The organism is Stenotrophomonas sp. SXG-1, from assembly GCF_014083965.1.
Classification (GTDB): Bacteria; Pseudomonadota; Gammaproteobacteria; order Xanthomonadales; family Xanthomonadaceae; genus Stenotrophomonas; species Stenotrophomonas geniculata.
Genome location: NZ_CP046588.1, coordinates 2,618,091 through 2,731,518 on the forward strand (window position 1 = coordinate 2,618,091; position 113,428 = coordinate 2,731,518).

A 113,428-nucleotide genomic window follows, 5' to 3' on the forward strand; every position below is an offset into this window, starting at 1 on the left:
CAGGGCTGGAAGATGCCCAGTCTGTTCGAATCGACGCTGGGCAACAGCACCTCGGCACCGGTGGCCGACCTGAAGCCGGAGAAGAACCGTTCCTGGGACATCGGCTTCAGCCTGCTCAAGCAGGACCTGTGGCGCGATGGCGACCGCCTGGCGTTCAAGGTGGCCTGGTTCAAGAACGATATCGACAACGCGATCACCCGTCGCTTCGACTCCAGCAACTGGGCGTTCTATGTCGACAACGTGGACAACTACACGGTATCCGGCTACGAGCTGCAGTCCGGCTATGACGCCGGCATCGCCTACCTGGACCTGTCGGCCAGCTACTACCAGCGCGCGCGCACCTGCGACGCGGCCACCGCCAATCGCCTGCGCGAAGACCCCTATGCGAAGTGGAGCAAGCTGGACACCACGCCGGATTGCGTGGATGGCGGCTTCGGCACCTCGTTTGTCAACGCACAGAATCCGCCGAAGTACTCGATCCACAGCACGCTGGGCTTCCGCCTGTTCGACAAGCGGCTGGATACCGGCATCCGCCGCACCTACAACAGCGGCCCCACCCACGAACTGGACAAGCCCTGGAATACCACCGGCTCGACCGGGTTGCAGAACATCTACCTGCCCACCGCGATCTACGACTTCTATGCGCGCTGGCAGTTCACCCCGAAGGCCGAAGTGGAACTGGTGGTCAGCAACCTGCGCAACACCTACTACATGGACACGCTGGCGATGAGCCTGATGCCCGGCCCGGGCCGTACCACGCGATTGAACTTGACCGCACGCTTCTGACCGCTGCAGAAACCGCAACGCCCCGGGGAGATCATCCCCGGGGCGTCTGCATGCGGCGGCTCACGCTCTGACAGGTACCAACCCGGGTTGGCACAGCAACTCAGCACGCATAGGTGCCAACCTTGGTTGGCACAACAACGCGTTACTTCGCGGTGCTGAGCAGCAGCACCGCAACAGTGACCAGCGCGATGCCGATCCAGCCGATCGGGCGCAGGCGGTTGCCGAACAGCAGGCGGCCGCAAGTGGCGGTACCGATCACGCCGATTGCACCCCACATCGCATAGGCGGTGGCCAGGTCCATGTAGCGCACCGCCTGGCCCAGCAGGGCGAAGGCGATCCAGACCATGACGACCGCGCCGGCGCCCCAGCGCCAGCGGCGGAAGCCCTCCGACTTGGCGACCATCATGTTGGCGGCAACGTCGATCAGCGCAGAACAGATCACGAAAAACAGAGCCAGGGTATTCATCAGTGCGCCTCCCCGAGGGTGACACAGACGATGCCGACCACCGCCAGCACGAGGCCGGCCAGCTGCTGCAGCGACAGGCTCTCGCCAAACACGGTGAGGCCGACCACGGTCAGCAGGGTCAGGCCCAGGCCTTCCCACACCGCATAGGCGACACCGACCGCGATGCGGCGGACCGACAGGGCCAGGAAGTAATAGGACAACGCCAACGCGCCGGCCATGATCAGGTAGCCGGTCCAGCCGCCGTCGCGGGCGGCATGGGCCATGAACGAGGTGCCGACCACTTCGGCAACGATCGCCACGGTCAGGCAGGCCCAGGCGACCAGCGCGCCACGGGCGGGAACAGTACGGGACATGTGAAACTCCTTGCGGGACGCGGACAGCGCCCCGCCCTCAGTAGATCCACGCCATGCGTGGATGCCCCGCAGACAGGGGCGACGGCGGACAGTATCATCGCCTTTTACGGTCGATTCAAAATGGATACCATCGACAGGAGCGATGGATCAATGCCCTATTCCCCTGAATCCCTGCAGGCGTTCGTCGAAGCGGCTGCGCTCGGATCGTTCTCGGCGGCGGCGCGTCGCCTGCGCAAGACCCAATCGACGGTCAGCACCGCCATCGCCCACCTGGAGGCGGACCTGGGCGTCAGCCTGTTCGACCGCAGTGGACGCTACCCGCAGCTGACCGAAGCCGGGCGCCAGGTGCTCGGCCATGCCCAGGAAATCCTCGCCGCCGATACCCGCCTGCAGCAGTTGAGCGTGCGGCTGGCCGCCCCGGTCGAAGCGCGGCTGACCGTGGTGTTCTCCGACGTGTATCAGCTCGATCCGGAGCAGCGCGTGTTGCAGCGCTTTGCCGAAGCGTTCCCCGAGATCGAACTGGAATGGCTGGATGCCGAAGGCGAAGACGTGCTGGAACTGGTCGGCAGTGGTCGCGCCGCGCTGGGCCTGCTGCCGCGCCAGGAAAGCTATCCGGATGGTCTGGTGGCACGGCCATTGGCCCATCACAGCGAGCTGTCGGTGTATGTGGCGCACGACCATCCGCTGGCCGACGCCGGCCGTCGCGCAGCTTCCCAGCTGGCACGGTACCGGCAGGTGCGATTGAGCGCGGAGGTCGACCATGCGCGGGCGGTTACCGGGCTGGCGTGGACCGCCACCGACTACCTGATGGTGATGGAGATGGCCGAGGACGGCATCGGCTGGGCCGAGCTGCCACGCGCGCTGGTACAGCGCTACGACCGCGGGCAGCTGGTGGAACTGACTCTGCCCGGCTGGCCACGACGCATCCACAGCGACCTGCTGTGGCGCCGCGACACGCCGCCGGGGCCGGCGGCGCTGTGGTGGGCCGACGCGTTGGGGTGAACCGAAAAAGGGGACGGAGGGGATCAAGTCGTTTGTGCCGCAAACGACTTGATCCCCTCCGTCCCCTTTTCCATCAACGATGGGCGAGCGCGTAATCCAGCGACGCGCACACCGCTGCCACCTGGGCGTCGTTGCACTGCTGCGGGGTCGCCCGCGGGCTGTCCGGGTAGACCTCGGTGGTGGTGGTGTAGGTCGCACCGGTGATGCTGGCACACAGGCCCAGCTTCACCAGCGGGTACTCGATCACGCCGTGAGCGACCACCGGCGAACCGATGATCTCGCCCTTGTCGTCGGCCGGCGCGATGTGGGTGACCTTCTCCACCTCGGCAATCACCGCCTGCTGGAAGGCCGGTTGTGGGTTCTCGCTGTCGTCCACCAGATAGAAGCCATCCGGAATCAGGCCCGGCTCGAACGGCTTGCCGTCACGCGCGGCCAACGCCGGGCGGAACTCACTCTCGTCGCTGTCGGTAGTCTCGTGCAGGTCGATGTGCAGCACGAACTGGTCCTTGATCGGTGCGATCAGCTCGATCAGCGCGGTCGACTCGCGGGCCGGGCCATCGGCGCGGAAATTGCGGTTCGGGTCGATCGCATCGAAGTTCCAGCGGTTGATGCGCTCGAAGCCCCACGGATTCACGCACGGTGCCACCAGCAGATTGGCCTTGCCGGCGTAGTCGGCGGCGTGCCTTTCGAGGAATTCCAGCGCGCCCATCACGCCGCTGGTCTCATAACCGTGCACGCCACCGGTAACCAGGGCAGCCGGCAGCGCCGGGTTCCAATCGCGGCTGCGCAGGGCGAACAGAGTGTAGGTCTCGCCAGCGTAGTCGAGCTGGCCATAGGCCACCTTGTCGAAGCGCGAAGCCAGCGCCTCGATGCGGGGCAGCACCTCCTCGTCATAGCGACGCAGGCGCTGCTGGCGGCCACGCCACACCTCCCGTTCCGCCGCTCCCCACGGCTGGCCAGGGGTTCCGACGGGGTAGAAAGCGGCTTGGGACATGGCAGATCTCAGCGAGTCAGGAAGCAATCGCTCACTGTATCACCGGGGCATCGGCATGAACCGAAGGCGCATTCCAATAGCGAATGGAATCAGCAATAATTCTCATTTACGACCTTCCACAGCCTGCACCGATGCCCATCCTCGCCCCGCAACCGGCCCGCCTGCCCCTGGCCGCCGCCCTCGCCCTGTGCCTGCTCCCGACCACCCGTGCCTTCGCCCAGGATGGCGCCACCACGCTGGACAGCATCCAGGTCTCCGGCAGCTGGCTGGGTACCGGCCTGCATGACAGCGTCAAGCGCTTTGCCGGCGCGCGCACCGTGGTCGACCGCCAGCGCATCGAGGCCAGCGGCGCGGCCAGCCTCGGCGATGCGATGCGCCGCATCCCAGGCGTGCAGGTCACCGACAACTCCGGCACCGCTGGCAGTTCGGTGTCGCTGAACATCGGCGTGCGCGGCCTCACCGGGCGCTACTCGCCGCGCTCGACCGTCCTGTTGGACGGCGTGCCGCTGGCGGTGGCGCCGTATGGCCAGCCACAGCTGTCGTTCGCGCCGACCAGCCTGTCCAACATCGAGTCGATCGACGTGGTGCGCGGCGGCGGCGCGGTGCGCTACGGGCCGCAGAACGTCGGTGGCATCATCAACTTCAGCACCCGCGGCATTCCCACCGAGGCCGGCCTGCACGGCGAAGCCGGCGTGCGCTACACCGCCTACGACCATGGCGGCGGCGACAGCGCCCAGTACAACGCCTTCCTCGGCGGCACCGGCGACAACGGCTTGGGCGCCGCCCTGCTCTACTCCGGCCAGGATGGTCGCGGCTGGCGCCAGGGCAGCGATGACCGCTTCAACGATCTCGCGCTGAAGTTCGCCTACGCCATCGACGAACAGCAGGAGCTGCGTGCCAAGCTGTCCTACTACGACGTACGCTCGCTGACGCCGGGCGGCCTGACCCGTGCGCAGTACGAGGCCGATCCGTTCCAGAACACCCGGCCGACCGATTTCTGGAAGGGCCACCGCACCGGCATCGACCTGGGCTACACCAAGACGCTGTCGGCCAACAGCGAGTTCGAGGTGCTGGCCTATTACAACGAGAGCACCCGTGCCAGCTCGCTGATCAACGCCGCCAACACCCAGCTGACCGTGCAGCCGCGCGACTACCGCGTGCTCGGCATCGAGCCGCGCTATACCCAGCGCCTGCACTGGGGCATCGCGGTGCATGACATCACCGCCGGCTACCGCTTCCTGCGCGAGCGCGGCAACGACCGCAGCTACACCGTCGCCCGCCGCACCGGCGCGGCCAGTGCCACCACCCGCTTCGACAACGCCACCGACGCGCACGCCTTCTACATCGACGACCGCATTGCGATCGGCCAGTGGCGGATCACGCCCGGCGTGCGCATGGAATGGATCGACATGGACCGCCGCCAGGCCGGAGGCACGGCGACCTTCAGCAGCCGCAACGACAAGGCCCTGCCCTCGATCAACATCGCCTACCTGCTGACTCCGCAGCTGACCGTGTTCGGCAACTACACCACCTCGTTCGGACCGGTACAGAACATCCAGCTCAATTCGCAGACCGCCAGCAATCCGCTGAACCCGGAAGTGGCCAAGACCACCGAGCTGGGCGCACGCTGGCAGGATGGGGCACTGCGCGCGGAAGTGACCGTGTTCAAGATGCGCTTCGACAACCAGATCCTGCAGGTGCCGGGCATCACCCCGCCCACCTTCCAGAACATTGGTGCCACCGACCACAAGGGTGTGGAGAGCGCACTGGAGTACCACTTCGCCGAGGACGGCGCGCTGGCCGGGCTGGAGCTGTACGCCAACTACACCTGGACCAAGGCGATCCAGCAGTCCGGCGACAACCGTGGCCTGGACGTGCCGTTCTACTCGCGCGACACCGACAGCATCGGCGCCCGCTACGCGCTGGCCGGCTGGACCTTCAACGTCTCCAGCACCCACCAGAGCGGCCAGTTCTCCGACGCCGCCAACACCTGGGCCGAGAGCGCTGACGCGCGCGTGGGACGCGTGCCGGGCGTACGCCTGTGGAATGCCCAGGTGGCCTGGCAGGTGCCGGGGCTGGGTGACAGCGAGATCGCGCTGGGCGTGAACAACCTGGCCGACAAGCGCTGGTACACCCGCAATGTCGATGGCAACGCCGGCCGCATGGTGGCCGCGCCGCGCACCTTCTACGTGCAGGGCCGCTACTGCTTCTGAGCCGGTAGCCGCCCGATGCGGTGACGGTGGCGCTCACGGCGGCGGCGTATCATGCCGCCACCATGTCACTGCCTGTTTCGCCATCGCGCCTGCATCTGGCCTTCCAGGGCCTGCGCCTGCGGCTGCGCGGCAGCGACCTGTGGTTCATCGCGCTGGCGCTGCTGGTTGGCCTGATCGCCGGCTACCTGACCCTGCTGCAGTCGGGCATCGCGCGCTGGCTGCAGGGCACGTTGTATGGGCTGGACAACGGCATGCGGCTGAGCTCCCTGCCCTCGCTGACCTGGACCGCGCTACTGGTGCTGCCACTGGGCGGGCTGCTGGTCGGCCTGGTCAGCCTGGCGGCGACGCGACTGAAACGGCCACTGCTCGATGCGGTGGAAGCCAATGCGCTGCACGGCGGCCGCATGTCGATGCGCGACAACCTGATCGTGCTGACCCAGACCCTGCTGTCCAACGGCTGCGGCGCGTCGGTCGGCCTTGAGGCTTCGTATACGCAGATGGGCGCGGGCAGCGGCTCGCAACTGGGCAGGGTGATGCGCCTGCGTCGCAACGACGTGCGCATCCTGGTCGGTGCCGGTGCCGCCGGTGCCATCGCCGCTGCGTTTGGTGCGCCGCTGGCCGGTGCGTTCTACGCCTTCGAGATCGTCATCGGCGCCTACACCCCCGCTGCGCTGGCACCGGTGGCCGTCGCAGCGCTGGCCGGCGCGTTCGTGGCCGACCAGGCCGGCATCGAAGCCTATCTACTGCCAGCGGCCTCGACCATCGACGTGCGCGCCGCCGACTACGCGATCTACGGCCTGCTCGGCTGCTGCTGCGCGATGGTCGGCATCGCCATCATGCGGCTGATCGCCTCGATCGAAGGCACGGTCAAGCGCAGCCCCCTGCCCGCGTGGGGACGGCCGGTGGTGGGTGGACTGCTGCTGATTCCACTGGCACTGGCCAGCCCGCAGGTACTGTCGTCCGGCCACGGCGCCCTGCATCTGGACCTGACCACGCACCTGCCGCTGATCTGGATCGGCGGCCTGTTGACCCTGAAGTGCCTGGCCTCGGGCATCTCGCTCGGCTTCGGCTTCCGTGGCGGACTGTTCTTCGCCTCGCTGTTCATGGGCACCCTGGTCGGCGCGTTGTTCGCCGGGCTGCTGGGCATGGCCACCGGCGTTCCGGTGGTCGACGCCACGTCTGCTGCACTGGCCGGCATGGCTGCACTGGCCGCCGCCGTCGTTGGCGCGCCGATGACCATGGCCATGCTGGTGCTGGAAGGCACGCACGATTTCCTGCTGACCAGCGTGGTGATGAGCGCGGTACTGGTGTCCAGCACGCTGGTGCGGCAGTGGTTCGGCTACTCGTTCTCGACCTGGCGCATGCACCTGCGCGGCGAGACCATCAAGAGCGCCCGCGACGTGGGCTGGGTGCAGAACCTCAACGCCGGCCGGCTGATGCGCAAGGGCGTGGCGACCGCCCCGGCCGATCTCGATGCCGCCGCGTTCCGCCAGCGCTTCCCGCTGGGGTCGGGCACCCGGGTGATCCTGATCGACAGCGAGGGCCACTATGCCGGCATCGTGCAGATTCCACGGGTCTACGGCGATGGCGTGAAGCCGGAAACCCCGATCGGCGACCTGGCCGAGAACCGCGACGTCTCGCTGGCACCGTCCTCCGACGTGGTCAGCGTGATGCAGCGCTTCGACCAGACCCAGGCCGACGAGCTGGCGGTGGTGGCTGCCGACGGCCAGGTATTGGGCGTCGTCTCCGAAGCCTTCGTGCGCAAGCGCTACGCCGAAGAACTGGACAAGCGCCAGCGCGAGCTGATGGGCGAGCGCGTCGACGATACCGACTGATCCCGAAAAAGGGGATTAAGTCGTTTGTGGCCCATCCGGGTATCCACGCATGGCATGGATCTACCGTCACACGACCGGGGTAGACTCCGGCCATGCGCTTTATTGAGACCTTCCAGGCCGGTCCCTTCGCCGACACCGTGGTCAGCCTGCTGGCCGCTTTCGTACTGGGCACGCTGATCGGCGCCGAACGCCAGTACCGGCAGCGCACCGCCGGCCTGCGCACCAACGTGCTGGTGGCCGTCGGCGCCGCTGCCTTCGTCGACCTGGGCATGCGCATCGCCGGCAGCGCCGAGGCGGTGCGGGTGATCTCCTACGTGGTCTCCGGCGTCGGCTTCCTCGGCGCCGGCGTGATCATGAAGGAAGGCATGAACGTGCGCGGCCTGAACACCGCCGCCACCCTGTGGTGCTCTGCGGCGGTGGGCAGCTGCACCGGCGCGGACATGCTGGCCGAAGGCGTGCTGCTGACCGTGCTGATCATCGCCGGAAACACCCTGCTGCGGCCGCTGGTGAATGCGATCAACCGCATTCCGATCAATGAGGCCGCCACCGAGGCGACCTACGAAGTGCGCCTGAGCGTGGATGCCGAAGCCGTGCCGCGCGTGCGCGAGCGGTTGGTCGATGCGCTGGAAGCAGCGCAGTATCCGGTCGGTGATGTGCAGCTGGTCGAGCACGCCGACGCACCCACCGACGTGATCGCGGTGCTGGTCAGCACGGCCGTCAGTGCCGATGAGCTGGACGTGGTGCTGGCGCGGATGGAGCACGTGCCGGGCGTTCTGCATGCCACCTGGGAAGTCAGCACCCGCGATTGAGCCGGTTCCGGCAACTCACCCACCCGCCATGCGCTGCTGCGCCCGCAGCAGCTTGCGGAATGAACCGCACTGCCGCGCATCCTGCGCTTCCGGGCAGGCCGCCGCGCGCTGCAGGTGCCGGCGCACCCGCTGCAGCTGGGTGATGTGCCTCTGCAGCACATCAGCCTGCGCCAGCAGCGCCTCACGATCCAGGGAGATACATCCACGCTGCGGCGGCAGCGATGCCCCGATCTGCTGCAGTGACATCCCGGCCGCCTGGCCGAGACCGATCAGCGCCAGCCGTTCCAGCACCTGCTCGTCATACTGCCGGCGCAGGCCACGGCGCCCAAGTGCCTGCAGCAGCCCCAGCTGTTCGTAGTAGCGCAGGGTCGAGGCCGGCACGCCACTGCGCTTGACCACCTCGCCGATATCCAGTTCACGCATGGGCTTGACCTCAAGTCGTCTTCAAGCAGCAACCTATGGGCCACTTCCCGACAAGGCAAGACCATGGCCAGCCCATCCCCCGTTGATCAGAACACCCTCTGGAACGGCCCCGGCGGCCAGATCTGGGTCGCCCAGCAGGCCATCCTCGATGGCCTGTTCCAGCCGATGGCCGACCTGCTGGTCGCCGAGTTGCCAGAAACCGTCACGCAACTGCTCGACATCGGATGCGGCACGGGCGCAAGCCTGCTTGCCGCCGGTGCGGCACGCCCGGCCGCCCACTGCACCGGCCTGGATATCTCCGCACCGATGCTGGCAATGGCGCGCGAACGGGCAGAAACGGCGGGGCTGGACGCTGACTTCATCCTTGCCGACGCGCAACGGCACCCTCTGCCTTCCGCGCACTTCGACTGGATCCAGTCGCGGTTGGGGGTGATGTTCTTCGAGGATACCGGTGCGGCCTTCGCCAACCTGCACCGCGCCACGCGGCCCGGTGCCGGCCTGCGTTTCATTGCCTGGCGCAGCGCTGACGAGAATCCATTCATGACCACGGCCGAGCGCGCGGTCGGCGATGCGCTTGAGCTTCCGCCGCGCGTACCCGGTGCCCCGGGACAGTTCGCCTTCGCAGATGGCCAACGCGTGCAGCGCCTGTTGCAGGCTGCCGGCTGGAAGGATGTGGAGGTGGTTGCGGTGGACCTTCCGTGTTCGATCGCACGCGATGAGCTGCCGACCTACGTCGGCCAGCTGGGCCCGGTGGGCCAGGCGCTGCGGGCGCTGCCCGAAGCGGAGGCCGCCGGGCTGCGCGACCAGGCGCTGGCAGCATTCACACCATTCATCGACGGCGATCGGGTCCGCGTGGATGCTGCCTGCTGGATGATCCGCGCACGCGCATGACACAGAAAAGGGGACGGAGGGGATTAAGTCGTCCATGTCCCTGCCGTGCCGGGAACGACTTAATCCCCTCCGTCCCCTTTTTCTTCTACAGTGCCTCGCCGGCGTCGGCCAGGCGCGATTCGATCAGCGCATACCACTGCTGCAACACGTCGATGAGCATGTCCAGTTCGGCGTCGGTGCGCTGTGCGCGACCACTGCGCAGGCAGGCCTGGGCTTCCTGCAGCTGGGCAAGGAAGCCGGCCACGGTGTCTGCCTGCAGGATCAAGCCCGGCAGGCGCCGCCCGGGAATGCGCACCACCGCATGGTTGCCGAGCTGGCCGTACACACTCAATGTGGCTTCCGTCTTCATGGAAAGAGGCAGGAATTGGGCGTTCATCGCGTGCACCATGGAAAACCTGAGCCGCCGGCAGGCATGGTCAACGGGGGAGACGTAACCACGTCCTGCCGACGGTCAGGGGGGACTCGGGATACCGGGGCATGACCCCGGTGTGGGACTCTCAGCGCGGCTGGGCCATTCCAGCAATCTGCACACGCCGGTTCGGCGCCAGGCAGGCGATCAGCTCGCGACGGTTGCGCTGCTCGCACTGCACGATCGGCTCGGCTGCGCCCCGCCCTTCGGCGCTGATGCTGGCCGCAGGCACCCCACCCTGCACCAGCGCGCTGCGCACGGCCTCGGCACGTCGCTGCGACAGGGTCTGGTTGTAGCTGGCACTGCCGATACGGTCGGTGTACCCGGTCACCCGGATCGACTGCACCTGACTGGCCTCGCGCACCTGCGCCAGCACGCCCTGTACGGCCTGCTGACCTTCGGCACTGAGCACCGCGCTGTCGAACCCGAACAGCGCATCCGCCGACAACCGCAGCGGCTGCTCCGGCAACGGTGCCGGTGCTGGCGGCGCTGGCGGCCGCGGCGGTTCCAGCACCGCCGCGCACGATTCCGGCTTCCAGTAGCCCCCTTGGGCGATGCCCTTGCTGTCGAAGCGCACCTGGAACTGGCAGGTGAAATACTCCGCGCCCTGCGCGGTGCGGAAGTTGAACAGGTAGTTCCACTCGCGCACGCCCCACATGCCTTCGTTGAAGTGCGGCGTGCCCAGCAAGGTATACAGCTGGCGCTTGCTCATGCCCGGCGCGAAACGGCGCAGGTCGGCGACGTCGGGATAGATGCCTTCCTTCAACGAGGCCTTCGAAGCCTCCGGGAACTGCACGGCGGTGGTTTCGGCAGGACCCTCGGCGGCCGGCGCATGGCTGCGACAGGCGGCCAGCAGGCCCATTCCCAGGACCAGGCCCAGCACTGCGGCCATCTGGCCAGTGCGGGCGATGCGATGCTGTTTCATGTCATTCCCCCTATGGACGTTTCCGCGATGCCGGGCCGCGCGTGCGGCCCGGCGGCGGGGATCACCACTGGATGCCGGCACCGACGGCCACACCGGCCTCGCCACGGCTGTTGGTGGAGCCGCTGAACTTGTAGATCCAGCGCCCTCCCTCGGAGACACCGGAGATACCGACCGCCACGCCCGACTCGCCGTTGTAGCTGCCGGCAGCGACCGAGGCCATGCTGCGGCCCGCTTCGCTGGGCTGCGGCAGGGCTGCGGTGGCCATCGCCGAAGCGATACCGGCCGAGGCGCGGTTGTCGGTCTTGCGCAGGTCGCGCTCGAAGCCCCCCATGCGCTCGTCGGTGTAGGCCTTCGACCAGTCCAGGGTCTGCGCCATGCCCGACTTCAGCTGGTCCACGTTGACTGCGTCGGTACCGGCGGTGCCGGCGGCGACGTTGCGCACCGTGGTCGGGCCGCTGTTGGTGCTGCCCAGCGTGACACTGTTGTAGTTGGTCGCACCGTTCACCGTGGTGTCGTAGCGGATCGTGCCCTGCTGCGAGGCCTGCAGCTGGCGCACGTTGACCGCATCGGTGGCCTGCGAACCGTCAGCCACGTTGACGACCTGGCGTTCGGCGCCGCTGGCACCGACCGAGACCGTGTTGGCCCGGTTCGCCACCGAACCCGCCCCCAGCGCCACCGAGTTGTCGGCCTGCGCCTGCGAACCATTGCCCAGCGCGGTCGAGTTGGCACCGGCGGCGGTGGAGCCTGCACCACCGGCGGCCGAGTTGGCACCGCTGGCGGACGGATCGGCCAGGTTGTTGGTGTTGTTGGCGCGGAAGCTGCCGGCCACGTTGGTGATGTTCTGGATCTTCTGGTCGGTGTACTTCTTCGACTCATCGATGGCGTAGTTCACACCATTCTTCAGCTGGCCGACATTGGTTGCGTCGTAGGTGTCGGAGCCATCGGCAACGTGGGTGATCTTGCGCTCGCTGCCGGTGCTGCCGACCGAGACCTCACCGGCCGAGTTGCTGGCGCCGGTCTGGCCGTAGGCACCGGTGTAGCCGCTCTGCGCACCAACGCTGGCCACCGAACCGGCACCCAGGGCGACGCTGTTGCCTGCACTGGCGCTGGCACCGTTGCCGACCGCCACGCTGTTGGCACCGGCCGCACTGGCCTGCGGGCCGACAGCCACCGCTTCCGCGCCGGCAGCCGTTGCAGCCGCTGCGGTCGAGTTCACCGCCAGGTAGGCGCTGCCACCGCCGCCGTTGGTGATGCGCTGGTTGAGGACCTTCAGCGAGCCGTCCACCGCAGTGAAGGCGGCGGTGACGTTGTTGTAGTCGCCGCTGGTAAACGTGCCGTCGGTGGCGATGCTGGAGATGCTGAACTTCGGCGCGGTCCACACATTGGTGGTGCCGTTGTACGCGGTGGTGCCACCGAAGTAGTTGGCGATGGTGCTGTTGGTGTTGAACAGCTGGTCGCCGGTGATGGCATCGCTGCTGCCGGCCAGGATGCTGCCGGCGGCGACGTTGGTGATCTTCACCGCGCCGGTGCCGGTGCCCGTCAGCGTCACGCTGTTGAGCACGTTGCCGCTGCCGTCGACGTCGTACTTCACGGCCAGCTTGTCGATCTCGCCGGTCTGGTCGGCGACGTTGGCCAGCGAGTTGCTGACGGCATCGAAGGCGGTACCGACGTCGTTGTAGCTGCCCTTGGTGACGGTGCCGTTGGCGGCGACGTTGTTGATCGCGTAGGTCGGTGCGGTCAGCACACCGCTGGCATTGACCGCTGCACCACCTCCGAGGTGGGTGGCCACGGCCTGGTTGGCGGCGAACAGCTGGGCACCGTTGATGGCCTCGCTGCTGGTGGCACTGACCTGGCCCGGGCCGAGGTTGCGCAGCGTAGTGGCGGTGCCAGCCTGGCCCAGCGTGGCGCTGGCATAGTTGACGCTGCCGTCGCCGTTGAGGTCATAGCGCAGGGCGCCCTGCTCCGAGGCCTGCAGCTGGCCCAGGTTGACTGCATCGGTCGCTGCGGTACCGGCCGCCATGTTGGTGACCTGACGCTCGGCACCGGCGGCACCGATGGACACGCTGTTGGCACGATCGGCCAGGCTGCCGGCACCGACCGCGATGCTGTTGGCGGCGGTTGCGCGGGCGTTGGTGCCGACTGCGATCGAGTCGGCACCGCTGGCCAGGGCCTCGGTACCGGTCGAGTTCACCCGCAGGTACTTGGTGCCACCGTTACGGATGTCGGTGATCTGCGTGTTGAGGTTGACCAGCGAGCCATCGACCGCGGCGAAGGCATCGGTAGCGTTCTCATACAGGCCCTTGGCGATGGCGCCGCCGGTGGAGATGGTGCTGATCTCGAACAGGGGCGCAGTGAACGCGCCACTGGCAGGATCGAAGGCTGCGCGGCCGCCGAAGAAGCTGGCGATGGCAGCATTGGTCGCCGCCAGCTGGCCACCATTGACCGCTTCCAGGCTGCCGGCCGTGACCGCACCGCCAGCCAGGTTACCGATGGTGGTGGTGCCGGTGCCCGCGCCGAGCGTGACACGGCGATAGTTCGGGTTGCCGGCACCGTCCAGGTCATAGGTCACCGCAGCGGCCGCCACATCATCGATCAGGCTGATGGCCCCCTTCAGCTGGGCCACGTTGACCGCATCGGTATTGACACTACCCGCCGCGACGTTGGTGATCTGGCGCTCACCGCCACCGGCGGTACCCACCGACACTTCACCGGCAGAGACCTGCGGCGCAGTGAGGCCATAGGCGCTGTAGCTGGCCTGGGCACCGCGCAGCGCGGCCGAGCGGTAGCCCAGTGCGACCGAGTTGGCCTGGTTCGAGGTGGCCTCGGCACCGAGCAGGGTCTGCCCGTTGGCAGTACCCACCGCGCTGTCACCGACGATCACCGAGTGACCCATGCGTGCGGCGTAGTCCGCGGTCGGCACGCCGGTCGGGTTGCTCGGGTCATTGGTGCCTGCACCCGGGAAGGCCACGTTGGCATCGACCTTCGGCAGTTCGTGCCGCGCATTGGCACCGATCACCACTTCCTTCGAGCCGTTGGCGAAGGCGCCGTCGCCCATCAGCACCTGGTAGTCCTGCGCGGCGTTGACGGCCCAGCAGGAGATGTCGGCCAGGGCGATGTCCAGGCACTTGGCGGCCCAGGCCGGCGAATCCTTCGGCAGCAACAAGCCCAGCAGGCCGCCCGGATTGCCGTTGTTTATGTTGTAGATGTAGCTGTCGGAGGTGACGCCACCGATCAGGGTCAGGTGCGAGCTGCCGCCGGTGACGGCGCCGCCGAGGCCATTGAGGGTGCTGCCGACCGGCGACAGGTTGACCACCGGCAGTCCCAGCACATTGACCGTCGAGTAGGTCTGCATCACGTTGGCGTTGCTGAGCTTGAGGTTGCCGTTGCTCAGGTAGCCGTTGCCGCCGAACAGGCTGGTGGTGGTCGGGCCGATCAGCTGCCCGACATTACCGACCAGGCCGCCGGTGCCGATGATCAGGCCAGCGTTCGGGTCGGCCGGAGCCGGCGCCTTCGGGCTGGTCGGCGGGATCGCCGAGGGCTTGGTCAGGCCGAGGCCGCCGAGCGTGCCACCGACCAGGCCGCCTACGGCACTGCCGAGATTGCCGATGGTGCCGTTGAGGTTGCCATTGAGCAGGTTACCGACGGCGCCGCCGACATTGCCGAGTGTATCGCCCAGCAGGCCACCCAGGCCGCCGGTGCTGCCACCTGTTGCGCCGTTGAGTACACCGCTGACGGTGCTGCCTACTGCACCCACCGTATTGTTGAGCGTGCCGCCCACGGCACCGCCAACCGAACCGACCGTGCCGTTGAGTGCACTACCCACGGTGCCGCCGACTGCGCCAACCGTGCCAACCGCACCGTTGAGCGCGCCGCCGACGGTGCTGCCGACCGAAGCGACCGTCCCGTTGAGTGCACCACCCACGGCGCCGCCAACTGCACCGACCGTGCCAACCGCACCGTTGAGCGCACCACCGACGGTGCTGCCGACCGAACCGACCGTCCCGTTGAGTGCACCACCCACGGTGCCGCCAACTGCACCGACCGTGCCAACCGCACCGTTGAGCGCACCACCCACCGCGCTACCGACAGTTCCAACGGTGCCGTTGAGCGCACCGCCTACGGCTCCGCCAACCGTGCCAACGGCACCATTGAGCGTGCTGCCCACTGCGCCGCCTACCGTTCCAACCGTGCCGTGCAAGGCGCCGCCGACCGCATCAACCGTGTTGCCAACGGTGCCATCAAGCACGCCGCCCACGGCGCCACTTGCTGCGCCGACAACGCCGCCCACCAGGCCACCGACGCCCAGCGCGCTGTTCTGCGCTGCCACGGTGGCTTGGCCGGCCAGCTTCAGATTGCGGTCGGCCACGACCTCCTGGCCATCCGGCGCCTGCACGCGCACTTTGCCGGCAACACCGGTATCGAAGGCCGCGGTGATCGCACGATCATGAGTCTCGCCCGGCAGCTCCTCCTTGGCCGGCAGCGTGACCGCCGCCGTCGCCTTGACCTGCCCCTGGCCGTCGATCTGGTGGCCCGCCAGCTTCAGCTGCGAATCCACCTTGCCGTCAACGGACGCCTTGAGGCCGGACAGCGAGCCAGCCGGTGCGCCAGCAACAGCGGCGGCCGCCTTGGCACCGGTATCGATCGAGGCCACCTGGGTACCGGCGATGCCAACGCCGGCCTTCGCCTGGGCATCCGCAGCCACACCGAGCGGCGCATGCGCGGACGGCGCAACGTTGGCCGCCAGCGATGCATCAATCTTCGCCACATGGGACGCTGCATGACCCAGCCCGACATTGGCGCGGACATCGGCAGCCAGCGCAGGAACCGCGACCTGCTTCGGCGCAGCGTTCGCCGCCAGCTTCACCTGCACGGTGGCCGGCAGCACGTCGCGTACGATCGGCAGCGAGTTCGTACTCAGCTGCAGGCCGACACGCGCGTCAGCGCTGATCGCCGGACTGCTCTGCGCCTGGCGCGATGCGGCAGCCAGCGCCACTTCCGCGTCGACCTTGGCCGGCATCGGCTGCGCGTACTTCGCGGCCAGTGCCTGCAGGTCACGTAGAGACTGATTGGATTCGGACGCGCCTGCATGCCCGCTGGCCAGCGCGCACAGCAGGGCCAGGGCCAGTGCGGACGGCATCAGCAGTGCACTGCGCGGATCGCGGGCGGCGCTGCCGCCGCTGTCGCCGGTGGCCAGTTCCGAGGCCACAACCAGAGCATTGAGCTGGCGGTTCCATACACGCCGGTAGATGCGGTTCATGAGCATTTCCCCCGTAGGCGAACAACTGGAATGTCAGTGGACTTGCCGTTAGGCAGGTGACTGACATTTCAGCGTTTGCAACGGCGGCTGCGCACTTCATTCCGGCACGGCAATCGCGCATTCCGGCAAATCCACGGTCGGAATCGGCAGCCGGTTATGCAGAAGCGGCAACCATATCGGCAAGCGGATATGCAATTCCGGCAGGAACTGCCGGGAAACCCTTACGGGGCTTGAATCAAGCTGGCTGGCCGATCTGCGCGGGAGCGCGCATCAGCGTGTCACGCGGCAGTTCACCGAAGACCTTGCGGTAGTTGTCGGCGAAGCGCGACAGGTCCCACAGGCCACAGCTGAGGGCGATGGCCTTGACCGAACGGCGGCTGGAATCAGCCATCGACAGGCTGCGGCAGGCCGCGCACAGGCGCAGCATCGACAGGTAACGATTGGGCGACGTGCCGAACAGGTCCTCGAACGCGTAGCGCAGGCCACGCTCGCTGACACCGGCAGCATCGCAGATCTCGTTCATGTAGATATTGCGGCGCAGGTTGAGGCGCATGAAGTTTTCCGCCCGCTGTGCGATCAGATAATGCGTGCGCCGCGCACGGCTGCAACCCGGGCGATCGGCGGAACCCGCGCCCAGCAGTGCCTGCACATGTTCGTGCAACAGCCGCTCGGTTTCTTCAGGCTGCAGCCCCGTGCCCTGGCCCAGCTGCAGGTGCAGCTGCTGGTAGTGCTGTGCCAGCGGGGCGGCCTCGCTGGCGAGATTGAACAGCGAAAGTGCCTGTCCGGCCGGCGGTGTACTGCGCAGGCTCAGTTCGGTCAGCTTGCGCTGCACCCGTGCCACCGGCACCAGCATCAGGGTCATGTGCGTGCCCGGGCTCAGGGTGAACTCGCTGATACCCTCCGGCATCACGGTCAACGCCATTCCAGGTACGAGCGGTACACCGTGGCACCAGCTCAGGGTTTCATCGGTCGCGTGCAGATACCCCAGCATCGCCCAGTCCGGCGGCAGCATGAATCGTCCACGGCAATGGAATCCACAGCTGATGCTGCAGAACAACGCCTCCTCGTGCACGCGTGAAGCGAAGGCCGCCCGCGGCCCATTGCCATCGAGCAGTAGCAGTTCGACATCACATACACGAAGCACGCCGCTCAGCGTCGCCAGGTCGATCGACCGCAGGCCGCTGTCGTCGCTGTCTCCTACCCCACCATCGACCATGACAGTGTCGTCCCCCGATTATCCGTCGTGCGATACGGCCCCCACTGCCTGACAGGGCGCGCACCTCTCATGGAATCTCTTCCATCGCCGGGATGCGCGCCAGCAAAGTGCGCACCCCAAAAGAAACGCGAGTACTTGAATACGAGTATGCCCGATAATTCAACGGGGTAAACATCTGCACCGCATTGAATAAGATGGATACAGACGTGAAAACAAGGTCGTGGTGTTTGGCACAATTTTCGCATGTAACTGAAAAACCCGCCTCACATTATCTGCACGTCGATGAATCGTTTTGCAAACGAACGGATTTCCGTCACAGAACCCGCGTGAAAAATTAAGGACCGAAGGGATTCTGCCGAATTTGCATATAGGTTCCGGTTGCAGCCGGCCGCCATTCAGGCAAAGTCGATAACACGGTGATCCGGTCTTTGATAATGACCGCACCCAGGGGGACAGCATGACCATGCACGTATCGCTCGACACTTCGACCAACGGCTCCGCGCCGTGCGGTCGCGGTTGCGCGAACGGCGTCCCGCCTGGAATCGATCACCCTGCTTGAGCATGGCGGGTCCATCCCGCCGTGCCTCCTCCGCCAGGACGTGCGGAGGTCCACGGACGATCCCGGCGGAGCCGGGCCACCGCCCAACAGGTGTCCTGTAGCAGACAGGTAGAGGGAGACAAACGTCATGAACGCATCGATCCGCAAGTTCCTGAAGGAAGAAGATGGCGTTACCGCACTCGAGTACGGCCTGCTGGCGGCTGTGATTGCGGGTGTCCTGATCGCACTGGGCAGCACGCAGATCAAGGATTTCTTCGAAACGCTCTTTGAGAATCTCACCAAGCTTGCCGACAAGGCGTCAGGCAACCCACCGGCCTGAGCCGCTCCCAGGCTGATCAGGGACAGCAGCTGCTGACCGTCCACTGACGGACAATGGAGGGTGCGATGACACTGCTGGGATTGCTGGCCATCGGTGTGTGCCTGCGGATCGCGATCAGCGATCTGTACGCCCGTCGGGTGCCCAACGCCTGGCTGCTGTCCGCATGCGCGATCACCGTTGTCGTGCTCATCGCCGGACAGTTCAACGCGCCGCGCCTGCCGTGGGCTTCCCACATTGCCGGCGCGGCGCTCGGCCTGGTCGCATTGCTGCCTTTCCATGCAGTGCGCTGGATGGGCGCCGGCGATGTCAAATTCTTTTCGGTACTGGGATTGATGCTGGGCTGGCAGGCACTGCTGCCGATCTGGATCGCGGCCAGCCTGGCAGCGGGCGCACATGCCGCACTGGTGCTGGTATCACGCCGGTTGGGTCCAGCACTGCCCATCGGCCTTCAAGCCCATATGCATCGGGCAAGTTCGCAATGGCATTCGCACCCGGCGCTACGCGGAATGCAGAGCGCCCGCCAGGGACGCCAAGGCATTCCCTACGCCGCCTACCTGGCGGTATCCGCCATCGCCTGGATCCTCATCAGCACGTACGGAGGTGTGGCATGAACATCCAGAACCCACGCCGGCAACGCGGCGTGGCCAGCATCGAGTTCGCACTGATGCTGATGCTGGGCCTGCTGCCACTGCTGTTGTTCACGTTCTCCGGCGTGATGATCATGGCGGCCCAGCAGACCCTGGCAACCGCCTCGGCCGAGGGTGCGCGCGCATCGCTGCGCTATGGCAGCGCCAACGAACGCCGTACTGCAGCCTGTGTTGCGGCGCGCAGTTCGATGCAGTGGCTGCTGAACTTCTCGGGTCAGCCGGTCGACTGCAGCAATGGCGGAAGCAACGCCATTCTGGTTTCGGCGCAGGCCCCCTGCGCCGGACTGGCCAGCGCCCAGTGCATGACCGTGACAGTCAGCTACGACTACGCAAGCCACCCCTTCCTGCCCGGCACCGCCACGCTCTACAAGTGGGTGATGCGGGCTCCCATCCGCAGCGTCGCGGTCGCTCAGCTCGACCTCGGCAGCGGCAACTGACGTTCGGTACAGGAGACGGTTCCATGCTCAAGTTGACCCGCATTGCTGCCGTCGCCCTGATCGGGCTGGCCGTGCTGCTGGCGGTGATCGCCTTGATGATCGGGCGCAAGCAGGCCGCGCCGGCCACGGTTGCCCCGATCGCGCGGAGCGATGCCCAGGCGATCACCGTGGTGGAGGCGGTGGCACGCCTGCCGGCCGGCGAACCGATCTCTGCCAACGGATTGCGTCTGGCACAGCGCAGCGCCCCGGTTGCCGGTGCCGCCACCAGCATTTCCGCCGTGGTCGGAAAGGTACCGGTGCAGGACATCGCCGAAGGCACGGCGATCAGCAGCAATGCACTCGCGCAGGGATTCTCGCTGCAGCTGCGCCCCGGGGAACGCGCACTCGCGGTCCCGGTGGACGAGCTGGTGGGTGCCGGCAACCGCATCCTGCCGGGTGATTTCGTCGACGTGTTCCTCAACCTGCGCACTGCCCAATCCAGCGCCAGCGGCCCGGCCGACGCAGCACAGACGCGCCTGCTGTTGTCACGCCTGCGCGTGCTCAGCTATGGCCAGCAGGACATCGCCCCGGGCAACCATGACGCTGTTGCCAGCACTGAAGCCGATGCCCGCAACGATCCGCGCGCCGCTGACATCACCGGAAGCAGCAGCACCCAGAGCACGGGCAGCGAGACTGCCCAGCCCGCACGCAGCGCGGTACTGGCGGTACCGGTGGCCGACGCCAACCGGCTGCTGCTGGGTGCACAGCAGGGCAAGCTGTTCCTGGCCCTGCGCAACCCTGCCGATTCCGGCCAGCCCGATCTGGCGCTGTTCCCGCAGGCACGCGGGGTGATCGATCCGCTGCGGGGGCTTGATGCGGAGCAGCAGCTTGCGCTGCAACGGCCAGAGAATCACGCCTTCGCCGGCATCGACGGCGATGCATTGGCCGGCCGCAGCAACACACCGGCGCGCAGTACGCAGGATGCCCCAGCACGCGCACCCGCACCGCGGCGTAGTTCTCCGCGCGCATCGGGTATCGAAATCATCCGAGGCGACAGCTCCGCCCCCCGTGGTTCCCTTTGACCTGCATCGAGCGCATCCATGACCAAACGTCGCCGCAGTCCACGCCCCTCCACCCGCCAGCGCTGGCTGGCCCTGCTGCTGGTGCTGCTGGCACCGGTGACGAGCGTGGCTGCCGACGACCTGGTACTGCAGGCACGTGAGCAGCGCCCCTGGACCCTGCCGGGCGACCTGGAGCGGGTCGCCATTGCCGATCCGGGCGTGGCCGATATCGTGATGCTGCGCGGCCAGCGCCAGGCATTGCTGGTCGGCAAGGCGCCGGGCACTACCACGCTGCTGCTCTGGCACCGAAAGCAGGCCGAACCACAGCGCCTGCAGGTGCGGGTACAAAGCGCGGTGCAGGGTGCGGCCGACACCGGCGCGAACGGGCTGGTATTCACCCAGCAGGACAATCAGGGCCTGCTGCAGGGAAGCACCGACAGCGTGCTCTCGCACATGCAGGAACAGAAGACCGCCGCCATGGCGCTGGGCAAGGAGGGCCTGCTTGCCGACGCATCCACGGTGAGCAGCGGCGGCGTGGTCCAGGTCGAGGTCAAGGTCGTCGAGTTCAACAAGACCGCATTGAAGCAGATCGGCATCAGCTTCCAGAACCGCAACGGCAACTTCGCCTACGGCTTCGCCCGCCCGGGCGGCCAGTTGCCGGGCAACACCGGCATCCTGCCCGGCATGAAGGAAGGCAACTCCGGCAACGAAGCCGAATCACCCATTTCTTCGGCCTTCCGCCTGGTATTCGGCTCGACCAAGGGCCTGTGGAATGCCGACGTCGACCTGCTGCAGAGCAATGGCATGGCGCGCGTGCTGGCCGAGCCGACACTGGTCGCGCTGTCCGGGCAGAGCGCCAGTTTCCTGGCCGGCGGCGAGCTGCCGATCCTGGAACCGCAGGGGCTGGGCACCACGACGATCACCTACAAGCCCTTCGGCATCGGCCTGACCGTGACACCGACGGTACTGGCGCCGAACCGCATCGCCCTGAAAGTCGCACCGGAAGCCAGTGACCTGGACTACAGCAACGCCATCGCGCTCAACGGCGTGCAGATTCCCTCGATCACCACCCGCCGTGCCGACACCACGGTCGAGCTGGGCGATGGCGAGAGCTTCGTGATCGGTGGCCTGGTCAGTTCCAACGTGGTGTCCAGCGTCGGCAAGATCCCGCTGCTGGGTGACCTGCCGATCATCGGCTCGTTCTTCCGCAACTTCGACTACAAGCGCCAGGACAAGGAACTGGTGATCATCGTCACGCCACGCTTGGTGAAGCCGCTGGCACGCAACACCGACCTGCCACTGCCCGGCGACCGCGAAGCCAAGCCGCACATGCCCGAATGGGGCGCCTGGCTGCTGGGTCCGATCAGCCAGGACCCGGTGCCCGGCTTCTCACGCTGATTCCATGATGCCTGCGATACCACGCCCATGCCCTATGCCACTGCCCAGCCGCTGCATCCGCAAGGACCGCCGATGAACCTGGTCCTGTATGGAATGGATCGCGAACTGCTGCCCCGGCTGGCGGCCAAACTGCCGCCGACCACTACCCTGCACTGGCAGGACAGCAGTACGCCGACCTCCGCCCAGGATCTGCAACGTGGGCCGCAGAGCCTTGTGCTCCTCGATTTCCGCCCCGAGCATGCGGCCGCCTCCAGCGTGCTGGCGCAGCAACTGCAACAGACAGAGCCGGATCTGGCATTGGTTGCCGTCGGTGCCACCAGCGCCGGCCAGGTGGAAGGCGTCGTCATCGCATTGCGGGCGGGCCTGCGTGATGTGCTGGATCTGGACAGCGACAACGTCGGTATCGAGGCCGCGCTGCGTCGCGCCCTGTCGCCACGACCAGCTGCCGCCGCGCAGCACGCGCACAAGGCGCGCCTGATCGTGCTGCTGGGCGTGCGCGCCGGGGTCGGCACCAGTACGCTGGCCGCACATCTCTCGGTGCTGGCACAGCAGACCCGTGCGCTGGCACAGGGCGAGGCACTGCTTCAGGACGGCCTGCTGATGGAGCTGGCCCAGCCTTCGGGTGACCTCGCGCTGTACCTCAACCTGGACAGCCGCTTCCATTACGAAGACGCGCTGCGCAACGCCAGCCGCATCGATGCCACCCTCGCCCGCACGGCCATGGCCCGTCACGATTCCGGGCTGGTGCTGCTGGACCGCGCCAGCGGCAGCGATGCGGTACCGCCGTCCGATCCGGGTGCGTTGCTGCAGCGCCTGCGCACCGTGTTCGCCAGCGTGCTGTGTGATGCCGGTGGCTGCCCGCTGCGTCAGCTGCCGCCGCTGCTGCTGGACCAGGCCGACGAGATCTGGCTGGTCACCGATGCCTCCATCGCCACACTGGTGTCGCTCGACCAGGCACTGAAGCATCTTGCCGGGCAGCGCGAACGCGAGAAGCGCCTGCAGCTGGTGATCAACCGCCACGATGACAGCAGCGGCATGAGCCCGGAGCAGATCGCGCGCCGCTTCGAGGTGCCCCTGCTGGCGACGCTTCCCGAACGACCGCGCGTGCGCCTGGCTGCCAGCCAGGGCCACCTGCTGCTGCAGGATGCACCGCGCGACCCCTACCTGCGTGCCCTCGCTCCGCTGGTTTCGCGCCTGGATCCGGCTGCTTGCCCGGTCCAGGCGCAGGGCCTGCGGGAAAGACTCTCCCTTGCCCTGGGTGGATCGCAATGGAAGACAAGGTAACCCCGTTCCCGCACGCCGTTGCCCGGCCGGTGCTGCCCGAAAGCTCGCCGGGCCACCAGCCGTTCGCGCAGACCGAGCAGTACCAGAAGGTGCTCTCGGCCGCGCATGAGCACCTGCTCAACAGCATCGAGGACGAGCGCATCGACATCGATTCCTGGGCCCCCGACACCATCGCCCGTTGGGTGCAGGTGCAGACGGTGGGCTTCATCCAGGAGTGGCGCATCCCGATCAACGAAGAGGAAATGCAGGTGGTGGCCAACGGCCTGGTCAAGGAGCTGACCGGCTTTGGCCCGCTGGACGACCTGCTGCACGACGCGTCCATCGAAGACATCCTGATCAACGGTTTCAAGGATGTGCACGTGTCCCAGGGCGGCCAGCTCAAGCGGGCCACCCAGCGCTTCACCGACGATACGCATCTGCTGCGTATCCTGCGCCGCATCCTCGCCCCGCTTGGGCGCCGGCTGGATGACTCCAATCCGATGGTCGATGCGCGCCTGCCCAACGGCGGCCGTCTCAACGCGATCATCTCGCCACTGGCGGTGGATGGACCGATGGTGTCCATCCGCAAGTTCCGCAAGGACCCGTTCACCCCCGATGAACTGCTGGCCAAGGGCACCTTCGATGCGCCGATGCAGGCCTTGCTGAAGGCGATGGTGCTGGGCCGCTGCAACATCCTGGTATCCGGCGGCACCAGCTCCGGCAAGACCTCGCTGCTGAACGCCCTGGCCAGCTACGTCCCCGCGAACGAGCGCGTGATCACCGTCGAGGACACCGCCGAGCTCTCGCTCAACCACCCGCATGTGGTCCGCCTGGAAAGCCGTATCGGTGGCGCCGAAGGCCACGGTGCGGTCAGCATCCGCGATCTGGTCCGCAACAGCCTGCGCATGCGCCCCGACCGCATCGTGGTGGGCGAGGTGCGCGGCGCCGAGGTCCTGGAAATGCTGCAGGCAATGAACACCGGCCACGACGGCTCGATGGCCACCATCCACGCCAACTCACCGCGCGACTGCCTGTACCGGATCGAGATGCTGGCCGGCTTTGCCGGCTTCCAGGGCAGCGAGGACAGCCTGCGCCGGCAGATCGCCAGTGCCATCGACTTCATCGTGCAGATCTCGCGCCTGGGCAGCGGGCGCCGCGTGCTGGTATCGATCACCGAGATCACCGGTGTGAGCGACAACCTGATCACCACCCAGGAAATGTTCCGCCACGAGCTGCAGATCGACGGCAACGGCAAAGAGATCGATCGCTGGGTCGGGCTGGGCTTCCATCCGCACTCACACAAGCTGGAGCCGTTCCGCCAACAACTGCGCGAATCGCTCTACGGAGACTTCTGAGCATGGGAACCGGCGCGCTGCTGGGCATGTTGAGCATCATCGCGGTGCTGCTGGCGCTGGCAGCCTGGCTGTGGGGCACGGCCAGCAGCCGTGAACAACGCCAGGTTTCAATGCGGCACGCCGAGCAGCAGCTTTCGCGCGGAAGCGCCACGGGCGGAGCACCCGCCGGGCCATCCGTCACCGCTGCCAACGATCCGGCGCGGCCCGCCAGCACCGGGCGCCGCGCGCTGCCGCTGGATGGCCTGCTGCAGCGCGCAGGGCTGCAGACCGGCTGGAAAATTCCCATCATGCTGCTGGTACCGGGGCTGGTACTGTCGGTGGTGGCGATGCTGCGGCTGGGCACCGCATGGATGTTTCCGCTGACCCTGCTGCTGTACCTGCTTGGCTGCTGGCTGTGGGTGATGCGGCGGACCACGAAGCTGCGTGCGCAACTGCTGCATCAGCTGCCGGACTTCCTCGACAACCTGGTGCGGCTGACGGCACTGGGCAACAGCCTGCAGGCCGCGTTCCAGGTTGCTTCGATGCAGACCAGCGCGCCGTTGCGCGGGCTGCTGGACACTACGGTGCGCTTTGCGCGCAGTGGCATGGAGCTGGACCGTGCACTCGCACAGGCCTCGCATCCCTATCGCATGGATGTGTTGAAGGTGTTGTCGGTGGTGATCGGTGTCAGCGTGCGCATCGGCGGGCGCTCCGACCAGATCCTGCAGCGCATGGGCGATTTCATGCGCGATCTGGAACAGGCCCAGCAGGAGCTTGCGGCAACGACCTCGGAGACGCGCATGTCAGCCTGGGTGCTGGGCCTGCTGCCACCGGCCTGCGCGGTGCTGATGGCGATCGCCAGCCCGGACTTCTTCCAGCCGGTGCTGCACGATCCGCTTGGCCACAAGATCCTGCTGCTTGCACTGGGCATGGAGCTTGTCGGTGGCTTCCTGCTGTATCGCCTGGCCAAATCGCTATGAACCACCCCCGCCCCGCCGGAGACGACCGATGAGCGCCAGCGCCTGGTTCGCCCTCTCCCTGCTCGTACTGGCTGCAGGTATCGCCCTGCTGGGTATCGGCGGCTGGGTACGCAGCCATCGTGAGCAGCGTACAACGGCCACGTTGAAGACCGCCCTGCAGCCGCGCGAGGCGTCCCGTGACCCCGAACCTGCACGGCACGATTCGCTGGGCTGGCTCGAACGCTTCGGCCGTGCCCTCAGCGGCGGCCGCCTGGAAGCGGCATTGCTGGCCAATGAAGACCGGCTGCTGTTGGATCTGGCCGGGTGGAACACCCGCCGCGGTACGGCCATCTACCTCGGCCTGCGCCTGCTGCTGGCCGTGCTGGTGCTGGCACTGGTGCTGACATTCAGCAGCGTCACCGGGCTGGCCAGGATCATGGTGATCATCGGCGCATTGGCCGCTGGCCTGCTGCTGCCCAAGTTCATTCTCTCCTCCTGGGTGAAGCGCCGTCGGCGCGCGGTCGACAACGAGCTGCCGCTGCTGATCGACCTGCTGCGCCTGCTGCAGGGCGTGGGCTTCAGCATGGACCAGAGCCTGCAGACGCTCGGCGACAAGCTGCGCGATGCATTGCCGGTCCTCGGCGGCGAACTGCAGGAGGCCAACGTCGCCTATACCCATGGCCGCACGCGCGCGCAGTCGCTGCGCCGGCTGAGCGAGGTCTATGCAGACGATGACCTGACCAGCCTGATGCAGCTGATCCTGCAGGTGCACGCCCATGGCGGCGCGGTGCAGGAGCCGCTGCGGCAGTTCAGCATCCGCCTGCGCGAACAGCGTCGCAACACGCTGAAGGAAAAGGTCGGCAAGCTCTCGGTGAAGATGACCGTGGTGATGATGCTGACCCTGCTGCCAGCGCTGATGCTGGTCCTTGCCGGCCCGGCGCTGGTCGCGCTGGCCACTACCATGTCCAAGATGGGGTCCCCCTGATGCCCGCCCTGCGCACTTCCTGCCTGATTGTTGCCCTGGCCGCCGTTGCCGGCGCCAGCGGCTGTGCATCGACCACACCGAAGTACCTGCGCGCGCCCAGCTTGGCCGCGCCCGAACCGGCGCCGCAGGACAGCCGCAATGCCTACCTGGAGCTGATCGAACGCATGCAGCAGCAAGGCGCATGGTATGCCTCGCTCGCCCACGTCGACGCCTTCCGTCAGCGCCACGGCGATCCGCCGGCATTGCGTCTGCTGCAGGCCGACGCGCTGCGCGAGACCGGCCAGGCCGATGCTGCGATCGCCCTGTACCGCGATCTTTCCAGTGGTCCCCAGGCCGCCGCGGCCGCACATGGCCTGGGCCTGATTGCCGCGCGCCGCGACGACGACGCCGGCAGTGAGCAGGCACTGGCGCGGGCGACCGAACTGCAGCCATTGAATACAAGCTATCTCGGCGACCTCGGCTATGCGCGGCTGCGCGCCGGGCAGTTCGAGCGCGCGCGCGAACCCCTGGCCAAGGCGCTGGAGCTGTCGCCGGGCAATGCCAAGGCCACTGCCAACCTCGCGCTGTGGGCGGTGCTGCGTGGCGACACCACCACCGCCGAACGCCTCGCCCAGCAGGCCAACCTCAACGACGAGACCCGGCTCAGCATCCAGCAGCAGGCGGCGCAGATCCGTGCCCGCCTGCAACAACGCCAGGCCGCATCGGCCGCTGCCGCAGCCGTGCCGGCCACTGCGCGTGCTCTCGCCAGAGATGCCGTCGGCAACCCGCCCGCCGCCACGCGACTGGCGGCGGAACCACGCCGCGACAGCCGCGACGAACGCGATCCGCAGCGCCTGCCGCCCTCGATGCTGGAACGCTTCAGCACCTCCGACCACCCGAACGGGAACACACCATGACCGCGACGCCCCTGACCCGACGCCTGCTGCCCGTTCTGATCTGCCTGTTACCGGCCACTGCCGTGCAGGCGCAGCAACAGCCGCTGACCGGTCAGATGCTTGGCGGCAGCACGCCGGCTGTGCCGACGCCGCAGCCGCTGCAGTCCGAGTCACTGGCCACCGTGGACCTGATGGCCCCGCCAGCACCGGTGCCGCAGGCGGCGCCCGCAGCAGTGGCCATCACCGATGGCAATGCTGCAGCCGCGCGACCCGACCGCAGCCAGATCGGCGATACCACGCGCAACCTGTTCCGCCTGCAGGCATCGGGGCAACAGGCCGGGCAGCACCTGCCGATCCTCGGCGACCAGGCGACGCTGAGCTACGCCCGCTACATGAAGAGCTTCGAACACGAGATCCCGGACTTCTTTGAAACCGATGTCGCCAAGTCCAAGGGATCATCCTCATCCGGACGCTGAGGTAGGCCATGAAACGCCCACGCCAGTTCAGTTTCAGCCGCCCACGGGGCGGCATGTCGATCACCATGATGCTGGTCATGCTGGCGTTGCTGGCGATGCTGGGCCTGATCGAGATCGGTTACCTGTTCTGGGCCAAGCGCGATGCGCAGAAAGTCGCTGATCTGGCCGCACTGGCTGGAGCGCAACGGCTGGAGCTGTGCACCTCGGACAACAGCGACAACAGTGCTGCGCGGCAGAGCGCACTCACCCAGAACAGGTTCGCTGGGAGCCTGGAAATCCGTTGCGGAAACTGGAACGTGACCCGGGCCACCGAGGGGCACTTCAGCCCGGCCGTCGATGCTGCGAATCAACGCAACGCCGTTCGTGTCATCACCCGCCGCGCGGTGCTTCCCTTCTTCGGGCAGAACAGCAGCCTGCCGACCGTGACCGCCCAGGCCGTGGCGCGCCGTGCAGAGCCCACGGCGGTTTTCAGTGTCGGCTCGCAACTGCTCCGCATCAACGGCAACACGCCACTGGGAAATGTCCTGAAACTGGTGGGTGCCGACCTCGACAAGACCACCCTGCTCGGCTACGACGGCCTTGCACAGGCGCATATCACCCCGAACGGACTGCTGCAGGCACTGGGCATTCCGATCGACGTCAACATGGGCGTGGCCGAGTTCAACAATCTGCTGGCGGGCCGCAAGGTCAAGCTGGGCAAGATCCTTCAGGCGACCGTTGACCTGCTCACCCAGCAGGGCGTTGCCCACGTGGACCTGAGTGCGCTGGAGAATGCCCTGGTCGTGCAGGGCATCGACCTCAAGCAGCTGGAGGTGAAACTCGGCTCCGATGACAGCGGCGGCGGCTTGTTCGCACGCGTGGTAGCGCCGGATGGAACGATTTCCAGCGCGCTGCAGGCCGATGTCAATGTGCTGGACCTTATAGGGACCAGCATCAGCATAGCCAATGGCGGCCGTGCGGTCTCGGTCAATGACCTCAACCTGTTGGGCCTGGTCAATGCGAAAGCCGCCGTGGTGGAGCCGCCGTCGATCGCCATCGGAGGCATTGGCTCGCGCGCCTACAACGCGCAGATCCGCGTCTTCCTCGACATCGACACCAACAACATCCCCGTTGCGGGCGGCGTACTTTCACTGCTGGGCATCCGCCTGAAGCTGCCGGTCCATGCAGACGTGACCAATGCAATGGCGACCCTGACCAGCCTGCAATGTGGCAGCACGCCTCCCACGGCGACGATCAAGGTCGAGTCCTCCGTGCTGCGCGCCTGCGTCGGCAAGGTGGCCGACAGCGAGCGGTTTTCCAAGCAGAATGTCTGTGGCGACACCCTGCAGAAGGAACAGATGCTGACACTGCTCGGCGCCCCGTTGATCAATGACAGCATCAAGGTCAATACGCTGACCGACACGCAAAGCCTCACCCTCCCCGCCGGCGCGACCGGTTCAACCCAGGTCAACTCCCTGGAGGTGGGCACCGCCGTGTCTGAACTGGTCAGCGAACTGCTGCGCGTACTGTCCGGGGTGCTCGATCCGCGCGACGATGGCATGAGCCAGGGCTCGACCGCAGCGAAGTTGGCCGATCGCTACCTGAAAGCAGCCAACGTTGGTCGCAAGCGATACGATGTCGACGCAACCATCAAGCTGCTGGAATTCGGAGACAGTACGCAGGGATTGAAACCACTGGGAAACTGGGACATCACCAAGGGGGTACCGACCAGCTGTGTGCTGGTGACCTGCATGGTCGACGGCAAGGTCTGGCAAGGATTCCGCAACGCAGTGACCGGGGTTGGCTCGGGGCTCCTCGATGGCGTCCTGGGAGCGCTTGTGGGTGGGCTGCTGGTCAAGCAGTGCAACAGCCTGATCGGCGCCCTGGATGACACCACCTACAACAATTGCATGAAGTACAACCTGACTTCCTACCTGCAGACCGCCGATGCCGGCTTCCTGGATCAGTTCGCCGGCGACGGCGTCACCGCCCCCGGCAATGGCCCGGTCAGTTGTTCGGGCCTGCTGTGCTTCCTGCTGAAGCCCGCCCTGGACGTTCTGAAGCCGCTGCTCAACAGTGTCGGCTCGCTGCTGCGCTCACTGCTTGCCCAGGTACTGGGCCTGGAACTGGGCCGTACGGATGTGCATGTCCAGTCCATCCAGTGCACGCCCGCACAACTGGTCTACTGACCCGTGACGGGCGCCCTTGGCGGCGCCCGCGCACATGCTAGACTCCCGGCGGGGAACCACCTTCATCTCAACCCACACTCATCCGTGGATGGTCTAGACATGCGAGAAACTTCAGGGGGCGCGGTCTTCGCCCGGCACGCGCGCGGCGCGGCACTGCTGGCCGTGGCCATGATGCTGGTGGCACCGGCGGCGATGGCTGCCCGTAGCGACCGCGAAGCAGCCGCAGAGCCGGCCGCACGTACCGCACCGGTGGTGCGCAACACCGTTGACGAGCTCAAGCAGCTGATGGATGCCCGCCAGCTGACCGAGCTGCGCACCACCTACAACGGCAATTACGGCGCCAGCCTGCTGTTCAATGCCAACACCCTGACCTACTACGTCGCCCTGTTCCAGGAGAAGAATTTCTGGCGGGTGATCAAGACCGATGCCGTCGACAACGCCGAGCGTGTCTACCGCACCTTCGCGCAGCAGTCCGAGCAGCTGGCCCAGGTCTACATCGACACCACCCGCCTGGAGGCCGGCAAGCGCTATACCGAGCGCCTGGTGGCCTATAACGAGGAACGCCTGCGCGCCCTGCAGCAGGAAATGGAACAGCAGCAGGCACAGTCGGCCCAGGTCAGCGCCGCCCTTCAGCAGGCCCAGCAGCAGGCGATCAGCCTGAGCAGCGACGTGCAGAGCACCAACAGCCAGTTGGATTCCCTGCAGCGCCGCATCCAGATCCTGCAGGCGGAACAGGGCAACCCGGAGCTGAGCCTTCCCAAGCCGGACAGCGTGCCCTCGCCGGCACCGGCGGCTGCCAGCGACGGTCGCTGAGGTCCAGCACCTCGCATCCTGTCCAACGGCGCCTGCGGGCGCCGTTGTCGTTTCCGGCACCATTTCGTTTCAGCGGCACGCCTCATGCACGGCATCGTCCAGTTGCCGGCGCTGCACGAAGTCCATGCGCTTGCCATTGGCCAGCACCTTTGCGCGTTGCTGCCGCGCGCGCTCACAGGCGGCAGGATCCGCGCTGATCGATATCAGTGCAGCCCGCGCACGCGCCTGCCGTACCACACGCGGACGGCTTGAGGCTGGGCTCGCCGCCTTGGCCATGGTTGCACCCGTTGAGGCCGGCTCCGCCGGCACCTCCCAGCGCCATTCCGCATGCCCCTGGCACGGCGTCTGCTGGTAGACCGGATGCGGCCCGTCCACGCATTTGTAGACGTTGGTCTGAGCGTGCGCGCCCGCAGCCAGCAGCAGGCACAACAGCGGACTCCAACACGCATTCAACATCGCAGGCTCCTCAGCAGGGCTACCGCCATCCTCAATGCCGGAACGGCTTCGTGCCAGAGCGATATGCGTCACATCCGGTGTAATCCAGCACAGCCGTGCAAGTCGCCGGCCTGGCGCTGCGCTGTACTGCCGGAGGCACCGGCACAACTGCCAGTGCCTTCCCTCCCTTCCGCCAAGGAAACCGCAATGAGCAACTTCGTCACCGTCGCCGACGGTGCCCGCATCTTCTACAAGGATTGGGGTACCGGCCAGCCGATCGTGTTCGCCCACGGCTGGCCGCTGTCGTCCGATGCCTGGGACCCGCAGATGCTGTTCATGGGCCAGAACGGCTTCCGCGTGATCGCTCACGACCGTCGCAGCCACGGCCGCTCCAGCCAGACCTGGGACGGCAACAACATGGACACCTACGCCGATGACCTGGCCGCAGTGATCGAAGCACTGGACCTGAAGGATGCGATCCTGGTCGGCCATTCCACCGGTGGCGGCGAAGTGGCCCACTACATCGGCCGCCACGGCAGCAAGCGCGTGGCCAAGGTGGTGCTGGTCGGCGCGGTGCCGCCGCTGATGCTGAAGACCGAAGCCAACCCGGCCGGCACCCCGTTGGAAGTCTTCGACAGCATCCGCAAGGGCACCGGCGGTGACCGCTCGCAGTTCTTCAAGGACCTGACCACGCCGTTCTTCGGCGCCAACCGCGACGGCAACACCGTTACCCAGGGCATGCGTGATGCGTTCTGGCTGCAGGGCATGCTCGGCGGCGTCAAGGGTCAGTACGACTGCGTGCACGAGTTCTCGGAAGTGGACTACACCGAGGACCTGAAGAAAATCGACGTGCCAGCGCTGGTCGTGCACGGTGATGACGACCAGATCGTGCCGTTCGATGCCTCGGCCAAGCTGTCCTCGCAGATCATCAAGGACGCCGAGTTGAAGGTGTACCCCGGTGCGCCGCACGGCCTGACCGTTACCCACGCCGACCAGTTCAACGCCGACCTGCTGGCGTTCGCGCGTAAGTGATTCACCGCGGCGGCGCTACCCAGCGCCGCCGCACAAAAAAGGGGACGGAGGGGATCAAGTCGTTTGTGCACAAACGACTTGATCCCCTCCATCCCTTTTTGTCAGATGTCGCTGTGGTGGTGCGGGACCCCGGTCTTCGGCAGCGGGTCATGCCCACCCACGAAGTGGCGTACCACCGGTGCGCGCTCACCACGATGCAGTTCCCGCAGCACTTCCTGGATCGCCTTGTCGTCGGCGGTGATGCGCTCGTGCTGGCGCAGGTGCTCCAGCCACGACGGGGTCACGAAATACTCCAGGTGGATGCCCGGGCTGGCCACATCCTCGACCACGCCCCAGACCACGGCACCATCGCGGCGGCGGATCGTGCCCAGCGCGCGCATCTGCGCCTGGAACGCGGCACGATCAGCATCGTCGATACGGTACTCGATGGTGACCAGCACCGGGCCGCGATCGTTCGACACCGGCACCGACAGCTCTGGTGCCGGCCAGTGCCCGGCCGGACGCAGGTTCAGGTCTTCGGTACCGGCGATGCGCACGCGCCACACCAGCAATCCGCCGATCACCGCACCTGCGGCAGCCACCAGCAACGCCAGCTCCGGCGAGGTACGCTGAGCCAGCGCACCCCAGCTCAGGCCACCGGCCGCCATGCCGGCGGAGAACACCATGATGTACAGCGCCAGTGCACGCGCGCGTACCCACGCTGGTACCGCGGTCTGGGCGGCAATCTGCAGTGACGACAGCACGGTGATCCAGGCAAAACCGTTGATCAGCATCACCAATGGCAGCACGTACCAGCTGCGGGTCAGCGCCAGCCCGACCAGGCTCAGCGCAAGTGAGAGCGTGGCCAGCAGCACCAGCAGGTCGCGATCCATCTGCGCGCGCAGCTTCGGCAGCAGCAAGGCACCGCCCACTGCACCGATACCGATGCAGCCCAGCAGCATGCCGTACTGCCCGGCCCCACCGTGCATCTGCCCACGCACCACCACCGGCAGCAACGCGTTCATCGCCGCGGCAAAGAAGAAGAAGCCGACCGACTTGATCAGCACGGCCTGCAGGCGTCCGGCACGGCTGGCATAACGCAGGCCCGCCTTCAACCCTGCGCCAAAACCCTCCGGCGGCAGGCTCGACTGCTTCGGGTCGCGCTTCCAGCCCCACACCACGAACAGCATCGCGGCGAAGGTGATGGCGTTGAAGCCGAACGCCCAGACCGCACCCAGCTGCGCCACGATCACACCGCCGATGGCGGGGCCGATCGAGCGCGCGATGTTGATGCCGATCGAGTTCAGCGCCACAGCCGAGGCCAGCATCGGCTGCGGCACCAGTTCGGACACGATCGCGGCCTGCGCCGGCATCGCCATCGCCGCGCCGCAGCCCATGCAGAAAGTCAGCAGCACCAGCAGCTGCGGGGTGAGCATGTCCATCGCGGTAAGTGTCGCCATTATCGCGGCGACCAGCAGCATCCAGCCCTGGGTCGCCAGCAGGTACCTGCGGCGATCGACGATGTCGGCCAGCGTTCCGGCGGCCAGCGCCAGCAGCACGATCGGCACGGTGGTGGCCGACTGCACCAGGGCAACCATCAACGGCGAGCCGGTACGCTCGGCCATCACCCAGGCGGCGGCCACGTCATTGACCCAGGTGCCGATGTTGCTGGCCAGGATTGCCAGCCAGATCGAACGGAACATCCGGATCTTCAGCGGGGACCAGGCACCTGCGGCCTGTGCGGGGGGTTGCGACGCGGTTGCGTTCACCATTGCCATGCTCCAACGATCGAGGCAAACAGCGTGTCCTGGCCACCGGCCTGCTTCAGCGCAGGACCCGCATCGATCCAGGCCAGCTGCAGCTGCCATTGCCAGTGTTCGCTGGCCTGCCAGCGGGTTTCGGATTTGTACTGATTACCGATGCGGCGCGCGCCACCGGCCGTGCCGGGCAAGGCCACCAGGGGTGCCGGCGTGGTGTACACCGCATCGGCGCGACGATGCTTCCAGTCCATCTGTACGCCCAGCTCCGTCGTCACCGCGTCGTGCAGGCGCAGGGTCAAGGTTGGCTGGAGGTCCATCAGATTGGCCGGGGCCAGCAGGCTGGCTTCGCTGAAATAGGCCGACTTCGGGAACAGCGCGTTGAACGTGCCCAGCCGCCCATCGCGCAGATTGCCATCACCACTGGCGATGTCCGCCTTCAGCCCCAACCGCGGTTGCAGCGGCAGGTCCGTCCAGCGCCACCCCGTATCAGTGGCCAGCGTCCAGGCGCGGATATCGAGCGTAGCTGCCGAGGTGCGCAGTTCACCACCCTGCGCCACCAGTTCACTGTTCCAGTCCAGTGCACCGGACTGGCCGAACCAGCGCGCACCCACGGTCTGCCGACGCTCGGTGCCGAAACCCGCCGAGAAGCGTGCGCCTTCCCGGCGGTAGTCCAGCAGGTACAGATCCCACTGTCCTGCGCCCTGCCCGCGTGCCGTGGTGGCATAGGCACCCCACAGGTGGGCACCGTGTTCGCCATGATCATCGAAGGCTCCCGGCCGGTTCTGCACCGGCCGCAGCGCCATCAGGTCAAGCGTACCGAGGCGGCCCTTCCAACCCAGGCGCGCACCGTCGAAGGCCAGGCGGATATTCGGCCCATCGCGCACCGACAGCAGCCGCGAGCTGCCATAGCCGGCTTCCTGCCGGCCCAGTTGCAGGTGGAAGCTGCCACGCTGCCAGCGCCAGTACGCCTGCTGCACGTCCAGCGCGCTGCGGTCGGTGCGGCCAGGGCCGCCTGCCTTGCCATTCTCGGCATGCAGGCCAAGCTGCAGCTTCGCCTGCCAGCTGTCCTCCGCATAGGTGGCCGAGGCCAGCGCGCGCAGCAGGCCGTGGCCATCTTCACTGCCACCGATGCCGAACCGGGTCGGGTCGTAGTACAGGCCACGCAGGCGCAGCGAGGCGTCCCACCGCAATTGGCCGCCGCCGGCGCCAGTGCAATGGCCACCCTCGCAGGCCAGCGCCAGCGATGGCACGGCCAGCAGCGCCAGGCTCAGAACGCGAAGCACGAGCATCCCATCGCGCCCCAGAAGGCGGCCAGGTCATCGGTGGGCGCCGCATGTTGCGCGGCATGACCGTGAGCACCATGCGTACTGCAGGCCACGCCGTGATGGTGGCGATGGGCGGCGGCCAACCCGGTGGCAGCACCGCCGACATGGTAGCCACCGAACCTGTTGACCGGCGACCAGTTGGGCATCGCCGGCGGCAGCTGCGGCGCCAGCCCGGCGTAGTCGCCGTCGGCATGCACGATGCGGCCACCGACCACGGTCAGCACGCTGGTGATGTCGGCGATCTGCGCATCGTCGACGCGGAAGAAGTCGGCCGAGAGCAGGATGAAGTCGGCCAGCTGGCCGGCTTTCAGCGTGCCCTTCACCGCCTCGTCGCCGGAGAACCAGGCGCTGCCCTGGGTCCACAGGCGCAGGGCCTGTTCGCGCTCCAGCAGATTCTCGTCGCCATACAGGGCCAGGCCACCGACGGTACGCCCGGTCACCAGCCACGACAGCGCCACCCATGGGTTGTAGCTGGCCACGCGGGTGGCGTCGGTACCGGCACCGACCGGCACGCCTTCGGCCAGCATGCGCTTGACCGGCGGCGTATGCCGCGCGGCCTGCACGCCATAGCGCTCGACGAAGGCTTCGCCCTGGTAGGCCATGCGGTGCTGCACGGCGATGCCGCCACCCAGCGCGCGGATGCGCTCGATGTTGCGCGGGGTGATGGTCTCGGCGTGGTCGATGAACCAGTGCAGGCCATCGAACGGCACCTCACGGTTCACCTGTTCGTAGACATCGAGAATGCGGCTGATGCTCTCGTCGTAGGTGGCGTGGATGCGGAACGGCCAACGCTTCTCGACCAGCAGCTTCACCACGTTGTGCAGTTCCGGCTCCAGTTCTGGTGGCAGCTCCGGTCGCGGTTCGTTGAACAACTCGAAGTCGGCCGCGGAGAACACCAGCATCTCGCCGGCACCGTTGTGGCGCAGCAGGTCATCGCCCTGGCGCGGCTGCAGGATCTCGCTCCAGCCACGGAAGTCATCCACCTCCTTGCCCTTGTTCTGGGTGAACAGGTTGTAGGCGATGCGCACTGTCAGCTGGTCATCGCGGTGCAGCTGCTCGATGACCTGGTAGTCCTCGGGGTAGTTCTGGAAGCCACCGCCGGCGTCGATCACCGAGGTGATGCCAAGCCTGTTCAGCTCGCGCATGAAGTGGCGCGTCGAGTTCGCCTGGTATTCGATCGGCAGGCGCGGGCCCTTGGCCAGCGTGGCGTACAGGATCAACGCATTGGGTTTGGCCAGCAGCAGCCCGGTCGGGTTGCCCAGCGAATCACGCACGATCTGCCCGCCCGGCGGATCCGGCGTGTCCCTGGTGTAGCCGCAGGCGCGCAGCGCGGCACGGTTGAGTAGTGCGCGGTCGTACAGGTGCAGCAGGAACACCGGGGTATCCGGCGCGATGTCATTGAGCTCCTGCAGCGTCGGCAGGCGCTTCTCGTTGAACTGCGCGGCAGTGAAGCCACCGACCACGCGTACCCACTGCGGAGCGGGCGTGCGGTCGACCTGGGCCTTCAGCATGTCCAGGGCGTCGCCCAGCGAACGCAGGCCGTCCCAGCGCAGCTCCAGGTTGTAGTTCAGGCCACCACGGATCAGGTGGGTGTGGCTGTCGTTGAGGCCGGGTAGCAGGCGCCGGCCCTGCGCGTCGATCAGGGTCGCTTCATTGCCCCAGCCACGCATGATGTCCTCGTCGCTGCCAACGGCGACGATACGCCCGTCCTGAACGGCCAGCGCCTGCGCATGCGGCTGCTGCGGGTCGAGGGTGGTGATGCGGGCATTGCGGATGACCAGCGTGCTCATGCGACGCTCCTTGGAAGTGGAATCGAGTGCAGCACCGGCGCGACCGGCCAGGCTGAGCGCAACAGCGGCACCGCTGGCCAGCACCACGTTGCGGCGGCCGTGATCGAGGGGATCGTGACTCATGCGAGGTCTCCCGGAAGTCGGTGGACGTCCAGCGCCCAGGTGCCGGGCCCGGCCAGCGCGATGGCCAGCAGTACCGTGGTCCACATCAACGGGTACTCACTGCCACCGCGCATCCAGAACCATCCCCTGGGCAGGGCCAACAGGACGGTGAAGCCGATGAAAGCGGCCGCCGCAAGCGCGGCGATACGGGTCTGCCATCCCAGCAGCACGGCCAGCCCGGACAGCACCTGCAACAGGGCCAGCAACAGTGGCAAAGGTGCCACCGCTGGCAGCCCGAAGCCGCGCAGCTCGGTGGCGAAACCAGAGAGCCCCGGACCGCCGAACCAGCCGAACAGCTTGCCCAGCGCGTGCGGCAGCAGGAAGCCTCCAGCCGCCACGCGCAGCATCAGCAGGGCCAGGTCGAGGCCATGGCCAGCCAGCATGCTCAGTGCCCGCCTTCCTGCGCGCCGAACATGCGCTTGGCGTACTGGATGCCGATGCCATAGCCACCCGCGTGATCGCGCGCGATGCCGGTGGTCAGGTCGTAGGTTTCCCCGCGTGCCCAGTCGCGCTGCAGTTCGAGCAGGTACTGCACGCTGGTCATCGGCACCGCGCCGGCCTGCACCATGCGGGTGATCGCACGCTCGTGCGCTTCTTCGCTGACATCACCACAGGCATCGGTGATCACATATACCTCGAAGCCCTGCGCCAGTGCCGACAGCGCCGGGCCGACGATGCAGACGCTGGTCCACAGGCCGGCCATCACCAGCCGGCGCTTGCCGATACGGTTGATCTCGTCGATCACCGGCTGGTCTTCCCAGGTATTCATCGAGGTGCGGTCGAACACCGTCTGGCCCGGGAAGATCTGCGGCAGTTCGGGGAACATCGGGCCGGAGAACGAGGCTTCCGCCACCGTGGTCAGCAGCACCGGCACGTGGAAGCCCTTGGCACCCTTGCTGATCAGCGACACGTTGTTGCGCAGCGCGGAGATGTCGATGGTGTGCGTGGCAAACGCCATCTGCGACTGGAGGTCGATCAGCACCAGGGCGTGGTCGGTCGGCGACAGCAGCGCCGGGGCGGGAGTGGCGGTGGCAAGGCTCATGGATGGACTCCGTTGGAAACACGATCAAGGGGAAGCAACAGGGCGGCATCGCCGGCGACGTACTGGCCGGGGCTGCAGCCGGTCTCCGCGCGGAAGCTGCGGACGAAATGGCTCTGGTCGAAGAAGCCCAGCTGCTGGGCCAGGCAGGCCATCGGCAACTGCGCACCCGGCAGCAGCTGGCGCGCACGCTCGATGCGGCGGCGACGCACATAGCGCAACGGGCTGGCACCGGTACCGGTACGGAACAGGCGCACCAGATGGAAGCGGCTGACGCAGGCGGCCGCCGCCAGCTCGGTCACCCGCAGCGGCTGCGACAGGTGTTCATCGACATAGCGCAATGCACGCTGCAATGCTGCGACCTGCTGTGGTGCCAGCGACGCAGCGGGGAATTCCTGTGGAGTAACGGTGGCCATCGAGGTCGCCGCGAGGGGGTGGCCCATGGTGCGGGGCGCCTGCACGATGCCCTACCCCCGTCGGTCGAGGCCAGCACCTACCCGAATGGGGGAGGCCGGCGGCCGATCACGCGGCGACCGAACAGCCGTGCGTCCAGCGAATAGGCGCCCGGCCCCAGCACCAGCAGGGCCAGAGGCAGCAGCGCCAGTGGCCAAGGCCCGGGCAGCGTGGACAGACCCACGGCCGCCATCACTGCCGCCAGTGGTGTCAGCACACCAAGTGCGAGCATCGCTACGGCCAGCAGGTACAAGGCCGACCACCAGCCGCCTGGCATACCGGGCCCGCAAAGAGCGGCCGCAACGCACAGCCGCAGCCACAGCAGGCCGAGGCCCGGGCCACGGTCGGGAAACATCACGAACAGGCGCTGCATGACCGGGCTCCACGGGGCATGCCGGCGTGATATCGGAACGGACCGCGTGCCGCCTACCCCGTTCGGGTCACCCTGGCCTGCCCCGCACCTGCCAGAATGCGCACCATGCGTGGCCGCCCCTTCCCGTTCCTGCGTCGCCTACCGGCGCTGCTGACGTACCTGCTGTTGATGACCGCCCTGCCCGCGCTCGCCGTGCAGCGTCCCGCCCTGAGCAGCGGACTGCCCGGCTACGAGCACACCGCATGGCGGGTCGGCCAGGGTGCGCCTGGCGATATATGGGACATTGCGCAGGACCGTGATGGACTGCTGTGGCTGGCGACCGGTTCTGGCCTGTACCGCTTCGACGGCCGCCGTTTTGAACGCCAGGCGCCACCACCGGGCAGCAGCTTCCCGTCCACCAACATGGTCACCCTGGCAGTCGGGCGCGATGACGCAATGTGGATCGGCTACTTCCAGGCCGGCATCAGCCAACTCGCACGCGGCCAACTGCACAACTACGGTCGGCAACAGGGCGTACCGGTCGGCGTGGTGCCGCACTTCAGCCAGGACCGCGAGGGCCGCCTCTGGGCAGCGATCAATGGTGGGCTGCGCTGGTTCGATGGCCGGCGCTGGCAACCCCCGCCGGCCTCCGCCGGGCTGCCGGAACACCGCGTGCAATGGGTGTTGCATGACAGCCGTGGCACGTTCTGGGTACTGGCGGATCTGAAGATATGGATGCGCGGACCCCACCAGGCGGCCTTCATTGATACCGGCATCGCCGTCTCGCAGATGGCAACACTGGTGGAGAACCCGCAGGGTGAGGTGTGGCTGGCCGACCGCGTCCGTGGCGCCTCGCCACTGGCAAACGCACATGGTCTGCTGACCGGGCCCGAACGTGAGGCGAGGCGCCTGCCCGACCTGGTCGCTGCCCGCATGCAGTTCACCACCGACGGCGCGCTGTGGGCGACGATGAGCCCGCATGGAGGCGTCGCCCGGGTCACGTTCGACGGCACCCGAGCCGTGCGCATGGAGCGCTTCGATTCACCGCATGGCCTGACGGCCACCTCGGCGGTGCCGATCATCGCCGACCGCGAAGGCAACCTCTGGGTAGGTACCAATCTTGGCCTCAACCGCTTCCGCGCGCGCAGCGTGCACACCCTGGCGGTCGGCCCCAGTGATCCCTACCGCTCGCTGGTGCGCACCACTGACGGACGGGTGTACGGCTACGGTGAAGACCTCAAGCCCTACGACCTGCGGCGGTCCCTGCTGGAAGGCAGCGCCGCACAGCTGCAGGCCGCAGCGCGGCAGGCACCTGCGCCGATCTGGCAGTTCGATTGGGTCAATCTGGCGCGCACTGTCGAAGGCCGTACCACGCTGATTCCGCTGCCCGCGCCGTTCACCGGGCAGCCGCTGCACGCCCTGCTGTTTCCTGACGAGACGCAGGCCTGGGTATGCACGGGCGAACGCGGTGTGCTGCATTACCGGGACGAGCAATGGCAGCGGGCGAGTCGCCTGCCCGAGCAGGCCTGCTCCTCCCTGGCGCTGGACGCCCATGGCCAGCTGCTGCTCGGCTACGCCGATGGTCGCGTGCGCCGGATGGGCACCACGGCCATCGATGCCTTCGGCGCAGCGCAGGGCCTTTCGGTAGGGCCGGTGACCGCCCTGCTGCAGCATCAGGACCTGCTGCTGGTAGCCGGCGAAGCCGGACTCGCCGCACGCATCGGCGAGGGGCCCTTCGTTGCAGTGCGCACCGACATGGCCGGCGTCCTCGAAGGCATCACCGGCATGGTCGCCGATGCGGGCGGGCATCTGTGGCTCAATGGCAGCCGTGGCCTGGTGCGTCTTGAGAGCAGCCTGTTGCGCCGAGCAATGCAGGCAGGGCAGCAGGTGACGCCCCGCCTGTTCGATGCGGTGGATGGCATGCCCGGCATTGCCCTGCAGAGCGGGCCGATCGCCACCGCCACCCTGGCCGACGACGGTCTTCTGTGGCTGGCGACCAACCAGGGCCTGGCCTGGCTGGACACTAAGCGTTCGCACGTCAACACACTGGCACCCAGCGTTCGCATCGGCGACGTGCTGTATGGCAGCGAACAGCAACCACTGCGGGACGGCCTGCGCCTGCCGGCCGGCACCAGCCAGCTGCAGATCGACTACGTGGCGCTTTCACTGGCCCGCCCGGAGCGCAACCGCTATCGCTATCGACTCTCCGGCGTCGATGACGGCTGGCAGGACGCAGGCAGCAGCACCCGCGCCTATTACACCAACCTGGCGCCGGGAAGCTATCGCTTCGACGTGGAAGCCGCCAATGAGGACGGCATCTGGAGCACGGTCCCGGCCAGCCGCAGCTTCCGCATCGCGCCCACCTTCATCCAGACCGTGTGGTTCAAGCTGCTGTGCGTGGCCGCCGTGCTGGCGCTGCTCGTACTGGCCGTGCGCATCCGAAGTGGCCAGCTCGCCGCGCTGTTCCGCGCCCGCCTGCAGGAGCGAAATGGCGAACGTGAACGCATTGCGCGCGACCTGCACGACACCCTGCTGCAGGGCAGCCAGGGCCTGATCCTGCGCCTGCATGCAATCAGCCAGTCCGCGCAGACGCCAGAAGCAGTGCGCGGCCAGCTGGAGTCGGCGATGCAGCTGGCCGAGCGCAATCTGGCCGAGGGCCGCGAACGCGTCAACGCATTGCGCGACGGCCCTTTCGCCGGCCGCGACCTGGCTTCGGCACTGGCCGATGTGCACGCCGAGTACGCGGGGCATGGCACCAATCCTCTGCGCCTGACCGTTGAGGGCGCGACGCCACCACTACAGGCAGATGCCGCGGAGGAAGTGTTCCTGATTGGTCGCGAGGCCATCCGCAACGCGTTGCGCCACGCCAACGCCAGCGCCATCGAAGTGGAGCTGTCGTACGGCACGCGTTGCTTCCTGCTGCACGTGCGCGACGATGGCGTCGGCATCGCCGACGAGAACGCCGGCCATGGTCATTGGGGCCTGCAGGGCATGCGCGAACGTGCACAGCGCCTCGGTGCGGAACTGCAGCTGTGGACCCGCGCCGGGCTGGGAACCGAAGTCGCGCTGGCGGTTCCCGCCCGGCGCCTGTATCACCGCCGCCCATCGCGTTGGCGCTGGCCCTGGAGTAAAGCAAACCATGACTGAGTCCCCTGCCCCGATCGGCGTGCTGGTGGTCGACGACCACCCGTTGCTGCGTGACGGCCTGGCGGCGCTGCTGGGCGCCCATTCCGACCTGCGCCTGCTGGGCGAAGCCGCCGATGGCGAGGAAGCCATCGCACGCTACCAGCAGCTGCAGCCCGACGTGGTGCTGATGGACCTGCAGATGCCACGCCTGGATGGCGTCGAAGCGATCGTACGGATCCGCGCGATGGACCCGCGTGCGCGCATCATCGTGCTGACCACCTACCGCGGCGATGTACGCGCGGTGCGGGCCCTGCAGGCGGGTGCCAGCGCTTATCTGCTGAAGGACATGCTGCGCCACGAACTGGTCGACACCATCCGCATGGTGGCCGGTGGCCGCCGTGCGCCGATTCCTCCAGCGGTGGCCGCCAGCATCGCCGCGCATGTGATCGAAGACCGCCTGTCACCGCGCGAGACCGAGGTACTGCGGCACGTGGCCGGTGGCCTGTCGAACAAGCGCATCGGCGAACGCATGCAGATTTCCGAGCAGACGGTGAAGGCCCACATGAAGAGCCTGATGGACAAGCTGGGCGTGGGTGATCGCACGCATGCGGTGACCCAGGCGCTGAGGCGCGGCATCATCAGCCTGGACGACAGCGGTCACGATTAGGGGGTTGTTCGGCAGGGCTTGCAGCCCTGCACCCGCGGCAGTGCCGGCCGCTGGCCGGCAACCTCAACAGCAAAAGCAACAGCAAAAGCGTGGAGTCCGTGGGATGGCGGGGCGGTGTCGGAGTGCGGGGACGCTGCAAGTACGTCCCTGTAAGCTTGGCAGCCGCATCCATGCGGCTGACACCCCGCACTCCGACACCGCCCCACCTCTGACAGAACTCCACGGCTGTTGGTAGGTGTCGACCTTGGTCGACACTTCTGTCAGATATCGAAATCAATCAGGGGTCAGATCCGTTTTCCTTCGGAAAACGGATCTGACCCCAAGAGCCATTCCAACAGACCGCAGGAACCTGTCGAAGGCGGGGTGGGTCCGGTTGCGGGGGCGTGAGCGCCATGGGCCCGAGGCATGCCTCGGGCGGGTTGGGCAGGACGCCCAACCCCGGTCTTGCCGTGTGCGCAGGACAGCGCACACGAGCAAGGCGCGACCGAGCCTCCATGGACGGATTCACGGCGTCCCCCGCAACCGGACCCACCCCGCCTACCTACAGGAACCCCGCCGTTGCTGTTGCCGTTGCTGTTGCCGTTGCTGGTGCCGTTGCCTCCAGCAGGTGCAGGGCTGCAAGCCCTGCCGAACACCACCCCTACTTCAAACGCAGCAGCAGGCTGCCGCCCGCACATACCACCGTCAACCAGGCCACGCCGTGCCACCCCCACTGCGCCAGCGCCAGGCTGCCCAGCGCACCACCGGCAGCCATGCCGATGAACATGCCGGTGAACAGCAACGCATTGAGCCGGCTACGTGCCGGCGGCACCAGGCCATAGACCAGCGTCTGGTGCGCCACCAGCGCCGACTGGAAGCCGAAGTCGAACAGCAGCGCACTCACCACCAGCAGCGGCAGCAGCGCGACGGCCGGCAGCCAGGACTCGGCCAGCAGCAGGCCGAAGCCCAGCAACGCCACCGCGATCGCCAGCCGCGCAACTGCATGGCAACCCAAGCGATCGGCGAATCGACCCGCAAATGGTGCGGCCAGTGCACCGGCCGCACCCGCAATACCGAACGCACCCGCCGCCGCACTGCCCAGGCCCAGACGAGCATGCAGCATCAGCGCCAGGGTCGACCAGAATGCACTGAAACCCACCGCCAGCAGCGACTGGCTGGCCACCGCACGGCGCAGCTGCGGCTGCTCGCGCCACAACGCCAGCAACGAACCCAACAACGCCGGATAGCGCAGCGTGCTGGTCGGTGCAAAACGCGGCAGCGCACGCGCCATCACCGCGCCCATCGCCGCCACCGATACCGCAGCCAGTACGAACTGCGTGCGCCAACCCCACGCTTCAGCCACCACACCACTGACCACGCGCGACAACAGGATGCCCAGCAACAAGCCGGTCATCACCCGGCCGACGATCTGCCCGCGCTGCGCATCCGGTGCCAGCACCGCAGCGGCCGGCACGATGTCCTGCGCCAGCGTGGCCATCAGCCCGACCAGCAGGCTGGCCATCAGCAGGCCCGGCAGTTGCCCCGCCATCGCTGCAGCACCCAATGCCAGTGCCAGCAATGCAGATTTCAACAGGATCAGCTTGCGGCGGTCGAACCGGTCACCCAGCGGCGCCAGCAGCAGGATGCCCAGTGCATAGCCAAGCTGGGTCAGGGTCGGTACCAGGCCAGCGGCGCGCTCACCCGCGCCGAGGTCCTGGGCGATCAGGCCCAGCATCGGCTGGCTGTAATAGAGCGAGGCGACCGAGAAGCCGGCGCCGGCCGCCATTGCCAGCACCAGCGGGGTGGAGGGTGCAGTCGCGGGTGCGGCGGCGACGGACAGCGAAGGGGTAGACATGGGGGAGTCCGGTGGAAGAAGTGGGCGTATCCTGCCCGCATTCGCCCAACGTCTGTAGTAGGCTGAAATACATATCATTCATACGCCATACGCATGACCGACCTCACCGCTGGCGCCGATCGCCTGGATCTGCTGCGCACCTTCCTGCGCATCGTCGATGCCGGCAGCCTCTCTGCCGCAGCCGCGCAGCTGGGCACCACCCAGCCAACGGTCAGCCGACGCCTGCAGGCATTGGAGCGGCAGCTCAGCCTGCGCCTGCTGCTGCGCTCCACCCATGGCCTGCAACTGACCGAGGATGGCCTGCGCTGCCAGCGCCATGCGCAACGCGTGGTCGACGAATGGGAGTCGCTGCAGGCCGAACTCCACGGCGAGCCGGAAACACTGCGCGGCCGTCTGCGGGTGATGGTGCCGCATGCCTTCGGCCAGGCGCAGCTGCTGCCGACCATGCTCGCATTCCTCGCCCGGCATCCGCAGCTGAGCCTGGAGTGGATCCTTGAAGATCGGCGTCCGGATTTCATTGCAGAAGGCATCGACTGCGCGGTGCGGGTGGGCCCGGTCGACGAACCGCGCATGGTCGCGCTGCCGCTGGCCGAAGTACCGCGCATCGTCGTGGCGGCGCCCTCGCTGGTGGACGCCACGGCAGTCAATACGCCGGAACAGGCGCAGTCACTGCCGTGGATCTCGCTGGTCACCTACTACCGCGAACGACTGCTGCTGCATGACGCGCAGGGGCACGCGCATACCCTTTCGATCAGCCCGCGCCTGCTCAGCGACAACCTGTTCGTGGTGCAGCAGGCCGCATGTGCCGGGCTGGGAGCGGCCGTGGTCTCGGCCTGGCTGGTGGCCGACGACCTCGCACAAGGGCGGCTGGTGCAGCTGCTGCCGGACTGGCAGGCACCGCCACTGCCGGTACACGTGGTATTTCCCGCAGCGCGCCAGCAGCCGCCGCGGCTGCGCGCCTTCATCGATGCGATGAAGGCCGCACTACCGCAGCTGCACGGCATGCGGCCGGCGCCGCGCTAGGTCACCGGCCGCATCATCCACGCATGGCGTGGATCTACTGCTGATCGCGGGTATGGATGCCCGGACGGTAACCGGTAGATCCACGCCATGCGTGGATTCCGCCCCGCCGCACCATCAATTGGCCTTCGCCGCCTCGGCATTCCACGCCGCGACCTTGGCCTTGGTGTCGGCCAGCATCCTGTCCAGCGCGGCGCGGTCATACACGTTGCCGCGCAGGATCACGCTGTCGATCTTCTCGGTGGCAGCGATGTCCTGCAGCGGGTTGGCGGTCAGCAGCACCAGATCGGCGGCCTTGCCCTGCGCGACACCACCGTAACGGTCCATCTGGCCGAACCAGGCCGGGCCGGAACGGGTTGCGGCCGACAGTGCCTGCGGTGCGCTCAGGCCTTCCTTCACGAACAGCTGCAGTTCCTGGTGCAGGGCGATGCCCGGGAAGTTGAACGAGTTGAGGAAGCCCGCATCAGTACCGGCAATGATCGTCACACCCGCTTCCTGCAGCAGCGGCAGCACGGCGGCCACTTGGTGGTACTGCGCGTGGCGCGCTCCGATCTGCGCCGGCGTCGCCTTCGCCGCGCGGTCCACGCGCCACTGGTAGGTCGCGCGCAGGCCCGGGCCGATGTAGGCCAGGTACGGGTCGTTGGCGTGGTCATCCTGGTCGAGGAAGTCGAGGATGCGACCGCCGTTGAGGGTCGGGGTCACGAATACGCCACGCTTGGCGAAATCACGGTAGGCCCGCATTGCGGTGTCACGGTCGAAGCTGGCGTCGAGGCGGCGGTTGGCTTCGGCACGGTCGATGCGGCCAGCTTCGAAGTCGGCGGCAATCTGCGCCTCGTCCTTGCTGCCGGCCTTGAACGCGTAGTCCAGGTGCTCGATCGAGGCCAGGCCGGCATCGACCGCCTGCTCCACGGTCAGCGCCATCGGGATGTGGCCCGACGCCTTGAATCCGGCCTTGCGCGCGGCACTGGCCGAGTACAGGAACAGTTCCGGCTTCAGCGTGCTGTCGGTGATCTTCACGAAATCGACCTTGTCGTGCTGCAGGCGGGCGATTGCCTTGTCGGCGTCGGCCTCGCTGCCCACTTCGATCGTGCCCTTCCAGACCGGCTTGATGCCTTCGATCTTCGCGCCGGAACTCAGCAGGCGCGGGCCGAACAGGGTGCCCTTGGCGATCTCGCCACGCCACTGCAGCACCTGCTCGGGCAGATCGCCGGAACAGTCACGCACCGTGGTGATGCCATGCGCGATGTACAGCGGCAGCAGTGCCTTGTTCTCTTCGATCAGCGCGGGGCCACCACCGAAGTGCACGTGCATGTCCCACAGCCCCGGGATCAGGTATTTGCCCTTGGCATCGATCTGGCGGGTCGCGCTCCACTGGCTGCGCAGCTGCGCGTCCGGGCCGACAGCGACGATGTCGTCGCCGCGGATCACCACGCTCTGACCAGCCAGGGTACTGGCGTGCTCGACGTCGACCACGGTGGCATTACGGATCAGCAGGTCGGCGCGCTCGGCAGCAGATGCCGACAGCGGCGCCACCACAAGGAGGATGGCAAGGGACAACGGACGGGAACGGAACATGGACAGCATCCTGGTGGGCACGCCCAGCGTGCGGGTGGAAGGGGTTGCGGCTCAGCGCACCGCGCCGTGCTGGCGCAGCAGGGATTCAATTCCGGTATAGCCGCGCTGGCGCGCGTGTGCCAGCGGCGTTACGCCATCGCCGTCGGCCAGCTCCGGGTCGGCACCGGCCTCCAGCAGCAGCTGCACGATCTGCACGTGGCGCACGCCGCCATCGCCGAGCAGGATCGCTTCCAGCAGCGCGGTCCAGTGCAGCCGGTTGACATGGTCCACCGCCACGCCGGCCCGCAGCAGCGTGCGCACAGTGGCGACATGGCCGCGCTCGGCGGCGGGAATCAGCGCGGTGCCGCCATAGCGGTTGGTGCTGCGAAGATCGGCACCATGCGCCAGGGTCATCGCCAGGATCTCATCAAGGCCACGCGCGCCTGCGTACAGGTAGGCGCTGTCCTGCAACGCATCCTTGGCGTTGACGTCGGCACCGGCCTCGATCAGCTCGCGCGCGGCATCCACGTTGTTGCCATGCGTGGCCAGCAGCAGCGCGGTGCGGCCCTGTCCATCGCGCGCCTCCAGCGTGGCGCCCTCCTCGATCGCCTGTCGCACCGCAGCAGCGTCACCGCGGCTGGCAGCATCCCGCAGGCGGCCATCGACGTCGGCTTTGGACGTTGCGGTGCAGGCCGGGGTGACCATGGCCAGCAGGCACAACAGCAGCACGCGCGCGAACGGCGCAGACCAGCCAGGGGAACGATGGACGCGCATGACAGTGACTCCTCATGTCCGTCGCCACGGAGCACCGGGCGACGGTAGCAACAGCCGGGCATTGCCGGCCCCTGCCCTGCATGGTAGAAGTCGGCTCGGGTATCCAGAAGTGAAATGTTCAAATGCAAGACAGTGCCAAATCGAATAGAACCCTGTTCGAACTGGACCTGCTGCGGGCGCTGGTGATGGTGGCCGACTGCGGCAGCTTCACCACGGCGGCCACGCGCCTGCATTCGACCCAGTCCACGGTCAGCCAGAAGGTGCGGCGGCTGGAGGAACTGGCCGGGCATCGCCTGCTCGAGCGCGGCCACCGCGATGTGCACCCCACCGACGCCGGCCACACCCTGCTCGGCTACGCGCGGCGCATGCTCGACCTGAACGAGGAAATGGCACAGGCGCTGGCCGGCGCGACGGTGGAGACCGCCGTCCGCATCGGCGTGCCGGAGGACTTCGTCAACCCGCAGACCACGCGCATGCTGGCCGCCTTCAGCCGCCGCCACCCGCAGGTGAAACTGGAGATCAGCAGCGGCCTGAGCCGTGACCTGGCGCAGGGCTTCGACCACGGCGAGCTGGACCTGGTGCTGGTCAAGCAGCGCCGCAACAGTCGCCAGGCGGTGCATTGCCGGCGCGAGCCGATGCACTGGATCGACAGCCTGCGTAGCAGTTGCCTGCAGCAGGACCCACTGCCGCTGGTCACGTTTCCGCCGCGCGGCCTGTACCGCGACGAGATGATCCACGCCGTGGAAGCGCTGGGCCTGCGCTGGCGCATCGCCTTCACCAGTTCGTCGCTCAGTGGCATCCAGGGCGCCGTGGCCGATGGCATCGGCATCAGCCTGCTGCCGCGCCGCGCGGTCAGCCGCGAGCACCGCATCATCGATGGCGAGCGTGAGCTGCCGGTGATCGACAACTACGAAATCGGCCTGCTGCACCGTGCCGATGCCGACGATGCCGTGCGCGCACTGGCCAGCGAGCTGTGGCGGCAGGTGCAACGCGAACCGGACTGACCACAGTAGATCCACGCCATGCGTGGATGAACTTCGCGCATCACGCATCGAAACATGGCCAATCCGGCCGCACGGCCGGCAACATCGGCTCGTAGAGTGCCTGATGTTTCCGTGCCCCACGGCGCCTTGCCATGTCCGACGAAATCCCCACCCGTTTCGATCCCCTGCCCGCTGCCCTGCAGACGCATCTGCAGCACCAGCGTTCGCTGATCGCCGCGCGCGTGGCCGCCGGCTTTCCGACGTTGCCGGTGCAGTGGCCGCTGGCGGCCACCACACTGCAGCGCGTGGTCGATGCCGAGCTGATCGATCGTGACGACGGCGATGGCTGGGAAGCGCTGGGCGTGGCCTTCGGTGACACCCTGGCCCAGCGCGTGCCGGGCCTGGCCTGGATGCAGGTGACCGATGCCTGGGGCATCGACGCGGTGCTGCGCTATGCCGACAGCAGCCTGCAGATCGGCGCCAGCACGCTGCTGCTCAAGCGCGTCGAGCAGGGCGAGATCATCGACATCGCCCATCTGCTGGCGTGGCTTGAGGAATTCATCGCCACCCGCGCCGACGATTACGCCTGAAAGGTCGCCGAGCATGGCTCGGCACTACAGGGGGTTGCGCGGCGTGGATCTAGAGCCAGCGGCCGTCGACCACCACGCGGCGCTCCAGCGGCACCGCAGCCACGGCCGCCGGGCCGTGGTCGGCACGCACGGCCACGAAGGTCGCCGGCCGGCCTTCGGCAATACCATGCTGCGGTAGGCCGATCGCCTGCGCGGCATGGGTGGTGACCATGTCCAGCGCCAGCATCAGGTCGGCATCGGTGTAGAAGCCGGACCGGTAGCCCAGCAGCATCGCCCGCTGCAGCAGGTCGCCATTGCCATACGGCCACCAGCAGTCACGGATGTTGTCGTTGCCTGCGAACACGCGCACACCGGCATCATGCAGCGCGCGCAGCGGCGGGAACGGATGATCCCCCGGCGCGTTGCTCATGATCGCCACACCCGCGGTGGCCAATGCTTCGCCCACCTGCAGCGCGCGCGCCAGCGGCACGTCGCCCAGCGAATAGGCATGGCTGACCGCAACACGCCCCTGCAGGCCGGCAGCCCGTGTCCGCGCGGCGATGCGCAGCAGCTGGGCCAGGCCGGTTTCGCCCGGCTCGTGCAGATGGATGTCCAGCTGCACGCCGTAGTGCTCGGCCAGGCCGAACAGCAGCGCCAATTGGCCTTCGGCATCACCATCGAGCGTGGTCGGGTCGATGCCGCCGAGCACCTCCACGCCCGCGGCAAGCGCCTGCTCCAGCACCGCGGCGGTACCCGGACAGGACATCACCCCGGCCTGCGGGAACGCCACCAGCTGGATGCGCATGATGTCCGCACAGCGCAACGCCGCCTCGCGTACGGCTTCGAGATGGCCAAGCCCGGTGCTGGCATCGATATCGACATGACAGCGCATCGCCACGGTACCGAAAGCACTGCACTGGCGGATCAGCGCCTCGGCACGGTCCACCATCGGTGCTGCACCCGCCACCGCCGCCTTCTCTACCGCCAGCCGCTCACGCAGGCTGTTCACCGGCTGGTGCGGGTGCCAACGGTCGCCGACAAAGCTCTTGTCGAGGTGGATGTGGCCGTCCACCAGCCCGGGCAGCACCGTGAAGCCCTGCAGGTCGACGTATTCCGCCCCGTCAGCCGGCGCGGCCTCGCCATTGAGGCCGCTGATGCGGCCATCACGGATATGGAAATGCAGCGGCGCACCCTGGCGGTCGACACCGCCGTGGATGAACTGGAGGGTCATCGGGAACTCCCGGAATGCCAAGACTGCCGCCATCGTGCGCCCCGCCGCCACCATCGGCCAACGAAATATCTGGATGGCACACATTCACCAGAACGATGATCACCCTGCGACAACCGGTCGCAGCCACGCCGTGCACAGCCCTGAACGGGTAACATGGGCACCTGTTTCCGTTGTGATGCCGCATGGGCCCGTCCGACCGCCACGATCGCCTCCGCCGCTGGCAGGCCGCGTCCCTGCTTGCCGCCGCCCCGATCGCCAGCCTGTCCGCCACTGATGCTGCGGCCGCTGCGCCGCTGCAGTCGCCGCCGGGCCAGCAGCGCATCGCCCCGGCGGCACTGGTCGAGCGCCTGCACCAGCGCGTGCTGTCCGGGCAGAGCGCCACCGCCACGCTGGAACACTGGTGCGCCGAGCACGGCCTGGCCGAACAGGCGCGGGTGCGTGCAGTGCGCATACACGGCCAGGACAAGCCGGCCCCCGCCGACGTTCTGCAGTCGCTGGGCGCGAAGCCGGGTACCGAACTGCGCTATCGCCGCGTACAGCTGGTCTGCGGCAGCCGGGTGCTGTCCGAGGCCGACAACTGGTACCTGCCCGGCCACCTCAGCCCGGCCATGAACCAGGTGCTGGACAGCACCGACGAGCCGTTCGGTCGCGTGGTCGGCCCGCTCGGTTTCCAGCGCCAGACCCTGGCTGACCAGACGTTCTGGCCGCCGCGGGGTGAAGGCGATCACGGCGTGATCCTGGAGGTGCGTGCCCTGTTGCGCGACCGCCAGCAGCAGCCTTTCAGCTACGTCATCGAGTCGTACCTCCAACAGGCGCTGCCGTAGCGCACTGCTGTCCCGGGCATGTCCCGCCGCTACCGACCCGTGATGGCGTTGGCGGCCGGGTCCACCGAAAACACGAAACGCCCGCCGTGCTGGTCCCTGCCCCACGTCATCGGTGCCGTGGTCAGGCTGTAGACCGGACTTGCCTTGTCCATGCCGATCGCCTCGGACCAGGCGCTGAAATCCTCATCGGTGCGGCTGCGGATCTCGCCGACACACAGGCTGTAGCCACAGGCAAAAGACACCAGCGTGCCGTCGCTGCCGATGAGCCGGGTCGCAGCCGTCCTGTAGAGCCGGGTCAGGTCCTGCACTTCCGGGTGGCCCGCCGCATCCTGCTCGAACTGGCTGATCGCCTGCGCAAAGGCGTTGTCCGAGCCCAGGATCACGTCGCTCTTTTCCGCCGACAGTGCTCCTTCAGTCAACAGCAAGCGCTCGCCCTCAAGGAAGTGTCCCTCCAGATCCGCAGGCCCTTGCCCGGCCGTCGCACGCGTCGATGCCGTTGGCACGCGCGCTGATCCAGCATCGGTCACTGCATTGGAAAGAGACGGCACGGGCGCGGCGCTGGCCTCCTCCGCAGCATCGTCCACACTGGCCGCCTGCTTGCTGCTGCAACCGGCAATGGCCAGCACGGCAATCACACTCCACACTCTGGCATCCATGCGCATCATCCTCCGGGTATCGCCACAGCATGCCACGCGCGCAGCGGCAGCACCGGTGCACTGCACAAAGAAAAGCCCGGCAATGCCGGGCCTTTCGTTCGCCTGCCGGATCAACGGAACCGGTAATCCAGCTGCACCCAGTACTGGCGGCCGTACGGGTCGTAATTGCCGACCGGGTAGAACGGCCAGCCGCCTCCGTTCTTGTCCGCCGGCGGGCGGCTGTCGCGCAGGTTGTTGACGATCACACCCACCGACAGGTTCTCGCCGAACTGGCGGAACACGCTGGCGTTGTACGTCATATACGGCGCGATGCGGCCACTGCCATCGGTCTTCGGCAGCGAGCCGAAGCGGTTGCCGTACAGCGTGGTGGTCCAGTCACCCTGGTTCCAGGTGATGCTGCCGTTGGCCTTGCTGCGCCACTGGTAGTCATCCAGCGAATTGCGGATGTCACGCTCCGGATCATCGGAGAACTGCCGGTATTTGTGCTCCAGCACCACCGTGTAGGCCAGGCGCGTGGTGAAGCGGCCATAACGGCCGGCATCGAAACGCCAGTTGCCCTTCAGGTCCAGGCCACGAACCGATTCGGAGGCGGCGTTGATCGGATTGATCAGCACACGGGTCACCTGGTCCGGCTGCACGGTTGCGTTGGACGGGTTGCGGATCACCCGCGACAGCGCGTCCTGGCACAGCGGTGAACCGATATCGCGCGCTTCGCCGCCCAGCGTGCGGCCCAGGCGGCAATCGGCCTCGTCACGCAGGATGCGGCTGGTATCGAGGCTGGTCACCTCGTTGTCGATGCGGATGTCGTAGTAGTCGGCACTGAAATCCAGGCCAGACAGCGGCGACCAGACCACGCCGAAGCCATAGGACTTGGCCGATTCCGGCTGCAGCTGCGCATTGGCGCGGTTGCTGTAGTCGATCGACAGGCCGTTGTAGTCACAGTTGTCGTACGACTGGCCTGCGGTGCGGCAGCGCCAGTAGTCGGTCATGCCCGGATTGTAACCGCGCGTCTCCGTCGCAAACACATAGTTCATGTCCGGCGCCCGGAAACTGGTCGCCGCCGTACCACGGATCAGCAGGCTCTCGATCGGACGGAACTCGACGCCAAAGCTCCAGGTCGCCTTGCCGATGTGCTCGCCACCCGCACGGTACTGGTCGTAACGGCCGGCCAGCGTGGTGGTCAGCGACTGCAGCAGCGGCAACTGCAGCTCCACACCTGCGGCGTAGCGGTCACGCTCGCCACCGGCGCCGACGCCTGCACTGGTGTTCCAGAACTCGCCGGTTCCCAGGCGCGGGTCCGGGCGGTTGCGGTAGCCCTGGCTGCCGGCTTCGACCACCGCTGCCAATGCAGCGTCGCCACCGGGCAGCGCGAACAGGCGGCCGTTGACGCTGGCGCTGAAGGTCTGCAGCCATGCCGCATTGCGGCTTTCCTGGTAGTCGGACAGGCCCTCGTATTCGTTCGGGGTCAATGGCTTGAACAGGCGTGCCGGGTCCGGCGCATAGACCTCAACGCCATTGCGTACGCCCAGCTTCGGACCAAGCAGGTATTCGTTGATGCCGGCCAGCAGCACCGGGCGGCGGGTGCGGTTCTCGTAACGCGAGCGGCTGTAGACCGCCTCATAGTCCCAGCCACTGTCACCGATCTGGCCACGTGCGCCGACGTTGAACGACCACGAGTTTTCCAGGAAGCGGTTGGCATTGCGCGGCAGGCCGCCGATTTCTTCCGGCGCGAAGCGGCGGTACCAGCTTTCCAGATTGCCGGTGGTCTGGTTGTAGAAGTAGTTGCGCGCCGAGGTCCAGGTCGGCGCACGCGTGTTGTTGTAGATGCGCGCGCTGCCCACGGCGACATCGGCGAACAGATCGGTGGTCTCGTTGACGTGGAAGGTCAGCAGGCCATAGCCATTGAGGTTGCGCTTCTGGGTCTGCACGGTCCAGTAACTGGCTGCGGCCTCATTGCTGCCGCAGTACCAGCCCTGGCGCGGGTTGTTGGCGCGGAACACGCTCCCGCCATAGATGTCCGACGCTGCGTCGCAGCCGTTGACGCCCGGATCGATATTGCGGCCGGTGGCAGCATTGCGGCGATAGGCGATCGCGGTCGCCTGCGGCGCCTTGCCGGCCGGGTCATCATCCAGCGAATCCATGAAGTCGCGCTGGCGCGCATGGATCGCCTTGCGCACATCGAACTCGAAGCCGAACAGCGCATCCCAACGCTCGCCGGAACTACCCCCGACCACCTGCGCGCGCTGGTTGTCACCACCGCCCTGCTGGGTGCCACCGGCGCGCACGTTCACGTCCACACCCTCAAAGCGGTCCTTGAGAATGATGTTGACCACGCCGGCGATGGCATCGGAGCCATACACCGCCGACGCACCGGCCGCCAGGACCTCGATGCGCTCGATCAGCGCACTGGGAATGTTGGCCAGGTTGACCACGTTCACCGAGCCCTCGTAGGCCAGCGGGTAGTCGGCCTGGCGGCGGCCGTTGACCAGCACCAGCGTGCGGTTCGGGCCCAGCCCGCGCAGGTTGATGGTGTTGGCGGCCGGGGTGAAGGTATTGCCGAAGTCCTCGCCCTGCACGTTGCCGGTGTTCTCGGTCAGCGCGCTCAGCGCATCGAAGGCATTGCGGTAGCCCTGTGCATCGATCTGCTCCCGGCTGATCACCGTCACCGGCGAGGGCCCCTCCACACTGGCGCGCGGAATACGCGAGCCGGTGACCTTCACTTCCTGCAATGTGGTGGGTGCGCTTTCCTGCGCGAAGGCCGGCAGTGAGACCAGCATCAGGGACGACAGTGCGAGCACCAGCGGACGCGGGCGCAGCGCCTTGTGGGAGGCGGACATGGGCTTCCTGGGGAGTTTGGCGGGTGGTGGTACGGGACAGCGGCCTGTGCGGCACATAACGATCCCGTAACGAAAGTGTCCTGAATGGGGGGGGCAACGGAAATGACCAGGCCTGATGGCCTTATGCCTGAACCGAATCAGACCCGCAGTGCCATTCGCCACACTTTTGCAATGTTTTGAATGGTGTGGCGCTGCGGGCACGGCCATCGTGCCGGGGATGATGACTCCGTATCCCACCTCCCTCCTTCCCCCGTTGCGCCCGGTACTGCGCCGTCACCTGCTGCAGCTGCAGGCCGCACCGGTCACCCTGCGCCCCTTCCAGCGTACCGACCTGCCGCGCTGGCGCCTGTTCGATGACCGCCGCCGGCGCGGCCGCCGTCACCCCGGCGACATCGACGAGGAGGCACGCTTTCTCGCCCACATGCATCGCTCGCGTCTGGAGCAGGACAACGACCAGCTGCTGCTGGGGGTGTTCGACGACGAACACGGCACGGTGCTGGATCAGCTGCACATTCGCCTGCAGTCGCTGCATGCGCGCAGCGCCGAGTTGCTGTCGCTGCAACACTGGCACCCGCATACCGACGCGGCGCTGCGGGCGCTGTGCCCGTTCCTGTTCGAGGATGTCGGCCTGCATCGCCTGTTCGTGATGCTGCCACCGGACTGCAATGACCCGTTCGCCACTGCGCTGCACGCCTTCGGCTTCGAGCAGGAAGGCCTGCTGCGCGACCATCATCTGGACCTGGAGGGCTGGCAGGATCGCCAGCTGCTGGCGCTGACCGCACCGGTCTGGCGAAGCCGCCAGCAGCCCCAGGGTTAGCGGACCCGCTCCAGCGACGCGCCTGCGCCGGTCAACACCGAGCAGGCGTGGTCCTGCAGCTCTTCAGCGCTGGCCTCGTTGCCGGTGCCGGCGTCCACACGGGTCGCCAGCAGAATGAAGCCCGGGCCGCCCTGCACCTCGTCCCGGCCGGCCACGACCAGGCTCCACTGGCCCACGTCGTCCACGCCAGCGAGGTCATAGGCCAACAGATTGAGCGGATTGGCGGTCAGTTCCGCGCCCGGCAGCAGGCGGGCCTGGTACTGATGGCCGCGCAGCAGCACCGGCAACGGTGCCCAGCGGCTGCCGAGGGCGGCAGCATGCGTGTCCAGCGCCTGCAGCACGTCGGCACGCAGGCAATCCACATGGATATGCAGCTGGTGCTGTGACCGGCCGTGCGGCGAGTTCAAGGCCAGGCTGGCGACGTTGCGCGGCAGCGGTTGCCGCAAGGCCTGTTCGGTGTGGCTGCGCGCCTGCCAGGCTGCAGCGAAGTAGTTCGGTGCACCACGCTGGTACAGGCGGCGGTTCTCGATACCGCTGACCTTGTCCAGCGGCATCAGCAGGAACTGGTAGTCGCCGTGCGCGTCCTTGACCAGCACATCGCGGCGATCCGCGGCCGTCTCCACGCGCAGGCAGTCGCCGCGTGGACCTTCGGCGCCCTGGCAGTCACGTTCGATCAATCGCCATAACGCGTCGGAATGGGCCGGCGGCGGCGGCGCGCTGGCGCAGGCGGACAACAGCAGCAGGGACGGCAGCAGGGACGGCAGCAGGAAGGGGCGCAAGGACACGGAAACGACTCACGGAGCAGGCACGGCAGACAGCGCCGCGCTGCATTCTAGCCAGTGCGAAGCTGCAATCAGTAGGTGCCGAACGGCACTTCAACCACGATCGGTGCCTCGCCCTCACCCGCCTGCAGGCTGTAGCGATCCAGCGCGCCGTCGTCATCGGCGTGCGGCTGACGCTGGAAATGCAGCGGATAGCGAATGTCCCCCAGGCGGACGGCGCTGCCGTCGGCCTCCAGCGCGGCACCTTCGGGAATCAGCAGCCCGCCCAGGTCGCTGTAGGCGCCAGGCACATCGGCGAAGCTGTAGTCGGCCAGCTCGTCCACCCGCTGCATCGCATAGACGTGCGGCACATAGGGACGTGCCGGGCTGCGGCCATTGCTCAGGTCGGTCACCCAGGCCTGCGGCAGGTGGTACTGCTCGCGCAGCGCGGCCACGCCCAGCGAGGGGCTGGCCACCTGCAGGCAGCACACCGCGCGCTTGCCCTCACGATCGAGGATGGCGAATCGGTCACCGCGGGTGGCCGCCTGCGGCAGCATGGCAAACGCCAGATTGCGCTGCGCAGGCGCGTAGCCCGCTTCAGTCTGCAGGTTGCGCCAGGCGCCGAATACCGGGGATTCGACCGGCACGGGTTCCGGATCGGCAGCGCAGGCGGCAAACGCCACGCCCAGCAACGACAACGCCAGCGCCGTCATCGTCTTGTCCTTGCCGCGGAAACTGCCTGCCGTCATACCCTATCCAACATCTGCGCCGGAAAGGCCCGGCCTGCCCGCTGGCGTACTGCCAGCCATTCCTCCCACTATGCAATGACCACGCTGTGCCGGCAATGACCGGGGCGCTGACGCCTTTCGCACGCTCGGTGCTATCGTTCCCGCCATCTTCCCCTGCGCAGGAGCGCTCGCATGTCCGCATTCCGTCTGTCCCTGTTGCTGCCGGCCTCTGCCCTGCTGCTGTCGGCCTGCGTCAGCACCCCTGGCCCGGAAGTCAAAGGCAGCGGCCGTTGTGACGCCAGCCAGCTGGGCTGGGCGATCGGCCAGCCGGCCAATGAGCCCAACATCCGCCGCCTGTCCCGCGAGAGTGGTGCCGGCCTGGTCAACCCGATCGGCCCCAGCACCATCACCACCAAGGACATCCGCCAGGACCGCCTGCGCGTGTTCGTGGACAAGGACAACGTCATCACCGCCACCCGCTGCGAGTAAGCGCCGCCTCAGTTTTTGTAGAGCCGAGCCCACGCTCGGCTGCTCTGCGGCCGGGCCACGCGAGAACCCGAGTCGAGCATGGCTCGACTCTACACTTCAGGGTTCGGTATAGCCGGCGCAGTCCGGCAGCGCCTGGTCCGGGTGGAACATGCCCTCGCGGAAGTGGAACAACCGCGTATAGGTGCACGCCGGATCCTGCTCGGTGCGCAGGTCTTTCTTCTTCAGCGGCCCCTTGGCCAGCGAATCCTCGAAGCGCGAAACACCGGCCGGGAACCGGGTCGCCACGGTCTGGTAGCGCAGCACGGGCATGCCCTGCCCTGCTGGATCCAGCGCCAGCTTCGCCGAAAAGCTGTATTCGTCGTGGCAGGCGCCTGCACGCTGCTTGCTGTCCTGCTCGCTGAAACAGGCGCGGATCATCGCATTGCCCAGCCATGGCACGGTCAGCACGTCGTCGTCCACCTGGATGTCGTCCTGCAGGTGGCGCACGCGTGCCAACTGCAGCGTGGACGCATCGGCACCGCCACCGGAGTACATGGTGCTGAACGTGACGATGCCGCCCACCAGCACATTCTGGCGGGTGCGCTGCTGCTGGTCGGTCACTGTTTCATCGCTGCCCATGCCCGGGGCCAGGCGCACGATCCACGGCCACAGCGACAGCTCGCTTTCCCGCGGCACGTCGATGCTGACGTGGTAGGTGTGCGGCTTGCCTTGGCCCGGCCCCTTCTCAAGCACTTCAAGCAGGGTGGGCCGGTCCCCCTCCTCGGCCACCGGCTGCACGCGCACGCACCAGTTGCTGTCCCGCGTGCAGTCATAAAGCCCCGACGGTCCAGTCTCACTCGCGATCAGTACCTGTCCCAGCGGCTCCATCACGTTGCCGGCGGCATCGCGCTGCTGCGGCAGGATCGCGCTCTGGGCCAGCGCCAGCAGCGGGATCGCCAGCAATGCAGTGCACAGGGTGGCGCGGGCGGCAGCGGTGGGCATGGACGACTCCTGCGGTTGGGCCTCCGATGGTAACTGCTGCCCGGGCGGCGTCGAGCCCTGCTCGACTGCTTCTCACCACAAACACCAGCCAAGCGCCGGCTCGGCTCTACATCATCCGCAGTCGCAGCCACCCCACCCCTTGGCCTTCGAGGTCTGGCCGATACCGGGATTGAACGTATTGCTCGGATCCAGCTGCTTGTAGAACCCGGCCAGCGCCGGCTTGGCCGGGTACAGGTGGCCGACGTTGTGCTCAGCCGGATACTCGGCGCCGCGCTGGTCCAGCAGTGCCCACATCGCGTGCTCGATCTCCATCGGGTCTTCGCCCTTGCGCGCGATGTAGTCCTGGTGGAACACGTGGCACAGGAAGTGTCCGTAATACAGCTTGTGCAGCAGGCGGCCGTCGATATCGGCCGGCAACTGCTCGAACCAGTCGGCATCATCTCGGCGCAGGGCAATGTCCAGCGCCACGATGTCCTGCACCTGGTCACGACGCACTTCGCGGTAGCGCACCGCGGCACCGGCCACGGCGAAGCGATGCAGGAACGCCTTGCGCCCCTCCTCCGCCGTGCAGTGGAAATAGCCACCTTCGTGGCCAGTGAAGAAGTCGCGCAGCCAGGCCTCGGTTTCTGCTGCGTCCTGCGCGGAGACCTTCAGCAACAGATGATGCTCATAACGCTGGCGGAACTCGCCCATGCGCTTGGGCAGGTGCGAAGGCAGCAGGTCCGTCAGCACCTGCATCACACGGTCGGTCACGCCGCGCAGGCCCAATCGCTCGAACCAGCCATCGACACGGCTCTTCAACGCGAACGCGGCGGGCACGCGGGAAGTGCCAAGGCGGTCGATCAGCAGGAAGCTGTCCTTGCCGTAGCGTTCGCCGATGTCATAGGCATCACGGTGGATGTACTCACCAGCAATCGGCAGCCGCTCGAAGCCGGTCAGCAGCTGGCGACGGATCGCGGTCAGGCTGTCGGTGCGGTTGCTACCGATGTAGAAGACCTCGGCGGCCTCCTTCTCGAAGGTGTCCAGGCGCACCGCGAACACCGCCAGCTTGCCGGCCGAACCCGCGGCTTCGTAGTGGCGGCTGGGATCGGCGTTGAAACGTGCCGGGGTATCGGCATCGACCTTGCGTACTTCCTCGGCATAGCGTGGATCGGAAGCCGCACGGCCGTCGCCATTGCCGACATCCGCCGCGCTGTAGTCGCCCACCTGCAGGCGCTGCAGGATCTGCTCGGGCGTATCGCCCAGCGCGATGCCCAGATGATTGACCAGCTGCAGCTGGCCCTGCGCATCGACCTGCGCATACAGCGCCAGCTCGGTATAGGCCGGGCCACGGCGCACCAGCGCGCCGCCGGAGTTGTTGCAGATGCCGCCCAGCACCGACGCACCGATGCAGGACGAGCCGATCACCGAATGTGGTTCGCGGCCGAGCGGTGCCAGCGTCTGCTCCAGCCGGTCCAGCGTGGCGCCGGGCAGGCACAGCACCTGGCGGCCTTCGTTCAACAGCTGGATACCGGTCAGGCGCAGCGTGCTGACCAGCACGATCGGCCGCCCGTAGTCGTTGCCATCCGGGGTCGAGCCACCGGTCAGGCCGGTATTGGCCGCCTGCAGGATGATCGCCGCCCCACCCTGCACCGCTGCCTGCAGCACGCGCCACAGTTCCAGCAGCGTACCCGGGCGCACTACGGCCAGCACCGGGCCGTCGCCGAAACGATAGCCACGGCGGAAGCGGCGCGTGGCCTTGTCGCCGGTCAGTACATGGCGGTTGCCGACCGCGTCGCGCAACTGCGCCAGCACGGCATCGTGGCCACTCATGGCAGGCTGACCAGCGAATCGCGGCCGATGTCGGCGATGCGGCGCGCGCCGGTCAGTGTCATCGCCACGCGCATTTCCTTGGCGATCAGGTCCAGCAGGTTGGCCACGCCGGCCTCGCCCTGGGCGGCGAGCGCATAGACGAAGGCACGGCCCAGCAGCACGGTGTCGGCGCCCAATGCCAGCATGCGCACCACGTCCAGGCCGGTGCGGATGCCCGAATCGGCGAGGATCTTCAGATCACCCTGCACGGCATCGGCAATCGCCGGCAGTGCGCGCGCGGTGGACAGCACGCCGTCCAGCTGGCGGCCACCGTGGTTGGAGACCACGATGCCATCGGCACCGAACTTCACCGCGTCACGCGCATCATCCGGGTCGAGGATGCCCTTGATCACCATCGGCCCCTTCCAGAACTCGCGGATCCACTCCAGGTCCTTCCACGAAATGGACGGATCGAAGTTGCTGCCCAGCCAGCCGATGTAGTCCTCCAGCCCGGTCGGGTTGCCGCGGTAGGTGGAAATGTTGCCCAGATCATGCGGGCGGCCGAACAGGCCCACGTCCCACGCCCAGTGCGGATGGGTGATGGCCTGGCCGATGCGGCGCAGCGAGGCGTTCGGGCCGCTCATGCCGGAGTGTGCATCGCGGTAGCGCGCACCCGGCACCGGCATGTCCACGGTGAACACCAGCGTGGTCACGCCCGCGGCCTGTGCCCGCTCCAGCGCATTGCGCATGAAGCCGCGGTCGCGCAGCACATACAGCTGGAACCACATCGGCCGCTGGATAGCCGGTGCCACTTCCTCGATCGGGCACACCGATACGGTGGACAGGGTGAACGGGATGCCGCGGCTGTCGGCCGCGCGCGCTGCCTGTACTTCACCGCGCCGGGCATACATGCCGGTCAGCCCAACCGGCGCCAGCGCCACCGGCATTGCCAGCTTTTCGCCGAACAGCTCGGTTTCCAGGCTCAGGTCGGACATGTTGCGCAGGATGCGCTGGCGCAGCGCGATGTCGGACAGGTCGGAAACGTTGCGCTTCAGCGTGTGCTCGGCATACGCGCCGCCATCGATGTAGTGGAACAGGAACGGCGGCAGCCGGCGTTGCGCTGCGGCACGGTAATCGGTGGAGGCGGAGATGATCATGGGGTCAACCGTGTGGGGAAGGTAGACGCGAGGCCCGCGCACGCCGGGCTTCGTTGTCATCGAGGGTGCGCAGCGTGGTGTGCACGAACTCGAGGTGGGCATGCGCGGCGGCGCGCGCGCGTTCGGGGTCGCCTGCCAGCACCGCGTCCATCATCTCGCGGTGCTGGTCGGACAGCGGCGAGAAGGTCCTCGCCGAGGTGTAGAGCTTTTCACGGCTCTGCGAGATGTTGGTCTGCAGCAGCTCGAACAGGCCGCGCATCACCTGCAGCAGCACCAGGTTGTGCGAGGCCTCGGCGATGGACAGATGAAAAGCCGCGTCGGCCTCCGCTTCGCCGGTGGGGTCGTCCTTGCCGTGCGCGTCCATCATGGTCTGGAAGGCCTGCGCGATGCGCGTGCGGTCCTCGTCGGTAGCGCGCAATGCGGCATGCCAGGCGGTGGCACCTTCCAGCGCGTGGCGGATCTCCAGCACGTCGAAGCGGTATTCCGGGTCGCCCTGGAACAGCGGCAGGTACGGCGCCAGCGGTTCATCCAGCGCCTGCCGCGCGCGCGCCGCAGGTTCGGCTACATAGGTGCCGCCACCGACGCGTGCGGTCAGCAGGCCCTGGCTGGCCAGCTGCGCGATGGCTTCGCGCAACGCCGTGCGCGAGACCCCCAGCTGCACCGCCAGGGTGCGCTCGGCCGGCAGCCGGTCACCGGGCTGCAGCTGTTGTTCATGCACCAGGCCGCGCAACTGTGCGGCCACCTTGTCGGAAATGCGTTGCGTGCTCATGGCGCCATTGTGGCCCGAAGCGCGCAGCGGGTGGTCGGCCAACCGTGCATGGCTCAGGGAATCATCCAGGTCAGCCAGTAGGCCTGGGCCAGGGTGATCAGGCCGACCATCGTGGTGAAGATCAGGCTGTGCTTGACCGTGAAACGGAACAGGTCCGATTCCTTGCCGGCCAGGCCGACCGCTGCGCAGGCAATGGCGATCGACTGCGGCGAGATCATCTTGCCGGTGACACCGCCAGTGGTGTTGGCCGCCACCAGCAGCACGTCGGACACGCCGATCTGCTGCGCGGTGGTTGCCTGCAGGGCCGAGAACAGCGCATTGGACGAGGTATCCGAACCGGTCAGGAACACGCCCAGCCAGCCCAGGAATGGCGAGAAGAACGGGAACGCGTCGCCGGTGTGCGCCAATGCCAGCGCCAGCGTCGCCGACAGGCCCGAATAGTTGGCGATGAAGGCGAAGGCGAGCACCATGCCGATCGAGTAGATCGGCATGCGCAGCTCGCGCACGGTTTCGCCGAAGGTGCGCAGCGCCGACCGCGCCGGCATGCGCAGCGCGATGATCGCGATCACCGCAGCGAGGATGATCGAGGTACCGGTGGCCGAGAACCAGTCGAACTTGTAGACGGCTTCGTAGCTCAACGGTGCATCCACGATCGGCGGCATCTTCTGCACCATCTGGTCCAGGCCCGGCACCGGGATCTTGAGCACCCAGCTTTCCAGCGGGCCACCCGCCGCGAACAGCGACTTGAACGGCTTGATGCTCCACAGCGTGACCATCGCGGTGAGGATCAGGAACGGCGACCACGCCCTGGCGATCTGGCCAACGCTGTAGCGGGGCGCTTCCAGTGCCTGTGCGGCCGCCTCGGCGCTGGTTTCGGTATCGAAGCGGAAGATCCGCACCGGCTTCCAGCGGCGCAGGAACAGGGTCAGGCACACCAGCGACGCCAGCGACGCGGTGATGTCCGGCAGTTCCGGACCGATGAAGTTGGAGGTCAGGTACTGCGCGATGGCGAACGAGCCACCCGCAACCAGCACCGCCGGCCACGTTTCCCTGATGCCGCGCCAGCCATCCATGATCGCCATGATCCAGAACAGCACGATGATGGTCAGGAACGGCAGCTGGCGGCCGGCCATCTGGCCGATCTCGAATGCATCCAGGCCGGTGACCTGCCCGGCCACGATGATCGGAATGCCCATTGCACCGAACGCCACCGGCGCGGTGTTGACGATCAGGCACAGGCCGGCGGCATACAGCGGCTTGAAGCCCAGCCCGACCAGCAGTGCCGCGGTGATCGCCACCGGCGCACCGAAACCGGCCGCGCCCTCCAGGAAGGCACCGAAGGCGAAGCCGACCATCAGCATCTGCAGGCGCTGATCCTCGGTGACCGAGAGGATCGAGGCGCGGATGATGTCGAACTGCCCGGTCTTGACCGAGACCTTGTAGAGGAATACGGCACCGATGATGATCCAGGCGATCGGCCACAGGCCATAGACGAAGCCGAAGCCGGCCGCGCCAAGCGCCTGGCTCAGCGGCATGCCGTAGAACAGCAGGGCCACGCCGAGTGCGATGGCCACGGTGATCGTGCCGGCCAGCCAGCCCTTCATGCGCAGCACGGCCAGGGCAATGAAAAAGAACGCGATCGGCAGCAGCGCGATCAGGCTGGACAACCACAGGTTGCCGGCGGGGTCGTACAGGTGTTGCCAGGGCTGCATGAAGACTCTCGACTGGATGCGGAAGGTGCCCCACCGCAGGCGGTGGGTCGCCGTGACTGTCGATTATTGGTCGTACCAATAAAGATTTCGATCAGACCACTTGCAGCGGATTTAACCGCCACTCCGACGAAGAGCCTATTAGACCATAGCGCTAGATGCAATATTGGTCCGACCATTCAGGCCGCCATGGTAGTGCCGGCCGCTGGCCGGCAACTCGAGATTCCTTACGAGATCCGTTTCTCCAACCGCCGCATCACCGCCAGCACCAGCACGCACAGCACGCTGACGCCGATCGCAATCACGTATTTACCGATGCCCACGGCGATGCCAATGGCCGCCGCCATGATCAGTGAGCTTGCGGTAGTCAATCCGCTGACCTGGTCTTCGCGTGAGCCGCGCAGGATGGTGCCAGCGGCAACGAAGCCAACACAGGCCACCACCGCTTCGATCAGACGGACCGGGTCGACCTGCAGCAGGTCGCGATAGCGCTCCTGCTGGAAATGCTCAGCCACCGAGTCGCCGAGGCCGACAATCAGTGCGGCGGCACCGGCGATCAGCATGTGCGTGCGCAGGCCCGCCGCGTGCTTGCCCATCTCGCGCTCGACGCCGAGCACGCCGCCGAACAACATGGCTGCGGCCACGCGCAGCAGGATCGAGACATCCTGGGTGAGTTCCATGGGAGAGGCTCCGGGATTTTCCCGGAGCGTCGCGCGGCAGCCGTGGCACAACGGTGAAGGCCGCACCACAGCCCGTTCACCCGGCAGCGCCGGGCCCTGCCCGGCATCACCGTCGCCTGCGATTACCGCATCATTGCGCCAGATAGCCACCATCGATGGCGTAGTACGCGCCGGTCGCGAACGAGGCATCGTCGCTGGCCAGCCAGGCCACCAGCGCCGCAACTTCCTCGGCCGTGCCCAGCCGCTTCAATGCATGGCGGCCTTCCAGCGTGGCGCGCACCTTCGGGTCCATCTTCTCCAGCAGCGGTGTGCTGATGAAGCCCGGGCCGACCGCGTTGACACGGATGCCGTCGGCCGCATGTTCCCAAGCGGCGGTCTGGGTCAGCCCAACCACGCCGTGCTTGGCCGCCACGTACCCAGTGGAACCGGCATAGCCCACCTGGCCCAGGATCGAGGCCATGTTGATGATGCTGCCGCCGGTTCCAGCGGCTCGCATCGCCTGGATCTGCGCACGCTGGCACAGGAACACGCTGGTGAGGTTGACGTCGATAACCCGCTGCCAGCCATCGATCGGATAGTCACCGCTGCTGGCAGCCGGCCCGCCGATACCGGCGTTGTTGACCGCCACATGCAGGCCGTCGAGTTCCTTGATCGTGCGCTGCACTGCCGCCTCCACCGCAGCGTCGTCGGTGACGTCCAGCGCGATGCCGATGGCCTGTGCACCCGCATCCCGCAACTGCGCCACGGTGGCATCCACCGCATCCTGCTTGAGGTCCCAGACCGAAATACGGGCACCGGACGCGGCCAGGGTCTGCGCCACAGCCAGGCCTATACCGGACACGCCGCCGGTCACGATCGCGGTCTTGCCGGTGAGCTGGTAGTCAATCATCTGCGTTCTCCATCAGTGGGGGTATCGAAGTGGCCTGCAACAGCCAACCGCCCTACCCTACGCGTGCGCCCGTGATGGCCTGGCTGACATCGCGTCCATGGCGGATCGTTCCAGCCATGAAACCTCAACTCAAGTTGATGTATGGAATTGCGTACGGATATGCATGCAAAACGCTGGCGTATGTTCGGCGGCATTTTCACTTTGGCCGTAATCGTCAATCGTTTTGACCATATTTAAATCAAAAGCGCGCGAATCGAGGCGACAATGGGAAACGTTTCCATTTTCTCCGACACATTCAATTCAACCTGGTGTTCCCCCCACACTCCAGAGTGCCCATGCCACTGCTTCCCAGCATGTCTCACGGGTAACGACCGGATCTGCATCTGTGTTGCAGAGTGCGTGGGCGAGGTAATGCCAGCGTCCACCTCCAAAGCACGTGCCGAGCGATGTCCCGATATTTCACTTTTGCTGATTACCGCCGCTTCGGCCACCGCCATGGCTTCGATTACCGCGCCGACCCGGAACACCTGCGCGACGACCAGTGGGCCGGCCATGGCGAGGTCAACGAGCAGTTCCTGCGCGGCGGCATGAGCCTGATCGCCTCCGACGTCCATAATCGCTTTCCTTATGTGGCGACCGCCCATCAGAGTCCCGGCCTGGCCATCCGCGTGATGCTGCAGGGCCAGGTCGATGTGCGCATTCCGCGACGCGCTGGTTTCACCCTGCGCGCTGGCACGGCAATGACCGCGCACCACCGCGAACAGGTCGAGATGACGGGTGCGCATCCCGGCGAAACGCGCATGCGCGGCGTCAGCGTGATGGTGCCCGGCCAGATCGACCCGGACCTGTTCCATCTGCCGCAGCTGGAAACCGCGCTCAACACGCACCTGGAATGCCGCCACTGGGCCATTCCGCATACCCTGCTGCCAGTGCTGGGCCAGCTGTTCGACAGCCCATGGGAGGACGGCATCGACGCCTTGTGGCGCGAAGGCGTCGCACTGCAGCTGCTGGCCGTTGGCCTGAAGGCCGAGGATCTGCAGACCGACCATGTACGAACGCTGCGCGCGGGCCAGCGCGAGCGGCTGGAGCGTGTGCGCGCCTACCTGCACGACGATCCCAGCCATGCCCACAGTCTGATCGAACTGGCCCAGTTGGCCTGCATGAGCCCGAGCTCGCTGCGCCGTCATTTCGCCCAGCAGTACGGCTGCTCGGTATTCGACTACCTGCACGAGCAGCGCATGCGCCACGCCGAACAGGGGCTGCGCGAAGACGGATGGACGGTTGAGCAGGCCGCCGCCGCCAGTGGTTACCGCCACCCCAGCAATTTCGCCGCTGCATTCCGCAAACGTTTCGGCCTGGTACCCAGCCGCTGGCGCACGGGCCCCTCGAAGGTGGGCTGAAGGCTGGTGCCCTGATAGGTGCCGACCTTGGTCGATCGGCATGCCATGGCCCAGCCCTGGCAGGTGTCGACCTTGGTCGACACGCTCCCGTGCCATCGCGGAGGCCGGCCAGCGGCCGGCACCATCAACGCCGCCGGGCATGGCCCGGCGCTACCGACACCGCACATCCCCGGGTAGCGCCGGGCCATGCCCGGCGTCACCCTGGCCGCTTCAATACACCGGCAGATCGATGTAGCTCGCCTGTGCCGCGCTGTGCCAGACCCGCTGCGTGGCCTTCTGGTAATCGCCCGGCTTGGCCAGGTAGATGTTCGGCACGTAGGTCTGCGGGTTGCGGTCGTACAGCGGGAACAGGCTGGACTGCACCTGCACCATCACCCGGTGCCCCTTCTGGAAGGTGTGGTTGGCGTTGGGCAGATCGAAGCGGTACGGCAGCACTTCGTTGGCCGCCAGCGGCTTCGGATCACTGAAGCTCTCGCGGTAGCGGCCACGGAAGATTGCCAGCGACACCGGCAACTCATAGCCCCCCATCTCCGGCGTGGACGCTTCCTGGTCCGGATACACATCGATCAACTTCACCACCCAGTCGCTGTCGGTGCCACTGGTCGAGGCCTGCAGATGCACCACCGGTGCGCCGCCGATGCGCAGCGGCGCGGCCAGCGGTTCGGTGATGAAGGTCAGCACGTCCGGGCGACCATCGACGAAGCGCTGGTCCTTGACCAGCCAGGTGGTCCACATGTCGCGGTCACCGAAACGTACCGGGCGCGGCACGAACGGCACCGGCTTGGCCGGATCGGACACATACTCCTCGAAGTCGCCCTCGCCCGCCGCCGGCGCCTGGAACGCCAGCTTGCCGCCGGCGCGCAGGAACAGCGGCTTGCTGCTGGCGGCACAGCCCTTGTCGCAGCTGCGCGGCCAACCCTTCAGGCGATCCCAGTGGTTCTCACCGGTGTTGTAGATCAGCACCGGCGGCGTGTCCGCCTTCGGCGCACCGTCCACCAGGTACTGGTCGAAGAACGGCTTGAGTACATCACGGCGGAACTGCAGCGCGGTATCGCCATCGAACTTCAGCGCGCCCAGTTCGCTGCCGCTGTAGTTCACCTGGCTGTGCCGCCACGGCCCCATCACCAGGTAATTGCGGTTGTTGCCGCTGTCGCGCCCTTCCATTGCCTGGTAGGCATGGTTGGCACCCAACATGTCCTCCTGGTCCCACAGGCCCTGCAGCCACATGGTCGGCACCTTCAGCGGTGTTTTCGCCATCACCGCATCCAGCGCCTGGCCCTGCCAGAACCCGTCATAGGCCGGATGCTCGACCAGCTTCTTCCACCAGGTCAGCTGGTCCACACCGGTGAAGCGCGCGTAGTCGCCGGCCGAACCGATGCGCAGGAAGGTGCTGTAGTCGTCGTAGCCGAGGCTGGGCAGCGGCGTGCCCTTGCCGCGCTTCTCGGTCTGCATCGCGAAATAGTTGAAGTTGACCTGGCGGAACGCACCGTGGTTGAGCCAGTCGTCGCCCATCCAGCCATCGACCATCGGGCTCTGCGGCGCAGCCACCTTCAGTGCCGGATGCGGGTCGGTCAGCGCCATCACCACGGTGAAGCCCTCGTACGACGAGCCGAGCATGCCGACCTTGCCATTGCTCTCCGGTACGTTCTTCACCAGCCAGTCGATGGTGTCCCAGGCATCGGTGGAGTGGTCCACCTTGGTGTTGTTCAACGGCCCGCGCAGCGGCCGGGTCATCACGTAATCGCCTTCGGAGCCGTACTTGCCGCGGATGTCCTGGAACACGCGGATGTAACCGCCGTCGACGAACACCTCGTCGCCCTGCGGTAGCAGGTCGCGCATGCGTGGCGAATCACTGCGGCTGGCGCGGCCAGCGGCATCGTAAGGTGTGCGGGTCAGCAGGATCGGCGCGTTGCGGGCGCCCTTGGGCACCACGATCACCGTATACAGCTTGGTGCCGTCACGCATCGGCACCATCACCACGCGCTTGTCGTAGTCGCGACCGACATCAGGGGCAACGAAGGGCTTGCCGCTGATGTCCGGGGTCATCGGCGGGGTATCGGCGGCCAGCACGGTGCTGGACAGGCAAAGGGCAATGGCTACAGCGACGGCACGCACACGCATGGACAACCCCTCCCGGCAGGAAAGCCTCAAGCCTACTCCTGCCCCGAGCCGTGAAGTGTGTGCGGGCTTTGCATTCTGCGGTGGATGCAGGCAGGACTGATGGCACATGTGCTGCCCGACGGGCACGCATCCATCTGGCCGTTGTAGAGCCGAGCCCACGCTCGGCTGGGGCCACCGCAACCTCCCCGAAGAGCAGCCGAGCCTGGGCTCGGCTCTACAACATCAGGCTGCCGTTACTTCATGCAACGCCAGCCAACGCCAACGGCCGTCTTCCTGCCGCAGCACGGCCAGTGCTTCACGCCAGGCCATCCCACCTTCAGCAACGCCCTGCCCTTCACGGTAGCGCAGCATCACCAACGGTGCCGGCACCGCAATGAACTGCAGGGCATCGATTTCGATACGCAAGCCCGGGCGGGCACCATGGCCGCCAGCGAACATGCCGGCCAGGGCTTCGCGGTCCAGGCGCTGCCCGGCAATACCGACCATGCTGAAGTCGGTGCAGAAATGATCCATCAGCGCATCCAGCGTACTGGCGGCTGCTTCCGCACGGAACCAGGCCTGCAGCTTGGCGATCAGATCATGGAACTCGTTCTCTGCGGTCATCGTCATTGCATTGTCTCGGGTTGGGAAAGAGAGATCGATTGCGGCCGGCGCAGCAATACCATCGGCAGCAGAGTCAGTAGGGCGGCCAGCCCCAGCGCCACGCGCGTGGCGTTTGCCGGCAGCCATTGCATGGCCAATGCCAGCAGCAGCGCAATGGCGGCGGTACCGAGGCAGAAGCTGAGCTGACGGTTGAGGTTCCAGAGGGCACTGGCATCGCCCAGCGCTTCACCCTCCACGCCATGGAAGGCCAGCGTCTGCGCCGTGCTGCTGCACAGGCTGCCGCCCGCCCCCATCAGCGCGAACAACAGCGCGGCCAACGCGAAGGCCGGCTGCGGCAGCAGCGCCATCAACAGCAGGCCGCTGGCCTGCAGCAGCATGCCCGTACGCAGTACCGTGGCCGGGCCGAAGCGAGCCAGCAGGCGCTTGCTGGCCGTGATCGCAGTGGCCGAGGCCAGCGCCCACGGCAGCATCAGCGCGCCGATGCGTGCCGCGCTGTAACCGGCCTGGTGGAGCTGCAGGGTACTGACCAGCTGGCTGCCGATGAATACACCGGGTACGGCCAGATAGATCAGCATCGCCAGCCGCAGCCCACGATGCGACAGCAACGACCAGCGCAGGAGGGGCTGCGCCTGCCGACGCGCATGCCGCAGGTGGGCCACCGCCAGCAGCAGTGCGACCAGCAACAACACGGCACCTGCGCCGCGGTGTCCGGACTCACCCAGCCAGGTCAGCGCCAGCAGCAGCGCGCCCAGCGCCAGCATCGCGGTGGACAGCGCATAGGCCTGCAGCCGCGGCGCACTGCGCACGCCATCGGCCGGCATCCATGCCAGCACAAGCGCGATCGCCACCACCGCCAAGGGCAGGCTGGCCCAGAGCACGCCTCGCCAGGCCAACCACTGCACCAACAACCCGCCCAACGCGGGCGCCAGTGCCGGTACCAGCAGCGCCACCAGCAGGATGCGCCGGGTCAGCGCGCCACGCTGGTCAGGCGTGCATTGTCGGTACGCTGCCGCCTGTGCCACCGGAATCAGCAGGCCACCGGCCAGCCCCTGCAGCAGGCGCCAGCCCAGCAGCCAGCCGATACCCGGTGCGGCGCCGGCCAGCACAGCGGCAACCGCGAACAACAGCAACGCCACCAGCAGCAGGCGACGCTCACCACAGCGCGCGGCCAACCAAGGCGCCAGCGGAATCACCACGCTCAGGCCCAGCATGTAGGCGGTGCCCACCCAGGCCAGGGTACCGACATCAGCGTGCAGTTCCGCTGCCAGTGCCGGATAGGCCACCGTGGCGATGAACATGTTGACCAGATCCAGGGCGAACACCAGCAGGAAGATCGCCTCATGGCGCAGGCGGGGGGACGGCATCGGCGGCGCTCCAGCAGGGAAGCGGCCAGCATGCCGTGCGGGCCTTGTTGGAAAAACACGACGACAGCTGCAACACTGTCAAATCTGTTTTGACAATGGACCGCCATGGTCAGCCTCGATCGCTTCGATATCTTCCGCGCCGTGGTCGAGGCCGGCAGCCTGACCGCCGCCGCCGACCGCCTGGGCCTCAGCCGCGCGGTGGTCAGCTTCAACCTGAGGCGGCTGGAACAGGAGCTGGGCGTGACCCTGCTGCTGCGCAGTACCCGGCACCTGTCCCTGACCGAGGCTGGCGAGCAGTTCCTGCAGCACTGCGTGCAGGCGCTGGACGCCGCCCAGGCGGCGATCGATGCCGCGCGCCGCGACCAGCACCAGCTTCAGGGCGTGCTGCGCCTGACCACCACGCCGGAGTACGCCCAGCTACGCTTGATTCCTGCGCTGGAGGCGTTCCGTGCGCGGCACCCGGCGCTGCAGCTGCACCTGTCCACGTCTCCCGCGCCGGCGGACCTGATTCCCGAACGCTTCGATCTGGCGATCCGCCTCGGCCGTCTGCCGGATTCGGGCCTGCACGCCAGCGAATTGGAACGCCATCCACTGTGCCCCGTGGCGGCTCCGTCCCTGCTGGCACGCCTGCCCTCTGCCGATGCTGCCGACGACCCCGTGCAGCTGGGCACCCTGCCCCGCCTCGGCTACCCGCGCCTGGCCGACGTGCCGGTGGTGGCGCCGGATGGCAGCGACGCCCTGTTTGCCACCAGCCCGGGCAATGCGGTGGTGCGCGTAGATGGTGCCAGCAGCCTGCGTGCCTTCGCCGTGGCCGGCGCCGGGGTCACCGTGCTGCCACGCTGGCTGATCGAGGACGACCTGGCCCAGGACCGGCTGCGCCCGGTGCTGCGCCAGCACCGCTTCCCGCAGCAGAGCGTGTACGCGGTCTACCCGCACAGCACGCAGCCCTCACCGAAGGTGCGGCAGCTGATTGATTTCCTGCGCGGATGGTTTGGCAGCGCGCCTGTGTAGAGCCGAGCCCATGCTCGGCTGCGTGTCGGCTCGGCCTTGGCCGTTCATCAGCCGAGCGTGGGCTCGACTCTACAGAAACACCTCAAACAAACACGGCCCCTTCCGGGGCCGTGTCTTCAAGGCCTCAGCGCAGCACCTGCTCCACCAGCTGCACGTCCACCGTCTGCAGCGGCTCGGCAGCATTGCGCGACAGCTGCACCTGGTAGGTGCCGCCGTCGATCTTCCACTGGCGGGCCTGCGCATCGTAGTGCGCCAGCGTCTTCGGCTCGGCTTCGATGCGGATGCGGCGCTGTTCGCCCGGCTGCAGCTGCACCTTGTCATAGCCGATCAGGCGGATCGGCGTGGTGCTGCCGGCCGGCAGCTTCAGGTACAGCTGGGCCACGTCGGCACCGGCGCGCTTGCCGGTGTTGCGGATGTCCACGCTGGCGACCAGGCGCGAGCCTTCCACGCTCACCTTGAGGTTTTCATAGGCGAACGAGGTGTAGGACAGGCCATGACCGAACGCGAAGGTGGGCTTCAGGCCCTTGGCCGCCATCCACTTGTAACCGACGTTGGCACCTTCGATATCGAAATCGAACACATCACCGAACGGCTTGGCCGGCTTGAAGCCGAGGCCGTCGATGTGCGGGCGCGGCAGCTGCGATTCGTCCACCACCCAGGTCACCGGCAGGCGGCCGGACGGATTGACCTGGCCGGTCAACAGCGCGGCAATGCCTTCGCCACCGCGGATGCCCGGGTACCAGGCCTGCAGCATCGCCGGCACCTGCGCCAGCCATGGCGTGCGCACCGGGCCATTGGTTTCCAGCACCAGCACGGTCTTCGGGTTGGCCTTGGCCACCGCCGAGATCAGCGCGTCCTGGTTGTCCGGCAACTGCATGTCCGGCAGATCCACCGATTCGGCGGCCCACTGGGTGGCGAACACGATGGCGACGTCGGCCTGCGCGGCAGCCCTGGCCGCGGCGGCGGCGTTGGTGCCGTCCACGTACTCGATGGTCGCGTCCGGACGCGCTGCGCGCAGCGATTCCAGCGGCGAGGACGGGTGGAAGATCACCGGGCCCGGCCAGGTGGTCGGCAGCACGCCCGGCACCGCATTGGTGCCCTTGGCGGTCACGCCCACCATCGACGAACCACCGCCACCGATCACGCCCTTGTCGGCGTGGCCACCGATGATGACGATGCGCTTCACCGTGTCGGCAAGCGGCAGCAGGTTGCCTTCATTGCGCAGCAGCACGCTGCCCTCTTCCACCGTGCGCTGGGCGACGGCGAAGCCGGCCTCGGCATCGACCTTCTGGTGCTGCGGCGGGTTGTCGAAGTTGCCATGTAGGAACATCGTGCGCAGGATGCGCGCGACCATGTCATTCAGGCGCGCCTGCGGCACCACGCCGCCATGCACGGCCAGGCGCAGCGGCTCATCGAAGAACACCGCCGCGTCGAACACTTCGCCGGCCGACTGCTGGTCCAGGCCGGCCAGCGCCGCCTTCGAACCGCTGTGCACGCCACCCCAGTCGGACATCACGAAACCGGGGAACTTCCATTCCTGCTTCAGCACCTGGTTCATCAGGTAGCCGTTCTCGCAGCCGTAGGTGCCGTTGATCTTGTTGTACGAGCACATCGCCACGCCCGGGCGGCCGGCTTCCAGCGCGATCTCGAAGGCCAGGAGGTCCGACTCGTGCATGGCCTGTTCGCCAATGCGCACGTCGTGGAAGTTGCGGCGGGTCTCCATGTCGTTCAGCGCGAAGTGCTTCATCGAGGAGATCACGTGCTGGCTCTGCACGCCCTGGATCAGCGCGCCGACCATCGAACCGGCCAGCAGCGGATCTTCACCGGCATATTCGAAGTTGCGGCCATTGCGCGGATCACGCTGCAGGTTGACGCTGCCCGACAGCAGGATGTTGAAGCGCTGCTGCCATGCCTCGCGGCCCATGGTCGCGCCACCCGCGAAGGCGACCTGCCGGTTCCAGCTCGATGCGGTGGATGGGCCCGATGGCATCGCCGTGGCGAAATCACCGGGGCGGATGCCGCCCGGATTGGTCACGCCGACGCCGGCATCGGCCGACTGCTGCGACGGAATGCCCAGCCGCGCCACGCCCGGCACGAAACCGGCCGAACCGACCGCGCCTTCCGGCAACGGGCCACCGTCCTTGCCCAGCCCGAAGTAGCTGTGCAGCATCTGGAACTTCTCATCCTCGGTCATCGCCTTCAGCAGCAGCGCAGCGCGTGCATCGGCGTTGAGGCTGGTGTCCATCCACGGCGTGTCGCCGCGCTTGTCGGCGGCATAGGCCAGGGTCAGCAAGGTGGCGCGCAGCGTGCTGCCGGTCACCTTGAACGGCGCACTGCTGGCGGCCTGGAAGCCGTCGCTGAAATAGCTGGCATCGGCTTCCAGGGCGACACGCGCCGGATCGAAGCCGGCGGCCTTGGCCGATTCACCGGCCACCGCGCCGAGCAGCACCGCCGGCGCCCCCAGCCGCGAACGGGTGACCAGCGCCGGCAGCTGCGCGGCACCTGCGCCGGCATCGGTATAGACCGCCACGGTGTGGCGGCCATCGTCCAGACGCAGGTAATTCAGGCCCGGTTGGTCGGGGCCGGATTCAGCGGCGATCGGCAACCGGGTCAGCACGGCCTGGCCGCGCTGGATCTGGCCATCGTCCCTGCCGGCGGCGATGAAGCGGTACTCGTAGCCCAGGCCATCGGCCAGCACCTGCAGCGGATCGACCTGGCCGATGCCGCGCTGCACTTGGCGCACGCTGACCGCGTCCACCTGCAGGGTCTTCAGCTGGGCGGCCAGGGCCGGCATCGTCTCGGCGGTCGGGGCCTGTTCCAGGGTCAGCACAGTGAACGCGGCGGGGTCGGCCCAGGCCGGGGCGGCCAGTGCGACAGACAGGGCCAGGGACAGTGCAAGCGGCTTTGTAAACGTTTTCATCGGCAGGCGTAATTCCGTTGCCAAGGCAATCGGTCCAGGGAAAGTGCCGCCGAAGGGTGCAGCGTTCATGCCGCGCAGGAATTGCCAGGCAACCTCCCGCAGGCCGAAGGACGGGCCGGTCTGCGCCTGGGACCCTCCTCCCGGCGTGACAACCTGCCTGTCCGGGCCGCGCAGGGCGACCCAATCCTGTGAAGATTGTGCGAGGGCGTTCACACCTGTCAACAGGACCTAAGTCACAGAGGCAACCCGGCCAGCGGTTATCAGGCCATCACCGGCGGTCATCAGCAGGCCGCGTGGGGCTGCCGATAATGAGGTGTCACCGGCCCTGGACCCCGCCCATGAACATACACCGCGACTTCGATCATCTCTGGCGTGACCGCTGTGATACCTCCACCCAGCGCAGCCCACGCGTGCTGATCCGGGTATTCGTTGCCCCTGGCGAACTGGAGCGCAGCGTGGCGTTCTACGAGCAGTTGCAGGGTGTGGTGGCCGATGCGGGCTTCCCGTTTCCCGATGCCGGCCTACGCCTGGCGATGGTCGGTGCATTCCTGCTGATCGAAGGTTGCGATGAGGCGCTGGCGCCATTCACTTCGACCACGGGGACGCTGCTGGTCGATGACGTTCGGCCCTATCACGACAAACTGGTCGCGGCCGGTGCCGAGATCATCTTCCCGCTGCAGGTGGTGCCGACCGGGGCGGCGTTCAATGCGGTGCATCCCGATGGCACGGTGGTCGAGTACGTGCATCACCGGCCGGATCCGCACGGGCGGTGAGAGTGCGCCCGGCACCCGCAGAGGCAACGGCCAATGCAACAGCAGAAGCAAAAGCTGGGTTCCTGTGGGGTGGCGGGGTGGGTCCGGTTGCGGGGGACGGCGCAAGTACGTCCATGTAGCCTCGGTCGCGCCATCCATGGCGCTCACGCCCCTGCAACCGGACCCACCCCGCCTTCGACAATTCGCCGCAATCTGCAGTAGATCCACGCCAGGCGTGGATGCTCTTCGATCAATCGTCGAATTAATCGATTTCGATGGAGATTCATCCACGCATGGCGTGGATCTACAATCCCTCCATGTCCTCCCCCGCCCTGCCCTGGAATGGCACGCTGCTGCTGGATGCTCACGTGGCGGTGCTGCAGGGCCATGCCGGTGACAGCAGCGTACATGCGCACTACGCCCATCAACTGCTGCTGAGCGACGGTACGCCCTGGCAGGTCGAAGTCGATGGCGTACGGCAGCAGGGCCAACGGCTGTGGCTGCCCTCCTTCCAGACGCATGCGATCCTGTCGGCGCCGGAAGCGGGCTGCACGGTGTTCCTCGAACCCGCGCATGCCGATTCCACGCAGATCCAGCAGCATCTGCACGCACTGCCGGGCAATACCATGGAGCTACGCGACTGGCTGCCACGGCTGAGCCGCCCACAACCGCTGGACCGCCGCGTGCAGGCGGCATTGGCCCGTATCGCCCAGCACCTGCCTGACCCGGTGCCGGCCGCCGATATCGCCGAGGCGGCGCACCTGTCGGCCAGCCAGCTGCACCGGCGTTTCCAGTCCGACCTGGCGGTGACACTCCGCGGCTGGGTACTGTGGCAACGCCTGCGCAATGCACTCACGCATCATCTGCACGGCCACAGCCTGACCGACAGTGCGCATGCCGCTGGATTCGCCGATCTGGCCCATCTGTCGCGCAGCCTGCGCCGCATGTTCGGCATCAGTGCCGCGCAACTGCAGGGCCTGCAGCTGCACGCGGCCTGACACGACCCATCATCCGCGCCTGCGCAGACCTTCCGGCAGCTCCGGCACCTCGCCATGTGGCAGTTCGCGGAACGGCGCCAGCAGTTGCCCGGGGTAATCGCGCGGATAGTCCGGCTGGCTGCCGATGCCGAGGTCGCGATGCTGCAGCCGATAGCCCGGCGCATCGAAAGCGGTCCCCAGCAGGTGATCCCAGACGGTCAGGAACAGGCCGAAGTTGACGTCGCCGGCGGTGCCGTAACGCATGTGGTGGAAGCGGTGCAGCGGCGCCCAGGCCATCACCCGGCCCAGCACGCCGGGACGCATGTCCACGTTGGAGTGCTGCAGCAGCAGCTGGATGGCGATGGCGAAGGCCAGCACCGCCGCCACCGGCATCGTCAGGCCCAACAGCAGCAATGGCAGCACACCGCCCACCGCTTCGGCGGCCTGGTGCAATGGGTGTTTCATCAGCCCGTTGAAACCGTACATGCGGGTCACGCTGTGATGCACGGCATGCAGACGCCATAGCCAGCCGATGCGATGGCTGGCGTAGTGCACCAGGGTGATGCCGAGATCGGCAGCGATGATCGCCACCAGTAGCTGCAGTGCGAACGGCCACTGCAGCGGCCACAACTGCCACGGAATGATCGCCGCCAGCAGCGGCACCGCGGCGATCGACAACAGGTTCAGGCCTTCGTTGACCAGCGCATGCAGGGCGTCACGCACACGGTCGCCGTGGTCGCGGTTGAACGCAGGGTCATACGGCCAGGCGCGCTCGGCGACGAACGAAACCGCAATGGCGATCGCCAGCAGGGCCAGCAGCCACAACGGATCGCCATGGCAGTGGCCGACCCAGACGACGGCAGTGGCGACGAATCCAAGCAGGAACAGCGGGGCATACAGGCGGAGCATCCAGTGCTTCATGGGCAACCCGGGAAGTGAGGGGCCTGCATGCTGGCGTGGCGTGTGGGTTGCGGGCTTGAACAAACGGCGCAACCCTGCGGGCACCACGCTTCCCACATCCACGCATGGCGTGGATCTACAATGACGCTCTCATCGCGCCCGGGACCGGCATGGACTCCTTCAACCTGATGCGCGCCTTCCGCCGCATCGTCGAACGCGGCGGGCTCGCTCGTGCCGCCGAAGACCTGGGCATGTCGCCGGCCGGCCTGAGCAAGCAGTTGCGCACGCTGGAAACGCACCTGGGCGTGGTGCTGCTGCAGCGGACCACGCGGCGCATGAGCCTGACCGAAACCGGCCACGCCTATTACCGCGAATGCTGCCGCCTGCTCGACGAGCTGGAAGCGCTGGAACGCGGCATCGCCGAACAGCGCGGCGAGGTGGCCGGACGCCTGCGCGTGAACGCGCCGCAGTCATTCGCACTGAGCACGCTGTCGCCGCTGCTGCCGCGCTTCCTGCAGCAGCATCCACAGTTGTCGCTGGACCTGGTGATGGAAGATCGCCTGCTCGATGCAGTCGGTGAGGGTTTCGATGTGTCGCTGCGGCTGCGTGCCGAACTGGATGATTCACGCCTGGTGGCGCGCCGGCTGGCGTCGCTGCAGCAGGTGCTGTGCGCGGCCCCGTCCTACCTGCGGCAGCATCCGGCACCGCAGGCGGTGGACGATCTGCAGGCGCACAGCGTGCTGGCCTACAGCCTGTCCGACTCCCCCGGCAGCTGGCCGCTGCTCGGTCCCGATGGCCAGGTGACAATCACCCTGCCCGCGCGCGTCACCGTCAACAACAGCTTGCTGCTGCGCGACCTGCTGGTGGCCGGCATGGGCATCGGTGCCCTGCCCTCGTTCCTGGCCGCGCCGGCACTGGCCCAGGGCGAACTGCAGCAGGTGCTGCCCGACCACCGCTATCCGCCGCGCTTCGTGCATGCGGTCTACCCCACATCGCGCCATCTGCAGCCCAAGGTACGCGCCTTCATCGATTTCCTGCACGCCGAGCTGCCCGGCTGCGCCGGCCTGGATTCGTAACCGCCAGCGAAAACTGAGCTGCCCGCGGCGTGCTGTTTCGGCCACGCCGCGCTGCCTAATCTGCCGCCTCCCCTCTCACCGATGGCAGGCAGATGTCTTCCGTTCCTTCCCCCGCCACCGCCGCGCCGGTGGTCGATTTCTTCCACGACGTGGTCTGCGGCTGGTGCTTCGTGCTGGCCCCGCGCCTGAAGCAGGTCTCCGCCGAACTCGGCATCCAGGTGCGCCACCGCAGTTTCGTGCTGCAGGACTCGCGCGCGCAGATGGTCGAGGTGTTCGGCTCGATGGAGCGCGCCAAGGCGATCATCCTGCGCCACTGGACCGACTGCGCCGCGCATGAAGACACAGCGCGCATCGATATCGAAGGCATGCGCGCACAGGACTTCGAGTATCCGTCCGGCTGGCTGGGCGCACTGGCCTGCCAGGCTGCCGGCATGCTCGGTGGCAACGACGCCCATGGCGCGATGTTCGATGCCGTGCAGTGGGCGCACCTGCACCAGCACCGCAACATCGGCGACGCCGAAGTCCTGCTGGATATCGCCGAAGCGCTGGGCCATCCACGTGGCGCCTTCGCTGACCACATGCGCAGCGACGCAGTACGCCAGCGCGTGCAGGTCGATCGCGCCGAAGCCGCTGCCCTCGGCGTCCGCTCCATTCCCACCGTGATCGGCGGCAACGGCCTGCGCCTGCAGACCCTGCCGCTGCCACACCTGCGCCAGGCCCTGGCGCACCTGGTCGCGGCCTGAGCCGCGCCCTCCCCCACCCTGCAAGGAGATTTCCCATGACCCCACGCACCCTGGCCACCGCGCTGGCCCTGCTGCTGGCCGGCACCGCAGCTTCCACCACCGTGTCCGCGCACGAACGCGTACCCTCCGGCCAGCAGGTCGGCACCAGCCCCTGGGGGCCGAAGGACGAGATCGGCCGCCTCAACCTGATCACCGAGGCCTCGCGTGCGGCGATCCTGTCGCGGGTCAGCGGCGGCAAGGCCTATGACCTGGCCACCGAGTACTACGTCGGCATGCCCAGCTGGCAGGATGCCGGCGACCCGCACTACCAGTTCTGGATGACCCACACCCCGCGCGGCACGGTGATGGATGATCCGATGGGCGTGGGCGAAACCATGAACCTCACCCGCAGCTACACCGGCACCGCGTTCTCGATGTACAGCCACACCGGCACCCACATCGATGCGCTGAACCACTTCGGCATCCATGGAAAGATCTGGAATGGCTTCGAGGCCGACAAACACCTCGGCGACCGTGGCTGGAAGGTCACCGGCATCGAGAAGTTCCCGCCGTTGATCGCGCGTGGCGTGCTGATCGACGTGGCCACCGCCAAGGGCGTGGACATGCTGCCGGACAGCTACCGCGTCACCCGCCAGGACCTGAAGGATGCGCTGGCACGCCAGAAGGTGAAACTGCAGCAGGGCGACGTGGTGCTGATCCGCACCGGCCGCATGCGCCTGTTCGAACAGCCCAAGGCCTACATGGCCAACCCGCCGGGCATGGGCCTGGACGCGGCGCGCTTCCTGATCGAGGACAGCGGCGCGATGATCGTCGGTGCCGACAACCTCAGCTTCGAGACCTTCCCCTCCGAGGTGTCCGACGACTACGTGCCGCTGCACACCTACCTGCTGGCCCAGCAGGGCGCGCCGATCATCGAGCTGGTGGCGCTGGACGAACTGGCCCACGACAAAGTCTACGAGTTCGCCTTCATCGGCGGCCCGCTGAAGATCCGCGGTGGCGATGCCGCGCCGCTGCGCCCGGTCGCGCTGCCGGTCCGCCCGTAACCGGGGGCATACCCGGGTAGCGCCGGGCCATGCCGGGGGGCCGACCTTGGTCGGCACCCCTACCCCTTCAGCAACCTGAAATCTGATCCTCCGATTTCATTAGTAATTCTACTCACAAGGCGAGTAGCATGTCCCGTCTCAGCCCCTGATATCGGCCCGTCGATACTCGCATCATGCTCGCCGTTTCCGCCCGTTCCTGCCGCTTCCAGCCTGCCCGGCGCCTCCCCTGGAGGACCCGCTGATGGGTGCCGTCGTCGCCCTCGACCGGCTGCTTGACGGCCGCCAGCTGTGGCGCGGCCCGGCCCGCCAGGGGCCGGCCAGCGACCATCTGGCCAGCGGTCACCCGGCACTGGATGCGCGCCTGCCCGGCGGCGGCTGGCCCAGCAGCGGGCTATGCGAGGTACTGCAGGCCGCGCCCGGCGTCGGCGAACTGGCCCTGGTCTGGCCAGCGCTGGCGAAGCTGAGCCAGCGCGACCGCCCGATCGTGCTGGTCGCCCCGCCCTATCGCCCGCACGCTCCGGCCTGGGCAGCGGCCGGGCTGGATCTGGCCCAGCTGCAGATCATCCACGCCGCGCCGAAACAAGCGTTGTGGGCCACCGAACAGTGCCTGCGCTCGGCCGCCTGTGCAGCAGTGCTGTGCTGGCCACACCAGCCCGATGACCGCTCACTGCGCCGCCTGCAGGTGGCGGCCGACAGCGGCCAGTGCCTGGGCTTCGTGTTCCGCGAGGCGCAGGCGGCGCGCAATCCCTCCCCGGCCAGCCTGCGCCTGCAGCTCGACCACGGCCAGGTGCGGGTGCTGAAGTGCCGTGGCGGCCTGCCGCCGGCGCAGCCGTTGCCGCTGGCCATCGCCCACTGAGGCCGCGCCATGCACTGGGCCTGTCTGTTGTTGCCGCAGCTGGCGCTGGACAGCGTGCTGCGCCTGCAGCCCGACCCGCAGCGGCCACTGGTGCTGCTGCAGGGGCCGGCACAGCGTCGCGTACTGCGTGCGGTCAGCCCGGCCGCCCGCGCAGCGGGGCTGCGCCCGGGCATGCTGCTGTCGGCTGCGCAGGTACTGGTGCAGGACCTGCATCTGCACGATTACGATCCCAGCGCCGAACAGCACACCCGGCAGCTGCTGGCCAGCTGGGCCTATGCCTACAGCTCGCAGGTCAGCCTCGATTTTCCGCACGCGCTGGTCATGGAAATCGGTGCCAGCCGTGCCCTGTTCGGCGACTGGCTGACGATCGAGCAGCGGCTGCGCAACGAACTGCATGAGCTTGGTTTCCGCCATCGCCTGGTGGCCGCGCCCACCGCGCATGCCGCGCGCGTGCTGGCCAACGTTCACGACGGCCTCGGCATCGATGCGCAGCAGCTGCCAGCGGCACTGGCGCAGCTGCCCTTGCCGCGCTGTGGCCTGCCCAGCGAAGCAGTGACCGTACTCGGCCGTTCCGGCCTGCGCACGCTGGGTGCGGTGCTCGAGCTGCCGCGCGACAGCCTGGCCCGGCGCTTCGCACCGGACGTGCTGCAGCAGCTGGATGCGCTGCGCGGGCTGCCCACCGCGCCACTGCGCTACTACCAGCCACCGGACCGTTTCGATGCGCGCATCGAATTCGAATACGAGATCGAATCCAGCCAGGCCCTGCTGTTTCCGCTGCGTCGCCTGCTGCTGGACCTGGCCGCATTCCTGTGTTCGCGCGATGGCGGCGTGCAGCGCTTCGACCTGCATTTCGAGCACGACATGCTGCCGGCCAGCGTGCTGACCATCGGCCTGCTGGCGCCCGAGCGCGATCCCGCGCTGCTGTTCGAGATCGCACGCAACCGCATGGAAGCGTTTGCCCTGCCGGCCGGCAGCCGCGCACTGCGCCTGCAGGCCGAGCAGCTGCCACCGTTCGTGCCCGCCGCGCGTGACCTGTTCGATACCCGGCCGGCACAGGCGATGCCCTGGAACCAGCTGCGCGAGCGCCTGCGCGCGCGGCTGGGCGATGACGCCGTGCAGCCGCTGGCGGTGCAGGCCGACCATCGCCCCGAACGCGCCAGTGGCATCCAGCCGCCAGCCAAGCCTCCGTCGTACTGGCCACTGCGCCCCGGCTGGCTGCTGGACACGCCGCAACCACTGCGTGATCCGCGGCTGCGCATCGTCACCGGACCGGAGCGGATCGAATCGGGCTGGTGGGACCAGGCCGATGCACGGCGCGACTATTACGTGGTGGAAACTGCTCACGGCCAGCGCGGCTGGGTCTTTCGTGAGCGCAACGACCCGCATGCGCCGTGGATGCTGCACGGCTGGTTCGGCTGAGCCGCCATGCACGACGAACTGCCCGGCTACGCCGAACTGCACTGCCTGTCGGCCTTCAGTTTCCAGCGCGGTGCTTCGATCGCCGAAGAGTTGTTCGCGCGCGCCGCCGGCCAAGGCTATCGAGCGTTGGCGATCACCGACGAATGCTCGCTGGCCGGCATCGTACGTGCCTGGCAGGCGGCGAAGACGCATGGCGTGGCGCTGATTGTCGGCGCCGAATTCCAGGTCGAGGATGGGCCGAAACTGGCTCTGCTGTGCACCGACCAGGCCGCCTATACGGGGCTCTGCCAGTTGATCACCACCTGCCGGCGGCGGGCCGCCAAGGGCGAGTACCGCTGCCTGCGCGAGGACCTTCTCGGCCTGCCCGTCGGCCTGCTGTGCCTGTGGCTGGACCGGCAACCGGCCGCCACCGACCTGGAACTGCTGCGCGCCGGCTTCGATGATCGGCTGTGGCTGGCGGTGGAGCTGCACCACGAGCACGACGACGCACGCCGCCTGCAGCAGCTGCAGGCTTTCGGCGAACGCCACCGCCTGCCGCTGGTCGCCAGTGGCGATGTGCACATGCACGTGCGACGCCGCCGCGCCCTGCAGGACACGCTGACCGCGATCCGCCACCGCTGCAGCGTGGCCGAAGCTGGCTGGCGCCTGTTCCCCAATGGCGAGCGCCACCTGCGCCCACGCACCGCACTGACCCAGTTGTACCCGCCTGAGCTGCTGGCCGAGACCCTGCGCATCGCCGAGCGCTGCCACTTCACCCTGGAACAGCTGCAGTACACCTATCCGCGTGAGCTGGTGCCCGAAGGGCATGATCCGGACAGCTGGCTGCGCGTGCTGGTCGAGCGTGGCATCCCGTGGCGCTGGAAGAACGGCATCCAGCCGGCACAGCGCGAGCAGATCGAACACGAACTTGCGTTGATCAAGCAGAAGAACTACGCCTCCTACTTCCTCACCGTGCAGGACATCGTGCGCTTCGCGCGCAGCCAGGACATCCTCTGCCAGGGCCGCGGCTCGGCGGCCAACTCCGCGGTGTGCTTCGTGCTGGGCGTGACCGAGATCGACCCGGCGCGCAGCAACCTGCTGTTCGAGCGCTTCATCTCCGCCGAGCGCGACGAGCCACCGGATATCGACATCGATTTCGAGCACGAGCGCCGCGAGGAAGTGCTGCAGTACGTGTTCAAGCGCTATGGCCGCGAGCGCGCCGCACTGACCGCAGTAGCAATCAGCTACCGTGGCCGCAGCGCGATCCGCGACGTGGCCCGTGCACTCGGCCTGCCGATGGACCAGGTCAACGAACTGGGCGCGGCGATGGACCACTGGGGCGGCCACGTACCACTGCCGGAGACCCTGCGCGAGCGCGGCTTTGATCCGGAAACACCGCTGATGCGGCGGCTGCTGGCACTGACCACCGAGCTGATCGATTTCCCGCGCCACCTGTCGCAGCACCCGGGCGGCTTCGTGATTTCAGAGCACCCGCTGTCGACGCTGGTACCGGTGGAAAACGCAGCGATGGCCGACCGCACCGTCGTCCAGTGGGACAAGGACGATCTGGATGCCACCGGCCTGATGAAGGTCGACTGCCTGGCGCTGGGCATGCTCACCGCCATCCGTAAATGCCTGGCGATGCTGCAGCAGCACGGCCTGCACAGTGGACGCATGGATGCGATCCCTGCCAAGGATACGAAGACCTACGACATGATCTGCGCCGCCGACACCATCGGCGTGTTCCAGATCGAATCGCGTGCGCAGATGGCGATGCTGCCACGCCTGCAGCCGCGCTGCTTCTACGATCTGGTGATCGAAGTGGCGATCGTGCGCCCCGGCCCGATCCAGGGTGACATGGTGCATCCCTATCTGGAACGGCGGAGGATCCTGCGCGAGCAAGGCCCAGAGGCACTGAACGATCCGGACAATCCGCTCTACCCACCGCAGCTGGAACGCGTGTTCGCGCGTACGCTGGGCGTGCCATTGTTCCAGGAACAGGTGATGCAGCTGGCAGTGGAAGCAGCAGGTTACACACCTGGCCAAGCCGATGCCCTGCGCCGCTCGATGGCGGCATGGAAGCGTCGTGGCGGCCTGGAACCGCATCGGGAGAAGTTGCTGGCCGGCATGTTGAAGAATGGCTTCAGCCGCGACTACGGCGAGCACCTGTTCGAGCAGATCAAGGGCTTCGGTGATTACGGTTTCCCGGAAAGCCATGCTGCCAGCTTCGCCCTGCTGACCTATAACAGCTGCTGGCTGAAGTGCCATCATCCCGCCGCGTTCACCGCCAGCCTGATCAACAGCCAGCCGCTGGGGTTCTACAGCCCCGACCAGCTGCTGCAGGATGCACGCCGCCATGGCATCGGCGTGCTGCCGGTGGACGTGCGCCACAGCGACTGGGACTGCACGCTGGATTTCAGCAAGGGACCGGCGGCGATCCGGCTCGGCCTGCGCCTGATCGATGGCTGCAACGAACCCGTCGTGCAGGCCATCATGCGCGAACGTGCGCAGCGCCCGTTCGACGATGTGGGCGACCTGTGCCAGCGCACCGCACTGGACCGCCGCCAGCAGGGCCTGCTGGCCGATGCCGGTGCACTGCGTGGGCTCAGTGGCCATCGCCATCGTGCACGCTGGGATATCTCCGGCGTGGAAAACCGGCTGCCACTGTTCGACCAGGCCCGCGCCACTGCCGAAGCCCGCGTGCCGTTGCCCCTGCCCAGCGCCTGGGAGGACATGCAGGCCGATTATCGCAGCACCGGCACCACACTTGGCCGCCACCCGATCTCGTTCCTGCGCGCGCAGCTGCGCAGCCGTGGCTGTCTGGACGCTGCACAACTGGCCGGGCATGGCCATGGCCGTCGCGTGCGCATCGCTGGCCTGGTACGCATGCGCCAGCGCCCGCAGACCGCCAGCGGCGTCACCTTCCTCACGCTCGAAGATGAGACCGGCATGGTCAACGCCGTGGTCTGGCGACACCTGGCCGATCGCCAGCACCGGGTGCTGGTCGATACCCAGCTGATGCAGATCGATGGCCGCCTGGAACGCGTCGATGGCGTGCAGCACGTCATCGTGCAGCGCATGCACTGCCTGGATGAACTGCTGCAGGGACTGCGCAGCCACAGCCGCGATTTCCACTGACGATACACAACGTCACACAACGAACTGGCCATTGCCGGTCCGCATCCGCTATCGTCGGCACATCCAAGGAAGGACGACCCGATGCCCCGTGCGCTGCTGCTGACCACCCTGGTGGTCTCGACCCTCGCCCTGCTGGTTTCCGGCTGGACCGCCTGGAGCCTGCATCGCAGCCAATCACCACAGCGCATCATCGAGGCGCGCGGGCTGGTCATCCACGATGCAAGCGGCCAGCCGCGGGTGATCCTCGGCGCACCGGTTCCCGATCCGCTCAGCCAGGGCCGCACCCAGGGGCCGCGTGCCACCGCCCTGTCAGGCCTGATCCTGCTCGGTCCCGATGGTTCCGAACGCGGCGGCTACGGTACCAGCGACCGCGGCGGCGAAGCCCTGCTGACCCTGGACGATGCCACCGGCACCACTGAAGTATTCAAGGTCGTCGCCAACCCGGACCGCGGCGCCAGCCTGATGGTCAAGCACCAGAACAACACCGGCGCCATGCTCACCTCCTGGCAGGGCAAGCCGGAGCTGATGTTCGTCGATGACAGCGGCCAGTCCTACTACGTGCGTCCCGGCGCCAACGCCGCGCCCTGATCTGCTTGTGTAGCGTCGAGCCATGTTCGACTGCTTCTATCAACAGCAGCCGAGCATGGCTCGGCTCTACAAAGGCGAAGCAACGTCGAGCATGGCTCGACGCTACAGAGCGAACACCGCCGCCAGGTCATCCGCCAGCTGCCGCAGCTGCGCTGCCCCCAGCGCAGCGCAGGTGATGCGCAGGCCATGCCCCGGCGCTGCCACCGAGAACACTTCGCCCGCGCGCACATGCCATCCACGCGAAGCCAGGGCCAGCACCTGCGGATGGCTGTCGGCCTGCAACGGCAGCCACAGGTTCAATCCTTCCATCGGCAACGGTGTCGGCAGGCCACGCGCATGCAGCAACTCCTGCAGCGAGCGCAGGCGCTGCTGGTAACGCTCACCTGCCGAAGCGATCTTCGCCCGCTGCGTTGCCGACGACAGCACCGAGGTCGCCGCATCCTGCAGCAGGTGACTGACCCAGCCGGTGCCGGACGCCAATCGCAGCCGCAGCCGCATCGCGGTCTCTTCATCGCAGGCCAGCCAGGCCAGCCGCAGGTCCGGGCCGAGCGGTTTGGACAACGAACGCAGCAGCGCCCAGCGCCGGCCATCCAGCGGCAGCACCGAGTGATAGGCCTGCTGCGAGAGCAGCGCGTAGTGATCGTCGACCAACACCGCCACCTGCGGGTAGGCCGCCAACAACTGCCGCAACGCCCGCGCCCGCTTCGCATCCAGGCTGGCCCCGGTCGGGTTGTGTGCCCGCGGGGTCAGCAACACCGCGCGTGCACCGGCCTCCAGTGCCTGCCGCAGCGAATCGACCTGCATGCCATGCGCGTCCACCGCCACCGGCAACGGCGCGTGGCCCACAGCGTTGAGCACGTTGAGGCTGCCGAGGAAGCACGGATCCTCCACCGCGATGCGATCCCCCGGCAGCAGCCACGCCGACAGCAGGCGTTCGATGCCATCGACCGCGCCATGGGTCAGTTCCAGCGCATAGCCCTCCGGGCAGTCCGCATCCAGCGAGGCGCGTGCCAGCGCCTCCAACCTCGGGTCGACCGTGCCCACGCCATACAGCCGTGGTGCGGCCGGGGCCAGGCGCAGGTTCGGCAGCAGGCGTGGATCCGGGTTGCCACCGGCCAGGTCCTGCAGGGCCAGCCCGGGCGTACTGCCTTCACGCGCCAGCGGCGGCGGCAGGCCACGCACCACCGTGCCGCGGCGGCCCGCCGTGCTGGCCAGGCCCGCCGCATCCAGGCGCTTGTAGGCAGCAGCCACGGTGTTGCGGTTCACTCCCAGCTGCTCGGCCAGTTCACGCACCGGCGGCAACACGCTGCCGGCCGGAAGGCGGCCCTTGCCGATGCCGTCGCGGATGCTGTCGAAGATCGACTCGGCGCTATGCCCGGTGATTTTCATTTTGTCCTATGCCAAAATATCTCTTGTCCTGTGCCAGTGTATCCCACCCTGGCCACCCTGCATTGGAGGTGCCCGCATGCCCCTTGCCGCTGCCGACTGGCCCGTCGCCCAGTCCGTTGAACAGATCGCCGCCAACCTGGTCACGGTGCGCCAACGCATCGCCGATGCCTGCGCCCGCGTCGGCCGGGACCCGGCCAGCGTGCGCCTGCTGCCGGTCAGCAAGACCGTCGATGACGCCCGCATCCGCATGGCGGTAGCCGCAGGCTGCCACGAACTGGGCGAGAACAAGGTGCAGGAGGCACAACGCAAGGCTGAAACGATGGCCGACCTGGGCGTGCACTGGTCGGTGATCGGCCATCTGCAGACCAACAAGGCGCGCTACGTGGCGCGCTTTGCCAGCGAGTTCCAGGCGCTGGACAGCCTGCGCGTAGCCGAGGCCCTGCAGCAGCGCCTGCAACTGGAAGACCGCACGCTGGATGTGTTCGTGCAGGTCAACACCTCGGCCGAACCGAGCAAGTACGGCCTGGAACCCGACGCGGTCGAGGCCTTCGTGCAGCAGCTTCCGGCCTTCGATCGCCTGCACGTGCGCGGCCTGATGACCCTGGCCATCTTCACCCCCGATGTCGAGCGCGTGCGCGCCTGCTTCGTGCGCCTGCGCGAACTGCGCGACCAGCTGCAACGCACCGCCCCACCCGGCCTCGACCTGTCGCAGCTGTCGATGGGCATGTCCGGTGATTTCGAAGTGGCCATCGAGGAAGGTGCCACCGTGGTCCGCGTCGGCCAGGCCATCTTCGGTGCCCGTGCCACCCCGGACAGTTTCTACTGGCCGAACAGCGGAGCACCGGCATGAAGCACGCGGTTGTCCTGCAACACGTTGCCTTTGAAGACCTCGGCACCCTGAAACCGTTGCTGCTGGCGCAGGGCTGGCAGCTGCACGTGCTGCAGGCCGGTGTCGATGTGCTCGATGGCGCCGAAACCGCCGATCTGCTGGTCGTGCTGGGCGGTCCCATCAGTGCCAATGACACAGGGACCTATCCCTTCGTCAACGACAGCATTGCCCTGCTGCAGCGCCGGCTGCAGCGGCAGCGGCCGACCCTGGGCATCTGCCTGGGTGCACAGCTGATGGCGCGGGCACTCGGTGCCAGTGTCGCTCCCAGTGGTGGCAAGGAAATCGGCTTTGCGCCACTGCTGCTGACCGATGAAGGCCAGCGTTCTCCGCTGCAGTCCCTGCAGGGCATTCCGGTACTGCATTGGCATGGTGAAGCGTTCGAACTTCCGGCCGGTGCACGCCGCCTGGCCAGCACGCCGGCCTGCCGTCACCAGGCATTCGCCATCGGCAGCCACGCACTGGCCCTGCAATGCCATCCGGAACTGGACGCCCGCCAGTTCGAGCGTTGGCTGATCGGCCACACGCTGGAGCTGGCCCAGGCCGGCATCGATCCCAACGACCTTCGCGCGCAGGCGCGTCGCTATGGCGCACCACTGGCTGCGGCCGCCACCGCGATGTTCGACCATTGGCTGCAGGACCTGCCGGAGACACCACAATGAACTACCGATTGCAGATCCACCGCGATGGCGCCCACTGGGGTCACTTCGACTGCAGCGGCCCCGATGCCCTGCAACGCATGGACGCCATCGCCGCACAGCTGCCTGCCGATCAGGGCTTCCAGCTGAAACGGCAGAAAGGGGTCAGCGAAGAGCGCATCCTGTCCAGCAATGCCGATGGCCTGCGCGTACTGGCTTCTCAGATCCAGTACCGCGACATCTGACCCGACGATGGTAGTGCCGGCCGCTGGTCGGCATCCGACGGGAGAACAGGTTTGCCGGCCAGCGGCCGGCACTACCCTGGCTGTTCGCCCGCGTGCGAAGCTTCACGGATGCTGACCCTGCAACGCGGCAACCACCACGGACTGCTCATCGCCCCGCGCTGGCCCTCCACCCGCATCCAACTGGAAGAAGAGGTACTGCAACGCCTGCTCGACGCGCAGGCAATGCTGCCTGCCGGGCTGCGCCTGCTGCTCACTCGTGGCTTCGAACCCAGCCACAGCCGTCTCGGTGGCTTCCGCCGCGTGGTGCGACGGCTCGGCATTGCAGTGTTCCGCACCTGCTACCCGCAGCGCCGCGATGAGATCGATGCCATCTTCGGTGCCAACGGCCACGACATCGATGGCCGTCATATCGATGTCTCACTGGTACTGCACGGCAAGCGGCTGCGGCTGCTGCCTCTGGGCGTATTCACCCCACCGCGCTGGCAGGATGGTCGCGTCGCCCATCATGCCGAAGCGGTCGCGCAGGTGAAGCGCAGCCTGCAGCATTGCGGCTTCGAGCTGCATCGCAACCCCACCGAAGCCCTGCAGATCCACTGCGACTACTGCCCGCGCTGACGCTGCGGTGGCCCATGTGTACTGCGCCTCATGCCATAGATGCAAATGATTCTCTTTTGCTGTAAGGTGCAGCCGCTGCCCTTGCCGCCGCGGGCTGTTCCCTTTCCCAGTTGTCGCCCGCCCCGTGTCCACGCCTGTCGAACCGACGGATGTCGCGCAGCTGTGCGCAGCCCATTACCGGCCGCTGCACGCCCATGTCCGCCGCAAACTCCCGCAACGCAGCGACGCTGATGACGTCGTCCAGGAAACCTGGCTGCGTGTCGTCAAAGTCGCCACCAGTGGCCTGCTGGGCAATGGCCGCGCCTATCTGTACCGCGTCGCCCACAACCTGATCGCCGATCACTACCGGCAACGCCAGCGCCGTCGCGAAGAGGTGCTGGATGACACGCAGTTGAATGCCATCGCCGATCCTGCGCCCCTGCCCGAGCAGCGACTGCTCGACGCCGAACAACTGCGCCACCTCGACGCGATCATCGCCGCGCTGCCGCCACGCTCGCGCCAGGTGTTCCTGCTGGCCCGTGTGGAACAGTTGGCGCTGGCCGAGATCGGGCGCCAGCTGGGGATCAGCCGGCAGACCGCGCACGGCCATCTGCTGCGCGCCCTGGTCGCATTGCAGCAGGTGCCGGGCGCATGAGCCAGGAGACCATTGCACGCGAAGCTGCACGCTGGTGGCTGGATGCGCACGACGGTGACCGCGATGAGAACGCGTTCGAGCAATGGTGCCGGGCCGATCCACGCCATGCGGCGCAGTACCTGCACCTGCAGGAGTTGTGGCAGGCCGGTGCGGCGACGCCCAGCCTGCAGCGGCAACAGCAGCGCAGGCAACGCCGTCGCCTGCGCGAAGCCGGCATTGCGGTTATGTTGCTGTGCGCGCTGGGTCTCTACAGCCGCCATGCCTCGCCACCCGTGGCACAGGTACTGCGTACGGCCGCTGGCGAGATCCGCGAGGAAACTCTTCCGGATGGTTCGCATGTCCTGCTGTCACCTGGCAGCGAAGTGAAGGTGCGCATCGATGGGCAGCGCCGCCAGCTCCAGCTGCAGCGCGGCCAGGCCTGGTTCCAGGTCGCCGCCGATGCCGACCGGCCATTCCAGGTGCACACCCCACAGGGCACCGTCACTGCACTGGGGACCGCATTCGATCTTGCCGTGCAGGGCAACAGCAGTGTGGTCACCGTTACCGAGCATCGCGTGCGCGTGGACAGCGGCAACGTCAGCATGCTGGCCGACGACGGCGAGCAGCTGCGCTTCGATGGGCAGGCAACAGCCCATGCAACAACGGCTGCCCCCGGAACATTGGCCTGGCGCGAGCGGCGCCTGCACTGGGTCTCGGCCCCGCTGGCCGACGTCACGCAGGGCCTGGACCGCTGGCATGGCGGGCATACGTGGGTCGTCGGCGAGCAGCTGCGCCAGCAGCCGGTCACCCTGCTCGGCAGTGCCGACGGTGCAGCCAGCAATCGCGACCAGCTGGCCACGCAACTGCAGGTGCGCGTGCTGCGCCTCGGCGCGGGCATACAGGTGTGGCTGCCGCCACGCAGGGAGCAGCGTGATGGACCCTGACATCCGGCCTGCGACGGCGTCTACCCAGGATGACGACGTTCTGCGTCAGCCCCTGGAGCCCCCGATGCTGTGCCCCCGCCCCCTTGTCCTTGCCCTGTCGCTGGCCTGCACCAGCGCCCTTCCGCTGCTGCCCGGCAGTGCCCACGCACAGACCGCCACACGCACCTACGATCTGCCCGCCCAGCCGCTGGCGGCCGCGCTGGACGCCTACAGCCGGCTGACCGGTGTCGACCTGGTGATCGGCGCGGCGCTGCCTGCCGGTCATTCGGCCCCTGCTCTGCGCGGTGACTTCGACGATGCGCAGGCCCTGTCACGCCTGCTGGCAGGCAGCGGCCTGCGACCGCGCTTCGTCGATGCGCGCCGCGCCGCCCTGGAACCGGCGCCGGCTGAACGCATCGATGGCAGCCGTCGCACCGGCCCGCTGCGGGTGCAGGGCACTACCGCGCACGGCCAGGCACCGGGGGCCGGCGCCAGCCAGTATGTACCGGCCATCCGCGATGGCTTTGCGCCCTCGGTCGGCAGCGAGCGCGTGGCGATGGCCGAACGCCAGGAAGGCAACAGCCTGCTGCGCTCGATGCCCGGCACCCACAGCTTCCATTCGCGCAGCCAGCCGGGCCTGCAGGTCAACATCCGCGGCATGACCGGTGCCGGCCGGGTCAACACCATGATCGACGGTGTCACCCAGACCTTCCGCAACAATGCCGGGCATGGTTCGGGCGGTCCGTTCGCCTATGTCGATCCCTTCCTGCTGGCCGGTGTGGACGTGCAGCGCGGTGCGGTCGCTGGCGGTGACGGCGCTGGTACGCTGGCCGGCAGTGCCAACTTCCGCACCCTGGATATCGACGATCTGCTGGGTGAGGGCCGTGACTGGGGCCTGCGCGCCGGCTATCGCCATGGCAACAACGGCTATGGCAGCGGCCGCACCTTCGCCGGTGCATGGCGCCACAGCGAAGAAGGTGGCGACCATCAGTTCGGCCTGCTGGCCGCCGCCAGCAGCAGCCGCAGCAGCGAATACGCGACCGCGCGTGGGCAGAAGAACAACGCCGACCCCGGCAGCCAGCAGCCCAGCAGCTGGCTGCTGAAAGCACGCCTGCAGCCCAGCGACCAGCATCGGCTGGACCTGAGCCACATGCGTTACGAAAACGACTTCTACCACAACTACCCGTGGCAGATTTCCGCGCGCAACCAGCGCGCCAGCTACCACTACACACCCTATTCGCCATGGATCGACCTGCGCGCGACCTTCGCGAGCAACAAGACCCGGCTGTTCTATCCGCCGGTGGAAGATTCAAGCTACATCGGCCGCCGCACCCACAGCAGCCTGAGCAGCTGGACCCTCGACAACACCAGCCGCTTCGACATCGGCGCACTGCAGGCGCGCTGGAACACCGGCATCAAGCACCAATCGGACATCTACGTCGCCGATACGCCCATCCTGCGCGGTGCCAACCCGCAGGGTCGCAGCCAGTTGGACAGTGTGTTCAGCACGCTGGAGCTTCAGTACGACATCTATGCCCTGACCGCAGGACTGCGCCAGGACCGCTTCGGCATCCGTGGCCATATTCCGGTGTGTTCGGATGTGCCGGGCCAATGCACGGAGATCAATGGCGGCGACATCGACGTGCGTCGCACTGAGCGTGCACTCAGCCCGAGCCTGGCGGTTTCACTGCAAGCTACCGACTGGCTGCAGCTGTTCGCCGAGGTCTCGCGCACGTCGCGGCCGCCGCGCGTGCAGGAAATGTTCTTCGAGAAGATCCCACTGGAGGACGCCAGCGTCGCCGACGGCATCGGCGCCAATCCGTTCCTGCGCCGCGAGCGCTCGCGCAACCTGCAGTTCGGCGCCAACCTCAGCACCGACTCGCTGCTGGTCGAGGGTGACCTGGCACAACTGCGGGTCACCCGCTTCGACAACCGCATCCGCGACTACATCAAGCCGCAGTACCTGCTGATCGTGCATTCGCCGGAAGTGGAACCGTTCGTGGTGCCGATCGACAGCGATCCGCAGCTCAATGCCTGGACCGATGTGCTGGACGCCGACGACTTCAGCGCCACCACGCGCTGGATGAACCACCCAGGCATCGTGCGCATGCGCGGCATCGAGCTGGAGGCGCACTACGCCAGCGAGCACTACCACGCCACGCTGAGCTGGACCCGCTCGCGTACCAGTGCGCCGGCCATCGAGTTCGTCAACCTGGAAGACATCACCGCGCTGCCCGACCGCTACTGGACGCTGGACGTGGGTGGCCGCTGGTGGCAGCAGCGCGTGCAGGCCGGCCTGCGTGCCGAGTACTCCGGGCCGACCGAGGAAGGCTACGACTTCTTCCAGACCCGCAAGACCGGCGGCACCGGCGTGCTGCTGGACTTCTACGCCAGCTTCAAGCCGCAGGCCAATACAACCCTGTGGCTGAACATCGAAAACCTGCAGAACAAAGCCTATGACAACAATGCCTCGATCGACAGCATCTTCAGCCCGATCCTGGACCGCGGCAACGGCCGTGGCCGCACCGTCTCGATGGGCGTCAATGTGGCGTTCTAGCCGTCGCTGGCTGCCCGTATGCATGCTCGCGCTGGCCACAGTGACCAGCGCGCAGCCGATGCCCGGCACGGTGATCGACCTGGCCAGTGGCCAGCCCCTGGACGAGGCCGCCTTCGTGAAGCGCGCGGCCACAGCCCAACGGATGCTGCTCGGCGAGCGCCATGACCTGGCCGGCGACCACGCCGCCCAGCGCTGGTTGCTGCAGGCCCTGCAACACCAACGCCCGCAGGCTGCCCTGGTACTGGAGATGATCGCCAGTGAGCGCCAGCCACGCCTGCAGCGGGTGCAGCGCTGGCTGGCCAAGGGCAACCACGCCGACGATACGCGCCTGCAGGAGTTGCTTGACTGGGATGCGCGCTGGCCGTGGACGGCCTATGGCGGGCTGGTACAGGACGCCACCGCTGCGGGTACGCCCCTGTTCGGTGGCAACCTGTCACGCGCCGAGGTCAACACACTGCTGGCTTCGACCAAGGCAGTCCGGTTCCCGGTTGCCACTGCACGGCAACGCCTTTCGGCGGTGGTGCTGGCCCAGCATACAGAGGCCGCGCCGATGCTGGACGGCATGCTGGCCGTGCAGCAGGCCCGCGATAGCCGCATGGCGCAGGTGCTGACCCATGCGCCTGCACCGGCGCTGCTGGTTGCCGGCCGCTGGCATGTACTGCGCGGCACCGGCGTGCCTGGCTACCTGCCGCCAGAAGCGCCGTCTCTGGTGATCGCACTTGCGTCACCCGGCGAATCGGTCGACGCCGCCGATGCAGATCTGCTGTGGGTGCTGGACGATGAGTGAGCGCGGCCAACACTGGCAGGCCATCGCGATCACCATCGGCCTTCATCTGCTGCCCTTGCTGCTGCTGGTGCATTGGGTCGCGACGCCACCCATGCTGCCGCCACCGGAACAGGACGTGCGCATCAGCCTGCGCCTGCTGGCACCGGCCACGCCGCCACAGCCGGTAGAGGAACGCCAGGCCGAGACCCCCAGCCAGGCGCAGCAGGCCCGCGCCTCGCAGCCCACGAAGTCGCCGCCGCCACCCAAGCCTACGGCGGCGCGCGAGGGAGAGCTGGCCGCCAGCGAAACGGGTGGGACGGGCCGCCAGCCACTGCCAGTCGCCCCGCCTGCGGCCGCGACCGATGCAAGTCCCGCACCGGCATCGATCACGGCCGCGCCGCCCGCTCCAGACGCGCCACCGGCAGACTTCCAGGCCGGCGCCGCCAGCGACCAGTGGGAAGCCCGCCTGATGGCGCGGCTGGAGCGTTACCGCTACTACCCTGCCGCCGCGCGCTCGCGCCGGCAGCAGGGCACTGCGTGGGTCAGGGCCAGCATCGACCGCGAAGGTCGCCTGCTGGCGCTGCGGCTGGAGCAGTCCAGTGGCCAGCCGATGCTCGATGACGCCGCGCTGCAGACCTTCCGTCGCGCGCAGCCGCTGCCGCCCATTCCCGATGAACTGAAGGCACCGCAGGAGCGGGTGGTGCCCGTGGAGTACTACCTGCGCTAGGCGGCATAGGCCTCCGCCTCGATCTCGAACAACATGCCGTCCAGCGCCAGCCGCGGCACCGGGATCAGCGTGCAGGTGGGCGCCGCGCGGTTCGGCCAGCGCCGCCGCACCTGATGGGCGATGATGCCCAGCCGGTCCTCGTCGTGGTCGACCACCAGAATACGCAGCCGTACCACGTCGGCCAGGCTTGCCTGCGCCGAGCGCAGCGCAGTCTGCAGGTTGTCCAGCGCCTGCCCGACCTGGTCTTCGAAGCTGGGTGAGAGACGGCCCTCGGCATCTTCACCGCCCTGCCCGGCGATATGGATCACGCGCGCCGGCAACCGCACCACGGCAACGTGTGAGTACCCGTTGGCGGAAGAGTCGTAAAGCCCCGGGGGATTGAACAGTTCCAGCAGGCCATGACTGAGGTCCGGGGTGGTCAGCAGGTTCATGCCGCATGCCTCGTAGGGGATGCGAGACAGTCTGCGACCTCAACTCTGGTTGAGGTCAAACAGATCCGGTGCAACAGACTGGTCTGCCACGCGTAACGATCACGCCGACGTGTAGAGCCGAGCCCGTGCTCGGCTGCGCTGCGCGAATGGCAGCCGAGCATGGGCTCGGCTCTACCGTTCCCCGCTCACGTCCACGCCGGGTCTGCCGTGAAATCGATGGTCAGCCAGAACGTGCTGCCCCGCGCATCCAGGCATACCGCGATCTCATCGCGCATCGCATCAACCTCGCCCACCGACCCCAGCGGCGTACCCGGGTCGGCCAGCACATGGATCTCGATGAAGCGCATCCGCCCCATCTTCGCCACGTGACTGGTGAAACCGGCATAACCGCGCTCGGCAACGAATGCCTGCATCACCTGCTGCACGCGCCGGTCCAGTTCATCCGGCGCCACCTGCAGCACTTCTCGCATGGCCTTCCACGCGCTGCGCGCCGGCACCGGCAGCACCGCCAGGCTGATCAACGCCAGCACGATCGAATCCAGGTACGGCACCCAGTGGTGCCATTCGCCCCCCTGCAGGGCCAGGGCCAGTACGAAGGCCAGTACCACCGCCAGGCTCATCAACCCACCCAGCAGCCAGCCACGCACGTCCAACCACAGCAGCGCCGAGCGCAGATGCCGCGCTTGCTGGGCGACAAACAGCGCCATCGCCAGGTTGCTGGCACTCAGCAGTGCCGCCCACCACAGCGCGGGCCCGAATTTCACTTCGTGCCCGCCCGTGGTCAAGCCAATCACCGCGTTGGCCAGCGCATACACGCAGGCCAGCGACAGGATCACCCCACCGAGTGCCTCGACCATTGGCTCCAGGTGCCAGTATCCGTACTGGAAGCGCGGGCTCTGTTCCCGCGCCACCAGCCGCAGCACCGACAACGACACCAGGGTCAGCGCGACGTCGACCAGGCTGTACACGCCGTCGAACAGGATGGCCTGCGATCCCACCAGCAGGCCACCGCCGAAGCCGACCGCGCTCACCGCCAGGGTGACCCCGATCGAGAACTTCAGGATGCGTTGCTCGCGCGCGGTATCCATCGTCCGCCGAAGGGCCGACCGTTGCCGGTCAGGCCTTCAGCACCTCCACCTTGTACGAAACCGCATCACCCTCCTGCTCGATGATCAGCCCGTGCACGTCCGACTCGAAGCCCGGGAAACGCGCGTTCTGTTCGCGGGCGATGCGCAACGACTGGATGATCGGCTCGTCGCTGTCGCCGAAACGTTCGCCGGGCATGATGGTCGGAATGCCCGGCGGGTACGGCACCAGCATGGTCGCGGCGATGCGGCCGCTGATCTGCTCGATGTCGACCCGCTCGATCTCGCCCTTCACCAGGTGGTTGTAGGCGTCGGCCGGGGTCATCACCGGCGTCGGCAGATCCACGTACATCTCGCGCATCACCTTGGCCACCGCGAATTCCTGGTTGAACGCATGCAGCGCGTCGCACAGGTCACGCAGGCCCCAGCCGGCGTAGGCATTCGGATAATCGGCGGCCAGCGTCGGCAGTGCCTGGCTCAGCGGCGCATTGCGGTCGTACAACTCCTTGAACGCCATCAGTTCGGTGACCAGGGTGCTCCACTTGCCCTTGGTGATGCCCATCGAGAACAGGAACAGCACCGAGTACAGGTTGGTCTTCTCCACGGTGATGCCGCGGCCCCACAGGAACTTGCTCAGCACCGCTGCCGGGATGCCCAGCTTGCCCATGCTGCCGTCCATCGCCAGACCCGGGGTCAGCAAGGTCACCTTGATCGGGTCGATCAGCACATAGTCGTCGACCAGGTTCTCGAAGCCATGCCAGTGGGCGTCCGGTTGCAGGTACCATTCTTCGCGCTTGGCCACCAGCGGCGCCGGCGTATCGCCCTTGTCCAGACTGCGCTCGAGCTTGGTCGGCTGCCATACGCTGAACCACCAGTCGTCGCGCCCCAGGTCATCGCGGACGTGCAGCATCGCGCGGCGGAAGGCGATGGCTTCGTCGTGCATTTCCTGCACCAGCGAGCGGCCGGCGTCGCCTTCCATCATCTTCGAGGCCACGTCACAGGCCGCGATCACCCCGTAATGCGGGCTGGTCGAGGTATGCATCATGAACGACTCATTGAAACGCTCCGCGTCCAGGTTGCGCTGTGCCGAGTTGCGCACGTGGATCATCGACGCCTGCGAGAACGCCGCCAGCAGCTTGTGGGTGGAATGCGTGGTGAAGATGATCGCATCCTGCTCGCGCGGCTTGCCCTTGGCCATGCCGTAGTGGTTCTCGTAGAACGGATGGAACGCCGCGTAGGCGTACCACGCTTCGTCGAAGTGCAGGAAATCGACCGCGCTGCCGATCTCGTCAGCGATCTTCTCGGCGTTGTAGCACAGGCCGTCGTAGGTCGAATTGGTCACCACCGCGATGCGCGGCTTGGAACCGGCCTTGTAGGCCTGGCTGGCCAGCGGATTGGCGGCGATGCGCTGCTGCAGCGACTCCGGCGTGAACTGGTCCAGGCTGATCGGGCCGATGATGCCGTGCGCGTTGCGGCTGGGGGTGAAGTACACCGGCACCGCGCCGGTCATGATCAGCGCGTGCAGCAGCGACTTGTGGCAATTGCGATCTACGAACACCACGTCACCGCGCGCCACCGTGCCGTGCCAGACGATCTTGTTGGCTGTGGAGGTGCCATTGGTGACGAAGAAGGTATGGTCGGCGCCGAAGTTGCGAGCCGCTTCTTCCTCGGCATCCTTGATCGGGCCGGTGTGGTCCAGCAGCGAACCCAGCTCCGGCACCGAGATCGACAGATCGCTGCGCAGGGTGTTCTCACCGTAGAACTGGTGGAATGCACGCCCGACCGGTGACTTGGTGAACGCCACGCCGCCGGCATGGCCCGGCGTATGCCAGGAATAGTTCGACTCGGCCGCATGATGGATCAGCGCCTTGAAGAACGGCGGCAGCAGGTTCTTCATGTAGTCTTCGGCCGCGCGCATCACCTGCCGCGAGATGAAGCTCTTGGTGTCTTCGAACAGGAAGATGAAGCCGTGGATGTACTTGAGCAGCTTGCTCGGCACCTTTTCGATGGTGCGGCGCTCGCCGTACAGGAACACCGGCAGGTTGGCGCGGCGCGCGCTCTGCTCGCGCAGGAAGGCGGTCAGGCGCTGGAACTCGCCATCCACCTCTTCGCTGCCATCGATCGAGATCAGCACTGCCGAGGCCGCTACGTAGGTGCGGGCGCCAGCACGGGCATCATCCAGGTTCAGGCCGCACAGCACGCGCTGGTCGTTGCTGCGCAGCTCTTCCACCAGGGCGCGGATCAGGATGCCGCCGATGCGCGGCGACTCGTAGTCGTTGTCGATGACAATGACCGGATAGTCCAGGGACTTGAAGTACACGTTGATTCTCCTTGTCGAACTCAGGAACGCTGGGCGCCGGCGCTGATGGCCGATGCCTCGCGGGCGCGCTGCCGCTGCTGGCGGCGCTCCTCGCTGAAGAAGGGATAGAACACGGTGATGAACAGCACGAACAGGAAGGCGTACTGCACGATGGTTCCCGACGAGCCGTAGATCGCCCACAGGCAGTACACAACGGTCAGGCTGGTCAGGGTCCAGAACGCACCGGTATGGACCAGGGTGTGCGAACGCTCGACCACGAAGTAGCAGGCCACGCACGAGTAGATGTAGGGCAGCAGGGTTAGTACCACGGCGGCCGACGTGATGACGTCGAACTGTGCCGACGCGGTTTCCGAGGTGGAGGTGACCAGCACCGCCAGGGTCATCAGCACCGCTACGATCAGCACGCCCTTGACCGGCACGTCATCCTTGTTGGTCTTGCTGAAGATGCTCGGGAACAGCCCGTCGTCAGAGGCCGCCTTGGCGCTCTGTGCGGTCAGCAGGATCCAGCCGCCCAGCGAACCCGCCGCGCCGATGAAGGCGCACAGGCTGACCAGCGCACCGCCCCAGCCACCGACGGCCTTGGCCGCAGCCAGCGCGAACGGGGCATCGGAGGTCTGCAGTTCGCCGTTGGGCACCATGCCCATGATCACCGAGGAACTGGCGATGTAGGCGATGGCAGCCAGGAACACGCCGGCCAGGGTGGCACGGGCCACGTTCTTTTCCGGGTTTTCCACCACGCCGGCGGTGACCGAAGCAGATTCAACGCCGATGAACGCCCACAGGGTCAGTGCCGCGGCGCTGGAGATCGCGCCGAAGTTCGACTCGCCGGACACGTTGTAGGCGCCCTTGAAGATATCGGCATCGAAGAAGAACCAGCCGAAGATGGCGATGCCCAGGATCGGGACCAGCGCAAAGCTGGTGGTGACCGTCTGCACGCGGCTGACGAAGGCCGGGCCGATCACATTGGCGAAGCTCAGCGCCCACACCAGCACCAGCACCGCGATGCAGCGCACCAGCGGCTCGGACAGGATCGGGAAGAAGTAGCTGAAGTAGCCGACCGCCGCAATCGGGATGGCGACGTTGCCGATCCAGTTGGCGAACCAGTAGATGGTGTTGGTCTGGAAGCCCATGTAGGGCCCGAACCAGTCGCGCGCATAGGCGTATGGACCGCCCGCCTTGGGCGCCAGCTTGCCCAGCTTGGCAAACACGAACGCCAGCAGCAGCGCACCGGCGGTGGTGATCAGCCAGCCCCAGATCGAGGCGGTACCGATCTTGGCCAGGCTGGAGGGCAGCAGGAACACACCGGAGCCCATCATGTTGCCGGCGACGAGGAAGGTGGCTCCGACCACCCCGATTTTCTTTGCTTCTGCCATGACAATCTCCTGTACTGGCATGAGCCCGGTGCGGCCGGGCGTGGGGACGGTTGCGCTGGCGTAACGCCGCTGGCGCTTACTTGATGAAGTTGTATTGCAGGCTGCCCTGCACCCGGACCGTGTCGCCGCGCGCGCCGCCCTGCTGTTCCAGGCGCCCGTACAGCAGCTCCATGCCCATCGTCCACGACGGTGCCGGGCTCCAGATCAGGTTGAACACGCCGTAGCGACTCTGACGGAATGCGTCGGCCGCCAGTGCAGCATTCCGCTCCAGGGTCAGCTGGCCGAAGATCAGGTTCGAACGCCACAGCTCGGACCAGTAATGGGTGTAGCCAACGAAACCACCGTGCAGGTCCAGCGCATCAAGGCGGCCATCGGCACCGACCACCGCGTCCAGCCCGGAGCCGGTCAGGTCAGCGGTGTAACGGCTCAGGCCGCGCCCGCCGAGGGCACCGAACAGCAGCAGGTCGCGCTCGCCCACCGACGCCGATCCGCTCAGCTGCAGGCCACCGGCCATGCGCCGGTCGCGCTCATCGTCACCGTCATACGCCAGGCTGCGTGCCACCGCGCCCAGTTGCAGGTGGCCCCAGTCGCGCTCCATGCGCGCCGTCACCGTCACATCCGGCAGCCGGTTCACCGCCGCGTGCTCATCGCTGGCACCGGCAAGTTCAGTCTTCGGATCTTCGGCGGCAACAGTCAGGGTGTTGCCCTTGCCCATCGCAAAGCTGTGGTGGATGCCGGCCACCAGCAGATAGCCCGCACCACCCGGACCAGCGAAATCCAGCGTGTCAGGCAAGCTGTCCGGATCCATGAAGCTGGAATAGCCGTAGCCCGCGTAGGTATTGCCGAGCTGGCCATAGGCGTGGCGCAGGCGGAATTCGTAACCATCGCTGCTGCCGAAGAAGTCGTTCTCCAGGTAGAAGCGCAGGTTCCCGTGCGAGGTCGGGCGCCGCGCCTCGAAACTGAAGCGGGTCTGCTTGGCATGGATGTTGAAATTGGACACGTCACGATGACGGCCGCCCACTGGCATCGACGAAGGAATGAACTGATCTTCGTCGCCGGCTGCGCGCGAATCGGCGATGGCATCGAGCTTGGCGTAGCCGCCAATGCGGATCACCGTATCGGTGCCGGGAATGGCGAAGAACCCCTTCAGATCCGGGTCGGTTGGGCCGGCCGCACTGTCCGGTCGCGATGCCGCGGTGGAAGGATCGGCCACCGATTCACGCTGCGGCAGCACCGGTTGTGCCACGCCCGGCACCTGGGTGGGATGCAGCAGATGGGTAGCGCCTGCAGGTGCGGTCGCAGGCGCAGGGATCTGCGCGACGGCAGGCGCAACCGCGCCATTGCGCTGCTCAAGCCGATCCAGCCGCTGCTGCATGCCCTCCAGTACCTGACGCATGGCCGCGATCTCACGGCGCAGCGCCTGCGCGTCCTCCTTGTCATCAGCCTGTGCATATGCCGGCGTGATCGCCAATACGGTCAAGCAGGCCAGACTCAGTACCGCCACGCGCATTGCATCCTCCCTGGACGTCCATGTTCATCTCGCAGGCCGAACGCACGCATGCGCGGCTCCGGCCCCACGTTGCAGTTGCTGGAAATGCGGATACTGCGTCGACGGCGGCGGCCAGCCTGCGCACTGCAGGCAACAGGACGATGACACTGCCCTGCCCGCACCGATGTCGACTCCATCAAGGCCGCGCTGCCAAAGAGGTGGCGACCGCAGCGGTCTGGGTAACAAGCACGGAGTGAGAATGTCGTGAATGGCTGTGCCGGCCGACCCTGATCAGGGCGTGGCGAGCGCGGCATCCGTCGCGCAGTGACGCTGTATTCCATGCGTCACAGGCTAATCCGCCTGTCGTTTTTGGCCTTGATTGGAATCAAGGCGTGATGCTTGATGTCAGTCACGATTCAGACGTGACGATGAACCAACGTTGCGCGGGCCTGCAACCGGAAGGCCGGCCACAGAATGCAACAGGCCCGCATGCTGCCATGCGGGCCTGTGCAATGTTTCATGAAGCTGGCGCCAGTCAGCGCGGGCCGAGCACCGTCTGCAGATCGGCACCCTGCGGCAGGCCCGCACGACGCTGTACCTGGCCCTGTGCGTCCTGGAACAGAATGCCCGGCGTGCCCTGGAAGCCCATTTCGATCATCAGTACCTGATTGGCATCGAGCTTGCCAGCAATTTCGCGGCTGATGTTCGGCAGCGCCTTGATGCCACCGCGATCAAAATCGTGCTCGTTCTGCAGCAGCGCTGCACTCGGGTCACGGGCTGCGAGGATGGCCGCCGCCTTGGCCGGGCTGTCCTCGCGGATGACGCCGACCATGATGTGACGCAGCTGCACCTTGCCCGCATCGACCCAAGGCCGTGCCGCTTCCCAGAACTTGTGGCAGTAAGGGCAGTTGGCATCGCTGAAGGTATAGACCACGCGCGGCGCATCGGCCTTGCCGTCACGTACCCAGCCGCTGGATTCCAGTTTGGTCCACATCTTGGCCGACATCGGCGAGGCCACCAGCTTCTCAACGGCCTCAGCGGCTACATCGTTGCCCTCCGCATCGAACAGGCTGCCGACCAGTACATGCTTGCCATCAGCAGTGACATAGGCCGCTGCCGGCTGCTGGCCGCCGACCACGCCGGCGAAACCTCGCAGGCCACCGGGGGCATCGAATTCGGCGACGACCTCGAACCCATGCTTCTCGATGCCCTTCAGCACCGCAGGGCGATCGCCCTTGTTGGCAGCGGCTGTGGCGCTCGCTGCCGGTGCCGCGGCGGTCTTGCCCGGCGGCGTCTGTGCCTGGCTGCAGGCGGCCAATGCCAGCAGGACCGGCAGCAACAGCACCGCCGGGGCGGTGCGCAGGGAAGTCGACAACATGGGAACTCCGTAGTGAGATGCCCGCGCAGGCTACCGCAGCCGGCGCAGTTTGTGTTCAAGACCCGCTGCCGTCAGTTCGCCGAGGTGCAGTTCACGCAGGCGCCCTTCGGCGTCGAAGAACAGGGTCGAGGGATAGGCCTGCACACCCAGCACCGTGGATGCCGCAGCGTCATCGTCCAGCAATACGTTGCCCAGCAGGAGCCGTTCGCGCGCAACGAAACCCTGGACCTCCTCAAGGGTTTCACCCTGGTTGAGGAACACGAACTGCACGTCCGCATGTGCCTGCTGTGCCGCTGCCAAGACCGGCATCTCGCGCCTGCAGGGACCACACCAGCTGGCCCACAGGTTCAGCACCAGTGGCTTGCCACGAAACTGCTGGAGATCCACTCTGCCCCCTTGCAGATCAGCAACCTGCAATACCGGCAAGGGCATCCGCCGCTCTTGCCAGGCGGACAACAGCTGACTGCCGCCGGCCCAGAGCAGCACACCTGCCAACGCCGCGCCCAGCACCGGGGCGCGCAACGCCCGCCATGGGCGCAACCGCCACAGTCCCCATGCCAATCCCGCAACCAGGACAACCGCGAGGTGGTAGCCACCATCGGCAATCTGCAGAATGCTCCACGGCGCCTCGCGATACAGCGCGAAGTTCAAGGCCACGAAGCTGATGCGACCACACAGCAGGCCCACCAGCAGCATGTCCAGAACCATGCTGGGTGCGGAAGGCAGCGGCATGCCGTCCTTCCTGCGTGGCCACAGACGCGCCACGGCCATCGCCAGCACTACGCACACGAGAATCAATACCACCGGCATCGGCACCGGCCCAACGCTCGACATCAGACCACCTGTTCAATCGTCCACTGGCTGCATGGTCGAAGTGTCGCGCTCCGGTTGCAAGCCCGACGATGCTGCCCGCATCAGGCCGCGCTGCGCCCCAGTTGCATCACCGACGGCGATTGCAGCCCGCGCAGACTGCCCGCCACCGACGGCATCAAGGGCCGCTCGCGGCGCTTGCTGCTGACGTGACGCCGATAGTTCGCCGGCGTCATGCCAACGATGCGCAGGAACAACCGGCGAAACGCACTCTGATCGGCGTAGCCGACGCCCCAGGCCACCTCATCGATACCCGCTCCCTGCTGCAACAGGGTCTGCGCCTTGGCGATGCGCAGCCGTTGGCAGTACTCGATCGGCCGCAGGCCGGTGGCCTTGAGGAACCGCCGCTGCAGCGTGCGCGGCTCCAATCCGGAGACTTCGCAGATCGCGGCGAGGGTGGCGCCGCGTGCCGCCGTGGTGTGCAACCAGCGCTGTGCCTTCAATACATCACGATCGCCATGTGCGAAGTTGGCGCTGAAGCGTTCCAGATCCTGCTGGATCGTGGCGGGCACGGTGATGCCCAGCTGCTGCGCCACCGCACTGGCCACGCCCTGCCCATGCAGCCGGTACAACAGCCGCAGGCCCAGGAAGCGCCAGGCCTGGCCCCCGCCGACCGTCAGCAGGTCGCCGTCATCCACCAGCGCCCGCTCGCTCGGCACCCAGCTCGCGGCCTGCGCCTGCAGGCCTGGATGGCGCCCGAGATCGGGGCCACTGACCGTACGCCCGGCCAGCAATCCGGCCCGTGCCAGCACGCTGACGCCATCACTGGCGGCGGCCAGCAGGCTGCCACCGTCATAGTGCGCGCGCAGCCAGTCCAGCAGGACCTCATCCGCGCGCAGGCACGCGCCAGCACTGATCTGGCCGGGAACCGCAATCACAGCCGGGATGGCCGCATCGAGCATTTCCGCACCCGCAATACGGTGCACACCAGTCTGGCTGGCCGGCACGATCCAGCGGGTGACCAGCACCCTCTTGAACGGCCGGCGCTGCTGCTGGGCAAGGCGATTGGCAACGTGCGCCATTTCGGCCAGTACGGAGGCGGCAGACGGATCACCTCCCGGGTATTCAACCACTGCGATCTCGACGAATCCTTCGTTCCTGAATCCTTCCACAGGCCACCTCCTCGGTTCGTTGCAGGCCATCGAACGGCCGGTTCAGGCGAAGGGTAGGAACTGGCCCATCGGCGGGGCTATGAAGAAAGTTGCAAAGTGCGCTGAATGCGCGCACCCGGGCCAAGCCTTGACTCTCGACCAGACTCCAGGCTTCACAATGGCCGGCAGCATCCGCAGGAATCCGCCATGAACATTGGACAACTGGCCCGCCAGGCGGGCGTGCCGATCGATACGGTGCGCTACTACGAACGACAGCAGCTGCTGCCGACCGCGGCCCGCTCGGCGGGTGGCTACCGCATCTTCGGCGAGCAGGATCTGCGCCGGCTGCGATTCATCCGCCGCGCCAAGGCGCTGGGCTTCAGCCTGGAAGAGATCGGCGAGCTGCTCGTACTGAGCGATCAGCACTCGCAGGACATGGGCAGCGTGCGCGACACCGCGCAGGCCCGCCTGCAGGACATCGCGCAACGGATGGCCGAGCTGCAGCGCATGCACACCGCACTTTCGCAGCTGGTCGACGCCTGCCCCGGTCACGGCACGCTGGACCAGTGCCCGATCCTGGCGGCACTGACCGACAACGTTGCACAGGCCAAAGGCGACTGACATCGGCTTCGCAACGCACGTGAAGAAAAGTGCAACAAATGCTTGCCAACCCCCTGGGGCAAGGCTATTATTTCGCTCCTCAGCGACGTGGGGCCATAGCTCAGCTGGGAGAGCGCCTGCATGGCATGCAGGAGGTCAGCGGTTCGATCCCGCTTGGCTCCACCAATCTTTCGGCATTAGGCCGTCGAAAGGTCGCTAAAGAACATTGATGAGAATTGCGTCCCCATCGTCTAGAGGCCTAGGACATCACCCTTTCACGGTGGCGACCGGGGTTCGAATCCCCGTGGGGACGCCACTCATCACGAACAACGAGGACCCGGCCGATAACCGGGTCTTTTTTGTTCACCGCCTACCAGCATTCAGGTAGTGGCGTTGCGGTTCCCCTGCCCTCGCGGCCGCGGTTGAACCGGAACGAAAAAAGCTCAAAAAAAGCTTCCACAAACGTGAACACGCAGGTATGATAGGCGGCTCGGTAACACGGGGCCATAGCTCAGCTGGGAGAGCGCCTGCATGGCATGCAGGAGGTCAGCGGTTCGATCCCGCTTGGCTCCACCACTTTCGACATTAGGCCGTCGAAGGTTCTACAACTTGAAGTTTTTCGTGCGTCCCCATCGTCTAGAGGCCTAGGACATCACCCTTTCACGGTGGCGACCGGGGTTCGAATCCCCGTGGGGACGCCAGTTTCAAAACGGACTCTGCTCCCGGCAGATCATCCGGAGTTTCATTGGGGCCATAGCTCAGCTGGGAGAGCGCCTGCATGGCATGCAGGAGGTCAGCGGTTCGATCCCGCTTGGCTCCACCACTTCGACATTAGGCCGTCGAAGGATCTACAACTTGAAGTTTTCGTGCGTCCCCATCGTCTAGAGGCCTAGGACATCACCCTTTCACGGTGGCGACCGGGGTTCGAATCCCCGTGGGGACGCCAATTCTTTAAAACCCCGGCTTCGGCCGGGGTTTTTCTTTGCCTGTGATTCCTGGGAAGGCCCGAGCCGCGCATGGCTGGCCTCAGCCTGGACACACCTCAGAACCGGCGATACATCCCGATCGATGCAGGTGCGGTAGGTGCGAAACCAAACTGCGCGTACAGCCGGTGCGCTTCACCATCTGCCAGAAGGCTGACGTATGCCGACGGCGGCAGGTTTGCCTGCATCCAGCCATCCAGGCGACGCATCACTTCCTTGCCCAGGCCCTGCCCCTGCAGGCGCGGCAACACGGCGATATCGCAGACCTGCAGGTGGCAGCCCCCATCGCCGACGATGCGCCCCATCGCCACCAGCTCGTTGCCCTGGTAGGCGCACACGCCATACAGGGTATTGGGCAGCGCGCGTGCCGCCGCCTCCTGGCTCTTGGCACTGAGGCCCGCCAGCACACGCAGCTGGCAATAGTCCTCGACCGTGGGCACGGCGTCGCGGAACTGGCAGGCGACGGAATCATTCATGCGCTTTCTCCCTGTAGGTCGGGCTATCCTGCCTCATCCATGTCGCAACTGCTGCGACCCGCGCCTGCAGAGTTCCCATGTGCTATTCCGCCCTGATCCGCGCCGACTACGCCAAGCTGGTGCGCGAGTTTGGCGCCATCCTGTCGCTGGAAGAATTCGCGGAGCTGTACGCGCACGATCCCGGCAAGAAGCGCCCCAGAACTCCCAAGGCCATGGATGACGGCTTCGCCGGTGCGCGCACCGAGCAGGGCCGCGACATCGTCGCGAAAATCCAGCAATGGCATGCGCAGGAGCGCCAGGATCTGGAAGCGGAGCTGGCCCGCCAGCGCGAGCGACGCGATATCGCCAACGCCACGCTGGCGACCCGCCCCACCCAGAAGGCACGCAACGACCTGCGCGTAGCCGGCAACCGCATCGATCGTGCGCAGGCCCGGCTGGAAGACCTGCACCGGGTGCAGCTGCTGCCGCGCGACAACCGCATTTTCCCTGGCACCTACGCACCGGTCATGGTCAGCGAGGGCGGCAAACGCGTGATCAAGCCGATGCGCTACCAGTGCCGGCTGCCGGACAAGCCGGTGCGCAACGACATCCTCTATCCCGGCACCTACAACGCGAGGCGCGACAGCCTGGAAGGCTATTGGCGCGGTGCGTTCGGCCTGCGCCACGGCGTGGTGGTGGTGCAGGCGTTCTATGAGCACGTACCGCGTCACGCCATCGCCGGCCGCACGCTGGGTGCCGATGAGAAGGAGCAGGACGTGGTGCTGGAGTTCCGGCCTGATCCCCCGCGCGATCTGCTGCTGGCCTGCCTGTGGGCGGAATGGGAAGGACCGGAAGGTCGCCTGCTGTCATTTGCCACCATCACCGACACGCCTCCGCACGACGTCGCCGCTGCGGGCCACGACCGCGGCGTCGTTCCCATCCGCAGGGAACACCTCGATGCCTGGCTCAATCCCGATCCGGATGATCTGGCGCGGCAGTACCGCATCCTCGACGACCGCGAAGAGATCCGCTACGTGTACGAAGAAGCCGGCTGAATACCGCGCACAGATGAAAAACCCCGCCTGGGCGGGGTTCATGGATCAGGGATTGCCGCCGCACATCGCCTCTTCGCAGAAGGCCTGTTCCTGCAGGCATTGTTCGACCTCACCACCCCGCGCGATGCAGCTCTTGTAGAGCTGGAAACAGGGCTGGCCGCACCACGCGGCAGAGGCCGTACCACCGAAGACCGCCATCGAAAGGACACCCGCAGCAACCATGCGCTTGATCCACTTCTTCATGCCACTCTCCTTGTAGGCCTGAGCATTCAGGCCCGGGCAGGATACGCCCACCGCTTCAGCATGCGCCAATCAGGCCCTGGCGCTGGCGCGGCCCACTGCGCGTACCAGTGCCTGGCTCAGGTCTGCCGAGAGATACGGCTTGACCAGCAGCACGCCGGCCAGCATCGGCTCGGGCAGCTGCTCGGCCAGCATGCCTGTGGCCAGCACGAACGGCACGCCACGCGCCGACAGCGCCGCGGCCACCGGCTCGCTGGTTTCATTGCGGGCCAGGCGGTAATCAAGCAGGGCAACGTCCGGGGTCGACGCCTCCAGCAGGCGCAGTGCCTCAGCGACGCTCGCGGCCAGACCCACCACCGTCGCACCGGCGTGCACCAGCTGCATCTGCAGCAGTGCGGCACTCATCTCGTCGTTCTCGACCACCAGCACCCTCAGGTCCTGCAACACTGTCATCGGCTACCACTCCTGGAGGCATTCAAGCCGCCGCAGTATAGCCACCACTGGGCCGAAGCCGACAGGACGCGCCCTGATCGGCCTCCCCACTATGAAAGCCGTGCCGACCTCGTTTACAATCGCACGCTGCCTGCCGGTGTGGCGGAATGGTATACGCAGCTGACTCAAAATCAGCCGGGGGTGACCCCATGAAGGTTCGAGTCCTTTCACCGGCACCAAAGACCCTTGCGGCATAAGGGTTTAAAAGAAAATGGCGTAATGGAGTCGTGAATCTTCCGGCTCCGCCTTTTTTCTTCATTCTCTCTCGCTACACACCGCCGCGCATCTGCTGCAGCCCCGCCCTCAACCGCGCCTTGCTGCGGATGTCCCTCGCTCGGGGTTTCGTCTCCGCCGGCGGCTTGCGCGGCTCCAGCGCTGCCTTGATCCGCTCGATCTCCTTCGCCCCAGCCTCAGCCAGGCGCCGGGCCTGTTGCTGCTGCTCGCGGGTCGGGGGTAGGCCCGGCAGAGGCGTGGCCGGCGCGATGAGCGTGCTGTCGGTCAGGGGGTCCACGGCCTCGCGCGGCGGCAGGCCCGGGTAGAGCCCCACCGCACACCAGTGCTCAGCCAAGCGCCTATTCTGGCGCACGCTATCAGCTGTCACGAACCGTCCCTGCTCGGCGTCCCTACCTTTGAGTGGACCGACTCCGGCCCACACTTAGAGGAAAAGGACGTTAGAAATGAACCGAGCGAACTGGTTTGTGGTCTCTCCCGAGGGTGCCAAAGCGGTTGGACAGCTCCATCACTTTGTGACCACCGGCACATCGTTGCCCTCAAAATTGATCCACCTGGTGTTCTTGCGCGTTTCTCAACTGAATGGATGCGCGCACTGCATAGACATCCACACACGCGATCTACTCAAGGAAGGCATGCCCTTCGACACAATCACCCTTCTGCCTGTTTGGCACGAAGCCTCGTACCTGTTCTCGGAGCAAGAGCGCGCCGCGTTGGCATGGTCTGAGGAAGTGACGCTTGTCAGCGAGACCCACGCATCTGACGAGGCGTATCAGGCCGTGGCCGCAGCCTTCAGCGAGAAGGACCTTGTCGATCTTACGCTCACCATCGCGGCAATGAACGCGATCAATCGGCTAGGCGTGAGCTTTAGGCTCAAGCCCCGTGCCAAGCCCGCTACCGAGTAACGACACCGGCGAGCGCTGGGCATTGGCCCAGCGCCGCGTCAGCGCCGCTTTGATCCGACTTTTGCCTCCCTCAACCGAGCCTTAGCGGGATCCGTCAGTCTGGGCTTGGTCTCCGCCGGCCGCCGGATCGGCTCCAGTGCCGCCATCACCCGGGCGAACGCGGCAGCAGCCGCCTCGTCCAGGGACTCGGGCTGGCGGTACTGATGATCGACATCGACCACTTCAAACGGCTCAATGACACCTACGGCCACCCGGAAGGCGATCGTCGCCTGCAGTCGGTGGCTGCCATCCTTGATGGCTGCCTGCAACGGGGTGACGATCTGCTGGCCCGCTATGGCGGCGAAGAGTTCATCGCCGCCCTGCCCTCGCCCGATGCCGCCCACGCCCTGGGCCTGGGCGAACGGCTGCGCGCTTCGGTCGAAGCCGCAGCCCTGCCCGCCCCTGAAGCCACCGTCACCATCAGCATCGGCGTGGCCTGGCAGGCACCGGGCGAAGACCGCGATCCGCGCGACCTGGTCGAACGCGCCGACCAGGCCCTGTATCGCGCCAAGCATGCCGGCCGCAACTGCGTACGCGGCGACACCGGCACCACGGAAGACTGGTCCGGGCGCCGCGTCTAGACCGCGTGCAGCGCCGCCGCTCCATGCCGATGCCCGGCCCCGCCCTGCACGCGGAAGCTGGCCACGGTCTGCAGCAGCTGCGCCGACTGTTCTTCCATGCTGCGCGCCGCCGCCGACGCCTCCTCGACCAGGGCCGCGTTCTGCTGGGTGCCCTGATCGATCAGGTCGACCGCATGATTCATCTGCTGGATGTCGTCGCTCTGCTGCTGCGAGGCAGTGCTGATTTCGGTCATCAGGTCACTGACCCGGCGCACGTTGATCACGATTTCATCCATGGTGCGGCCCGCGCTCTCAACCTGCGCCGTGCCGGCGCCCACATTAGCAACCGACTCATCGATCAGGTGCTTGATCTCCTTGGCTGCGCTGGCCGAACGCTGCGACAGCTCGCGGATCTCGGTTGCAACCACGGCGAAGCCACGGCCATGTTCACCGGCACGCGCAGCCTCCACCGCTGCGTTCAGCGCGAGAATGTTGGTCTGGAAGGCGATGCCGTCGATCACCCCGATGATGTCGACGATGCGCCGCGACGAGGCATTGATCACCGCCATCGTCTCGACCACCTCATGCACCACATTGCCGCCTCGCGCGGCGACGTCGGCCGCTCCACCGGCCAGCTGGCTGGCCTGGCGCGCGTTGGTGGCCGTGCGCTGCACGGTCTCGGCCAGTCCCTTCATCGACACGGCGGTTTCCTCCAGCGAGGCCGCCTGCTGCTCGGTGCGCTGCGAGAGGTCGCTGTTGCCCTGTGCGATTTCAGTCGCGCCGACTGCGATGGTGTCCGCAGCGAACTTGATCTGGCCGATGATGGCCGCCATCGCCTCGACCAGCGAATTCACGCCTTCGCACAGTTCGGCGATCGGTCCGTTCTTGTCGGTGGTGGCCACGCGCTGGGTCAGGTCGCCCTGCTTGGCGGCAGCCACCACCTCGCGGGTCTGCGCCACGGCGCGCTGCATGGCCTGGTTCTCATGCACCTGCACGGTGATGTCGGTAGCGTACTTGACGACCTTGAACGGCTTGCCGTTGAGGTCCAGGATCGGGTTGTAGGATGCCTGGATCCAGACCTCGCGCCCGCCCTTGCCCAGGCGCCGATACTGCCCGGCGTCATACTCGCCACGCCCGAGTTTCTCCCAGAACTGGCGATATTCGACGCTGCTGCGATGCTCGGGCTCGACAAACAACGAATGGTGCTGCCCGCGCACCTCGTCCAGGCTGTAGCCGGTGGCGGCCAGGAAATTGTCATTGGCCGACAGGATGCGGCCATCCATGCTGAACTCGATCACCGCCTGCGACTTGGCGATCGCGGCCAGTTGCCCCGCCGAGTCGGCCGCCTGCAGCTTCTGCGCGGTGATGTCGGTCGCGAACTTGACCACCTTGTACGGCCGCCCCTGGCGGTCCAGCACCGGGTTGTACGAGGCCTGGATCCAGATCTCGCGCTGGCCCTTGCCGAAGCGGCGGTACTGTCCGGCGTCATATTCGCCGCGCCCCAAGCGCGCCCAGAAGTCGCGGTATTCAGCGCTGCGCGCCTGCTCGGGGTCGACG

Annotated in this window: 101 protein-coding genes, 7 tRNA genes and 1 pseudogene (2 of these 109 only partly in view); 59 read left to right on the forward strand and 50 right to left on the reverse strand. The window is 67.0% G+C overall.

The window, feature by feature from the left end; translation table 11 throughout:
- A protein-coding gene (locus GOC52_RS12000; protein ID WP_191849527.1) for a TonB-dependent receptor crosses the window boundary here: on the forward strand, nt 1-786 show its final stretch. It extends 2,163 nt beyond the left edge of the window; the window shows 786 of its 2,949 coding nt (coding positions 2,164-2,949); its start codon lies off the left edge, out of view; its stop codon occupies nt 784-786.
- A 142-nt stretch (nt 787-928) separates the two neighbouring features.
- Here the strand turns inward: GOC52_RS12000 and GOC52_RS12005 are convergent, their stop codons facing one another.
- Together GOC52_RS12005 and GOC52_RS12010 are read right to left on the reverse strand one after the other, a co-directional pair.
- A complete protein-coding gene (locus GOC52_RS12005; protein WP_043401456.1) occupies nt 929-1,252 on the reverse strand; it encodes a DMT family transporter in 324 nt (107 codons plus the stop codon).
- A complete protein-coding gene (locus tag GOC52_RS12010) occupies nt 1,252-1,605 on the reverse strand; it encodes an SMR family transporter (protein WP_019659945.1) in 354 nt (117 codons plus the stop codon). The genes GOC52_RS12005 and GOC52_RS12010 overlap by 1 nt, the downstream gene beginning before the upstream one ends.
- 150 nt (nt 1,606-1,755) lie before the next feature.
- On the opposite strand from GOC52_RS12010, the gene GOC52_RS12015 reads away from it, so the two are divergent.
- Entirely contained in the window at nt 1,756-2,607 is an 852-nt protein-coding gene (locus GOC52_RS12015) for a LysR family transcriptional regulator (RefSeq protein ID WP_010485168.1), read from the forward strand.
- Between the two features lie 73 nt (nt 2,608-2,680).
- Here the strand turns inward: GOC52_RS12015 and GOC52_RS12020 are convergent, their stop codons facing one another.
- Nucleotides 2,681-3,601 (reverse strand): M14 family metallopeptidase, encoded by a 921-nt coding sequence (locus tag GOC52_RS12020; RefSeq protein ID WP_191849529.1) that lies wholly within the window; start codon nt 3,599-3,601, stop codon nt 2,681-2,683.
- A 131-nt stretch (nt 3,602-3,732) separates the two neighbouring features.
- Here GOC52_RS12020 and GOC52_RS12025 point away from each other — a divergent pair, with 131 nt between their 5' ends.
- The 3 genes from GOC52_RS12025 (at nt 3,733) to GOC52_RS12035 (ending at nt 8,458) form a co-directional block, all read left to right on the forward strand.
- Complete coding sequence (locus tag GOC52_RS12025; protein WP_191849531.1) at nt 3,733-5,814, forward strand: TonB-dependent receptor family protein; 2,082 nt, start codon at nt 3,733-3,735, stop codon at nt 5,812-5,814.
- Nucleotides 5,815-5,876: 62 nt separating this feature from the next.
- A complete protein-coding gene (locus GOC52_RS12030) occupies nt 5,877-7,649 on the forward strand; it encodes a chloride channel protein (protein WP_238794398.1) in 1,773 nt (590 codons plus the stop codon).
- A 92-nt stretch (nt 7,650-7,741) separates the two neighbouring features.
- On the forward strand, nt 7,742-8,458 hold the full coding sequence (locus GOC52_RS12035) for an MgtC/SapB family protein (RefSeq protein WP_010485159.1): 717 nt from the start codon (nt 7,742-7,744) through the stop codon (nt 8,456-8,458).
- Between the two features lie 15 nt (nt 8,459-8,473).
- Here the strand turns inward: GOC52_RS12035 and GOC52_RS12040 are convergent, their stop codons facing one another.
- Nucleotides 8,474-8,881, reverse strand: coding sequence for a MerR family transcriptional regulator (locus tag GOC52_RS12040; protein ID WP_010485157.1), 408 nt, complete (start codon nt 8,879-8,881; stop codon nt 8,474-8,476).
- 63 nt (nt 8,882-8,944) lie between these two features.
- Between GOC52_RS12040 and GOC52_RS12045 the strand changes: the two genes are divergently transcribed.
- The gene (locus GOC52_RS12045; RefSeq protein WP_191849534.1) at nt 8,945-9,772 is read left to right on the forward strand and encodes a class I SAM-dependent methyltransferase; all 828 of its coding nucleotides are present in this window, start codon (nt 8,945-8,947) and stop codon (nt 9,770-9,772) included.
- 85 nt (nt 9,773-9,857) lie between these two features.
- Here the strand turns inward: GOC52_RS12045 and GOC52_RS12050 are convergent, their stop codons facing one another.
- From GOC52_RS12050 to GOC52_RS12065, 4 genes are all read right to left on the reverse strand, one after another.
- Complete coding sequence (locus tag GOC52_RS12050) at nt 9,858-10,148, reverse strand: DUF6959 family protein (protein ID WP_014037513.1); 291 nt, start codon at nt 10,146-10,148, stop codon at nt 9,858-9,860.
- Nucleotides 10,149-10,269: 121 nt separating this feature from the next.
- Entirely contained in the window at nt 10,270-11,106 is an 837-nt protein-coding gene (locus tag GOC52_RS12055) for an OmpA family protein (RefSeq protein WP_010485152.1), read from the reverse strand.
- A 61-nt stretch (nt 11,107-11,167) separates the two neighbouring features.
- The gene (locus tag GOC52_RS12060; RefSeq protein WP_191849536.1) at nt 11,168-16,363 is read right to left on the reverse strand and encodes an ESPR-type extended signal peptide-containing protein; all 5,196 of its coding nucleotides are present in this window, start codon (nt 16,361-16,363) and stop codon (nt 11,168-11,170) included.
- A gap of 235 nt (nt 16,364-16,598) precedes the next feature.
- The gene (locus GOC52_RS12065) at nt 16,599-17,579 is read right to left on the reverse strand and encodes an AraC family transcriptional regulator (protein WP_010485148.1); all 981 of its coding nucleotides are present in this window, start codon (nt 17,577-17,579) and stop codon (nt 16,599-16,601) included.
- Between the two features lie 686 nt (nt 17,580-18,265).
- On the opposite strand from GOC52_RS12065, the gene GOC52_RS12070 reads away from it, so the two are divergent.
- From GOC52_RS12070 to GOC52_RS12130, 13 genes are all read left to right on the forward strand, one after another.
- Entirely contained in the window at nt 18,266-18,457 is a 192-nt protein-coding gene (locus GOC52_RS12070; protein WP_010485145.1) for a Flp family type IVb pilin, read from the forward strand.
- A gap of 65 nt (nt 18,458-18,522) precedes the next feature.
- The gene (locus GOC52_RS12075) at nt 18,523-19,068 is read left to right on the forward strand and encodes an A24 family peptidase (RefSeq protein WP_019337869.1); all 546 of its coding nucleotides are present in this window, start codon (nt 18,523-18,525) and stop codon (nt 19,066-19,068) included.
- Nucleotides 19,065-19,541, forward strand: a complete 477-nt coding sequence (locus tag GOC52_RS12080) for a TadE/TadG family type IV pilus assembly protein (protein ID WP_010485140.1) — start codon at nt 19,065-19,067, stop codon at nt 19,539-19,541. Before GOC52_RS12075 ends, GOC52_RS12080 begins: the two co-directional genes overlap by 4 nt.
- Before the next feature lie 23 nt (nt 19,542-19,564).
- Nucleotides 19,565-20,602 (forward strand): Flp pilus assembly protein CpaB, encoded by a 1,038-nt coding sequence (gene cpaB, locus GOC52_RS12085; protein ID WP_191849538.1) that lies wholly within the window; start codon nt 19,565-19,567, stop codon nt 20,600-20,602.
- 18 nt (nt 20,603-20,620) lie between these two features.
- A complete protein-coding gene (locus tag GOC52_RS12090; RefSeq protein ID WP_191849540.1) occupies nt 20,621-21,979 on the forward strand; it encodes a type II and III secretion system protein family protein in 1,359 nt (452 codons plus the stop codon).
- Nucleotides 21,980-22,006: 27 nt separating this feature from the next.
- Nucleotides 22,007-23,263: an AAA family ATPase gene (locus GOC52_RS12095; RefSeq protein WP_010485134.1), complete on the forward strand. Its 1,257-nt coding sequence runs from the start codon at nt 22,007-22,009 to the stop codon at nt 23,261-23,263.
- On the forward strand, nt 23,248-24,597 hold the full coding sequence (locus GOC52_RS12100) for a CpaF family protein (protein ID WP_010485132.1): 1,350 nt from the start codon (nt 23,248-23,250) through the stop codon (nt 24,595-24,597). The genes GOC52_RS12095 and GOC52_RS12100 overlap by 16 nt, the downstream gene beginning before the upstream one ends.
- A gap of 2 nt (nt 24,598-24,599) precedes the next feature.
- Nucleotides 24,600-25,556, forward strand: coding sequence for a type II secretion system F family protein (locus GOC52_RS12105; protein ID WP_191849542.1), 957 nt, complete (start codon nt 24,600-24,602; stop codon nt 25,554-25,556).
- Nucleotides 25,557-25,584: 28 nt separating this feature from the next.
- Nucleotides 25,585-26,520, forward strand: a complete 936-nt coding sequence (locus GOC52_RS12110) for a type II secretion system F family protein (RefSeq protein WP_010485128.1) — start codon at nt 25,585-25,587, stop codon at nt 26,518-26,520.
- Nucleotides 26,520-27,416, forward strand: coding sequence for a tetratricopeptide repeat protein (locus GOC52_RS12115; protein ID WP_191849544.1), 897 nt, complete (start codon nt 26,520-26,522; stop codon nt 27,414-27,416). Before GOC52_RS12110 ends, GOC52_RS12115 begins: the two co-directional genes overlap by 1 nt.
- On the forward strand, nt 27,413-27,871 hold the full coding sequence (locus tag GOC52_RS12120) for a DUF3613 domain-containing protein (RefSeq protein ID WP_191849546.1): 459 nt from the start codon (nt 27,413-27,415) through the stop codon (nt 27,869-27,871). The genes GOC52_RS12115 and GOC52_RS12120 overlap by 4 nt, the downstream gene beginning before the upstream one ends.
- Before the next feature lie 8 nt (nt 27,872-27,879).
- Nucleotides 27,880-30,039 carry a TadG family pilus assembly protein gene (locus GOC52_RS12125; protein WP_191849548.1) on the forward strand — a complete coding sequence of 720 codons (2,160 nt, stop codon included), beginning with the start codon at nt 27,880-27,882 and terminating at the stop codon, nt 30,037-30,039.
- A 99-nt stretch (nt 30,040-30,138) separates the two neighbouring features.
- Entirely contained in the window at nt 30,139-30,852 is a 714-nt protein-coding gene (locus GOC52_RS12130; RefSeq protein WP_010485118.1) for a DUF2968 domain-containing protein, read from the forward strand.
- 69 nt (nt 30,853-30,921) lie between these two features.
- On the opposite strand, the gene GOC52_RS12135 is transcribed toward GOC52_RS12130, so the two are convergent.
- Entirely contained in the window at nt 30,922-31,308 is a 387-nt protein-coding gene (locus GOC52_RS12135) for a hypothetical protein (RefSeq protein WP_029379992.1), read from the reverse strand.
- 186 nt (nt 31,309-31,494) lie between these two features.
- On the opposite strand from GOC52_RS12135, the gene GOC52_RS12140 reads away from it, so the two are divergent.
- On the forward strand, nt 31,495-32,319 hold the full coding sequence (locus GOC52_RS12140; RefSeq protein ID WP_010485115.1) for an alpha/beta fold hydrolase: 825 nt from the start codon (nt 31,495-31,497) through the stop codon (nt 32,317-32,319).
- Nucleotides 32,320-32,420: 101 nt separating this feature from the next.
- Here GOC52_RS12140 and GOC52_RS12145 read toward each other — a convergent pair whose 3' ends face one another.
- From GOC52_RS12145 to GOC52_RS12175, 7 genes are all read right to left on the reverse strand, one after another.
- Nucleotides 32,421-34,070, reverse strand: coding sequence for an MFS transporter (locus GOC52_RS12145; RefSeq protein WP_010485113.1), 1,650 nt, complete (start codon nt 34,068-34,070; stop codon nt 32,421-32,423).
- Nucleotides 34,064-35,347 carry an alginate export family protein gene (locus tag GOC52_RS12150; protein ID WP_191849550.1) on the reverse strand — a complete coding sequence of 428 codons (1,284 nt, stop codon included), beginning with the start codon at nt 35,345-35,347 and terminating at the stop codon, nt 34,064-34,066. The genes GOC52_RS12145 and GOC52_RS12150 overlap by 7 nt, the downstream gene beginning before the upstream one ends.
- Nucleotides 35,326-37,173: an amidohydrolase gene (locus GOC52_RS12155; RefSeq protein WP_029379991.1), complete on the reverse strand. Its 1,848-nt coding sequence runs from the start codon at nt 37,171-37,173 to the stop codon at nt 35,326-35,328. The genes GOC52_RS12150 and GOC52_RS12155 overlap by 22 nt, the downstream gene beginning before the upstream one ends.
- A gap of 119 nt (nt 37,174-37,292) precedes the next feature.
- On the reverse strand, nt 37,293-37,718 hold the full coding sequence (locus tag GOC52_RS12160; protein ID WP_005410009.1) for a DoxX family protein: 426 nt from the start codon (nt 37,716-37,718) through the stop codon (nt 37,293-37,295).
- A 2-nt stretch (nt 37,719-37,720) separates the two neighbouring features.
- On the reverse strand, nt 37,721-38,377 hold the full coding sequence (locus tag GOC52_RS12165; protein ID WP_191849552.1) for a hydrolase: 657 nt from the start codon (nt 38,375-38,377) through the stop codon (nt 37,721-37,723).
- Nucleotides 38,374-38,817, reverse strand: coding sequence for a helix-turn-helix transcriptional regulator (locus GOC52_RS12170; RefSeq protein ID WP_019337880.1), 444 nt, complete (start codon nt 38,815-38,817; stop codon nt 38,374-38,376). Before GOC52_RS12170 ends, GOC52_RS12165 begins: the two co-directional genes overlap by 4 nt.
- A gap of 50 nt (nt 38,818-38,867) precedes the next feature.
- Entirely contained in the window at nt 38,868-39,200 is a 333-nt protein-coding gene (locus GOC52_RS12175) for a hypothetical protein (protein WP_019337881.1), read from the reverse strand.
- Between the two features lie 96 nt (nt 39,201-39,296).
- On the opposite strand from GOC52_RS12175, the gene GOC52_RS12180 reads away from it, so the two are divergent.
- Both GOC52_RS12180 and GOC52_RS12185 read left to right on the forward strand, forming a co-directional pair.
- The gene (locus GOC52_RS12180; RefSeq protein ID WP_049455068.1) at nt 39,297-42,326 is read left to right on the forward strand and encodes a sensor histidine kinase; all 3,030 of its coding nucleotides are present in this window, start codon (nt 39,297-39,299) and stop codon (nt 42,324-42,326) included.
- Nucleotides 42,319-42,972 carry a response regulator gene (locus tag GOC52_RS12185; RefSeq protein ID WP_010485096.1) on the forward strand — a complete coding sequence of 218 codons (654 nt, stop codon included), beginning with the start codon at nt 42,319-42,321 and terminating at the stop codon, nt 42,970-42,972. Before GOC52_RS12180 ends, GOC52_RS12185 begins: the two co-directional genes overlap by 8 nt.
- A gap of 640 nt (nt 42,973-43,612) precedes the next feature.
- On the opposite strand, the gene GOC52_RS12190 is transcribed toward GOC52_RS12185, so the two are convergent.
- Nucleotides 43,613-44,806, reverse strand: a complete 1,194-nt coding sequence (locus GOC52_RS12190; protein ID WP_029379988.1) for an MFS transporter — start codon at nt 44,804-44,806, stop codon at nt 43,613-43,615.
- Nucleotides 44,807-44,899: 93 nt separating this feature from the next.
- Between GOC52_RS12190 and GOC52_RS12195 the strand changes: the two genes are divergently transcribed.
- Nucleotides 44,900-45,829, forward strand: a complete 930-nt coding sequence (locus tag GOC52_RS12195; RefSeq protein ID WP_049452721.1) for a LysR family transcriptional regulator — start codon at nt 44,900-44,902, stop codon at nt 45,827-45,829.
- 114 nt (nt 45,830-45,943) lie between these two features.
- On the opposite strand, the gene GOC52_RS12200 is transcribed toward GOC52_RS12195, so the two are convergent.
- Nucleotides 45,944-47,401 carry an amidohydrolase family protein gene (locus tag GOC52_RS12200; RefSeq protein WP_191849554.1) on the reverse strand — a complete coding sequence of 486 codons (1,458 nt, stop codon included), beginning with the start codon at nt 47,399-47,401 and terminating at the stop codon, nt 45,944-45,946.
- Nucleotides 47,402-47,452: 51 nt separating this feature from the next.
- Nucleotides 47,453-48,154, reverse strand: coding sequence for an ankyrin repeat domain-containing protein (locus GOC52_RS12205; RefSeq protein ID WP_099560647.1), 702 nt, complete (start codon nt 48,152-48,154; stop codon nt 47,453-47,455).
- A gap of 122 nt (nt 48,155-48,276) precedes the next feature.
- On the opposite strand from GOC52_RS12205, the gene GOC52_RS12210 reads away from it, so the two are divergent.
- Complete coding sequence (locus tag GOC52_RS12210) at nt 48,277-49,158, forward strand: LysR substrate-binding domain-containing protein (RefSeq protein ID WP_024957553.1); 882 nt, start codon at nt 48,277-48,279, stop codon at nt 49,156-49,158.
- A 131-nt stretch (nt 49,159-49,289) separates the two neighbouring features.
- A complete protein-coding gene (locus GOC52_RS12215; protein WP_019337889.1) occupies nt 49,290-49,727 on the forward strand; it encodes a DUF3806 domain-containing protein in 438 nt (145 codons plus the stop codon).
- 49 nt (nt 49,728-49,776) lie between these two features.
- Here the strand turns inward: GOC52_RS12215 and GOC52_RS12220 are convergent, their stop codons facing one another.
- Nucleotides 49,777-50,937 (reverse strand): amidohydrolase family protein, encoded by a 1,161-nt coding sequence (locus tag GOC52_RS12220; protein ID WP_049452730.1) that lies wholly within the window; start codon nt 50,935-50,937, stop codon nt 49,777-49,779.
- 182 nt (nt 50,938-51,119) lie between these two features.
- On the opposite strand from GOC52_RS12220, the gene GOC52_RS12225 reads away from it, so the two are divergent.
- A complete protein-coding gene (locus GOC52_RS12225; RefSeq protein ID WP_049452732.1) occupies nt 51,120-51,761 on the forward strand; it encodes a hypothetical protein in 642 nt (213 codons plus the stop codon).
- Between the two features lie 29 nt (nt 51,762-51,790).
- Here GOC52_RS12225 and GOC52_RS12230 read toward each other — a convergent pair whose 3' ends face one another.
- Together GOC52_RS12230 and GOC52_RS12235 are read right to left on the reverse strand one after the other, a co-directional pair.
- Entirely contained in the window at nt 51,791-52,417 is a 627-nt protein-coding gene (locus tag GOC52_RS12230; RefSeq protein ID WP_049452754.1) for a hypothetical protein, read from the reverse strand.
- 110 nt (nt 52,418-52,527) lie between these two features.
- Nucleotides 52,528-55,254, reverse strand: a complete 2,727-nt coding sequence (locus GOC52_RS12235; RefSeq protein ID WP_191849557.1) for a TonB-dependent receptor plug domain-containing protein — start codon at nt 55,252-55,254, stop codon at nt 52,528-52,530.
- 217 nt (nt 55,255-55,471) lie between these two features.
- On the opposite strand from GOC52_RS12235, the gene GOC52_RS12240 reads away from it, so the two are divergent.
- Nucleotides 55,472-56,071 carry a GNAT family N-acetyltransferase gene (locus tag GOC52_RS12240; protein WP_019337893.1) on the forward strand — a complete coding sequence of 200 codons (600 nt, stop codon included), beginning with the start codon at nt 55,472-55,474 and terminating at the stop codon, nt 56,069-56,071.
- Here the strand turns inward: GOC52_RS12240 and GOC52_RS12245 are convergent.
- Nucleotides 56,068-56,856 (reverse strand): CDP-diacylglycerol diphosphatase, encoded by a 789-nt coding sequence (locus GOC52_RS12245; RefSeq protein ID WP_019337894.1) that lies wholly within the window; start codon nt 56,854-56,856, stop codon nt 56,068-56,070. The genes GOC52_RS12240 and GOC52_RS12245 overlap by 4 nt on opposite strands.
- A 68-nt stretch (nt 56,857-56,924) precedes the next feature.
- Nucleotides 56,925-57,581, reverse strand: a complete 657-nt coding sequence (locus GOC52_RS12250) for a hypothetical protein (protein ID WP_010485068.1) — start codon at nt 57,579-57,581, stop codon at nt 56,925-56,927.
- Between the two features lie 171 nt (nt 57,582-57,752).
- Between GOC52_RS12250 and GOC52_RS12255 the strand changes: the two genes are divergently transcribed.
- A complete protein-coding gene (locus GOC52_RS12255; protein ID WP_010485066.1) occupies nt 57,753-58,049 on the forward strand; it encodes an I78 family peptidase inhibitor in 297 nt (98 codons plus the stop codon).
- Between the two features lie 96 nt (nt 58,050-58,145).
- On the opposite strand, the gene GOC52_RS12260 is transcribed toward GOC52_RS12255, so the two are convergent.
- The 7 genes from GOC52_RS12260 to GOC52_RS12290 form a co-directional block, all read right to left on the reverse strand.
- Nucleotides 58,146-59,030 (reverse strand): hypothetical protein, encoded by an 885-nt coding sequence (locus tag GOC52_RS12260; protein ID WP_191849559.1) that lies wholly within the window; start codon nt 59,028-59,030, stop codon nt 58,146-58,148.
- Nucleotides 59,031-59,141: 111 nt separating this feature from the next.
- Nucleotides 59,142-60,842: a D-lactate dehydrogenase gene (gene dld / locus GOC52_RS12265; protein WP_191849561.1), complete on the reverse strand. Its 1,701-nt coding sequence runs from the start codon at nt 60,840-60,842 to the stop codon at nt 59,142-59,144.
- A complete protein-coding gene (lldD, locus tag GOC52_RS12270) occupies nt 60,839-61,978 on the reverse strand; it encodes an FMN-dependent L-lactate dehydrogenase LldD (RefSeq protein ID WP_010485059.1) in 1,140 nt (379 codons plus the stop codon). Before lldD ends, dld begins: the two co-directional genes overlap by 4 nt.
- A 4-nt stretch (nt 61,979-61,982) precedes the next feature.
- The gene (lldR, locus tag GOC52_RS12275; protein ID WP_029379987.1) at nt 61,983-62,747 is read right to left on the reverse strand and encodes a transcriptional regulator LldR; all 765 of its coding nucleotides are present in this window, start codon (nt 62,745-62,747) and stop codon (nt 61,983-61,985) included.
- 53 nt (nt 62,748-62,800) lie between these two features.
- Nucleotides 62,801-64,459: an L-lactate permease gene (gene lldP, locus GOC52_RS12280; RefSeq protein ID WP_191849563.1), complete on the reverse strand. Its 1,659-nt coding sequence runs from the start codon at nt 64,457-64,459 to the stop codon at nt 62,801-62,803.
- Between the two features lie 224 nt (nt 64,460-64,683).
- Nucleotides 64,684-65,136 carry an MgtC/SapB family protein gene (locus tag GOC52_RS12285; RefSeq protein ID WP_005410036.1) on the reverse strand — a complete coding sequence of 151 codons (453 nt, stop codon included), beginning with the start codon at nt 65,134-65,136 and terminating at the stop codon, nt 64,684-64,686.
- A 130-nt stretch (nt 65,137-65,266) separates the two neighbouring features.
- Entirely contained in the window at nt 65,267-66,025 is a 759-nt protein-coding gene (locus GOC52_RS12290) for an SDR family NAD(P)-dependent oxidoreductase (RefSeq protein WP_191849565.1), read from the reverse strand.
- A 446-nt stretch (nt 66,026-66,471) separates the two neighbouring features.
- Between GOC52_RS12290 and GOC52_RS12295 the strand changes: the two genes are divergently transcribed.
- Nucleotides 66,472-67,425 (forward strand): helix-turn-helix transcriptional regulator, encoded by a 954-nt coding sequence (locus tag GOC52_RS12295; RefSeq protein WP_010485049.1) that lies wholly within the window; start codon nt 66,472-66,474, stop codon nt 67,423-67,425.
- A gap of 210 nt (nt 67,426-67,635) precedes the next feature.
- On the opposite strand, the gene GOC52_RS12300 is transcribed toward GOC52_RS12295, so the two are convergent.
- From GOC52_RS12300 to GOC52_RS12310, 3 genes are all read right to left on the reverse strand, one after another.
- A complete protein-coding gene (locus tag GOC52_RS12300) occupies nt 67,636-69,546 on the reverse strand; it encodes a CocE/NonD family hydrolase (RefSeq protein WP_191849567.1) in 1,911 nt (636 codons plus the stop codon).
- A gap of 222 nt (nt 69,547-69,768) precedes the next feature.
- Complete coding sequence (locus GOC52_RS12305; protein ID WP_010485044.1) at nt 69,769-70,155, reverse strand: DUF4440 domain-containing protein; 387 nt, start codon at nt 70,153-70,155, stop codon at nt 69,769-69,771.
- Nucleotides 70,152-71,513, reverse strand: a complete 1,362-nt coding sequence (locus GOC52_RS12310) for an MFS transporter (protein ID WP_191849569.1) — start codon at nt 71,511-71,513, stop codon at nt 70,152-70,154. Before GOC52_RS12310 ends, GOC52_RS12305 begins: the two co-directional genes overlap by 4 nt.
- A 105-nt stretch (nt 71,514-71,618) precedes the next feature.
- On the opposite strand from GOC52_RS12310, the gene GOC52_RS12315 reads away from it, so the two are divergent.
- Nucleotides 71,619-72,524 (forward strand): LysR family transcriptional regulator, encoded by a 906-nt coding sequence (locus GOC52_RS12315; protein ID WP_191849571.1) that lies wholly within the window; start codon nt 71,619-71,621, stop codon nt 72,522-72,524.
- Nucleotides 72,525-72,648: 124 nt separating this feature from the next.
- On the opposite strand, the gene GOC52_RS12320 is transcribed toward GOC52_RS12315, so the two are convergent.
- Nucleotides 72,649-75,444, reverse strand: a complete 2,796-nt coding sequence (locus GOC52_RS12320; protein WP_191849573.1) for a beta-glucosidase family protein — start codon at nt 75,442-75,444, stop codon at nt 72,649-72,651.
- A 338-nt stretch (nt 75,445-75,782) separates the two neighbouring features.
- Between GOC52_RS12320 and GOC52_RS12325 the strand changes: the two genes are divergently transcribed.
- Nucleotides 75,783-76,217, forward strand: a complete 435-nt coding sequence (locus tag GOC52_RS12325; RefSeq protein ID WP_010485036.1) for a VOC family protein — start codon at nt 75,783-75,785, stop codon at nt 76,215-76,217.
- Nucleotides 76,218-76,489: 272 nt separating this feature from the next.
- On the forward strand, nt 76,490-77,194 hold the full coding sequence (locus GOC52_RS12330; RefSeq protein ID WP_010485034.1) for a helix-turn-helix domain-containing protein: 705 nt from the start codon (nt 76,490-76,492) through the stop codon (nt 77,192-77,194).
- 9 nt (nt 77,195-77,203) lie between these two features.
- Here GOC52_RS12330 and GOC52_RS12335 read toward each other — a convergent pair whose 3' ends face one another.
- Nucleotides 77,204-78,082 carry a sterol desaturase family protein gene (locus GOC52_RS12335; RefSeq protein ID WP_238794399.1) on the reverse strand — a complete coding sequence of 293 codons (879 nt, stop codon included), beginning with the start codon at nt 78,080-78,082 and terminating at the stop codon, nt 77,204-77,206.
- Between the two features lie 116 nt (nt 78,083-78,198).
- Here GOC52_RS12335 and GOC52_RS12340 point away from each other — a divergent pair, with 116 nt between their 5' ends.
- From GOC52_RS12340 to GOC52_RS12370, 7 genes are all read left to right on the forward strand, one after another.
- On the forward strand, nt 78,199-79,149 hold the full coding sequence (locus GOC52_RS12340) for a LysR family transcriptional regulator (protein WP_010485030.1): 951 nt from the start codon (nt 78,199-78,201) through the stop codon (nt 79,147-79,149).
- Nucleotides 79,150-79,241: 92 nt separating this feature from the next.
- Nucleotides 79,242-79,892 (forward strand): DsbA family oxidoreductase, encoded by a 651-nt coding sequence (locus GOC52_RS12345; RefSeq protein WP_049454629.1) that lies wholly within the window; start codon nt 79,242-79,244, stop codon nt 79,890-79,892.
- A 35-nt stretch (nt 79,893-79,927) separates the two neighbouring features.
- Complete coding sequence (locus GOC52_RS12350; RefSeq protein ID WP_049454631.1) at nt 79,928-80,935, forward strand: cyclase family protein; 1,008 nt, start codon at nt 79,928-79,930, stop codon at nt 80,933-80,935.
- Nucleotides 80,936-81,176: 241 nt separating this feature from the next.
- Nucleotides 81,177-81,791 (forward strand): translesion DNA synthesis-associated protein ImuA, encoded by a 615-nt coding sequence (gene imuA / locus GOC52_RS12355; RefSeq protein ID WP_049481974.1) that lies wholly within the window; start codon nt 81,177-81,179, stop codon nt 81,789-81,791.
- A gap of 9 nt (nt 81,792-81,800) precedes the next feature.
- Nucleotides 81,801-83,210: a Y-family DNA polymerase gene (locus tag GOC52_RS12360; protein WP_191849575.1), complete on the forward strand. Its 1,410-nt coding sequence runs from the start codon at nt 81,801-81,803 to the stop codon at nt 83,208-83,210.
- A gap of 6 nt (nt 83,211-83,216) precedes the next feature.
- On the forward strand, nt 83,217-86,327 hold the full coding sequence (locus GOC52_RS12365; protein ID WP_049481972.1) for an error-prone DNA polymerase: 3,111 nt from the start codon (nt 83,217-83,219) through the stop codon (nt 86,325-86,327).
- An 81-nt stretch (nt 86,328-86,408) separates the two neighbouring features.
- Nucleotides 86,409-86,915, forward strand: a complete 507-nt coding sequence (locus GOC52_RS12370; protein ID WP_019336451.1) for a hypothetical protein — start codon at nt 86,409-86,411, stop codon at nt 86,913-86,915.
- A gap of 102 nt (nt 86,916-87,017) precedes the next feature.
- Here GOC52_RS12370 and ptsJ read toward each other — a convergent pair whose 3' ends face one another.
- On the reverse strand, nt 87,018-88,304 hold the full coding sequence (gene ptsJ, locus GOC52_RS12375) for a MocR-like B6 salvage transcription factor PtsJ (RefSeq protein WP_049481970.1): 1,287 nt from the start codon (nt 88,302-88,304) through the stop codon (nt 87,018-87,020).
- A 76-nt stretch (nt 88,305-88,380) separates the two neighbouring features.
- On the opposite strand from ptsJ, the gene GOC52_RS12380 reads away from it, so the two are divergent.
- The 9 genes from GOC52_RS12380 (at nt 88,381) to GOC52_RS12420 (ending at nt 96,274) form a co-directional block, all read left to right on the forward strand.
- Entirely contained in the window at nt 88,381-89,154 is a 774-nt protein-coding gene (locus GOC52_RS12380) for a YggS family pyridoxal phosphate-dependent enzyme (protein WP_010485014.1), read from the forward strand.
- The gene (locus GOC52_RS12385; protein ID WP_019660234.1) at nt 89,151-89,852 is read left to right on the forward strand and encodes a glutamine amidotransferase; all 702 of its coding nucleotides are present in this window, start codon (nt 89,151-89,153) and stop codon (nt 89,850-89,852) included. Before GOC52_RS12380 ends, GOC52_RS12385 begins: the two co-directional genes overlap by 4 nt.
- Entirely contained in the window at nt 89,849-90,073 is a 225-nt protein-coding gene (locus GOC52_RS12390; RefSeq protein WP_010485009.1) for a hypothetical protein, read from the forward strand. Before GOC52_RS12385 ends, GOC52_RS12390 begins: the two co-directional genes overlap by 4 nt.
- A 108-nt stretch (nt 90,074-90,181) precedes the next feature.
- Nucleotides 90,182-90,688 carry a hypothetical protein gene (locus tag GOC52_RS12395; protein WP_191849577.1) on the forward strand — a complete coding sequence of 169 codons (507 nt, stop codon included), beginning with the start codon at nt 90,182-90,184 and terminating at the stop codon, nt 90,686-90,688.
- Nucleotides 90,689-90,812: 124 nt separating this feature from the next.
- Complete coding sequence (locus GOC52_RS12400) at nt 90,813-91,322, forward strand: RNA polymerase sigma factor (RefSeq protein WP_019336455.1); 510 nt, start codon at nt 90,813-90,815, stop codon at nt 91,320-91,322.
- Nucleotides 91,319-92,245, forward strand: a complete 927-nt coding sequence (locus GOC52_RS12405; protein ID WP_191849579.1) for a FecR family protein — start codon at nt 91,319-91,321, stop codon at nt 92,243-92,245. The genes GOC52_RS12400 and GOC52_RS12405 overlap by 4 nt, the downstream gene beginning before the upstream one ends.
- Before the next feature lie 64 nt (nt 92,246-92,309).
- Nucleotides 92,310-94,781 carry a TonB-dependent receptor gene (locus GOC52_RS12410; RefSeq protein ID WP_191849581.1) on the forward strand — a complete coding sequence of 824 codons (2,472 nt, stop codon included), beginning with the start codon at nt 92,310-92,312 and terminating at the stop codon, nt 94,779-94,781.
- Entirely contained in the window at nt 94,768-95,568 is an 801-nt protein-coding gene (locus GOC52_RS12415; protein WP_191849583.1) for a ChaN family lipoprotein, read from the forward strand. Before GOC52_RS12410 ends, GOC52_RS12415 begins: the two co-directional genes overlap by 14 nt.
- Nucleotides 95,561-96,274: an energy transducer TonB family protein gene (locus GOC52_RS12420; RefSeq protein ID WP_143994891.1), complete on the forward strand. Its 714-nt coding sequence runs from the start codon at nt 95,561-95,563 to the stop codon at nt 96,272-96,274. Before GOC52_RS12415 ends, GOC52_RS12420 begins: the two co-directional genes overlap by 8 nt.
- Here GOC52_RS12420 and GOC52_RS12425 read toward each other — a convergent pair.
- From GOC52_RS12425 to GOC52_RS12460, 8 genes are all read right to left on the reverse strand, one after another.
- Nucleotides 96,271-96,705: a RidA family protein gene (locus GOC52_RS12425; RefSeq protein ID WP_143994892.1), complete on the reverse strand. Its 435-nt coding sequence runs from the start codon at nt 96,703-96,705 to the stop codon at nt 96,271-96,273. The two genes, GOC52_RS12420 and GOC52_RS12425, sit on opposite strands and share 4 nt — an antisense overlap.
- Before the next feature lie 185 nt (nt 96,706-96,890).
- Complete coding sequence (locus GOC52_RS12430) at nt 96,891-97,793, reverse strand: cation diffusion facilitator family transporter (RefSeq protein ID WP_143994893.1); 903 nt, start codon at nt 97,791-97,793, stop codon at nt 96,891-96,893.
- Between the two features lie 28 nt (nt 97,794-97,821).
- Nucleotides 97,822-100,110 (reverse strand): Orn/Lys/Arg family decarboxylase, encoded by a 2,289-nt coding sequence (locus GOC52_RS12435; RefSeq protein ID WP_049449274.1) that lies wholly within the window; start codon nt 100,108-100,110, stop codon nt 97,822-97,824.
- 20 nt (nt 100,111-100,130) lie between these two features.
- On the reverse strand, nt 100,131-101,483 hold the full coding sequence (adiC, locus tag GOC52_RS12440; protein WP_049481955.1) for an arginine/agmatine antiporter: 1,353 nt from the start codon (nt 101,481-101,483) through the stop codon (nt 100,131-100,133).
- A gap of 76 nt (nt 101,484-101,559) precedes the next feature.
- A complete protein-coding gene (locus GOC52_RS12445) occupies nt 101,560-102,993 on the reverse strand; it encodes a DcaP family trimeric outer membrane transporter (protein WP_099560295.1) in 1,434 nt (477 codons plus the stop codon).
- Nucleotides 102,994-103,507: 514 nt separating this feature from the next.
- Entirely contained in the window at nt 103,508-104,350 is an 843-nt protein-coding gene (gene dsbG / locus GOC52_RS12450) for a thiol:disulfide interchange protein DsbG (RefSeq protein ID WP_191849584.1), read from the reverse strand.
- Between the two features lie 30 nt (nt 104,351-104,380).
- Nucleotides 104,381-105,184 (reverse strand): TlpA disulfide reductase family protein, encoded by an 804-nt coding sequence (locus tag GOC52_RS12455; RefSeq protein WP_049454653.1) that lies wholly within the window; start codon nt 105,182-105,184, stop codon nt 104,381-104,383.
- 80 nt (nt 105,185-105,264) lie between these two features.
- The gene (locus GOC52_RS12460; protein ID WP_019336511.1) at nt 105,265-106,332 is read right to left on the reverse strand and encodes a GlxA family transcriptional regulator; all 1,068 of its coding nucleotides are present in this window, start codon (nt 106,330-106,332) and stop codon (nt 105,265-105,267) included.
- A 186-nt stretch (nt 106,333-106,518) separates the two neighbouring features.
- Here GOC52_RS12460 and GOC52_RS12465 point away from each other — a divergent pair, with 186 nt between their 5' ends.
- The 7 genes from GOC52_RS12465 to GOC52_RS12495 all read left to right on the forward strand — a co-directional run bounded on the left by GOC52_RS12465 (nt 106,519) and on the right by GOC52_RS12495 (nt 107,857).
- The gene (locus GOC52_RS12465) at nt 106,519-106,932 is read left to right on the forward strand and encodes a heavy metal-responsive transcriptional regulator (RefSeq protein WP_010484978.1); all 414 of its coding nucleotides are present in this window, start codon (nt 106,519-106,521) and stop codon (nt 106,930-106,932) included.
- A gap of 89 nt (nt 106,933-107,021) precedes the next feature.
- Nucleotides 107,022-107,097 (forward strand) — tRNA-Ala (locus tag GOC52_RS12470).
- Between the two features lie 54 nt (nt 107,098-107,151).
- Nucleotides 107,152-107,227: transfer RNA gene (locus GOC52_RS12475), tRNA-Glu, on the forward strand.
- A gap of 184 nt (nt 107,228-107,411) precedes the next feature.
- Nucleotides 107,412-107,487: transfer RNA gene (locus GOC52_RS12480), tRNA-Ala, on the forward strand.
- Between the two features lie 49 nt (nt 107,488-107,536).
- Nucleotides 107,537-107,612: transfer RNA gene (locus GOC52_RS12485), tRNA-Glu, on the forward strand.
- A gap of 46 nt (nt 107,613-107,658) precedes the next feature.
- Nucleotides 107,659-107,734: transfer RNA gene (locus tag GOC52_RS12490), tRNA-Ala, on the forward strand.
- Nucleotides 107,735-107,781: 47 nt separating this feature from the next.
- A tRNA-Glu gene (locus GOC52_RS12495) sits at nt 107,782-107,857 on the forward strand.
- Between the two features lie 96 nt (nt 107,858-107,953).
- Here GOC52_RS12495 and GOC52_RS12500 read toward each other — a convergent pair.
- Nucleotides 107,954-108,370 carry a GNAT family N-acetyltransferase gene (locus GOC52_RS12500; RefSeq protein WP_043403080.1) on the reverse strand — a complete coding sequence of 139 codons (417 nt, stop codon included), beginning with the start codon at nt 108,368-108,370 and terminating at the stop codon, nt 107,954-107,956.
- A 77-nt stretch (nt 108,371-108,447) separates the two neighbouring features.
- On the opposite strand from GOC52_RS12500, the gene GOC52_RS12505 reads away from it, so the two are divergent.
- Nucleotides 108,448-109,404, forward strand: a complete 957-nt coding sequence (locus tag GOC52_RS12505; protein WP_010484958.1) for an SOS response-associated peptidase family protein — start codon at nt 108,448-108,450, stop codon at nt 109,402-109,404.
- A gap of 45 nt (nt 109,405-109,449) precedes the next feature.
- On the opposite strand, the gene GOC52_RS12510 is transcribed toward GOC52_RS12505, so the two are convergent.
- Nucleotides 109,450-109,647 carry a hypothetical protein gene (locus tag GOC52_RS12510; RefSeq protein ID WP_010484956.1) on the reverse strand — a complete coding sequence of 66 codons (198 nt, stop codon included), beginning with the start codon at nt 109,645-109,647 and terminating at the stop codon, nt 109,450-109,452.
- 69 nt (nt 109,648-109,716) lie between these two features.
- The gene (locus GOC52_RS12515) at nt 109,717-110,097 is read right to left on the reverse strand and encodes a response regulator (RefSeq protein ID WP_010484954.1); all 381 of its coding nucleotides are present in this window, start codon (nt 110,095-110,097) and stop codon (nt 109,717-109,719) included.
- Nucleotides 110,098-110,229: 132 nt separating this feature from the next.
- Here GOC52_RS12515 and GOC52_RS12520 point away from each other — a divergent pair.
- A tRNA-Leu gene (locus GOC52_RS12520) sits at nt 110,230-110,315 on the forward strand.
- An 89-nt stretch (nt 110,316-110,404) separates the two neighbouring features.
- Here the strand turns inward: GOC52_RS12520 and GOC52_RS12525 are convergent.
- Nucleotides 110,405-110,704: a hypothetical protein gene (locus GOC52_RS12525; protein ID WP_224328272.1), complete on the reverse strand. Its 300-nt coding sequence runs from the start codon at nt 110,702-110,704 to the stop codon at nt 110,405-110,407.
- A gap of 109 nt (nt 110,705-110,813) precedes the next feature.
- Here GOC52_RS12525 and GOC52_RS12530 point away from each other — a divergent pair, with 109 nt between their 5' ends.
- The gene (locus tag GOC52_RS12530) at nt 110,814-111,272 is read left to right on the forward strand and encodes a carboxymuconolactone decarboxylase family protein (protein WP_019336516.1); all 459 of its coding nucleotides are present in this window, start codon (nt 110,814-110,816) and stop codon (nt 111,270-111,272) included.
- A gap of 98 nt (nt 111,273-111,370) precedes the next feature.
- A pseudogene (locus tag GOC52_RS12535) lies at nt 111,371-111,892 on the forward strand (GGDEF domain-containing protein); the annotation flags it as partial.
- Here the strand turns inward: GOC52_RS12535 and GOC52_RS12540 are convergent.
- A protein-coding gene (locus GOC52_RS12540) for a methyl-accepting chemotaxis protein (protein WP_049482641.1) crosses the window boundary here: on the reverse strand, nt 111,889-113,428 show its 3' portion. Its footprint extends 287 nt past the window's final position; the window shows 1,540 of its 1,827 coding nt (coding positions 288-1,827); its start codon lies beyond the right edge, outside the window; it ends in the stop codon at nt 111,889-111,891. The pseudogene GOC52_RS12535 and the gene GOC52_RS12540 overlap by 4 nt on opposite strands.

Excerpts from the sequence above, each read along its gene's own strand:
- GOC52_RS12005 (WP_043401456.1), bottom strand. The coding sequence starts at position 1,252 with ATGAATACCCTGGCTCTGTTTTTCGTGATCTGTTCTGCGCTGATCGAC.
- GOC52_RS12010 (WP_019659945.1), bottom strand. The coding sequence starts at position 1,605 with ATGTCCCGTACTGTTCCCGCCCGTGGCGCGCTGGTCGCCTGGGCCTGC.
- GOC52_RS12015 (WP_010485168.1), top strand. The coding sequence starts at position 1,756 with ATGCCCTATTCCCCTGAATCCCTGCAGGCGTTCGTCGAAGCGGCTGCG.
- GOC52_RS12020 (WP_191849529.1), bottom strand. The coding sequence starts at position 3,601 with ATGTCCCAAGCCGCTTTCTACCCCGTCGGAACCCCTGGCCAGCCGTGG.
- GOC52_RS12025 (WP_191849531.1), top strand. The coding sequence starts at position 3,733 with ATGCCCATCCTCGCCCCGCAACCGGCCCGCCTGCCCCTGGCCGCCGCC.
- GOC52_RS12030 (WP_238794398.1), top strand. The coding sequence starts at position 5,877 with ATGTCACTGCCTGTTTCGCCATCGCGCCTGCATCTGGCCTTCCAGGGC.
- GOC52_RS12035 (WP_010485159.1), top strand. The coding sequence starts at position 7,742 with ATGCGCTTTATTGAGACCTTCCAGGCCGGTCCCTTCGCCGACACCGTG.
- GOC52_RS12040 (WP_010485157.1), bottom strand. The coding sequence starts at position 8,881 with ATGCGTGAACTGGATATCGGCGAGGTGGTCAAGCGCAGTGGCGTGCCG.
- GOC52_RS12045 (WP_191849534.1), top strand. The coding sequence starts at position 8,945 with ATGGCCAGCCCATCCCCCGTTGATCAGAACACCCTCTGGAACGGCCCC.
- GOC52_RS12050 (WP_014037513.1), bottom strand. The coding sequence starts at position 10,148 with ATGAACGCCCAATTCCTGCCTCTTTCCATGAAGACGGAAGCCACATTG.
- GOC52_RS12055 (WP_010485152.1), bottom strand. The coding sequence starts at position 11,106 with ATGAAACAGCATCGCATCGCCCGCACTGGCCAGATGGCCGCAGTGCTG.
- GOC52_RS12060 (WP_191849536.1), bottom strand. The coding sequence starts at position 16,363 with ATGAACCGCATCTACCGGCGTGTATGGAACCGCCAGCTCAATGCTCTG.
- GOC52_RS12065 (WP_010485148.1), bottom strand. The coding sequence starts at position 17,579 with ATGGTCGATGGTGGGGTAGGAGACAGCGACGACAGCGGCCTGCGGTCG.
- GOC52_RS12070 (WP_010485145.1), top strand. The coding sequence starts at position 18,266 with ATGAACGCATCGATCCGCAAGTTCCTGAAGGAAGAAGATGGCGTTACC.
- GOC52_RS12075 (WP_019337869.1), top strand. The coding sequence starts at position 18,523 with ATGACACTGCTGGGATTGCTGGCCATCGGTGTGTGCCTGCGGATCGCG.
- GOC52_RS12080 (WP_010485140.1), top strand. The coding sequence starts at position 19,065 with ATGAACATCCAGAACCCACGCCGGCAACGCGGCGTGGCCAGCATCGAG.
- cpaB (WP_191849538.1), top strand. The coding sequence starts at position 19,565 with ATGCTCAAGTTGACCCGCATTGCTGCCGTCGCCCTGATCGGGCTGGCC.
- GOC52_RS12090 (WP_191849540.1), top strand. The coding sequence starts at position 20,621 with ATGACCAAACGTCGCCGCAGTCCACGCCCCTCCACCCGCCAGCGCTGG.
- GOC52_RS12095 (WP_010485134.1), top strand. The coding sequence starts at position 22,007 with ATGCCCTATGCCACTGCCCAGCCGCTGCATCCGCAAGGACCGCCGATG.
- GOC52_RS12100 (WP_010485132.1), top strand. The coding sequence starts at position 23,248 with ATGGAAGACAAGGTAACCCCGTTCCCGCACGCCGTTGCCCGGCCGGTG.
- GOC52_RS12105 (WP_191849542.1), top strand. The coding sequence starts at position 24,600 with ATGGGAACCGGCGCGCTGCTGGGCATGTTGAGCATCATCGCGGTGCTG.
- GOC52_RS12110 (WP_010485128.1), top strand. The coding sequence starts at position 25,585 with ATGAGCGCCAGCGCCTGGTTCGCCCTCTCCCTGCTCGTACTGGCTGCA.
- GOC52_RS12115 (WP_191849544.1), top strand. The coding sequence starts at position 26,520 with ATGCCCGCCCTGCGCACTTCCTGCCTGATTGTTGCCCTGGCCGCCGTT.
- GOC52_RS12120 (WP_191849546.1), top strand. The coding sequence starts at position 27,413 with ATGACCGCGACGCCCCTGACCCGACGCCTGCTGCCCGTTCTGATCTGC.
- GOC52_RS12125 (WP_191849548.1), top strand. The coding sequence starts at position 27,880 with ATGAAACGCCCACGCCAGTTCAGTTTCAGCCGCCCACGGGGCGGCATG.
- GOC52_RS12130 (WP_010485118.1), top strand. The coding sequence starts at position 30,139 with ATGCGAGAAACTTCAGGGGGCGCGGTCTTCGCCCGGCACGCGCGCGGC.
- GOC52_RS12135 (WP_029379992.1), bottom strand. The coding sequence starts at position 31,308 with ATGTTGAATGCGTGTTGGAGTCCGCTGTTGTGCCTGCTGCTGGCTGCG.
- GOC52_RS12140 (WP_010485115.1), top strand. The coding sequence starts at position 31,495 with ATGAGCAACTTCGTCACCGTCGCCGACGGTGCCCGCATCTTCTACAAG.
- GOC52_RS12145 (WP_010485113.1), bottom strand. The coding sequence starts at position 34,070 with ATGGTGAACGCAACCGCGTCGCAACCCCCCGCACAGGCCGCAGGTGCC.
- GOC52_RS12150 (WP_191849550.1), bottom strand. The coding sequence starts at position 35,347 with ATGCTCGTGCTTCGCGTTCTGAGCCTGGCGCTGCTGGCCGTGCCATCG.
- GOC52_RS12155 (WP_029379991.1), bottom strand. The coding sequence starts at position 37,173 with ATGAGCACGCTGGTCATCCGCAATGCCCGCATCACCACCCTCGACCCG.
- GOC52_RS12160 (WP_005410009.1), bottom strand. The coding sequence starts at position 37,718 with ATGCTGGCTGGCCATGGCCTCGACCTGGCCCTGCTGATGCTGCGCGTG.
- GOC52_RS12165 (WP_191849552.1), bottom strand. The coding sequence starts at position 38,377 with ATGAGCCTTGCCACCGCCACTCCCGCCCCGGCGCTGCTGTCGCCGACC.
- GOC52_RS12170 (WP_019337880.1), bottom strand. The coding sequence starts at position 38,817 with ATGGGCCACCCCCTCGCGGCGACCTCGATGGCCACCGTTACTCCACAG.
- GOC52_RS12175 (WP_019337881.1), bottom strand. The coding sequence starts at position 39,200 with ATGCAGCGCCTGTTCGTGATGTTTCCCGACCGTGGCCCGGGCCTCGGC.
- GOC52_RS12180 (WP_049455068.1), top strand. The coding sequence starts at position 39,297 with ATGCGCACCATGCGTGGCCGCCCCTTCCCGTTCCTGCGTCGCCTACCG.
- GOC52_RS12185 (WP_010485096.1), top strand. The coding sequence starts at position 42,319 with ATGACTGAGTCCCCTGCCCCGATCGGCGTGCTGGTGGTCGACGACCAC.
- GOC52_RS12190 (WP_029379988.1), bottom strand. The coding sequence starts at position 44,806 with ATGTCTACCCCTTCGCTGTCCGTCGCCGCCGCACCCGCGACTGCACCC.
- GOC52_RS12195 (WP_049452721.1), top strand. The coding sequence starts at position 44,900 with ATGACCGACCTCACCGCTGGCGCCGATCGCCTGGATCTGCTGCGCACC.
- GOC52_RS12200 (WP_191849554.1), bottom strand. The coding sequence starts at position 47,401 with ATGTTCCGTTCCCGTCCGTTGTCCCTTGCCATCCTCCTTGTGGTGGCG.
- GOC52_RS12205 (WP_099560647.1), bottom strand. The coding sequence starts at position 48,154 with ATGCGCGTCCATCGTTCCCCTGGCTGGTCTGCGCCGTTCGCGCGCGTG.
- GOC52_RS12210 (WP_024957553.1), top strand. The coding sequence starts at position 48,277 with ATGCAAGACAGTGCCAAATCGAATAGAACCCTGTTCGAACTGGACCTG.
- GOC52_RS12215 (WP_019337889.1), top strand. The coding sequence starts at position 49,290 with ATGTCCGACGAAATCCCCACCCGTTTCGATCCCCTGCCCGCTGCCCTG.
- GOC52_RS12220 (WP_049452730.1), bottom strand. The coding sequence starts at position 50,937 with ATGACCCTCCAGTTCATCCACGGCGGTGTCGACCGCCAGGGTGCGCCG.
- GOC52_RS12225 (WP_049452732.1), top strand. The coding sequence starts at position 51,120 with ATGGGCCCGTCCGACCGCCACGATCGCCTCCGCCGCTGGCAGGCCGCG.
- GOC52_RS12230 (WP_049452754.1), bottom strand. The coding sequence starts at position 52,417 with ATGGATGCCAGAGTGTGGAGTGTGATTGCCGTGCTGGCCATTGCCGGT.
- GOC52_RS12235 (WP_191849557.1), bottom strand. The coding sequence starts at position 55,254 with ATGTCCGCCTCCCACAAGGCGCTGCGCCCGCGTCCGCTGGTGCTCGCA.
- GOC52_RS12240 (WP_019337893.1), top strand. The coding sequence starts at position 55,472 with ATGATGACTCCGTATCCCACCTCCCTCCTTCCCCCGTTGCGCCCGGTA.
- GOC52_RS12250 (WP_010485068.1), bottom strand. The coding sequence starts at position 57,581 with ATGACGGCAGGCAGTTTCCGCGGCAAGGACAAGACGATGACGGCGCTG.
- GOC52_RS12255 (WP_010485066.1), top strand. The coding sequence starts at position 57,753 with ATGTCCGCATTCCGTCTGTCCCTGTTGCTGCCGGCCTCTGCCCTGCTG.
- GOC52_RS12260 (WP_191849559.1), bottom strand. The coding sequence starts at position 59,030 with ATGCCCACCGCTGCCGCCCGCGCCACCCTGTGCACTGCATTGCTGGCG.
- dld (WP_191849561.1), bottom strand. The coding sequence starts at position 60,842 with ATGAGTGGCCACGATGCCGTGCTGGCGCAGTTGCGCGACGCGGTCGGC.
- lldD (WP_010485059.1), bottom strand. The coding sequence starts at position 61,978 with ATGATCATCTCCGCCTCCACCGATTACCGTGCCGCAGCGCAACGCCGG.
- lldR (WP_029379987.1), bottom strand. The coding sequence starts at position 62,747 with ATGAGCACGCAACGCATTTCCGACAAGGTGGCCGCACAGTTGCGCGGC.
- lldP (WP_191849563.1), bottom strand. The coding sequence starts at position 64,459 with ATGCAGCCCTGGCAACACCTGTACGACCCCGCCGGCAACCTGTGGTTG.
- GOC52_RS12285 (WP_005410036.1), bottom strand. The coding sequence starts at position 65,136 with ATGGAACTCACCCAGGATGTCTCGATCCTGCTGCGCGTGGCCGCAGCC.
- GOC52_RS12290 (WP_191849565.1), bottom strand. The coding sequence starts at position 66,025 with ATGATTGACTACCAGCTCACCGGCAAGACCGCGATCGTGACCGGCGGC.
- GOC52_RS12295 (WP_010485049.1), top strand. The coding sequence starts at position 66,472 with ATGTCCCGATATTTCACTTTTGCTGATTACCGCCGCTTCGGCCACCGC.
- GOC52_RS12300 (WP_191849567.1), bottom strand. The coding sequence starts at position 69,546 with ATGCGTGTGCGTGCCGTCGCTGTAGCCATTGCCCTTTGCCTGTCCAGC.
- GOC52_RS12305 (WP_010485044.1), bottom strand. The coding sequence starts at position 70,155 with ATGACGATGACCGCAGAGAACGAGTTCCATGATCTGATCGCCAAGCTG.
- GOC52_RS12310 (WP_191849569.1), bottom strand. The coding sequence starts at position 71,513 with ATGCCGTCCCCCCGCCTGCGCCATGAGGCGATCTTCCTGCTGGTGTTC.
- GOC52_RS12315 (WP_191849571.1), top strand. The coding sequence starts at position 71,619 with ATGGTCAGCCTCGATCGCTTCGATATCTTCCGCGCCGTGGTCGAGGCC.
- GOC52_RS12320 (WP_191849573.1), bottom strand. The coding sequence starts at position 75,444 with ATGAAAACGTTTACAAAGCCGCTTGCACTGTCCCTGGCCCTGTCTGTC.
- GOC52_RS12325 (WP_010485036.1), top strand. The coding sequence starts at position 75,783 with ATGAACATACACCGCGACTTCGATCATCTCTGGCGTGACCGCTGTGAT.
- GOC52_RS12330 (WP_010485034.1), top strand. The coding sequence starts at position 76,490 with ATGGCGTGGATCTACAATCCCTCCATGTCCTCCCCCGCCCTGCCCTGG.
- GOC52_RS12335 (WP_238794399.1), bottom strand. The coding sequence starts at position 78,082 with ATGCTCCGCCTGTATGCCCCGCTGTTCCTGCTTGGATTCGTCGCCACT.
- GOC52_RS12340 (WP_010485030.1), top strand. The coding sequence starts at position 78,199 with ATGGCGTGGATCTACAATGACGCTCTCATCGCGCCCGGGACCGGCATG.
- GOC52_RS12345 (WP_049454629.1), top strand. The coding sequence starts at position 79,242 with ATGTCTTCCGTTCCTTCCCCCGCCACCGCCGCGCCGGTGGTCGATTTC.
- GOC52_RS12350 (WP_049454631.1), top strand. The coding sequence starts at position 79,928 with ATGACCCCACGCACCCTGGCCACCGCGCTGGCCCTGCTGCTGGCCGGC.
- imuA (WP_049481974.1), top strand. The coding sequence starts at position 81,177 with ATGGGTGCCGTCGTCGCCCTCGACCGGCTGCTTGACGGCCGCCAGCTG.
- GOC52_RS12360 (WP_191849575.1), top strand. The coding sequence starts at position 81,801 with ATGCACTGGGCCTGTCTGTTGTTGCCGCAGCTGGCGCTGGACAGCGTG.
- GOC52_RS12365 (WP_049481972.1), top strand. The coding sequence starts at position 83,217 with ATGCACGACGAACTGCCCGGCTACGCCGAACTGCACTGCCTGTCGGCC.
- GOC52_RS12370 (WP_019336451.1), top strand. The coding sequence starts at position 86,409 with ATGCCCCGTGCGCTGCTGCTGACCACCCTGGTGGTCTCGACCCTCGCC.
- ptsJ (WP_049481970.1), bottom strand. The coding sequence starts at position 88,304 with ATGAAAATCACCGGGCATAGCGCCGAGTCGATCTTCGACAGCATCCGC.
- GOC52_RS12380 (WP_010485014.1), top strand. The coding sequence starts at position 88,381 with ATGCCCCTTGCCGCTGCCGACTGGCCCGTCGCCCAGTCCGTTGAACAG.
- GOC52_RS12385 (WP_019660234.1), top strand. The coding sequence starts at position 89,151 with ATGAAGCACGCGGTTGTCCTGCAACACGTTGCCTTTGAAGACCTCGGC.
- GOC52_RS12390 (WP_010485009.1), top strand. The coding sequence starts at position 89,849 with ATGAACTACCGATTGCAGATCCACCGCGATGGCGCCCACTGGGGTCAC.
- GOC52_RS12395 (WP_191849577.1), top strand. The coding sequence starts at position 90,182 with ATGCTGACCCTGCAACGCGGCAACCACCACGGACTGCTCATCGCCCCG.
- GOC52_RS12405 (WP_191849579.1), top strand. The coding sequence starts at position 91,319 with ATGAGCCAGGAGACCATTGCACGCGAAGCTGCACGCTGGTGGCTGGAT.
- GOC52_RS12410 (WP_191849581.1), top strand. The coding sequence starts at position 92,310 with ATGCTGTGCCCCCGCCCCCTTGTCCTTGCCCTGTCGCTGGCCTGCACC.
- GOC52_RS12415 (WP_191849583.1), top strand. The coding sequence starts at position 94,768 with ATGTGGCGTTCTAGCCGTCGCTGGCTGCCCGTATGCATGCTCGCGCTG.
- GOC52_RS12420 (WP_143994891.1), top strand. The coding sequence starts at position 95,561 with ATGAGTGAGCGCGGCCAACACTGGCAGGCCATCGCGATCACCATCGGC.
- GOC52_RS12425 (WP_143994892.1), bottom strand. The coding sequence starts at position 96,705 with ATGAACCTGCTGACCACCCCGGACCTCAGTCATGGCCTGCTGGAACTG.
- GOC52_RS12430 (WP_143994893.1), bottom strand. The coding sequence starts at position 97,793 with ATGGATACCGCGCGCGAGCAACGCATCCTGAAGTTCTCGATCGGGGTC.
- adiC (WP_049481955.1), bottom strand. The coding sequence starts at position 101,483 with ATGGCAGAAGCAAAGAAAATCGGGGTGGTCGGAGCCACCTTCCTCGTC.
- GOC52_RS12445 (WP_099560295.1), bottom strand. The coding sequence starts at position 102,993 with ATGCGCGTGGCGGTACTGAGTCTGGCCTGCTTGACCGTATTGGCGATC.
- dsbG (WP_191849584.1), bottom strand. The coding sequence starts at position 104,350 with ATGTTGTCGACTTCCCTGCGCACCGCCCCGGCGGTGCTGTTGCTGCCG.
- GOC52_RS12455 (WP_049454653.1), bottom strand. The coding sequence starts at position 105,184 with ATGTCGAGCGTTGGGCCGGTGCCGATGCCGGTGGTATTGATTCTCGTG.
- GOC52_RS12465 (WP_010484978.1), top strand. The coding sequence starts at position 106,519 with ATGAACATTGGACAACTGGCCCGCCAGGCGGGCGTGCCGATCGATACG.
- GOC52_RS12500 (WP_043403080.1), bottom strand. The coding sequence starts at position 108,370 with ATGAATGATTCCGTCGCCTGCCAGTTCCGCGACGCCGTGCCCACGGTC.
- GOC52_RS12505 (WP_010484958.1), top strand. The coding sequence starts at position 108,448 with ATGTGCTATTCCGCCCTGATCCGCGCCGACTACGCCAAGCTGGTGCGC.
- GOC52_RS12510 (WP_010484956.1), bottom strand. The coding sequence starts at position 109,647 with ATGAAGAAGTGGATCAAGCGCATGGTTGCTGCGGGTGTCCTTTCGATG.
- GOC52_RS12515 (WP_010484954.1), bottom strand. The coding sequence starts at position 110,097 with ATGACAGTGTTGCAGGACCTGAGGGTGCTGGTGGTCGAGAACGACGAG.
- GOC52_RS12530 (WP_019336516.1), top strand. The coding sequence starts at position 110,814 with ATGAACCGAGCGAACTGGTTTGTGGTCTCTCCCGAGGGTGCCAAAGCG.